The sequence below is a fragment of the Pirellulaceae bacterium genome (genome assembly GCA_019636385.1).
Classification (GTDB): domain Bacteria; phylum Planctomycetota; class Planctomycetia; order Pirellulales; family Pirellulaceae; genus Aureliella.
Map to the genome: position 1 here is coordinate 1,384,113 of JAHBXT010000001.1, position 115,343 is coordinate 1,499,455.

General features: G+C 54.4%; 89 protein-coding genes and 5 tRNA genes (2 of these 94 cut by a window edge). 49 read left to right on the forward strand and 45 right to left on the reverse strand.

What is annotated here, in order from left to right; all coding sequences use genetic code 11:
* Window positions 1–574: the 3' portion of a cysteine synthase A gene (gene cysK, locus KF752_05105; GenBank protein ID MBX3420919.1), read on the forward strand. The gene continues 368 nt to the left of window position 1, outside the view; only the last 574 of its 942 coding nucleotides appear in the window; the start codon falls outside the window, past its left edge; it ends in the stop codon at window positions 572–574.
* 34 nt (window positions 575–608) lie between these two features.
* On the opposite strand, the gene surE is transcribed toward cysK, so the two are convergent.
* Window positions 609–1,388: a 5'/3'-nucleotidase SurE gene (surE, locus tag KF752_05110; GenBank protein MBX3420920.1), complete on the reverse strand. Its 780-nt coding sequence runs from the start codon at window positions 1,386–1,388 to the stop codon at window positions 609–611.
* Window positions 1,389–1,606: 218 nt separating this feature from the next.
* Here surE and KF752_05115 point away from each other — a divergent pair, with 218 nt between their 5' ends.
* From KF752_05115 to KF752_05140, 6 genes are all read left to right on the forward strand, one after another.
* Entirely contained in the window at window positions 1,607–2,077 is a 471-nt protein-coding gene (locus KF752_05115; protein MBX3420921.1) for a hypothetical protein, read from the forward strand.
* 597 nt (window positions 2,078–2,674) lie between these two features.
* Entirely contained in the window at window positions 2,675–3,109 is a 435-nt protein-coding gene (locus KF752_05120) for a helix-hairpin-helix domain-containing protein (GenBank protein ID MBX3420922.1), read from the forward strand.
* A 21-nt stretch (window positions 3,110–3,130) separates the two neighbouring features.
* Window positions 3,131–5,269 carry an excinuclease ABC subunit UvrB gene (gene uvrB / locus KF752_05125; GenBank protein ID MBX3420923.1) on the forward strand — a complete coding sequence of 713 codons (2,139 nt, stop codon included), beginning with the start codon at window positions 3,131–3,133 and terminating at the stop codon, window positions 5,267–5,269.
* A 455-nt stretch (window positions 5,270–5,724) separates the two neighbouring features.
* A complete protein-coding gene (locus tag KF752_05130) occupies window positions 5,725–6,786 on the forward strand; it encodes a hypothetical protein (protein MBX3420924.1) in 1,062 nt (353 codons plus the stop codon).
* A 442-nt stretch (window positions 6,787–7,228) separates the two neighbouring features.
* Window positions 7,229–8,104, forward strand: a complete 876-nt coding sequence (locus tag KF752_05135; GenBank protein ID MBX3420925.1) for a hypothetical protein — start codon at window positions 7,229–7,231, stop codon at window positions 8,102–8,104.
* 247 nt (window positions 8,105–8,351) lie between these two features.
* The gene (locus KF752_05140) at window positions 8,352–9,437 is read left to right on the forward strand and encodes a DUF1559 domain-containing protein (protein MBX3420926.1); all 1,086 of its coding nucleotides are present in this window, start codon (window positions 8,352–8,354) and stop codon (window positions 9,435–9,437) included.
* A gap of 94 nt (window positions 9,438–9,531) precedes the next feature.
* Here KF752_05140 and KF752_05145 read toward each other — a convergent pair whose 3' ends face one another.
* Both KF752_05145 and KF752_05150 read right to left on the reverse strand, forming a co-directional pair.
* The gene (locus tag KF752_05145) at window positions 9,532–9,675 is read right to left on the reverse strand and encodes a hypothetical protein (GenBank protein MBX3420927.1); all 144 of its coding nucleotides are present in this window, start codon (window positions 9,673–9,675) and stop codon (window positions 9,532–9,534) included.
* A gap of 176 nt (window positions 9,676–9,851) precedes the next feature.
* Window positions 9,852–10,409 carry a TerB family tellurite resistance protein gene (locus KF752_05150; protein MBX3420928.1) on the reverse strand — a complete coding sequence of 186 codons (558 nt, stop codon included), beginning with the start codon at window positions 10,407–10,409 and terminating at the stop codon, window positions 9,852–9,854.
* 217 nt (window positions 10,410–10,626) lie between these two features.
* Here KF752_05150 and KF752_05155 point away from each other — a divergent pair, with 217 nt between their 5' ends.
* From KF752_05155 to KF752_05170, 4 genes are all read left to right on the forward strand, one after another.
* On the forward strand, window positions 10,627–12,528 hold the full coding sequence (locus KF752_05155; GenBank protein ID MBX3420929.1) for a glucosamine-6-phosphate deaminase: 1,902 nt from the start codon (window positions 10,627–10,629) through the stop codon (window positions 12,526–12,528).
* Between the two features lie 274 nt (window positions 12,529–12,802).
* Window positions 12,803–13,528 carry an ABC transporter ATP-binding protein gene (locus KF752_05160; GenBank protein MBX3420930.1) on the forward strand — a complete coding sequence of 242 codons (726 nt, stop codon included), beginning with the start codon at window positions 12,803–12,805 and terminating at the stop codon, window positions 13,526–13,528.
* Window positions 13,529–16,036: an ABC transporter permease gene (locus KF752_05165; protein ID MBX3420931.1), complete on the forward strand. Its 2,508-nt coding sequence runs from the start codon at window positions 13,529–13,531 to the stop codon at window positions 16,034–16,036.
* Between the two features lie 255 nt (window positions 16,037–16,291).
* Window positions 16,292–16,612 carry a hypothetical protein gene (locus tag KF752_05170; protein MBX3420932.1) on the forward strand — a complete coding sequence of 107 codons (321 nt, stop codon included), beginning with the start codon at window positions 16,292–16,294 and terminating at the stop codon, window positions 16,610–16,612.
* A 29-nt stretch (window positions 16,613–16,641) separates the two neighbouring features.
* Here KF752_05170 and KF752_05175 read toward each other — a convergent pair whose 3' ends face one another.
* Window positions 16,642–18,036 carry a Gfo/Idh/MocA family oxidoreductase gene (locus KF752_05175; protein ID MBX3420933.1) on the reverse strand — a complete coding sequence of 465 codons (1,395 nt, stop codon included), beginning with the start codon at window positions 18,034–18,036 and terminating at the stop codon, window positions 16,642–16,644.
* A 123-nt stretch (window positions 18,037–18,159) separates the two neighbouring features.
* Here KF752_05175 and KF752_05180 point away from each other — a divergent pair, with 123 nt between their 5' ends.
* Window positions 18,160–20,388: a hypothetical protein gene (locus tag KF752_05180; protein MBX3420934.1), complete on the forward strand. Its 2,229-nt coding sequence runs from the start codon at window positions 18,160–18,162 to the stop codon at window positions 20,386–20,388.
* 89 nt (window positions 20,389–20,477) lie between these two features.
* Window positions 20,478–21,257 (forward strand): SDR family NAD(P)-dependent oxidoreductase, encoded by a 780-nt coding sequence (locus KF752_05185; protein ID MBX3420935.1) that lies wholly within the window; start codon window positions 20,478–20,480, stop codon window positions 21,255–21,257.
* Between the two features lie 51 nt (window positions 21,258–21,308).
* Here the strand turns inward: KF752_05185 and KF752_05190 are convergent, their stop codons facing one another.
* Both KF752_05190 and KF752_05195 read right to left on the reverse strand, forming a co-directional pair.
* Window positions 21,309–21,701 (reverse strand): DoxX family protein, encoded by a 393-nt coding sequence (locus tag KF752_05190; protein MBX3420936.1) that lies wholly within the window; start codon window positions 21,699–21,701, stop codon window positions 21,309–21,311.
* 75 nt (window positions 21,702–21,776) lie between these two features.
* Window positions 21,777–22,379 carry a hypothetical protein gene (locus KF752_05195; GenBank protein ID MBX3420937.1) on the reverse strand — a complete coding sequence of 201 codons (603 nt, stop codon included), beginning with the start codon at window positions 22,377–22,379 and terminating at the stop codon, window positions 21,777–21,779.
* A gap of 220 nt (window positions 22,380–22,599) precedes the next feature.
* Between KF752_05195 and KF752_05200 the strand changes: the two genes are divergently transcribed.
* Entirely contained in the window at window positions 22,600–23,688 is a 1,089-nt protein-coding gene (locus KF752_05200; GenBank protein MBX3420938.1) for an AIM24 family protein, read from the forward strand.
* Between the two features lie 105 nt (window positions 23,689–23,793).
* Here KF752_05200 and KF752_05205 read toward each other — a convergent pair whose 3' ends face one another.
* The 11 genes from KF752_05205 to KF752_05255 form a co-directional block, all read right to left on the reverse strand.
* A complete protein-coding gene (locus KF752_05205; protein ID MBX3420939.1) occupies window positions 23,794–26,763 on the reverse strand; it encodes a serine/threonine protein kinase in 2,970 nt (989 codons plus the stop codon).
* Window positions 26,764–27,208: 445 nt separating this feature from the next.
* Entirely contained in the window at window positions 27,209–27,793 is a 585-nt protein-coding gene (locus KF752_05210) for a sigma-70 family RNA polymerase sigma factor (protein MBX3420940.1), read from the reverse strand.
* On the reverse strand, window positions 27,790–27,927 hold the full coding sequence (locus KF752_05215; protein ID MBX3420941.1) for a hypothetical protein: 138 nt from the start codon (window positions 27,925–27,927) through the stop codon (window positions 27,790–27,792). Before KF752_05215 ends, KF752_05210 begins: the two co-directional genes overlap by 4 nt.
* A gap of 124 nt (window positions 27,928–28,051) precedes the next feature.
* Window positions 28,052–28,657: a sigma-70 family RNA polymerase sigma factor gene (locus KF752_05220; GenBank protein ID MBX3420942.1), complete on the reverse strand. Its 606-nt coding sequence runs from the start codon at window positions 28,655–28,657 to the stop codon at window positions 28,052–28,054.
* Window positions 28,654–34,377, reverse strand: a complete 5,724-nt coding sequence (locus KF752_05225; protein MBX3420943.1) for a serine/threonine protein kinase — start codon at window positions 34,375–34,377, stop codon at window positions 28,654–28,656. The genes KF752_05220 and KF752_05225 overlap by 4 nt, the downstream gene beginning before the upstream one ends.
* A gap of 332 nt (window positions 34,378–34,709) precedes the next feature.
* Window positions 34,710–36,455 carry a hypothetical protein gene (locus KF752_05230; protein MBX3420944.1) on the reverse strand — a complete coding sequence of 582 codons (1,746 nt, stop codon included), beginning with the start codon at window positions 36,453–36,455 and terminating at the stop codon, window positions 34,710–34,712.
* Between the two features lie 59 nt (window positions 36,456–36,514).
* On the reverse strand, window positions 36,515–39,940 hold the full coding sequence (locus KF752_05235; GenBank protein MBX3420945.1) for a hypothetical protein: 3,426 nt from the start codon (window positions 39,938–39,940) through the stop codon (window positions 36,515–36,517).
* Window positions 39,941–40,412: 472 nt separating this feature from the next.
* Window positions 40,413–41,927 (reverse strand): hypothetical protein, encoded by a 1,515-nt coding sequence (locus tag KF752_05240; GenBank protein MBX3420946.1) that lies wholly within the window; start codon window positions 41,925–41,927, stop codon window positions 40,413–40,415.
* Window positions 41,924–42,286, reverse strand: coding sequence for a transposase (locus tag KF752_05245; protein ID MBX3420947.1), 363 nt, complete (start codon window positions 42,284–42,286; stop codon window positions 41,924–41,926). Before KF752_05245 ends, KF752_05240 begins: the two co-directional genes overlap by 4 nt.
* A gap of 281 nt (window positions 42,287–42,567) precedes the next feature.
* Window positions 42,568–43,263, reverse strand: a complete 696-nt coding sequence (locus KF752_05250) for a transposase family protein (GenBank protein ID MBX3420948.1) — start codon at window positions 43,261–43,263, stop codon at window positions 42,568–42,570.
* 269 nt (window positions 43,264–43,532) lie between these two features.
* The gene (locus KF752_05255) at window positions 43,533–43,913 is read right to left on the reverse strand and encodes a transposase (protein MBX3420949.1); all 381 of its coding nucleotides are present in this window, start codon (window positions 43,911–43,913) and stop codon (window positions 43,533–43,535) included.
* Between KF752_05255 and KF752_05260 the strand changes: the two genes are divergently transcribed.
* The 13 genes from KF752_05260 to KF752_05320 all read left to right on the forward strand — a co-directional run bounded on the left by KF752_05260 (window position 43,879) and on the right by KF752_05320 (window position 59,415).
* Complete coding sequence (locus KF752_05260) at window positions 43,879–44,772, forward strand: hypothetical protein (protein ID MBX3420950.1); 894 nt, start codon at window positions 43,879–43,881, stop codon at window positions 44,770–44,772. The two genes, KF752_05255 and KF752_05260, sit on opposite strands and share 35 nt — an antisense overlap.
* A gap of 2 nt (window positions 44,773–44,774) precedes the next feature.
* Window positions 44,775–45,179 (forward strand): hypothetical protein, encoded by a 405-nt coding sequence (locus tag KF752_05265; protein MBX3420951.1) that lies wholly within the window; start codon window positions 44,775–44,777, stop codon window positions 45,177–45,179.
* Between the two features lie 155 nt (window positions 45,180–45,334).
* A complete protein-coding gene (locus KF752_05270) occupies window positions 45,335–46,228 on the forward strand; it encodes a hypothetical protein (GenBank protein ID MBX3420952.1) in 894 nt (297 codons plus the stop codon).
* Between the two features lie 808 nt (window positions 46,229–47,036).
* Window positions 47,037–47,720 (forward strand): hypothetical protein, encoded by a 684-nt coding sequence (locus KF752_05275; protein MBX3420953.1) that lies wholly within the window; start codon window positions 47,037–47,039, stop codon window positions 47,718–47,720.
* 840 nt (window positions 47,721–48,560) lie between these two features.
* Window positions 48,561–49,076, forward strand: a complete 516-nt coding sequence (locus KF752_05280) for a hypothetical protein (GenBank protein MBX3420954.1) — start codon at window positions 48,561–48,563, stop codon at window positions 49,074–49,076.
* The gene (locus KF752_05285; GenBank protein MBX3420955.1) at window positions 49,066–50,265 is read left to right on the forward strand and encodes a M20 family metallopeptidase; all 1,200 of its coding nucleotides are present in this window, start codon (window positions 49,066–49,068) and stop codon (window positions 50,263–50,265) included. The genes KF752_05280 and KF752_05285 overlap by 11 nt, the downstream gene beginning before the upstream one ends.
* A gap of 247 nt (window positions 50,266–50,512) precedes the next feature.
* The gene (locus KF752_05290; GenBank protein MBX3420956.1) at window positions 50,513–53,956 is read left to right on the forward strand and encodes a serine hydrolase; all 3,444 of its coding nucleotides are present in this window, start codon (window positions 50,513–50,515) and stop codon (window positions 53,954–53,956) included.
* A 139-nt stretch (window positions 53,957–54,095) separates the two neighbouring features.
* On the forward strand, window positions 54,096–55,058 hold the full coding sequence (locus tag KF752_05295) for an amidohydrolase (protein ID MBX3420957.1): 963 nt from the start codon (window positions 54,096–54,098) through the stop codon (window positions 55,056–55,058).
* A 15-nt stretch (window positions 55,059–55,073) separates the two neighbouring features.
* The gene (locus KF752_05300; GenBank protein ID MBX3420958.1) at window positions 55,074–56,051 is read left to right on the forward strand and encodes a threonine/serine dehydratase; all 978 of its coding nucleotides are present in this window, start codon (window positions 55,074–55,076) and stop codon (window positions 56,049–56,051) included.
* Between the two features lie 214 nt (window positions 56,052–56,265).
* Window positions 56,266–57,879 (forward strand): DUF1538 domain-containing protein, encoded by a 1,614-nt coding sequence (locus KF752_05305; GenBank protein MBX3420959.1) that lies wholly within the window; start codon window positions 56,266–56,268, stop codon window positions 57,877–57,879.
* A gap of 91 nt (window positions 57,880–57,970) precedes the next feature.
* Window positions 57,971–58,321, forward strand: coding sequence for a P-II family nitrogen regulator (locus KF752_05310; GenBank protein ID MBX3420960.1), 351 nt, complete (start codon window positions 57,971–57,973; stop codon window positions 58,319–58,321).
* A complete protein-coding gene (locus KF752_05315) occupies window positions 58,318–58,734 on the forward strand; it encodes a CBS domain-containing protein (GenBank protein MBX3420961.1) in 417 nt (138 codons plus the stop codon). Before KF752_05310 ends, KF752_05315 begins: the two co-directional genes overlap by 4 nt.
* A gap of 180 nt (window positions 58,735–58,914) precedes the next feature.
* Window positions 58,915–59,415, forward strand: coding sequence for a DUF1648 domain-containing protein (locus KF752_05320; protein MBX3420962.1), 501 nt, complete (start codon window positions 58,915–58,917; stop codon window positions 59,413–59,415).
* A 27-nt stretch (window positions 59,416–59,442) separates the two neighbouring features.
* Here KF752_05320 and KF752_05325 read toward each other — a convergent pair whose 3' ends face one another.
* The 3 genes from KF752_05325 to KF752_05335 all read right to left on the reverse strand — a co-directional run bounded on the left by KF752_05325 (window position 59,443) and on the right by KF752_05335 (window position 64,940).
* Complete coding sequence (locus KF752_05325; protein ID MBX3420963.1) at window positions 59,443–59,688, reverse strand: hypothetical protein; 246 nt, start codon at window positions 59,686–59,688, stop codon at window positions 59,443–59,445.
* Window positions 59,689–59,919: 231 nt separating this feature from the next.
* Window positions 59,920–61,347 carry a DUF1501 domain-containing protein gene (locus KF752_05330; GenBank protein ID MBX3420964.1) on the reverse strand — a complete coding sequence of 476 codons (1,428 nt, stop codon included), beginning with the start codon at window positions 61,345–61,347 and terminating at the stop codon, window positions 59,920–59,922.
* Window positions 61,348–61,517: 170 nt separating this feature from the next.
* Window positions 61,518–64,940 carry a PSD1 domain-containing protein gene (locus tag KF752_05335; protein ID MBX3420965.1) on the reverse strand — a complete coding sequence of 1,141 codons (3,423 nt, stop codon included), beginning with the start codon at window positions 64,938–64,940 and terminating at the stop codon, window positions 61,518–61,520.
* Between the two features lie 228 nt (window positions 64,941–65,168).
* Here KF752_05335 and KF752_05340 point away from each other — a divergent pair, with 228 nt between their 5' ends.
* The 4 genes from KF752_05340 (at window position 65,169) to KF752_05355 (ending at window position 71,546) form a co-directional block, all read left to right on the forward strand.
* Window positions 65,169–67,241: a PSD1 domain-containing protein gene (locus KF752_05340; protein MBX3420966.1), complete on the forward strand. Its 2,073-nt coding sequence runs from the start codon at window positions 65,169–65,171 to the stop codon at window positions 67,239–67,241.
* The gene (locus KF752_05345; protein ID MBX3420967.1) at window positions 67,238–68,725 is read left to right on the forward strand and encodes a DUF1501 domain-containing protein; all 1,488 of its coding nucleotides are present in this window, start codon (window positions 67,238–67,240) and stop codon (window positions 68,723–68,725) included. Before KF752_05340 ends, KF752_05345 begins: the two co-directional genes overlap by 4 nt.
* Window positions 68,726–68,922: 197 nt before the next feature.
* Window positions 68,923–70,446: a sulfatase gene (locus tag KF752_05350; GenBank protein ID MBX3420968.1), complete on the forward strand. Its 1,524-nt coding sequence runs from the start codon at window positions 68,923–68,925 to the stop codon at window positions 70,444–70,446.
* Window positions 70,447–70,511: 65 nt separating this feature from the next.
* Window positions 70,512–71,546, forward strand: coding sequence for a hypothetical protein (locus tag KF752_05355; protein MBX3420969.1), 1,035 nt, complete (start codon window positions 70,512–70,514; stop codon window positions 71,544–71,546).
* 100 nt (window positions 71,547–71,646) lie between these two features.
* On the opposite strand, the gene KF752_05360 is transcribed toward KF752_05355, so the two are convergent.
* The 4 genes from KF752_05360 to KF752_05375 all read right to left on the reverse strand — a co-directional run bounded on the left by KF752_05360 (window position 71,647) and on the right by KF752_05375 (window position 78,721).
* Window positions 71,647–73,134: a DUF1501 domain-containing protein gene (locus KF752_05360; GenBank protein ID MBX3420970.1), complete on the reverse strand. Its 1,488-nt coding sequence runs from the start codon at window positions 73,132–73,134 to the stop codon at window positions 71,647–71,649.
* Window positions 73,135–73,147: 13 nt separating this feature from the next.
* Window positions 73,148–76,075: a DUF1553 domain-containing protein gene (locus KF752_05365; GenBank protein ID MBX3420971.1), complete on the reverse strand. Its 2,928-nt coding sequence runs from the start codon at window positions 76,073–76,075 to the stop codon at window positions 73,148–73,150.
* Window positions 76,076–76,524: 449 nt separating this feature from the next.
* Window positions 76,525–77,436 (reverse strand): TIM barrel protein, encoded by a 912-nt coding sequence (locus KF752_05370; GenBank protein ID MBX3420972.1) that lies wholly within the window; start codon window positions 77,434–77,436, stop codon window positions 76,525–76,527.
* A 127-nt stretch (window positions 77,437–77,563) separates the two neighbouring features.
* Window positions 77,564–78,721, reverse strand: a complete 1,158-nt coding sequence (locus KF752_05375) for a hypothetical protein (protein MBX3420973.1) — start codon at window positions 78,719–78,721, stop codon at window positions 77,564–77,566.
* A gap of 378 nt (window positions 78,722–79,099) precedes the next feature.
* Between KF752_05375 and KF752_05380 the strand changes: the two genes are divergently transcribed.
* Complete coding sequence (locus KF752_05380; protein MBX3420974.1) at window positions 79,100–79,726, forward strand: hypothetical protein; 627 nt, start codon at window positions 79,100–79,102, stop codon at window positions 79,724–79,726.
* Between the two features lie 70 nt (window positions 79,727–79,796).
* On the opposite strand, the gene KF752_05385 is transcribed toward KF752_05380, so the two are convergent.
* On the reverse strand, window positions 79,797–82,271 hold the full coding sequence (locus tag KF752_05385; protein ID MBX3420975.1) for an ATP-binding protein: 2,475 nt from the start codon (window positions 82,269–82,271) through the stop codon (window positions 79,797–79,799).
* Between the two features lie 754 nt (window positions 82,272–83,025).
* On the opposite strand from KF752_05385, the gene KF752_05390 reads away from it, so the two are divergent.
* The 5 genes from KF752_05390 to KF752_05410 all read left to right on the forward strand — a co-directional run bounded on the left by KF752_05390 (window position 83,026) and on the right by KF752_05410 (window position 91,019).
* On the forward strand, window positions 83,026–84,084 hold the full coding sequence (locus KF752_05390) for an AAA family ATPase (protein ID MBX3420976.1): 1,059 nt from the start codon (window positions 83,026–83,028) through the stop codon (window positions 84,082–84,084).
* Window positions 84,053–84,958, forward strand: coding sequence for a DUF58 domain-containing protein (locus KF752_05395; GenBank protein MBX3420977.1), 906 nt, complete (start codon window positions 84,053–84,055; stop codon window positions 84,956–84,958). The genes KF752_05390 and KF752_05395 overlap by 32 nt, the downstream gene beginning before the upstream one ends.
* A 2-nt stretch (window positions 84,959–84,960) precedes the next feature.
* Window positions 84,961–87,111 (forward strand): VWA domain-containing protein, encoded by a 2,151-nt coding sequence (locus KF752_05400; GenBank protein ID MBX3420978.1) that lies wholly within the window; start codon window positions 84,961–84,963, stop codon window positions 87,109–87,111.
* A complete protein-coding gene (locus tag KF752_05405; GenBank protein ID MBX3420979.1) occupies window positions 87,108–89,417 on the forward strand; it encodes a hypothetical protein in 2,310 nt (769 codons plus the stop codon). The genes KF752_05400 and KF752_05405 overlap by 4 nt, the downstream gene beginning before the upstream one ends.
* 204 nt (window positions 89,418–89,621) lie before the next feature.
* Window positions 89,622–91,019, forward strand: coding sequence for a Gfo/Idh/MocA family oxidoreductase (locus KF752_05410; GenBank protein MBX3420980.1), 1,398 nt, complete (start codon window positions 89,622–89,624; stop codon window positions 91,017–91,019).
* Here KF752_05410 and KF752_05415 read toward each other — a convergent pair.
* Window positions 91,016–91,957: a DMT family transporter gene (locus KF752_05415; protein MBX3420981.1), complete on the reverse strand. Its 942-nt coding sequence runs from the start codon at window positions 91,955–91,957 to the stop codon at window positions 91,016–91,018. The genes KF752_05410 and KF752_05415 overlap by 4 nt on opposite strands.
* Before the next feature lie 125 nt (window positions 91,958–92,082).
* Between KF752_05415 and KF752_05420 the strand changes: the two genes are divergently transcribed.
* Window positions 92,083–92,862, forward strand: a complete 780-nt coding sequence (locus KF752_05420; protein MBX3420982.1) for a 2-phosphosulfolactate phosphatase — start codon at window positions 92,083–92,085, stop codon at window positions 92,860–92,862.
* Between the two features lie 42 nt (window positions 92,863–92,904).
* Window positions 92,905–93,549 carry a pyridoxamine 5'-phosphate oxidase gene (gene pdxH / locus KF752_05425; protein MBX3420983.1) on the forward strand — a complete coding sequence of 215 codons (645 nt, stop codon included), beginning with the start codon at window positions 92,905–92,907 and terminating at the stop codon, window positions 93,547–93,549.
* Between the two features lie 98 nt (window positions 93,550–93,647).
* On the opposite strand, the gene KF752_05430 is transcribed toward pdxH, so the two are convergent.
* From KF752_05430 to KF752_05440, 3 genes are all read right to left on the reverse strand, one after another.
* Entirely contained in the window at window positions 93,648–94,592 is a 945-nt protein-coding gene (locus tag KF752_05430; GenBank protein ID MBX3420984.1) for a deoxyhypusine synthase family protein, read from the reverse strand.
* A gap of 72 nt (window positions 94,593–94,664) precedes the next feature.
* Entirely contained in the window at window positions 94,665–95,780 is a 1,116-nt protein-coding gene (gene dnaN, locus KF752_05435) for a DNA polymerase III subunit beta (protein ID MBX3420985.1), read from the reverse strand.
* Window positions 95,781–96,279: 499 nt separating this feature from the next.
* Window positions 96,280–97,380 carry an ATP-binding protein gene (locus KF752_05440; GenBank protein ID MBX3420986.1) on the reverse strand — a complete coding sequence of 367 codons (1,101 nt, stop codon included), beginning with the start codon at window positions 97,378–97,380 and terminating at the stop codon, window positions 96,280–96,282.
* A 258-nt stretch (window positions 97,381–97,638) separates the two neighbouring features.
* Between KF752_05440 and KF752_05445 the strand changes: the two genes are divergently transcribed.
* From KF752_05445 to KF752_05455, 3 genes are read left to right on the forward strand one after another with little or no spacing between them, the layout of a single operon-like run.
* Entirely contained in the window at window positions 97,639–98,907 is a 1,269-nt protein-coding gene (locus KF752_05445) for a serine hydroxymethyltransferase (protein ID MBX3420987.1), read from the forward strand.
* Window positions 98,904–99,359, forward strand: coding sequence for a response regulator (locus KF752_05450; GenBank protein ID MBX3420988.1), 456 nt, complete (start codon window positions 98,904–98,906; stop codon window positions 99,357–99,359). Before KF752_05445 ends, KF752_05450 begins: the two co-directional genes overlap by 4 nt.
* An 8-nt stretch (window positions 99,360–99,367) precedes the next feature.
* Window positions 99,368–99,826 (forward strand): hypothetical protein, encoded by a 459-nt coding sequence (locus tag KF752_05455; GenBank protein ID MBX3420989.1) that lies wholly within the window; start codon window positions 99,368–99,370, stop codon window positions 99,824–99,826.
* Here the strand turns inward: KF752_05455 and KF752_05460 are convergent.
* Together KF752_05460 and KF752_05465 are read right to left on the reverse strand one after the other, a co-directional pair.
* Window positions 99,823–100,287, reverse strand: coding sequence for a hypothetical protein (locus KF752_05460; GenBank protein ID MBX3420990.1), 465 nt, complete (start codon window positions 100,285–100,287; stop codon window positions 99,823–99,825). The two genes, KF752_05455 and KF752_05460, sit on opposite strands and share 4 nt — an antisense overlap.
* Window positions 100,274–101,872 carry a hypothetical protein gene (locus tag KF752_05465; protein MBX3420991.1) on the reverse strand — a complete coding sequence of 533 codons (1,599 nt, stop codon included), beginning with the start codon at window positions 101,870–101,872 and terminating at the stop codon, window positions 100,274–100,276. Before KF752_05465 ends, KF752_05460 begins: the two co-directional genes overlap by 14 nt.
* A 505-nt stretch (window positions 101,873–102,377) precedes the next feature.
* Here KF752_05465 and KF752_05470 point away from each other — a divergent pair.
* Together KF752_05470 and KF752_05475 are read left to right on the forward strand one after the other, a co-directional pair.
* Entirely contained in the window at window positions 102,378–102,629 is a 252-nt protein-coding gene (locus tag KF752_05470) for a carbon storage regulator (protein MBX3420992.1), read from the forward strand.
* 176 nt (window positions 102,630–102,805) lie between these two features.
* Window positions 102,806–103,837: a mechanosensitive ion channel family protein gene (locus KF752_05475; protein ID MBX3420993.1), complete on the forward strand. Its 1,032-nt coding sequence runs from the start codon at window positions 102,806–102,808 to the stop codon at window positions 103,835–103,837.
* A 42-nt stretch (window positions 103,838–103,879) separates the two neighbouring features.
* Here KF752_05475 and KF752_05480 read toward each other — a convergent pair whose 3' ends face one another.
* Window positions 103,880–104,665, reverse strand: coding sequence for a hypothetical protein (locus KF752_05480; protein ID MBX3420994.1), 786 nt, complete (start codon window positions 104,663–104,665; stop codon window positions 103,880–103,882).
* Between the two features lie 319 nt (window positions 104,666–104,984).
* On the opposite strand from KF752_05480, the gene scpB reads away from it, so the two are divergent.
* From scpB to KF752_05505, 5 genes are all read left to right on the forward strand, one after another.
* On the forward strand, window positions 104,985–105,530 hold the full coding sequence (gene scpB / locus KF752_05485) for an SMC-Scp complex subunit ScpB (GenBank protein MBX3420995.1): 546 nt from the start codon (window positions 104,985–104,987) through the stop codon (window positions 105,528–105,530).
* Between the two features lie 23 nt (window positions 105,531–105,553).
* A complete protein-coding gene (locus KF752_05490) occupies window positions 105,554–105,958 on the forward strand; it encodes a hypothetical protein (GenBank protein ID MBX3420996.1) in 405 nt (134 codons plus the stop codon).
* A 163-nt stretch (window positions 105,959–106,121) separates the two neighbouring features.
* Window positions 106,122–107,018 carry a hypothetical protein gene (locus tag KF752_05495; GenBank protein MBX3420997.1) on the forward strand — a complete coding sequence of 299 codons (897 nt, stop codon included), beginning with the start codon at window positions 106,122–106,124 and terminating at the stop codon, window positions 107,016–107,018.
* Entirely contained in the window at window positions 107,018–108,295 is a 1,278-nt protein-coding gene (hemA, locus tag KF752_05500) for a glutamyl-tRNA reductase (protein ID MBX3420998.1), read from the forward strand. The genes KF752_05495 and hemA overlap by 1 nt, the downstream gene beginning before the upstream one ends.
* A 289-nt stretch (window positions 108,296–108,584) precedes the next feature.
* Window positions 108,585–108,770, forward strand: a complete 186-nt coding sequence (locus tag KF752_05505) for a hypothetical protein (GenBank protein MBX3420999.1) — start codon at window positions 108,585–108,587, stop codon at window positions 108,768–108,770.
* A 227-nt stretch (window positions 108,771–108,997) separates the two neighbouring features.
* Here KF752_05505 and rplL read toward each other — a convergent pair whose 3' ends face one another.
* The 13 genes from rplL to KF752_05570 form a co-directional block, all read right to left on the reverse strand.
* On the reverse strand, window positions 108,998–109,399 hold the full coding sequence (gene rplL, locus KF752_05510) for a 50S ribosomal protein L7/L12 (protein ID MBX3421000.1): 402 nt from the start codon (window positions 109,397–109,399) through the stop codon (window positions 108,998–109,000).
* Window positions 109,400–109,554: 155 nt separating this feature from the next.
* Complete coding sequence (gene rplJ, locus KF752_05515) at window positions 109,555–110,085, reverse strand: 50S ribosomal protein L10 (protein ID MBX3421001.1); 531 nt, start codon at window positions 110,083–110,085, stop codon at window positions 109,555–109,557.
* 58 nt (window positions 110,086–110,143) lie between these two features.
* Window positions 110,144–110,827, reverse strand: a complete 684-nt coding sequence (gene rplA, locus KF752_05520; GenBank protein MBX3421002.1) for a 50S ribosomal protein L1 — start codon at window positions 110,825–110,827, stop codon at window positions 110,144–110,146.
* A 3-nt stretch (window positions 110,828–110,830) separates the two neighbouring features.
* Entirely contained in the window at window positions 110,831–111,256 is a 426-nt protein-coding gene (gene rplK / locus KF752_05525) for a 50S ribosomal protein L11 (protein MBX3421003.1), read from the reverse strand.
* Between the two features lie 162 nt (window positions 111,257–111,418).
* A complete protein-coding gene (gene nusG, locus KF752_05530; GenBank protein ID MBX3421004.1) occupies window positions 111,419–111,958 on the reverse strand; it encodes a transcription termination/antitermination factor NusG in 540 nt (179 codons plus the stop codon).
* A gap of 278 nt (window positions 111,959–112,236) precedes the next feature.
* Window positions 112,237–112,716, reverse strand: a complete 480-nt coding sequence (secE, locus tag KF752_05535; protein ID MBX3421005.1) for a preprotein translocase subunit SecE — start codon at window positions 112,714–112,716, stop codon at window positions 112,237–112,239.
* A 136-nt stretch (window positions 112,717–112,852) separates the two neighbouring features.
* Window positions 112,853–112,925, reverse strand: a tRNA-Trp gene (locus KF752_05540).
* A 115-nt stretch (window positions 112,926–113,040) separates the two neighbouring features.
* Complete coding sequence (gene tuf / locus KF752_05545; protein MBX3421006.1) at window positions 113,041–114,237, reverse strand: elongation factor Tu; 1,197 nt, start codon at window positions 114,235–114,237, stop codon at window positions 113,041–113,043.
* A gap of 126 nt (window positions 114,238–114,363) precedes the next feature.
* Window positions 114,364–114,436: transfer RNA gene (locus KF752_05550), tRNA-Thr, on the reverse strand.
* A 17-nt stretch (window positions 114,437–114,453) separates the two neighbouring features.
* Window positions 114,454–114,524, reverse strand: a tRNA-Gly gene (locus KF752_05555).
* 47 nt (window positions 114,525–114,571) lie between these two features.
* Window positions 114,572–114,652 (reverse strand) — tRNA-Tyr (locus tag KF752_05560).
* 37 nt (window positions 114,653–114,689) lie between these two features.
* Window positions 114,690–114,762, reverse strand: a tRNA-Thr gene (locus tag KF752_05565).
* 370 nt (window positions 114,763–115,132) lie between these two features.
* A protein-coding gene (locus KF752_05570; GenBank protein MBX3421007.1) for a hypothetical protein crosses the window boundary here: on the reverse strand, window positions 115,133–115,343 show its 3' portion. 11 nt of this gene lie beyond the right edge of the window; 211 of the gene's 222 nt are visible here — the last part of the coding sequence; the start codon falls outside the window, past its right edge; its stop codon occupies window positions 115,133–115,135.

Below are 115,343 nucleotides of genomic sequence, written 5' to 3' on the forward strand. Positions count from 1 at the left end.
GGGCATGCGCGGAGCGATCAGCAAGGCGGAAGAGATTTTGGCCAATGACCCTAATGGCTGGATGCCTCAACAGTTTGACAATCCTGCCAATCCACAGACTCATCAAGAGACGACTGGTCCGGAGATTTGGCATGATACTCAAGGCCAGATCGACGCAATCGTCACCGGCGTGGGCACAGGCGGCACGATTACCGGAGTTGCTCGTTACATTCGCGCCCACAATCCAAATTTCAAAGTCATCGCAGTTGAACCTGCAGCTTCTCCAGTGTTAAGTGGGGGCAAACCTGGTAGACACAAAATTCAAGGAATCGGCGCAGGGTTCATTCCCCAAAACCTTGACCAGAGCTTGATCGATGACGTAATCACCGTCGAGGATGACATCGCGTTTGATTGGGGGCAACGGCTCGCCCGTGAGGAAGGCATCATGGCCGGCATCAGCTCAGGCGCGAATGCCTGGGCAGCCGTTCAAGTAGCCATGCGGCCGGAATTTAAAGGCAAGAAGATCGTTACCATGATGTGCAGCTTGGGTGAACGCTATCTGTCTACGCCCTTGTTTTCCGCATATCGTCAGTAGTCACCAGACAATCATGCATTGAGACGGGCAGTGACTAGCGATGCAGATTCAAGCCCCATTGCTGCATGGGTTTGATCAGTGCACCGACCGTCAGGTCAAATTTGAGTGGCGTGACGGTTACATGCCCATCGGCGAGGGCGGTTAGATCGGTCTCGTGGTCGGTACGCCGCGGCGGCGGGTCGTTGGTCGCCCAGTAGTAATCGCGACCTTTGGGGTCTTGGCGACGAATGAAGTGCTCGCCATAACGCTCGACCCCCATGGGCACGATCTTGACCTGCGGTGGATGGCCCTCACGATATTGTCGCACGGCAGCCGTCGGGAGATTGATGTTGTAAAGTTGAGGTGTCGTCTGTTGATGTCGCAAGATTTGTCTGATCAGCCCCACCGCCATTTGGGCGGCTGTGGCAAAGTCGGCGTGGGGATCGTATTCGAGCGACACGGCAAAGCTGTTCAAGCGAAAGAAAGCGCCTTCGATGGCGGCGGCAACGGTGCCTGAGTAGAGCACGTTGATGCCTGCATTGAGTCCTCCGTTGATGCCGCTGACCACAGCATCCACATCGTCGCCCAGCAATTGAGAAACGCCCAACTTGACACAGTCCGCCGGACTGCCCTCGACGGCAATGGCGCGCAACCGATCGCCATCGTAAATCTTCTTGCAAACCAACGGTTCCAAAAAGGTGATCGAATGCCCGACTCCGCTCTGCTCGGTGGCCGGGGCTACGGTATGTACCTGACCGAAATCCTGGAGCGCATCAGCTAGTGCTGCCAGGCCAGGCGCGTAGACCCCATCATCGTTGGTTAATAAGATTTTCACGACACTGTCTCCCCACTTGATGCGCCTCAGTCACCAAGGCGTCAAAGTTTACCCAGAATACAGCTCATGCGGAACAGGCGCAGGGTTGTAGCGATTTTTCTTTCAACTCCGGCAATTCCGATTGCCGATCGTAATCGTCGAGGACGTCAGCGTTTGGCCCCATGCGCAGGCTATGAAGCGTCCACCTGATAGCCAGCAAACCAAGGGAAGATCGTACCATGTCTCGCATGTCGGCAGTAGCTTTCATCGCTTTGTCCGTATCCGCAACCGTCGCTAGTGCACAGCAAACTGGCTTGAGCCAGCAACCTGAATACGGTCGTCGCGATGGTGGATCATCCGTTGCTCAGGCAGTCTCGTCGCCTGCACACGGGGCACAAGTCAAGCTGGCATCGTATGGTCAATGTTACGCTGATGGCGGCTACGCCAGCGGTAATGGCCCCAAACCGATGGGCTATGGACCGATGTGGCCAGCCACCGGTAACCGCGATTGCTCACGCTTCTACCACTACCCGTACGTTTTCTATCCTCAGAATTTCCGCAGCAACGACTACTATCGCAGCAGCGACAGCATGTACTATCGTTATCCACCCGAAATGCAGATACCGGTGTACAACAAGCACTGGCACAATGAATACCCCAATGCGCGGCGCTATCATTGGGGTCATCATTTCTTGACGGACGTGTTTTAAGTAGGGTGTGTGCAGCGTCGGCCGGGACAACATGTTTGATCCGGACGAAATGCAGACCTTGTTGAAACACAAGCGTTTGAAGCATCCGTGCCGATGCAGAACGCAGCTCCTGGACCGTGGACGCCAAGATTGACCAATACGGGTGTGTTACTCGATCTAACCAGCGCGCATGAAACCGTTCGTTGGTGGCGCGATAGTCGATTGGCTCGACTTCTGTGCAGCACGGATCGCTTGACGACACCCTACATTTACCGCAGGCTGAGTGGCCTACTTCTTACGATGGCGAATTCGCGCCCGCATACGCCGCTTCTTTTGCCCTAATTTTCGTCGCCCCTTGCCACTCTTCTTAACGCCCACGAATGATCCTCCGGGTCTGATGTACGATTTGAAAACTGAACTTGGTACCACCGAGCAAACGGTTTAGCTTAGCAAATTCTACGAATCCTAGCTAGTGTCCCAGGATTTCGGGACAGGCCAATGTTTCAAACTGAAGACTTTTCCAGGCCACTACATTGGCTGTGGATCGCTTGTGGTATAGTAGGTCGGTTATGAATCCTGACCTACTGGCGGGGCAAGGCACTGGAATTGGAACGGTCGATGGCGGACAAGGTTGATCAGGTTCGCGGCGTTGATCACGTTGGCAGTTGGCATGCGCTGGCGGTCCTGGTATCAGTAATAGGTGGGGTGACTTGGCTGTGGACCAACACCAGCCAGCAGACGATCCCCAAAATCACCGAAACCGGATATCGAATTGACATCAATCGGGCGACTGTGGGCCAGTTTCAAGCCTTACCGAGTTTGGGGCCGAAATTATCCCAGCGAATCATCGACCATCGCCGACAGCATGGCGACTTTCAGCATGTCAGCCAATTGCAACGCGTGCCCGGAGTTGGACCGGTCATGCTTCGTCAATTATCTGCCTATCTGATGGTATCTGAGCCTTCAACTCCCCAGCCGTCGCCAGCCAGCTCGGCCATTACTAATTCCGCGTTGACGTCGAGTACTGCCGACGGCCCTGCACCGTCTAGATAATTTGCAAGAGTGGCCTTGAACATGCTGGATCGATCTTTGATTCCCGAAGCCAATTTTCAACTGGTTAGCCCGTTCGCTCCGGCTGGCGACCAGCCCAAAGCCATTGATCGGTTGCTGCAAAATCTGCGCAACGACGTGCGTTACCAATGCCTGATGGGCGTCACCGGCTCGGGTAAGACATTCACCATGGCTAATGTGATTGCGGAGCTGCGGCGCCCCACGCTGGTGCTCAGCCACAATAAGACGTTAGCCGCACAGCTCTATTCCGAGTTCCGTGATTTCTTCCCGCACAACGCGGTGCATTATTTCGTCAGCTACTACGATTACTACCAGCCGGAGGCTTATATCCCCCAGCGTGATGTGTACATTGAAAAAGATTCATCGATCAACGAAGAGATCGATCGCCTGCGGTTGGCCACGACCAGCGCCTTGGTCAGTCGCAACGATGTGATCATTGTGGCCAGTGTATCCAGTATCTACGGCTTGGGCAGCCCTGAAGACTATCGCAATATGGTGGTGGCCCTAAAAGTCGGACAGGCGATTGTCCGCGACGATGTGTTGCTGCAACTGGTCGATATTCAATACGAGCGAAATGATATCGCCTTTGAGCGCAGCAAGTTTCGAGTGCGCGGGGATTGCTTGGAGGTCTGGCCATCTTACGAAGAGTTTGCTTATCGCATCGAGATGTGGGGCGACGAAATCGAGCAGATCAGTATTACCAATCCTCTGACCGGCCAGGTGTTGGAGCGGCTGAACGAGGTATCCATCTACCCAGCCAAGCACTTTGTTACGTCCGAAGAGCGCATCGAAAGCGCGATCGGGCTGATTCGCCAGGAACTCAAAGATCAGCTGGCTAAATTCCAAGCTGAAGGCAAACTGCTGGAAGCTCAGCGACTGAACGCCCGCACGCGGTTCGATCTGGAGATGTTGCAAGAGGTTGGACACTGTCCGGGAATCGAGAATTACTCGCGGCTGCTGGCAGGTAAACCTCCCGGGGCCACGCCCGACACGCTGTACGAATTTTTTCCAGCCGACTTTTTACTAATCATCGATGAATCTCACGTCACCGTGCCACAGGTCCGGGCGATGTACGCTGGCGACCAAAGTCGCAAGCGAACCCTGGTCGATCACGGATTTCGCTTGCCCAGCGCACTGGACAATCGTCCCTTGCAGTTCAACGAGTGGGAAGCCAAGGCGCAGCGCGTCGTCTTTGTATCGGCCACTCCTGGCAACTACGAGCTGGAGAAGACGGGCGGTGAAGTCGTGGAACAGGTGATTCGCCCCACTGGACTGTTGGACCCGGAAATCGAAGTCGTCCCCGCGCGCGGTCAAGTGGCTCATCTGTTGACCGAGGTACGACAGCGCGCCGAGCGCGACGAGCGAACGCTGGTCACCGCGTTGACCAAGCGCTTGGCAGAGGATTTAGCCGACTACTTGAGTCAACAGAATGTGCGCTGCCGCTGGCTGCATAGTGAGTTAGATGCGTTTGAGCGGGTGCAATTATTGTATGATCTGCGGCAAGGGCGATTCGACTGCCTAGTTGGCGTCAACCTGCTGCGCGAAGGGCTGGACCTGCCGGAAGTTTCGTTGGTGGCCATTTTAGATGCCGACAAAGAAGGCTTTCTGCGCAGCGAAACTAGTTTGATCCAGACCATCGGTCGCGCCGCCAGAAATGTCAATTCTAAAGTCATTCTGTATGCCGACAGAATCACCGACTCGATGCAAGCCGCCATCGGGGAGACCCAACGCCGAAGACAGTTGCAGATGGATTACAACCAGCAGCACAACATCACGCCCGAAACGGTGCGCCGCAACATTTCAGCCGGTATTCAAGGCGCCGTAGCCGCTCATCAACGCGCCCGCGCCATGGTGACCGGCTCGGCGCAAGATCAAGTCGTCACCGACGAATATCTAAAGATACTGGAAGGCGAGATGCTGCAAGCGGCTGAAGATTTAGAGTTCGAACGTGCCGCTGAGTTGCGCGACAAGTTAACTCACCTGCGCGATCGCGTCGGCGAAACGGTCGAGGATTATCAGATCAGCTCGCCCAGTAAACCCCGCAGAGGCAAGCGCGGACCGGGCAAGAGCGGCAGCTTGAGCAATAGTCGCGACGCAGGGTCTCAAAAAGGTGCTGGGTCAGGACGAAGCAAAAAAAAATGAAATATGCAACTCGGTCCCTGGCTCCGCACAATCAACTCGCACCCCTTAGCTCTCACATAGCATCGAGCCTCATTCAATCTCTTCTTCCAGGCATTCCCCCAAAGTAGTCAAATGCTATTCTCCAGCAAAAACTTTCCGATGTTCGATTTAGATGCTTGAATTCCCTCCAGAATACTTATTTAATCACACTGGCAATCTGCCCCAGGATTAAATTGCACCGGCAAGACGCCGTCAACGATTCGCCCAGCTATTGCATTGGGATATTATTATGCCGGCCAGTTGCGATTACCGCAGTTGGCTGGCTATGCTCTCATCTTTTCAGTGTTGTCTGGAACGGAAGCATTGAATCATTCTTAGTGGTAGTGGAACAAATGCTGGCGAAGACTGTAGCATTGTTGAGTGTATTGCTTTGTGCGTCTGCGGCCGCAGAAGACAGAATCTCATATGAAGAGTGTATGAAGGAATTGCGACGCGTTCGCGACAAATGTTCCGAGCTTCGCCATGGTTCAAACCTGGTTTATCAGGACACGACCTCGTATTCGTTTCTGGCAGAAGGCGGAGAGAAAGTTGAGCAACGTTTCTCTGAGAAGATTGAGCTAACAACTTTGAAGGACCAGTGGGTTAGAACCGTACGACGCAATGACAGTACTTCATTGAAGGTCAGGAACAATGATTTCGTTTTTTCAATGAACCAGGTCGGAAAGCACTATGCACTTTCAAACTCGAGTAGGGTCGCAGCTGGAGCTGATTCAATCATCGCTACAAGGTTTGATCGAGCAGACATCATGTGTCTAAATGCGGCCTGCAGCATAACCCCCTTTTTTTTGTTGGTAGATGCCTTAGAAAGGCGTACAGATCCAATTCCTAGCGAGAACTTGATAGCACATAACCCCCAGATCGAATTTGAAATGCTTGCTGAAGAGTTTCCGTTTGATGTACCCAGCAAGATTGAAGTGCAATTGGATGCGGCATTTAGAGTGCGACACTGTCACATCACGTTCAGCAGAGATTCAAAGTCTTATGAATACTTATACGATGTGGAGTATGATGAGACGGACACCGTATATCCCATGTTACCGAAGACCGTCAATTACTGTCGCGCGCAGCTAGGTCTTCCGGGCAAGGATACGTTTCAAACTAAGATCATCAGCTATTCTGCCAATTATCCGGTCGATTTGAAAATATTTAGTCCTGAACACTATGGTATTCCGACCAGCGCGTTAGAAGGTTTGCACCCACGCTCGTTCGAGCAGTGGCGATGGGTGTTTTCGCCATGTTGTCGGCTGTCTTTCTCCTTACAGGGATTTGGTTTATGCGCAAACGGAGCTAGTTTTGAATCGAGTCCATTCGTGATGCCTAATTCATGCATTCGGTTGCTGCTTGGTGCGATGGCAACGTTCTTGTTTGTTGTAGCCAATACTCCTTTTTGCTGGCCAGCCTTTTTTTTTCATAACACCGCTGGTGGGAGCCTCACGCGGCCCGTTGGCACCACGGCTATTGATTCAAGTTCTATTTGAATCAATGATTGTGGGCTCTCTTAGTAGTTGGATGGCCACCCAATATTTTTCTGGGGCAGTTTTAGAATATGGACCGTCTATTCATGTAATGTGCTGCATCGTTTTTAGTTCGCAGACGATCAGTGCGACAGCCGCGATCTGAATGACTCGGTCGTAGAGCATGCACTTCGCTGCGCCGGTAGTCGCTCTGGTTTTCGCAATTTCGGAGTTGCTTCACGCAAATGCTATTGGCATTACTTGGATCGGGACCAGTGCAGCGCTTGTGGTTGCTAATACTCCAATCGCTCAGTGGTCGGGCATCCTTACGCCATTTGGTTTGTCAGCCGTAGTTGTTTGGATCAGCTTTCTACTGTGGCCCGATTGGAATCAGCGCGGTTGGAGTCGCTGGAGTGTTACTGCGTATGGCTGTTCTGCTGCAGCAGTACTTTGGATAGGGGGATGGATGATTGAGTCTCAAATTCATGTAACTGCACCATCTTTTAAAGCCCTGATGATCCAGCCACATCACGAAGCCAAGGAGTCAACCAAACAGCCCACATGGAAGACATTGCATGAGCTTACGCTGAAAACTCTAAAGAAGCAGGGTGAAGTCGAATTAATCTTGTGGCCCGAAGGGGCTGTGCCAGGAGGGAACCTCCATGAGTTGGCTAGTGATTCCAAAACATTATCGGACAAAGCCAATTCGAATTTTATGTCGTTGAGTCGCTTCCGAGCCGAATTACTGCCGCAATATGGCACTAACTGCTTGGCAGGAACAAGTCTTTCATGCAATGGCATTGCGATTATAGGCAAGGTGTCCTATCCCGCGATTTGCAACTATAACTGTGGTTGCCTGTTCACCAAATCTGGGCAGGTGGATGCCCATGAGAAAATTTCCCTGATGCCTATTCGCGAAACTGTGCCCAATTGGTTCAATTGGTTTCCTCAAATTCGCAAGTGGATACTTTCAGAAGAAAATCTTGCCTCTCGCTATCAGCCCGGGCGCAATTTCCATCCACTGACATTTCAAGATCGTAATGGTGTAACCCGCAAGATCGCGGTGGCGATTTGCTACGAATCGTGGCTTCCCTGGTTGCCGCAGTATCATTGCCAAGAGCCGCTGGACGCAATTTGTCACCTGGCATACGACGGCGATTTTAAGGACCATCCGGAGTATACGCAGCGGATGTTGTTGACGATCCGGCTGCGGGCGATCGAAACTCGCACCTGGCAGTTGGTGTGTACGCACTTCAGCGGTACGGCGGTGATTGATCCGCGCGGAAGAATCGTAAAACAGTTGCCGCCAGGGCCGGGAGTGCTGAGGACGGATGAGCTTTAACAGTCAGTAGGCAATGGGCAGTAGGCAGTGGTAAAGAAGATGAAGAGTTGGGAGGTGGAGGATGGTGAAGGTGAATCAGCGGAAATCGGGAATTGAAACGCAGAGTCGCTGAGAGCACAGGGGATTGTGTTGTCGCCGCCGCGCTTATGCCTCAGCGCTCTCAGTATCTCGGCGTTTTAAACTGTCACCATGTTTTGTATTGTAAGCTTGATCGTGGTAACCGAATTGTCGTGTGGAGTCATAAATCATGCGGACGGTAGGTAGACTGGGTTTTACCCTGGTGGAGCTGTTGGTGGTGATGGCGATTATTGGTCTGCTGGTCGCTTTACTGATTCCGGCGGTTCAGGCGGTGCGGGAGGCGGCGCGGAAGATGCAGTGCCAGAATAATCTGAAGCAAATTGGACTGGCGCTACGTAATTACGAAAGCGCCCACAAGAGACTGCCACCGTCGATGGTCTGGCACGGCAAGGGGGAGCCCAACGGCGGTGGGCTGCTGCCAATCGGTGTGCTGGACCGGGTGGCAACCGGCATTAGCCCACAGAGTGAACCCGATCGACTAGGCTTCAACTGGCTGATCATGCTGCTGCCTCACATGGAACAGTCGAATGTCTACGACAAACTGGATAGCCGCTTGGCCATCGATGATCCGGTCAATCGCCCGATAGCGGCCATCGAGCAGCCGACTCTAAAGTGCCCCAGCGATGGGAATAATGGTCAACCGCTGGAGCGAGCACAATTGGTTGGAATCACCGGTCATACCTACGCCCGAGGCAATTACGGGATGAACATGGGCATCAATCCCTACTGCTTTACCTTTGACGGGAGTTGTCCTGATGGATTTAAGGCCGATAGCCCGGACCTGCAAAACAAGGCCAGTCGTGTCTGGGGCAGCGGTGTTGGCGGATTTAATACATCGTTTGCGCTGAGCGAATTCCCAGAGGGTTTGTCTAACATCATTGCTGTTGACGAGGTGCGCGCTGGCATATCACCCATCGACTCGCGTGGGGTATGGGCGCTGGGCATGGCGGGATCGAGCATTACCGGGGCGCATCCGACTGGGCCGAACTTCGTCGAACGTGGCGATGGAATTACAGCTTGTGGCATGTTGATTTTGATGGTCAGCCAGGCCGCGCTGCGCAAGATGCGGATGCCCTGTGAAACCTCGCCGATCCCAGGCAATTATTCCGCAACAGCTCGCAGCCAGCACAGCGGCATCGTCAATGCGCTGCGGTTGGACGGTTCGGTCGAGTCCATTGGCAACAACGTCGAGCGACTGGTATGGCTGAAGCTGCATTCGCGTGATAGCGCTCTAGCCGAACGCATCGCCAAGTAAGCACTCATGCACAAGTTTTCAAACAAAATTGCGCGTGAACATTGATAGACAGGATGTACAAGATGGGTGCATGTCGCTGATAGAATCACTAGTGTTATCTGAATCGTTGGTATTTGAGTTGCGGATTGCTGGGTCCCAACTCATTGATGACTTCGAACGGACAACCGATGATTTGCTCAGTGATGTCTCCAACACGCAAGTCGGATAGACGATTATCCTGTAAATCCTGTATATCCATGTTTGTTTCTTCAGTTGCACCAAACTATTTGTGTACAGGTGCTTAGCTCTGCGTCTCAAGCTCTGGCTGGGAATAGTTCGTTCTGCGTGTTTACAGGTTCAGTCAAGGCTTCGATAGGCCCCAGAAAAGGCAGGCGGAGCCCAGTAACCAGATCTCTAGCAGGGAGAAGTACAACGCTAGCCGTTCAGTGCTTGCTTGACCTTATTCAAGACCGCCTTTTCACCGGGGCTGACGCTGCCGAATCCAAGTACGCCGCCAGAGGCGTGGGCTACGGCTTGAGCTTGATCCATGATCTGCCTTTGCAATGATCGCCGCTCGGCCTCGTTCAGCGAGCCCGCCAGCGCGTGTGCGTACTGGCACCACGTATCCAACAGCTCGCTGCCGGGACGCTGGGATACCCAGTGGCCCAGAAGCTGCCGGGCCGCCTGATCCAAACCGGCCTTTTCGGCCGCTTGATCGATCACGTATTGTTCGTTGGAGTCGATGTTATCGTTGGCCCAGGCGACGGCGACCAATGGCACCAGCCGGAAAGCGGCCAAAGTTTGTGCGGATACATTCAGGCCCGCAATTTTTTCCGCTAATTCCTGATCAGTGATGCCCGTAAGCTGCATAATCGACTCGGCAGTCTGCTGCCGATCGGATTGCTCGCGAAGTTGATTGAGCAGTTGATTGTCCAGGCTCTTGAAGAACTGTTCTTCCAAATTAAACCAACGCTGCGGAGAATTCGGGTCCATAGACGGCCTACTGTAAGCGGAAAGCGAAATTGACTGAGCTGGACGATGGCGAGTTGTACCAATCCACAGCCGAACTCCAGCTATGGGGGCAATTGCCGACAATTGAGTTCTGGCTGTTGGGAGCCGCCCCTCTATTGTAAAATGATAAAGCACTTGACCGGGGCCACAACAACCCCTGACCAATTGTCGCAGGCAATCACGGGAGCATCAAGAAAACATGGTGTCCACTTCCACATCGAATCCTCCATCGGCTCGGGTTCGCCCCATCACGGGCACCCACATGCCCGCTTTTGTGTTTGAAACAGGCAAGGAATTGGCGCGACATGCGGCCCAGATTATTGCTCGGCTGATTCGTGAGCGCTCCGATTTAGGGCAAACGACCGTGCTGGGCTTATCCTCGGGCAGCACGCCGCTGGGCACCTATCGGGAATTGATTCGCTTGCACCGCGAGGAGGGGCTGGATTTTTCCAATGTGATCGCGTTTGTGCTGGACGAATTTTATGGTCTCGATCTGGGCGACCCGCGTAGCCACTGGGCGGCACTGAACCAACATCTGTTTAGCCACATCAATATTCCGGCTGACCATATTCATTACCTCAACAGCACAATTGCCCAGCCAGAGGTTGATGCCGAGTGTCGTCACTACGACGCTGCTATCCAAAACGCTGGCGGCTTTGACCTAGTCATTCTGGGGATCGGACGTAACGGTCACATTGGGTACAACGAACCATTTTCGATTCGCAAGAGCCGTACTCGATTGTGCACACTCGACCCCATTACTCGCCAATCCTGCGCGGGAGATTTTTTCGGTGAATCGTATGTGCCTATGCAAGGTTTGACGGTCGGCATGGCGGCGATCCTGTCGGCGCGACACGTTTTGCTGCTGGCCTTGGGAGAACACAAGGCCGGCATCATCCATGAAGCCCTGGAAGGTGGAATAACGGATCGTGTGCCCGCCTCCTTTTTGCAGGAACATCTCGACGCGCGCGCCCTGTTGGACTTGCCTGCTGCCGGGCAGTTGACCAGTGTGGCCAAGCCATGGCTTCTGGAAAAAGTCCAGTGGGACGAACGCTTGATCAAGTGCGCTGTTTTGTGGCTCTGCCAATGCACCGGCAAGGCGCTGTTAAAACTGGATGACGAAGACTTTCGACAGCACGATTTGCACCAACTGCTGCGCCACCACGGTCCGGCTCAAAAGCTGGCCCACCGTGTATTTCGCTGGATGCAGGATACCATCCAGTACCATCCGGCCGGACGAGAGGGCAAGCGCATTTTGTGCTTCAGCCCGCATCCCGACGACGATGTGATCAGCATGGGCGGTACGCTGATTCGGTTGGTGGAGGATGGCCACGAGGTGCATATCGCCTACATGACCAGTGGCAATATCGCCGTCTTCGATCACGATGCCTATCGCGTGGCCGACTTAGTTACCGAGTACAACCGACTGTTTGAAATCGATCAACAGAAGTCGCACCAGGTCCAGGCTCAAGTCCGCGACGGCCTGCACAATCGTCAGCCCGGACAACCGGACCCTGAAACCATCTTGAAGATTAAGGGACTCATCCGCTGGAGTGAGGCTCGTGCCGGCGCTATGCAAGTGGGCTGTCGCGAGGAGCATCTACACTTTCTTGATTTGCCCTTTTATCGCACTGGCACCATCGCCAAGCGACCGATGGGCAAAGAAGATACCGATTTGATCGGCGAACTTTTAGAACGGTTGCAACCCGATCAGATCTATGTCGCTGGCGATTTGGCTGATCCGCATGGTACGCACCGCGTGTGCGCTGAGGCCATTTTTTCCGTGCTGGGTCATAGGCGGCAGACGGGTGCACGATTACCTGAAGTCCTGCTGTACCGGGGTGCCTGGCAGGAATACGCGCTACACGAAATAGAAATCGCTGTGCCGCTCAGCCCCAGCGACATGGAACTGAAGCGCGAGGCGATCTTCATGCACGAAAGCCAAAAGGATGAGGCCCTGTTCCCAGGTTCCGATCCACGCGAATTCTGGCAGCGCGCCGAGGATCGCAACAAAGGGACAGCCGAAAAGTACAATCAGATCGGCCTACCCGAGTTTTTTGCCCTGGAAGCCTTCACGCGCTGGAACGGTAATGACATCTAACGCAGCTGCCGTCTCATATAACCTAGCTACCGTCCCCAGAGGATGGATGGCTTGTCCGAGCGGTCTAACCCCAGTTTTTAAACCGTCCAATGCCGCCAGAATCGAATACGACACCACCCATAAGTTGTAAACAGATTGATTTGGGGCGGTTTTTGAGCGACGAACGGCCTATTTGGGTGGTTTTTCTAGTTGCTGGCTTGGTACACTTGTGGCCAGTAATTCACCATTAGAACTGGGCTGGTTCCAGCGAACCTGCCTCACGCACGGGTCATCCATGCCAATACTAGAAGCTCAACAGGTTACGAAGGCCTACGGAACGGCCGAAGCAAAAGTCCAAGTTCTGAGGGGGATTACGACCCAGGTCGCATCGGGCGAACTGGTAGCCGTGATGGGCCCATCTGGCTCGGGAAAAAGTACGTTGCTGACCATACTGGGCGGCATCGAGTCACCGACCACCGGCCGCGTCCTGCTGGAAGATGTCGATTTGACGGTACTGACCGAAGACCAACGAACCAAGCTGCGGCGGCGGCGAATCGGATTTGTGTTTCAGTCGTTTAATCTGCTACCCAACCTCAATGCGCTCGAAAACGTCGCCCTGCCTTTGCAGTTGGATGGAGTGGCCTCATCCATTGCCTATCAGCGTGCCCAGCACACGCTGGATCAAGTGGAAATGTCGCATCGGTTGAACCATTTGCCCTCTGCCATGTCGGGTGGGGAACAACAGCGAGTCGCCATCGCGCGATCCTTGGTCATTCGCCCGGCACTGCTGCTGATGGACGAGCCGACTGGCAACCTGGACTCTCGCCAATCCGACCGAGTGTCTAAACTCATGCGCTCGCTGGTGGATGATTTGGGGCAGACAATCGTTATGGTAACTCACGACGCCTCGATTGCGTCTATTGCCAGTCGATTGATCTGCATTCGCGATGGAGAAATTGAGCGCGATGGAACGCCGGCAGAAATATTAGGGCGCGCGCACAAAATGACCAGGAATGCTTAGATGGGGCTCAGTCGATTCAGTTGGCGCGAAATGTGTTCGCGACCGCTGCGGGCATTTCTGACTTTTTTGAGCATTACCATTGGTGTGGGAGCGGTGGCAGCCGTGTTGTTGGCTACCGCCACCACCCGGCAAGCGCAACGCGAAATGTTGCGGACTGTTTCCGGCAAGGCCGATATCGAAATCGTGGCCGATGGAGCTGGTTTTCCGTATGAAACGCTCGCAGCCGTAACCAAATTACCACAGGTCGAGTCTGCTGTCGCTGGAGTTGTCCGCTATGGCGTTATATTTACCGATGACGACCGCAAGGCGCGGGCTCAAATTCTAGGTATCGACCCGCGTATCGACCAAACGGTTCGCGACTATGAAGTGGCCGAAGGCAAGCTGCCCACGAGTCTGCGCCATTTGATGCTGGACCAAGGCTTTGCCAATTCGCTGGCGATCTCTGTGGGCGATACGGTCAAGATATTAACCAAAGCCGGTATGCGACCGTTTAGCGTGGTCGGACTGGTGCGACCATCCGGGGGATCGGCGGTGACGTTGAGTGGAGCCGTGTATATGGTTCTGCCAGCGGCCCAGCGCACTTTCCAGACCGGTGCCAACATCGATCAGATACAGGTTGTGTTGCGCGACAAGGCGCAGCTACCCGACGTGCTAAAAACGCTGGCAGCCCAATTACCAGTCGGTGCGACCGCGCGGTCGGTGCGCACTCAGGCTCAAACGACACAAGAGGCCATGTTCGCACCGCGCAATGGCCTGTTGATGGCTGTCGCGTTTTCCATCGTGATTGCGACGTTCATCATCTATAACACCTTTCAAATGTCAGTTGGCGAACGTCGCAAGCAACTGGGCATTCTGCGTGCGGTAGGTGCCACGCCCAGTCAAATTCAGTGGATGATCTTGCGTGAGTCTATTTGGCTCAGCCTGCTAGGAGCTGCAGCCGGTTGTGTGGTTGGTCTTTATGGAGCCGGATTCCTGAATCGCATCACCGAAGCTTTGCTGCAGGTTGAACTGCCTGGCATTGCCATGCATATCTGGCCGTTTGTGGCAGCCGTCGGCGTCGGCATGTTAGTTTCGCTGCTGGGCGCGATTATCCCTGCTCGTAGCGCGGCTGCAGTCCAACCGATGGAAGCCATTCGCGCCATCCCACCCAGCAATCACGCGGGCTGGGAGAGACTGATCGGACCAGCCAGTTTTGTTACGTTACCTGTTGGTCTACTGTTGATCTGGCTGTCAACTCGCGGCGTGGCGTTGGGGCTGGACATTGTGGGTGTCGTCTTAATTCTGCTGGGCTGTGTGCTGATGATTCCGCGTCTATTGCAACCCGCCTGCGGTGCTCTGACCGATTGGTTGGAACCCTGGCTGGGAGTCTCTGCGCGATTGGCTCACAAGCAACTACTGCGACATGTCGGCAGAACGAGCCTGACCGTGGGCGTATTGTTTGTAGCTTTGGCGACCTGCATCGGGATGGCCGGCAATATTTTGGATAACGTCAATGATATTCGGCGCTGGTACACGCGGACGATCATCGGCGACTTCTTTGTTCGCGCGAGTCTACCAGACTTTGCGTCTGGTGCGGCCGCTGACTTACCGGCTGAACTTCAGCAGCAAGTATCACACCTGCCTGGTATCGCCTCGGTCAGTACGATGCGCTTTGTCACAGTGCAATCTGGCGAGGAATCGCTGTTGCTGGTGGTTCGTCCGTTCGTCGGTGATTCCAGCGACTTTTTTGATTTGACTGCTGGTACCGACCAGCAAGTTCAGAATGGCTTAGCGAATGGTCATGTCGTGATCGGATCGGTATTGGCGCTGAGGCGACGACTGCAAGTTGGAGACGCGCTTGCCTTGGAATCAGAATCTGGAACCATTGAACTACCCATCGCCGCAATAACCAACGACTACATTGGTGGCGGATTGACTGTCTATATGGATCGCGAGCACGCGCATGACCTGCTGGGGGTGGATGGCTATGACGCACTAATCATCAAGGCACAGTCCGATCAGCGGATGGCCGTACAAGCCAGTTTGCAACAGTTATGCCAGCAACAAGGGCTTATTTTGCAGTCTTACGCAGATCTGATCGGCATGATCGATGGCATGATCGGTAGCGTCATCGGCAGTCTGTGGGTGCTGTTGGCCCTGGGATGCTCGATAGCGGCTATGGGCTTAGTAAATACACTGACCATGAATATCTTGGAGCAGACTCGCGAAATCGGTATGTTGCGGGTCGTGGCTATGACGCGCGGGCAGGTCCGCCGGATGATCTTTATTCAGGCTGGCCTGCTCGGTGTACTGGGCCTGGTGCCCGGTGGTTTGTTTGGCGTATTTGTGCAATATGCGATCGGTCTATCGTCAATGGTCGTCCTGGGTCACGACGTTCAGTTTGTCTTCCGGCCCACTTTGTTCTTAGGTGCCATCGGCATCGGCTTGGCCCTGGTGCTCCTGGCCTCGTTGATTCCTGCCGAGCGTGCTTCGCGACTTAAATTGCAAGCAGCCCTGCAATACGAGTAGGCCGTCTGTTGCTGTCCTTGTTTGGCAGATCGCACACAATAGGTTGACTTTGTACGCGACGGCGCTTCGGGGTAAAGCAACCCTGCGGGATATCCCGATTGAATGAATGTTGCCGACAAGTCCTGCAAATCGCCTTGCTTGGACGTTAGCGGTACAGAGTGCTAAACCCAGAAGGATATGAGTCGCATGAAACGCTTATGGATGATACTGCTATTAGCACCGCTGCTACTGAGCACTCTCACTGGCTGCCGCTGGATGCAGCGCGGTTGCAACAATTGCTGTGGCGACTTAGGCTGTCGACCGTGCCCGATGGGATGGCAACGTGGTGGAACCGATTATCAACGCTGCCTCGACTGTAACTGCGCTACCGCTCGCGGTTGTCGTCATTGCGGGGGACGGCACAATGGGGGGCATGGCGCTGGCCTGTTAGGCCACAATGACCAATTCGCGGCAGCGCAAGCGGCGGGTGCGGGGATGGCCAGCGGCGATCCGATGGCTCAAGTCGCCTATCCCTACTACACCACGCGCGGTCCTCGCGATTTCTTGGTGAATGATCCGCCAACAATCGGACGCTAAGCCAATGCGTTGAGGCCCTGGTCGCTTGCCTAGACGTTCGGCCGCAGCCAGGGTTGGCGATAGGGTCGTTGCAGCAGTCCAGTGGCTTGGGCATCGCCGACGATGGTCCTTGTCGCCGGATCGTAGCTTAGCGGCCGCCCCAGTTGCATAGCCAGATTAGCCAAAATGCAACAGGCCGATGAAATGTGGCCTTGCTGTATGTCGGCAATGGGCTTGCCGCGTGACTGGATCGCAGCCAGGAAATCCAACATGTGCCGACGAGTCGCCGGAGCAGCGTTCAATTCAATGTCGACTTCATCCACGTCTTCCGGAAACTGCTCGCGCTCGAATTGGCACTCAAAGTGCAGCGCCTGGCCTTGAGGATCATGCGGCAGGAAATCAGCGCGCATGGTGCTGGCCTTGAGTACCCCTTTTTCGCCGTGGATGAACAGTGCCCACGGATAGTCGGGATCAACGGGTTGCCCCCAGGTGCGATGTTGCCAATTGCAATGCAGGTGATCGTACTCGAACACCGCCGACTGAGTATCGCTGATATTCGATTTGCCGTCACGCTGCACGAAGATTCCACCGCTGGAGGAAATTCGTGTGGGCCAACCCAGGCTCAACATCCAACGCGCTGTATCAAACATGTGGACGCACATATCGCCCACGATGCCATTGCCATATTCCATGAAAGTTCGCCACCAACGTCGATGGGGCAATCCATCGTAGGGGCGCAGTGGAGCTGGTCCGGTCCACATTTCGTAGTCCAGAAAATCAGGGATCGGCTGTACAGGCGGGTTGTCGTTGGCGCGCATGTGGTAGTAGCAGCACATATCCACATGACCGATCTTACCCAACAACCCGGCGTCGACCACCTGTCGCTTGGCCTCAATCAAATGTGGAGTGCTCTTGCGTTGCGTACCGATTTGAACGACGCGATCCAGTCGTCGGGCAGTTGCTAACATGGCTTCGCCTTCCATGACATCCAGGCTGATCGGCTTCTGACAATATACGTCTGCGCCTGCCTCCATGGCGGCGATCGCATGCAGCGCGTGCCAATGATCTGGCGATCCTACAATGACAATGTCCAACGGATGTTCAGCCAACATCTTCCGAAAGTCGGAGTAGGTGATCGGTGCTTTTCCTGATCGTTGACGCTGCCTAGCGATCGCGACCGCACCAGTCAACATCTGTTGATCTGGATCGCATACGGCAACCATCTCAATCGGAGCCACTTGTGCCAGCCTCCATAAATCGCTTTTGCCATACCAGCCCGCGCCAATTAACCCGACGCGTTTCGGCTTTTGATGAACCAAATCAGCGCCCTGCGCCCCCAGCGTAGCCGTGGCCAACGCTCCGGCGGCAGATTGCATGAAACGGCGTCGATTGACGAAAAAATTCTTCAGAAACGATGTGGACAACTGCGGCTGGATAGCGTTCATCGTAAGAAATTCCTGTAGATCGGCTGCGGATGGCTAGTGCGCTTGACCACGCTCAGTTTATTCTATGCGAATCGCCGTCTCCTGGCACTCTATTTGTATTCTCTACCACGTAGAATGTTCATCATGTCACGCCTTGTCCGCCGCAATTTTTTCCTCAGCAGTTTGGCCGCCGCGTTGAGTGCGCGACGATTGACGATGGGTGCCCAACAAGCTGCGGCCAAAGCATCGGCGGCTTGGTTTCACCGCTGCCTGGTTGGCATGGAAGTTGGTCCAACCGGTGCGCAATTTGGCTACAGTGATCCTACGGACCAGCGTTATTGCGCAGAGCTGGATGGGAGGCAGATTGTGCGCGAATGTGTCGCCGCCCATTGTCAGTATTTGGTAATGTGGGTCCGCGATGGCGACTATGCATACTACAACTCGCGATTGCTGCCCAAAGCGCCCGGACTGGGAAATCGCGACCCACTGCGCGAAGTCGTGGATGAAGCTAAACATCATGACTTGCCGATCATCGCCTACTGCGTTGTTCAGCAGGCGGGTCACTTTCTGAAGGAGCATCCCGAGTGGGAAATGATCGGTACAGATGGCAAACCGCTGGGACGATTCTCGCTGCGCTCCTCTGGCTATTTGCTAGCCATGCAAGAGCTATTGTCGGAGCAATTGGAATATGGCGTCGATGGCTTCCATATCGACATGTTGGACCAAGGCTTCGGACCGCCCTATGGTTGTTGGAGCCAGGAATCGCGCCAAGCCTTTGAACAAGAATTCGGTCGGCCCATGCCTGATATGCCTAGCGGTCCATCGTGGAACGCTGATTGGGATGACATTCTGGAGTTTCGCTATCGCAGTAGCGATCTGTTCGAGAAGGCATTGACCGAGCATGTCCGCAGCGTCAGTCCGACGGCAACCGTCGATTTCAACTATCACGGCAATCCTCCGTTTTCGTGGGAGGTGGGTCAACGACCGGTCCAGCACGCTAGCCATGGCGACTTTGTGACCGGCGAAACGGGCGTGTGGGGATTCAGCGCCTTGGGGGTCGGACTGAACGCCGAATTCTACCGTGCAAGTACTCCCGGCAAACCTTATCAAGTGGCCATGCAGCGCGGCGTGCGTATGTACCACGATCAAACGACTCGACCACTGGCCGACATCCGCTGGGAATTACTGACCCTGTTATCTCACGGCGCTTTCGTAACCATGGTGGACAAGACCGCTTTTGATGGCCGGCTAGACCCGCTGGCCTATCAGCGTATTGGCCAGGCCTTTGAAGAAGTACATCGCAAGCGCGAACATTTTGGTCAGACTCCCATCTACGATGCCGGCCTGTACTACAGCAGTCGTAGTCGCGATTGGCTGGGTCAGACCAATCCCGATCAGTGGATGCAGAGTTTCCTGGGTGCTCACAAAGCTCTGCGCTATGAACAACTCGGCTGCGGCATCGTGCTGGACGAAAACGCCACCTTGGACCGCTTGCAACAACACCCGGTGATCATCCTGTGCAACGCAGGCATTCTGTCCGACCGCGAAATCGAGCTGTTGCAGGAGTACGTCCAGCACGGTGGCGGGCTAATCGTTACCGGCCATAGCGGTCAGTTCGATCGGCTGGGCCAACCGCGGGAACATGGGTCTCTGACGAACTTGACCGGGGCACGAGCCGTCGAGCGATTGAGCTCACTTGATAACTGGGTGCGACTTTCCCACCCGCCACACAGCTCAGATTTTGCAGGACTGCTCGATCCGGAGTTGCCCGCGGACTGGTCATTTTTGGTCAAGGGTCCAGCCACCGTGTACCAGCCCACGACGGCTCAACCGTTGGGACAGCTGTTGAAACCCCATCGCACGACACGACAACTGCAAGGCAGGGAGGGCACCGAGTGGCCGATGAGTCCTGAGTCCGTTGTCGGGCCGGCGCTTTTGCTTCATCGACTGGGGCAGGGCAGGGTACTGACCTTTGCCAGTTCACCTGACTTCGCTACCGCTAGTCAACATCACATTGTGGAGGCTCGGCGGTTACTAACTCATGCGGTTCGTTGGTTGCACCCCAATCCGCGAGTCCGCATCGAAGCCCCGACCAATATCCAAACTGTGGTTACGGATGACCCCCAGCAGCGTGTGCTACGAGTCCACTTCTTGGGTTACAATTCACCTCCTCAATCTTTGCCAGCCACCGGGCGACCACTGGTGCTGCCCGGGCTGATCGAGGAGCCGCCATTGTTTCGCGCCGTGGTCCATGTGCGTGACGCGTTTCAGTCAGCTCAAACATTGAATTCACAAACGATCCTCCGCATTAACGGCATACGTATCGAATTAACCATCCACGACATTCACGAAACGCTGGTGCTAAACTATTGAGGCAATTTCGTACGGTACTTCGCTGAACGTTTGGCCGATGGGCGCAACCAACTGACTTAACTTTCCTCCTAGATTAACGGAACATTTTAATGATCGTAACAGGCAAGATCGTCGTCGTGACAGGCGGGGCCAGTGGCATTGGTGCAGCCTTGTGCCGTGAATTTGCCAATCACGGCGCACAGGGAATTATGGTAGCCGATATCGATCAAGCTGGTGCTGAGCAAGTAGCCGATGAAATCGGTGGCTCGGCGATGGCGGTGGATGTCGCACGCGAAGATGACATTCAGCACTTGGTGCGCGAGACCACGCGGCGGCTGGGGCCAATTGACCTGTTCTGCTCCAACGCTGGAGTCGGTTGCGAAGGCGGCTTGGATGCTACGAACGCCGATTGGCAACGGCTGTGGGATATCAATTTGATGTCTCATGTGTATGCAGCGCGAGCCTTGTTACCCATGATGCTTGAGCGTAAGCAGGGCTATCTGTTGCAGACCGCGTCGGCGGCCGGCCTGTTAACTCAACTGGGCTCTGCACCCTACGCAGTCACCAAACACGCTGCAGTGGCGTTCGCCGAGTGGCTATCGATTACCTATTGGGACGCCGGCATTCGCGTCTCCTGTCTGTGCCCTCAAGGCGTACGCACCAAATTGTTGGCCGAAACGCCGCCGAGTATTAATGCCATGCTGACTCCGACAGCCATCGATCCCGAAGTGGCTGCCAGGTGTACCATCGAAGGACTTGCCGAAGAGCGGTTTCTAATCCTGCCGCACCCTGAAGTCGCCGAATACTATCGCAACCGCGCCGGCGACAACGAACGCTGGCTACGCGGCATGCGCCGTTGGCAAGCTAAGCTGTTTGAGACAAATCCTTAGCCACCTCGGCACGTGTCACTTGGAAATGCCAAACGCATGGACGCGGCCGTTTTATGTCTTGCAGCTTTCGTGGCTACCGCCGCTGGTGGTGGCCAGGCAAAAGATGCGGCTGTCCCGCAGTCCCAAGGCGATCCAAGCTACCACGCCGACAAGGATGGGGAAGATAAACGCATCACCGATGCGCACATGCGTTGCCGTGGCACCGCCCAAATATCCCGTTAACAGAATTGCTCCGACGAAAGCGGTGCGAGGAATCAAGAACATCAACGCTATGCCAACTTCAACAATACCGATAGTGTGCATCACTTCCGTCGACCACCCCATCTTGGCAAACATCTCTGCTTTGCCTTCCCACTGAGTGAACTTGCCCATCGCACTGGCAATGATCAAGAAAGCCGCCAACAGCACACTCAATACCCAACCGGCCAATCGCATTTTCTTCATCACAAACTCCAGACAACGTTAGAGTCAAACAGGTCATGTCAATGATCTACTGAGTGTTCAATTGCAATCTGTCGATCAACGAGCGCTACCTAGTACGGCGACCCCGACCAGACCCACAACCGCCAGTATCAATAGTCCCAATAGTATCCACACGATGATCGACGTCTTGTAGCGAATATGGGGAGTGCTGGCTATCACCTGAGCATATTTCGGCGTGAAAATGTAGACACCCTTGCGAGATGCTAACAAATAAAGGAAGTAGGCGCTGATGAGCGTACCGATGGGAAATCCTAGTAACCCGATGGCAGAAATAACAATGCCTCCGATGCGCGTCCACGGCACAAGTCTTCTTAGCCCTAATCCTACAAAGAATTGCAATACCGATAACCCACCCACGAACAATCCTAACACAGCAACAAATATCGCCCCGATGGCATCTGAACCATCGGAACCGGGATCGACGATTAATCCTAGCCCTGCCAGCATATAGAACCCCGCCATGACTACACCTGCTATCGAGCCCAGCAGGTACAAGACACCAATGGACTTCACCGAAGCCTCATGCGACAGGTGCTCGCGGCGAATTCCGTCGACTCCGGCAATACCAAAGTCTGCCGTCACGCCCGATACCATTGCCGTCGGGGCGTACGGATTGAACTCTTGAGGATTGTTCGCCATGGTTTGATTGCCACCCTGAATGTACTTGAAACGATGTGGAAATTAGAGGAGCCTGAACGGCGATCCATCATTGTGCCCGATTGTTGTTGGCTTGTCCAACGTGTAAATTGCATCTGAAGCGGTGCGGAGACTCAATCAGGATTCTCTTCCTAACCCGCTGCATTACACCTTGATTGCATTTTGTCATGCCGCATTTCGATGCCAATTGGAGACTTTGAATATGCCTGAGATCGCTTGTCCCTCGTGCAGCAAAAATTACCGCATCACCACCGAGAATCTCGGCAAATCGGTGCGCTGTCAGGCTTGTGGAGCCATCTTTCCGGCTGTCGAAACGCCACCGCAAATTCAGTCAAACGCTACGTCGAGTTCTCCAATTTCTTCAGGCTCTGCCTGGGACAACGCAACGGCTCAGACCATAGCGTTTGATAAGACCCCCATTGGCGGTTCTCATCCCGCCTCGACCGCCAGCGCTACGGCGCGAGTCTATGTGGCACCGCCGGGCAAACGCGGTTCGGCGGACGAAATTGACTATGCGATCCACGGCGATGATACGCAGTACGTCGAAGTCGCCCTTGATCCAGGCGAAACGGTCATCGCTGAATCGGGAGCCATGATGTACATGACCGCCGGCATTGAAATGCAGACTGTGTTTGGCAATCCTTCGCAAAGCAGCGGCGGATTCTGGGATAAGGTTGTGTCAGCGGGCAAGCGCGTGTTGACCGGTGAATCGCTGTTCATGACCACGTTCACCAATACTCGTGGTCGCGGCAAAGAGACCGTGGCTTTTGCTGCGCCCTACATGGGGCGCATTACGCCGATGCATCTGGATCAAATGGGCGGCGAGCTGATTTGTCAGAAAGATGCCTTTCTGTGCGGAGCCAAAGGCATTCAGATCTCCATCGCCTTCCAAAAGAAGATCGGCGTTGGGCTGTTTGGCGGTGAAGGCTTTATCATGCAGCGTTTGACCGGCGATGGCGTGGCGCTGGTTCATGCTGGTGGAGCACTGTTGTATCGACAACTCGCTGCCGGCGAATCATTGCGCCTGGACACCGGCTGCCTGATGGCCATGGGGCCGTCGGTGCAATACGACATTCAGTTTATCGGCGGCATCAAAAACACGCTGTTCGGTGGCGAAGGATTGTTTGTCGCTACCGTGATCGGCCCTGGCCCGATCTGGTTGCAGAGTCTCCCGTTTTCGCGACTAGCAGGTCGCATTTACGCCGCAGCCCCTCAAGGCGGCGGCTCGCGCCGCGAGGAAGGCTCTGTGCTCGGCGGCCTCGGATCGATGCTCATGGGGGACACCAAGTAGCCGAGTGCAGGAGGAGCGTTTACAACCCGCTAAATCAGTAGAGCTTTCGATCGTCTTTCGCTAACGCCGCAAGGGGAGACACCAATCCGCCGCCTGTCATAAACTTTAGTTTCGACTGCTACCCATGCCTCCGTCCAGGCCGCCCATGCTCAGACCTGTCGCGATGGACTGCGCTTCGAAGTCCGCAAGCCGAGATGGCAGGCGATACTTAAATACACGAACGTCCTCTGGCAGCTCGAACAGGTTGGACAAATGTAACGTCCATCGCTCCAACATTTGCTCGATGGCTGAGTAGTGTTTCACGAGTTCGGGCACATCCGCATCGAAGGCACCCATTCCACCCGAGTAAGTGCCCATGCTACCCCTAGACATAGCAGGTATCGCATATGCAGAACGTGGATTGATCTGCGCATATCGCTCATTTCCAACGATTTCAGCGATGCTTGAGTTCGTCTGGGCGATGATCTGCTGCGTACGGTCAGCCATTTCATTGTCCATGATCCCCGTTTGAACACACCACTTGAGAACCTCTGGCCAGATGATCCGCCTAACATCGTGGTGATGATCGAAATCGGAATCGGCCAGTCGCTGTGTCAAGAATAGCTTGATCTTCTGCTTTTCGTCTTCACTAACTACCGTCAAAGCAGCCAGCGTCTCTTGCAGGTTGAGTTCAGGCTCCCGCAACACCTGATCCTGAAAGATTTGATGTAGCACTCGCAGTGGCTGTCGCTGGTCCGGTGGCAAGCTCGACCAATAAGGCCGCCAATCCCAGGCGGTAGGCAGCAAATAAGATTCGAGGTCTCCTTTGGAATACGGCGGATTCGACGGGTAGCTATGCCGATAAATCTGATCTAGTGGAGTGCCTGCCAGCCTCTCCCAGCTTCGCTTGGATCGGTCCTGAGATGCCTTTGGCATATCTGAGTAGGGCAGTTGAATCGCTCCGGCAAGTCGCATTGCGTAACGGCTAAAACTGTATTTCCATTGCTCTTCGATTGTTAGCTTGGCACCGGCTGATTCCAAATTCGATAGTAGTTTTACTACCAAGTCTCTTGGTAATTCATCTGGCTGGAACCTTTGCCGTTGCTCTCCGAACTCAGCAATATTGGAGAATGAACTAGGGTCTACTATCCCCATGACTGTCCAGTAGCAGGCCATGTAGCTTTGCTTGTTGCAGTTCTCTAATTCCTCAGCCACCGTAGCAATTAGAACCGCTGGAGGCAACTTCGTCGCCTCTGCCAAGAACGTGCTCATCCAGATAGCCTCATGCGAGGTGCCACCGATTATGATGCTTCCCCATTTGCGGGACTTGCGAATGATCTGATCGAAGACTTCACGCTGTTGCTCAGTCGATTGAGCGAGTGCAATAAGTGCGCGGATTGCGACGCTAGCGGTTTCAACCTCGCTCTCGCGACTCATCAGCGCCTGCCACTGCTCGTAGGTGTAGCCGCGATAGGTGGCCGCGTTTTCGGGTGGTTGCTGCATCAGCGATTCTAATTCTCGATCGTCGATGCCCCCCTCGGTCTTGGGCACGGTTTGCATCTCCATGCTCATACCCAAATGACGCGTTGCTTGCGCTGGTTGGCCGGACCAAAATTTCGGCAATTCTGAACCGGGAGTAAGCCTAGCTTCTGGCAACTGCGGACCTTGTTGTTTTGAATCGCCAAGATTCAACTCCACATTTCCATGCGGGTCAACGTTGGCTGCAGCTCCGGCGGGTAACTGAATTCTCGCAAGCGTGCCGTCAGATTTCTTGACGGTCAACCAAATACCCAGTGCTAGGCCGATGGGAAAGAAACTGGTAGCCAGCGTCCAACGAAGCCAGGGTGGAATTCGGCTGCGGCGCGAGCTGCCCGATTGCATTGCCGGTGATGGAGCGTTGTCAGATAACGCTATGGGCTGAGACAATTCGGGGGCTTTCAGAGCCAAGCTGACCAACTGTGCTAGGTTGGCATCCTGGCCGAGCGCGGCAAGCTGCTCAGATACCTGCTGAGTGGAATCAGGGCGACTTTCGCGCTGCTTGGCGGTCAACCTTTCAATCAATTCGACCAGTGGTTGACTGCCCTGTCGGTACTGCTGCGGCACGCGAATTGGCTGGTCGGAAACATGTCCTTGCAGCTTGGCAAAGTTAGTCGCAAAACGCGGACCACTGTAGGGCACCGCACCGGTCAGTAATTTGTACAGCGTGCAGCCGAGCGAATATAAATCTGCCCGTGCGTCGACGCTACGAGCATCGTGAATCTGCTCTGGCGACATGTAGTCGGCAGTGCCCAGAGTCAATCCGGTAATCGTGCCGCTGGTGTCACCCGTCGCTGAGGTTTGCAAGCGTGCGAGGCCCAAGTCCAACAGCTTGACCTGCCCAGACGAATTGATCATTACGTTGGATGGTTTTACATCGCGATGAATCAGCCCGTTGCGATTGGCATAGTCCAGAGCTGCGGCCACTGCACCTCCAATCGCCGCCACCACCTCCGGCGGCAACGGCCCTAGGCGCTGAGCGATGCTGCTCAGGTCCATGCCATCAACGTACTCCATTACCAACACCGGCTGACCAGCCAACTCGCGCGCATCCAGCGCCGCCACAATGTTCGGATGGCTGAGCTGCCCCAGCGTACGCATCTCGGCTTCAAACCGCTGCACCGCACGCCTGTCCGCCAAGCGTCTGCCAGAGATAATTTTCACCGCCACATCGCGCCCGAGCCGCAGATGTTGCGCCCGATAGACCATGCCCATGCCACCCTGCGCGACCGGTTCCAGAATGCGATAGTCACCCAGCTGCAAGGGCAGCTCGAACTGGTCAGCCTGTGTCTCATCGCCGGCTCCGCCCGCAATCACCGCCAGAGCGCGAGTGGTAGACCAACGACAATCAGGCTCACCAAAGTACGCGCTGTCACCATCTTTGACGTGCAGCAGTTGCAGGACATAATCAGATGGCTGCTGCTCTAGCCGCTGGGCGCGCCCACGACACTGATCGCAGTCCTGAATATGCTGGACGAGCGAGTTTTCGCTCAGCTCGTCGATTCTGCCAGCCATCAAGTCGCTCAGCACCGATTCGTTCGGACAAGCTATTGCTTGCATGGCCACTCTCCCAGGGTATTCTTCGTCAACATAGTTGGGCATGTTTGTCTGCCCTACCTATTAGAACGCAACCGCCTGACAGACGACAACGTTTGGGGTTTTCTACCGATATTTTGTCGCTCTGGGACGGAAGCCGACTGTGGGAACGCTCCTCTTTACTACCAGCATTCTGCCCCAACCGGGCATTTAGGCGAGCTGAGCTGTAGCCGGTTTCTGAGATGTTGTTGGTCTCGCGGACAGTCCAGGCCCCAGTGGGGCACGACATCGGTAGAAACGTTGCGGCACAAATGATTGCAAGTTCCATCGGGACGGAATATCGCCCGTCGCTCGACCTATCTTACCTCGCGAGAAGTCCTCCGGCTGATCTCGGACCGATATCCAACCGCTTGCGCCTTGGTGCGATTGCGGGAGACCTTCAAAATTTTGCTCGGGTCGCAATGGTCCACTACTGCGGCAATTCGCCGAGCCGTTGCTTGAGCCGGCGTAGAACACGACAGCGGGCTTGATAGACCGAGGCGATGCTGATGGAAAGCTGCTGAGCTACCTCGGCCGCCGAGCGATTTTCGATCGCGGTCATTCGAAACGCTTGCCAGGTGCGCGGTTCAAATTCCTCCTCGACCATCTCTAAAACTCGCCCGATCAGTTTAGCTTGAAATTGACTGCGAGAATCCTCATCGTGCTCAAGGTCTGGAACGGCTTGCAGCCAAGCCAGCGCGTCAGAACCACCAGTAGCCTGAGGCTGCCCTGTCCGTCGGCGGAAGAAATCGGCCAAGCGTGTACGGGTAATCGTCGCCAGCCAAGCGCTAAAACTGGCTCCAGGCCGCTGGTGATCGAACTGATGAATCTTACGCGCTACAGTTGCAAACACATCTTGAACCACATCCGCCGCATCATGTCCTGGCAACCCCGCACGGCGACACCAAGCATAAACTATCGGCGAAAACGACTCAACCAATCGACTCCAGGCCGACGCTTGCATTTCGCAGAGTCGCAACAAAAACTGCGACGACAAACTGGGCGACTGGGTCATGATGGACTGCCTGTAGGCTGGGCGCTATTGTCGGGTGATGCTGGAAACACGATCAACGAATCGACTGACACATCGGCCAATCGCTGCGCAAGCATGATTGCATCTAGCAGTCCATCATAACCACGACTTACCATGTATGCCATTGGTCCGCTGACTACTAGCAACTCTCCTGGTATGCCTCAATAGCTTGTATCATCCGCCGACTGTCCATATTGGTGTTGATAAGTGGGCAAACTGATTTCCACTGACTCGCGCTAATCATGCCAAGTGTGGCGCGAGCAGCTCGTGCAGCTTTTTCAACGTGCGAATCCACTGCATGCGCATGGCTGCTGGAGAAGCGTTCAGTCGCTGAGCGATCTGATCGTGGGACAATTGCTCGAAGTGTCGCAGGCGAATCAGCAGTTGTTGCTGCGGAGTCAATTGTTTGATGGCAGCGGCTAGTTGCAGGGCGTCTTCGTTAGCGGCGACTTGTTCAGCAGGAGATGCCGTGGAACCACTGGCCAGCTGTGCGATACGTGAATCGGTCAGATCTAAGTCGGTCTGCAGATGTTCACAGCGTTGATCTCGCTTGAGGGTCCCATACGAACGGCGGATTTGTTGCAAAACCGCGCGGCGCACAATCATCCGCAGCCAAGCCAGTCGTTCGGCTTGACTAGTACCTCGAAAACCAGTGGAACCTCGCCAAGCGTCCAACATCGCTTGCTGGACAATGTCCGAGGCGTCAACGCGACCACGCAGTGCGACCGGTAGCTCGCGCTGCGCCAGCTCATGCAGCCACGGACGTAGCGGTCCAATCGACCAGCTTTCGCAGAGCTTTGATTCCGCCTCGCCAGCAGTTTGATGTTGCGATTCGAATTGCGTCATCGCTCAGCCGCTTTCCAGCTCTTCGTTTTCGATCGCGACAACCAGCCGACCGTGTACCCATAGGCTGCTAGCCACAGCGGAGCTTGCATGGTTCCAATTGTAACTAAAAGCCATGTCGCATCGTGCAGACTGGAGACTTGGCGATAGTAACCGGTAACTTGATTCGGTGTTGAAACTGACTGCAGAAAGTGCGAAACGTGGGGACCCTGCCAAACCAACAAGAGCATTAACCCAGCACAACCAAACAGTGCGATCAACGCCCACCAAAATCGCCGGGAGCGCATCCCAAGAAAGAATGCTGGGACGGCGTAAAACCAGAGCACTCCGTCAATTGCCGACAAAACTGTAAGGGAAAATCTTGGATTGTTCCAAAGTACAGCATGCTCCATCCACAAACCTTTCCATGCCATCAAGGCCATCATGATTACGGCTGGCGAGATCAATAACCACTTGAGAGAAAACTGCCTTCGCCGCCAAGCGTATACAAACATGTATCCTGGCAAGATGGCTCCAAAGAATCCACACAGCACATGGAAAAACCGATCGACCAACCAATCTTGAAAAGTTCGCTTTTCCCCGGAATCTATCGAGCTGTACAGCCAAATTCTGGGATCGCTTACGACTGGAAACACTACACTGGCTGCGACCGAGGTGGTTTGGGTGCCATCCTCAGGTCCCGCCGGAAACAACTGGTCGATGAACTTCGTTTTGATGCCTTCTGGGGTGTCATAGTTGACGGCGAATCCATCACCGTGGCGCGCCCACTGCGTCTCCCAGCGAGTGTCTAACTGATAACCGGCGGCAGTCAGGTGGGATTCGGACCAAACCAATCGCCCATCGGTAATGTCAAATAACGATCGGCTGAGCAGCGACCCAACGCACGATAGCAACCAATAGCGTGGATCGTCGGTTGCGATCAACTGCGCCCTTAGTGGCGCTGATGCTTCCTCGTACATCTGCTGCCATAGCAACTGTCCATTGCGATCGTAGCCAGCTAGCGAGCTTTTTTCGCAGACCAGTCGCCGCAAGTCGCCGTTAGGCAATTGGACGGTGGCGGCCGCCAAGATTTGTCGGTAGTTGCTATCAGTCTGCACGCTGGTTGTGGTCTGTACAAGCTCTGATTCATCCACTCGAAGCTCGACAAAATTCAGAATTTTAGTACTTGCCGATGCTTCTTCGGGAACTGCCAATGATAGTTGCGATTCTACTTGGCGACCGTCACTATGGGTTCGCTCCAAACTTTGATAGGGGCGATTCAGTCCTGCCATGTGACTGAACTTTGCGTTTCGGAAGAGGTGCTGGCTGCGCTCATCACCTGTCTTAGGATCAATCAAACTCAAGCGCACACCACGGTCATACTTGGTGCCAACATCGGGTTCCATCACGATCAGGCTGTTGGTACCATCGGCATTCAATAGGCCGCTCATCCACAGCTCACTTATAGGCTCGCCTTGTAGACTGTAACGATGCGACAGTGATCGTCTCCAAAGTTCACTACCTTCGTTGCCCGACAATGCAACTAGCCCTTTCGCCTGATCCACTTTATGGCTGGCGGTTACGATGCAATCATCGAAGCCATCACCATCGCAATCCATGACCACGATCGACGGCTGAGTACCACGATCGCCAATTCCGTATCGGAGCTTCCGATCGGTTTCAACGTCCTTCTGCCAGCGCACCGTACCACTCGTTGAATTCAATCGCCACACACCAATCGTTTGATTGCGCAAAGGAGCCCATCGAAGGTCAATGGGATCGTTTCTTGGCCCCAGTACGAACACATCACCAGAGCCATCCGCACACGTTTGAGTGGCTATAATCCGATCGGCCAACTGAACCCCAGAAAAGTCGTCCCGTCTTCTGCCGGTTTGGACGTCGAACCATTTCATAGAATCTCGCACCGAACTGTATGGCGATCGGCAATAGGCTAGCGCCTGCTGACCTAGGCGAACAAAGCCAGCCGTCCCCCATTCACTAGACAACGGATGTTCCCAGATGACTTGCTTGGCTTCCACATTGATCGCCGCAATTCTCAGGTGGTCACTGTCGTTAACCAGTGCGCAGAGCTGACCGCTGTCTGAGGTCCATGTGCCGAGTAGTTGTTGGTTGAGCGTAAGCCGCGACGGCGCTTCGATGGTTTGCCAAACTATTTTGCTGGCCTGCTCCCGCTCGATTCCGGACCGCTGGACATAGTAGCCACCCTGGGCATTAGCTTGTCTGGTCAACATGGTCAAACCTGGGGCGACTCGTGGCAGCTCGTCATGTTTTAAGTCAAACCGCAAGCTAGCGCTACTCAGCAATCTGGACGGATCGCCAGAAGATGACTGCATCCTGTCACTGCGCAGATTCCACCACACCAGCGATACTTCCAGGTACTGCGAGCCCAAAATGCGACAGCCGACAATCTCGTAACTGACCTGTTCCAAATAATGCGGAATGTTGGCAACCGGGTGACTAAGCAGTTTTAATCGCCGTCCTGTACGCCCACAAAGTACGTCTATCATCAGATACAACATCTGTGGTTTGTCCATAGACTTTATAGCCCACACCATCTGCCGATTCGACAGACCATCCAGATCGCACAGCGTAACTACGGCCAATTCGTCGACTGCGTCACCGTTAATATCGGGGACTACACAAGCCCGTTGCGGGACCACTTCAAAGGATGACAGTCGAGCCGGCTTGTTCCAGAGGAGCTTTCCGGCGACTGCATCTCTGACCTGAATCGATTGATAGGGCACGGACTGGCTTGAATCATGAACCCTCGAAAAGTAGATTTCGTCGATGCCGTCGTGATCCAAGTCAGCGACCAGCGGAAAATCGCTCTGCTCAGTTCCGTATAATGACTGCGAATACAGCATGGGCTGCCTGTCATGCCACATCACCGACTGCTGATCGACATCGTACAGCACCAAATCGTCGTCCTGGAAATCTGCAGTTACTGGAGCGTCCACGTCCAGTCGCCCAACAAATAGCAATCCCTTGCTACGATCCTTGCCAAGTCGCACTTCGCGCACCAAGTCAGCCATCGGTGGATGCAGTGTAGACAGGGACTTTTTGGCGTGAGTGGAAATCAGCGATTCATCTTGAACGTCAATCTCTTGCAGAGGGACTGGGTCTGCCTGATTACCACTGGCCAGATCGAAAAACATAAGTCCCGTTTGCGGGTGCCAAACTGCGACATTCGATTGCCCTTGACGATCCATGAAGTGAATCGGCGGCAAGATTGCCAACATAGCCGGCAAATTGGAGCGGATCGACTGTAGCCCTGTTTTAGGCGTTTGACGAATCGGCCGGTACGGTTGAATCATGAACATTTCTCTGGCAATCTGCTGCATTAGCGCTGGCCTGGGAAGCAACCCGGCGCGTGGCCAACGGGATGCCAATTCGGTAACAATAGGGGCTATCGACTGTGTCCAAATCACTTGGCCCGTTCTGCCGTCGACGACACTCATCTGGGAGAAGACCTGCGAGCCCTTTTTTGCCACATCCATCTCTCGTTGGGTCACCACGACGATCTCTGCGACGCCGTCACCGGTGATGTCGTCCGCCAATCGCATTTGGCTAACCGCACTCAGTTCCATTGGTCTCCAATGTTGAATCGGTTGTGCCTCCTCAGGTATTTCCACTGGCAAGCGCACGTGCCACAACATATTCCCCTGATGGTCTATAGCAGCGATCACCGGCTTCCATCTGGCAGACAGGACCATGTCTACATGACCACTGCCGTCTAAATCCGTTGACGGCGACAAAACGCGCGCTGGCATTGCGACGTTGGGTTGCACCGCCCAGTACTGATCCCAAAGATCGTTTCGATGAAACCCAAAGTCGATCGACTGCATAAGCTGCTCGGTGGAAGCGACCCTTGGAACTTGGGCCTCGCTCGATTCTTCATTGTCGTCAGGTACTGATGGGCTGAAGGTAGTCGACAACTGGAACAGCAACTTGCCTGCAGGACCATAGGCCGTCAACTGTTGCTGATCGATGGTAACTAACGTGCAGTCATTGGGGTTTTCCACGCAACGGACCTCCGTAACGAGCTGACCCTCGATGTCGATCTCCGGTGGACCTGGATACCCATCCAGGTAGTGCATGACCATGGACTGTCCCGGCAATAGATGCATGGTTGCCGGCTGACTGAATCTGCCAGGCTGAGCTATCTGTATATCGTAGGAACCCGTGCGAATTTGCTGTGGCTGCTGCATTGGCAGCGTGACAGATTCTATCTGCCGCTGCGAGCCAGGCGGGCCGCTGGCATTAGCCAATGAGATGACGTAGGGCCCCCCTGATGAAGTCAATTTCCATCGCGCCATTAGGCGGTCGGCATAATTCCGGTACATGGCGACCGATCCCAACAATCCGACTGTTGCCACAGCAGCGGCGACTGTGGCAATCCAAATGCGATTGGAATGACGAATCAGGCGACGCTTTAGTACCGTCCACACCGACATACGTTGTGCGGAAATGGGGCGATCATCGCGAAGTGCTGTCAGATCGTCTAACAAGTCGATGGCCGTCGCGTACCGATCGCGCGGCGATTTTTCTAGACATTTCAAGATCACGATGGCCAGCGATTTTGGAATATCGGGCGACAACCCAACAGGGTCTCTTGGTTCATCCGACTGGATAGCGCTCAACAGTTCCAGCGGAGAACTTGCCTCAAAGACGGACTGCCCGGTGGCCAGTTCAAACAGTGTAGTTCCTAAAGAATAGATATCCGTTCGATGATCGACCGCGGCCGAATGATTCGCTGGCTTGGACCGAAATTGCTCCGGACCCCGAGCATCTCCAATGGTCACAGTCAGCTGGTTCGACCAAGCGACTTCCGGCGGAAGCTGTGCGGCGCGAATCTGTTCGGGGCTCATGTAACGTGGCGTACCCAACATGGCCTGGGATAACGTGAGCGTAGCGTCTAGGGTTCGATAGGCCAACCCAAAGTCGGCCAACCAGATCAAGCCACTGGAATCTTGCAACAAATTTCCAGGCTTGATATCGCGATGCACCACGCCACATGAGTGCGCATAGCTGAGCGCAGTGCAAATTTGAATCCCTATTTCCACCACACGCTTCCAGGGTAACCCACGCGGATGATCACCAATTACTTCAGATAGTGGTTGGCCATCGATTTTCTGCATGGCAAACCAATGCAATCCTTGCGTCTGCCCTGATTCGTAGATAGGAACGATTTGCGGATGCTGCAATGAAGCGACCGTTTCCGCTTCGCGAGCAAAGCGACTAGCGATTGCCGGGTCGAACGTGGCTCGCGGCAAAACTTTGATAGCCACAATTCGGTTGAGCGAAAGCTGCCGAGCTTCGTAGACTACCCCCATGCCGCCTCGCCCTAATTGTCCGAGTATCTGATAGCCGGGGACGTTGATCTCATGCTCCGACGATTCCAACTCCTGTGAATGCGCATCGGCAGTAACGAGTCGGCCCTTGAGTGGCGCCGGATTGGAACTAGAGTGACTGACCGCTTGTTCATGCTCCTCGTTCAGCGGATGTACTTCGTGGAGTCCACTGGCGTGAAGGCATTGCAGCACGCTCACTAACGGCTTGAGCTGTCCGACCAAAGCCTCGTCGCCTTTGGCTAATGGTAATAGTTCGGGCGATTTTCCGAGCCTAACCTCGGCTTCCCAGTGCTCCAATAATTCGGCCAGTCCTCCATCTTGAGCGCCATCTTCGCCTGTAGAGTCGTGTGGTCTGTCGTCTTGTGCTGTCATTGACTGGTTCAACTCTGCTAGTGGCTTCTACCGATTGGCCGCATGCCCACCGGGCCGCGCGCATTTCTGGCTGCGAGACCTTACGAATTCCCTATGTTTTGGCTCAGTACAGCTTCGTATCAGCAGTGCATTGCGAAACATCCCCGAGCGATGCCCACACGATTAAACGAGGCTCCCGTGCAAATGACGGACAGACTGGCTATATCATAAGATGCCGAATTTTGGTGGGCGCAACAGCGATTGCCAGGCCACCAGTTTTAAGATCGTACTCAGGACCGAAAATGGCGTCGTTGTGGCAAAAAAGCAGGCAAGAAAATGCTGCTCGAACAGCCTTACATCGAGATGCTGCCTTTGCGGAAGTCGGTTTTGCCGAGCATGACATTGATCAGTACCGGCTTGCCCCCACCTGCAATGGCTTTGGCTTGCTGCAAGGTGGCTGTGACTTGTTGAGGATCGTCGATGCACAGACCGACTCCACCGTAGCCTTCGGCGACTTGATGATAGTTGGTCCGGGCAAGTTCCGTGCTGAGTGCCGTGCCAAATATTTCTACCTGTTCGCGAGCAATCTGAGTCCATCCGGCGTCGTTACCGACAACGGCGATCACGGCAATGCCATGGCGTGCATAGGTATCGAATTCGGCCAAAGAATAGCCGCATGAACCGTCGCCGTATAACAGCCAGATTTCTGATTTTGGACGCACACAGCCAGCGGCCAAGGCAAAGCCGCCACCGGAACCGAGTGTACCGAACGCCCCAGGGTCCAGCCAGCTCAGTGGGCGCCGCGGTCGCACAATGTAGCTGGCGGTGCCGACAAAATCTCCTCCATCGCCAATCAGTAGGCTATCCTCATCCAACACTGCATCGAGCTGCCTGAGGAATTTGACCGGATTAACGAGTTCTCCTGTGACCGCTGCAGTGGCATCAATTTCCGCTTCGCGCGCCGCATCGCGCTGCTGCAATTGTGCGTGCCACTGCTGCCAGCGCAATGGCGGCGTTCCGCAGACTCCAGACAATCGACAGAGCAAGTCGCCGGGATCCGCCAGCACGGGCAGCGTGGGTCGTCGATTGAGCTTCAAATCGTGGCGGCTGCGATTGATCGATACCAGTGAACAACCGCGTGGAATGCCTCCTCCGTAGCCCAAGCGAAAGTCAATCGGCAGACCCGCCAGTATGACCACATCGGCTTCGCGCAAAGCTTTGCCACGCGCGTGACGAATGTGCAACGGATGTGTACCCAACAACCCACGAGCCATTCCGCTCAGATACGTCGGCACACCCAAGTGAATTATAGCGCGTTGCAGCTGATCGACTTGAGAAGCGTCCAGCATGGCTTGGCTGCCAACCACCAACACCGGACGCTCGGCCCACGACAACGTGGCTTTAACTTTGTGTATCGCTTCTGTCTTGGCCAATGGCACGACCGGCGCTATGCTGTCGTCGGCAGGCGAAGCGTCCCACGCGCGGGCGAACTTATTCTTGAGGTGCCAGTTTAGATACTTGCGCAGAAGATCAGTGGCCAAACCCTTGCCGCGCGCCATATCCAGTGACCATTTGCTGACGATGCTTTCCTGATACAACAAGTCAATCGGCAATTCGACGAACACGGGCCCAGGCACTCCTGACTGTGCGCGGCGCAGGGCTTGCTCGATCGTGGGCACGATGGACCGAACCGTCTTACACGTGGCGGACCATTTGCAGATGCTCTTGACCAAGCTCAATTGGTCGATGTCTTGCAACGAACCACGACCTTTTAGCAGCACGGCGGCGGCCCCACCCAGCAGCAGAACCGGAGACTGAGCCATCTGCGCATTCTTGAGCGCCGTGATGGTATTGGTGACACCAGGACCGGCTGTGACCGCTGCCACACCAACTTTGCCGGTCAGCCGGGCGGTGGCGTCAGCGGCAAATACAGCTGTAGCTTCGTGTCGTGCATCGACGACGCGAATCCCGGCTTGATCACAGCCAATCAACAGCGGTGATATGTGCCCACCGCACAGTGTGTAAATCCACTGAACCCCATGGCGTTTTAATACGGCGGCTACCATTTTGCCGCCATGCATCTCTGTTTGCGTCGTCATTGTATAATTATTCGTGATCGCTTGCCGATCAGAAACTGATCTGCGCGTGGTTTATCGAATTAAGGAACACTGATGTTGGTCAACTGGTTGCCCACTTTGGCACGCATGGCAGCAATGTCTGCAAAAGAGATGATACCGTTCTTATCGATATCCAGCAGGGAACTTGAATCGACATCCGCTCCAACACCGGCGCGAATGGGAGAAATATCCGCAAAAGACACCGTATACATGCCATCGGCGATTCCACTAGTCTCGCCACACAAATGCCCGATGTAATAAACCTCCTCATTCATCAAACCGGTATTGGCATTAGCTTTGATGGTTATTCTCAGCCAACGATCCACAATCGAATTGTCAGGCCATAAGATCAGGATTTGATCGGGCGAGCCTGCGGCGACTGTCACCGATGATGGCGCTGGTGCCGGTTCCCAACCGGTTGGAGGGTTGGAGGCTGTTGAAAACGCACCGTGCGGACTGACCTGGAATCTAAAATCGGTGGCTGTCAGTCCGGCCGGATTGCCAAGGCCAACCACTTCAAAATTTACCCCAGTCAGGCCGGTGGCACAGTTGACTAGATTGGCAAGTCCTAGTGGCGTTGACGTTGCACCAGCTTTGAATAGCGACTTGGCGGCATCCACTGGGCTGCCGTCGCCTTGCCACTGGTTGTAGTACACCTTGCCCGTTAGGACCTGTGAACATTGGTCTGTGCCAAAGCTAGTGGGGTCATCGGGATCGGTGCAGTTGAGGAACTCTTGATAGTCCAAGTAGCCATCCATGTCACGGTCGATGCCCAAGCGTTGGCCGGTACCCGCAGGCACTACGGTAAACGTGACCGTATTTCCGTTTCCGGTGGCCGCCACTAACTGGGCTTGTGTAGCCTGCTGGCCGGGATTGTCCGCTACGAAGACACCGCCTTGCCAGAGAAAGCCCCGAGGTCTATCCGAGCCATGCGCTTTAGCGATCAACTGCAGCCGCCCAGGTGCTCCATTGACGATGGAAACCAGCGAATTGAGTCGCGTGGTGCTTTGAGTCGGCGTGCGGATCGTCTCTTGCTGACCGACGGCTGCGTGGCTGTCCTTGCTAAATACACCGGGCGGTTCGCGCAAGTTCGTGCCATTGTTGGTCACACCGAAATCTGAGCCGCTCCACGCCAACAGCAGCGCCACCAAATTGGCAACTTCTTGATCGGACTGAACGCGAAATGGGCCAAGTGCTACGAATTGTGAAAGACTGGGAATACTACCATCGTGCAGCAGTCCAAACCCCGACAAGCTGGGATTACCGGGAGTCATTTCGAACCCCACCTTTTCATGAAGATTCCGCATTTGTGGCACCTTAATCGTGCTTTGGTGCCCCTCGGTCGGATCAACCCCCATCACCGCTAAGTGATTCTCGTTATGCGGTCCACGCGGGATGGTCACCCACCGGCTCAGACCAGCATCCCAGGTCCGTTCGGTGCTGCCGCCCGAAGGCAGTGTATGGCAGGTCACACAAGCCAGCGCACCGGCATCCAATAGACGCGACTGGCTGCGATAAATGCTCAGTCCGTTTACCGCATTGCCATTGGGTAACGTTACACCGGCAGCACGCGTGAAACGCCCCGTTGCAAAGTGACCGCTCAGATTAAGCGACGTGGGCAGCGCATTGTTGAGATTACGAAACGGATTGGGAGGAAATGTGAGCGTTGCCAGAAAGCTCTTGAACTCTGCCATTTCCAAAGTGGTAAGTCCTGTGTCGCGACCTTGGAGCGCCGAGAACGCTCCATTAAATTCCTCGATTCCAAATCGGTCGCCTCGCCAGTGCAGCGGCTCGTGTCCGATGATGTCCTGCAATGTCTGCGTAGTCATCGGCCCCTTCATCGGATGGAAGTCTGTCAATTCGAACAGCGCCTGCACATTCAGATCTCGCTGGCTCAAGGGAACCGTGTCTCCCGATGGATCGCCCAGATCCCAAGCCAGCCGGTCCATGCGCCCATCCACGTGACACGAAGCACATGCAATCTGGCCAACGGCTGATCCCTCATGCGTGTTGTACAGATGGCGACGTCCATTGCGAACTTCGGCGGGAGTCGGATCAAAATAGCGGACCACCGCCGACTCGGTGCCGGTCGTCAAGTTGATAACCGACACCGAACCGTCGAAGCGATTGAGCACATAAAGCTGACTGCGGGATTCGTCGAGCGCCAAACCGGCTGGTCCCTCGCGAACCGGTATCGGTTGTCCGACGCGTTGCCCCGCGCTGTTGATAGCGATCACATTGCCCGATCCCATGCCAGCTACATACGCCTGGCTACCGCTGGATGACCATACGATGGCTCGTGGGTCACCAATTGCTTTGGCTCTTTCGGTAGCGGGCAATGTCGCGCCGGTAAACTGAGCAACCAGCGGCGCGTTCAAGTCAAAGCGGCCCGCTGACTGGAGCGTTGCGGGATTGGCAAACGCCGCCAATACCTCAATGAACTGTCCTCTCAACAGCGGCTCAAACCGAATTTCATTGCGCGCATCGGTACCCACCACGCAAATCTGGCCTGTGGCAGGATTGACCGATACCGACATGCACAAATTCATCAGTCCGGTCACGTAGCTAACCGCCAACGAGCTGGCGTTGACCACAGCCACATCATTGTCGATCAACGTCCAGCCGGGATAACGTCCCGAAGCTGAAGCATTCGCACCATCAACCCACGGCGACCAATTTGTGCCAGCGTCATCGCGCCATACACCTTGCGCATCCTGACGCACAATCAACGCAACGCGTGGCGGAGTACCGGCCGCAATGTTCCTCGGAGGATTGAACACTGCGCCTGCATTGGGCGGAGGATTGAGGCCGTTATAGGGACCTGCCGGATTGGTCACGATGTCTGGCGGAAATGTTCCCTGTAGGCCATTGTCCAAGCTCGTCGCACCTCCAGCCAACAGCGTACTGCAATTGCCTGAGTGGAAAAAAGCCGCGTACACCTGGCTACGGTCTGAGCTGACCGCCATAGCGCGCGGGCTCAGACCTTGCAAGGTAATGTTCGATGGAGCGGCCAGCACATTGCTGGGATTGAAGACCTGAATCGCCCTCGGTAATCCACAGGAGACAAAGGCTCGCTCAGGAGATCCAGCAAAGACGACATCCCAAGGATCATTCAGCGTAGCGATCGTGTGAGTGATGTTGCCGGTGGTGACGTTGATGATCGTAATGCTGTCCGAAAGATTATTGACCACCCACAGTTCCGCATTGGTGCGGAAGCGGACACTCACCGGCTCAAGCCCCACCGCAATGCTGGTCCACAGAGCAGGTAACCCTTCGTCGAGCGAAAAAACTTCAACCCGCATGTCGGAGGTATTCACTGCTGCCAGCAGACTGCCGTCGGGACTGAGATCAAGTCCATGGATCGGAGCATTTTCATAATTGACGAACGATGTAGGCGGCACCTGCGCCTGTACGACAGGTATCGCGATGAATGCAGCAATCAACAGCGCGCGAATGGACGCAAACATAGCTACTAATTCTCAGGCCCGGGGATGGACGATTGCGATTACAGAGCAGACATGTATTGAATTGGCACGACAATTCCTCTACCGCAAGTTGGCCAACCATGGATGAGTGGAACTCGCATACGTTAGTGAAAGCAAACTATCTTACAGGACACCAGCTAGTGGGCGGACTCCTACCGGTTAGCGGTTCCGGCGATACAGGCCGGCTGCCCCAAACTGGATGCGTATCAGTGTACTAAAAAATCCGACGAAAACGGTAATTGACCGTGCAATTTTAGTAGCACGCCTCCCATTTTGAGTTGCTCGAATTGAACCTTTCCAGTCCGAATTGGGCAGGCGACTTGGGCAGGCGAGGTGGAAAAGAAACAAGCGTTGAGTCATTGAGCCAGGCCGATCATCCAAACAAATCGCTCAGCCGCCCATAGAACATACCGGCCATCTAAGCTTGAGATGAGGAAACGGAATTCAATCTGGATTATTTGTGACTGGGCATGAGTCGTTCGTCCGCAAGATCGAGCCGATACAAAATCTGGTTGTAATCGTAACGTGCAGTGGGAGACTTGTTGCCCGAGAATTGATGCGTGTAGGTTCCCTCGAAGTAGATAATCCGCCCTCCTTGGCGATCAAGAAAGGTGTGATGGATGGGATTGTAAAACGAGTAGTGAGGATGGCTAGCGATCTTTACAGCCCGCTGCCAAGGACCGGTGATGGCATCGCTCTCCACATACCACAATTCGCCTAACAACGAGGGAGATGATTTATGGCTCGTAAACTCGAGCGCAATCATGATGAATCGCTGACGAAACTCATTCCAGGTGATACTGGCCGTATGCAGGTGTACCGCACGACCTGTAGCGGCATCCTGCACTTGATAGCGAACCTGTTTAGAGGATATCTTGCCAGACTTAAGCAGTTTGGATTCCTCCTCCTGAGTCGTAGGGACTAACCCTGCCTGCCATCTCCAGGCTGACTGAGCCGCCTGCCATTGCAGGACTTCGTATTGGGTAGCGTCTGTAATTGAAGCAACGTTGGCCGCCACGCGCACATGGGCAAACGGACGACAGAAATAAAAGTGTTCTCCATCGGAAGTTTTTGTGCGGCAAGCATAACCATGCGGAAACGTCCACTGGTTGTCTTTGGCGGTGTCGGCAACTTTCCTAAAGTGGCCAGCGTCTGGGTCGAACTCTGCAACTCCTTGCTCATGGGCGGTTTCCAGCCCTGGCCGCCGCGAGAACCCCGCAAACAGACGCTCCCGCTGTTGCTGGTCTGTAAGTGACATCAGTCCAAACATCCACACAACGCCCGGCTTGTCTGTAGGCATCATCCGACGAAGCAACTGGGGATTTTCCTGGTTGCGAAAGTATTCAAAGGCAAAGGCCGATTCAGGGTCGATGTCGCTCGGAGTCGTGGCTGAGGTTGTATGAAAATTCCCCAGTGGATAACGGGCTTGACTCGTATCTCCCCACAGCCAGAACAACTTGCCGTTATACGCAACCGCTTGTACGGAATCTTGACCAACCACGCCAGGTTCTAGGATGTTTTCGAGGGGAATAGGAAGCCCCAGTGCCTCCAAATGATGATACTGCCCCTGTCCAGTCAGCCGCCGGATGCGCGTAGCGATATTTGACGTACTAACTTCGCAGACCGCGTATGTCCCCCGTTTGGTAACCGCTCGAAATCCAGGATAGCCAAATCCATCTTTCTCGCGTTCGATTCCGGGACCGGTGACATGCCAGAAGACTTCACAGTCCATCAGTCCTGGTTCATCCCAAGCGATCCAACCACTGTTGTCGGTTACGCAACGGATTTCATTGACGGTTCGCAGCTCGACTAAAGGCACTCCACGACCTTGCTCATCGACGACCTGAATGCCGAATCGATCCGGATGAATAGATGGCTCCTCGGCCTGGCCGGAAACTGCGATCAACAGCAGCCAAGTGATTGCCAAGCTGGGTTTATCTTTTATTTTCGCGTGATATCGCTGGTTCATGATCCCAGGCAACCGCTTAGAGCGTTTCTAGGGTTGATGTGCCCAAAATTCTTTAGTTTATAGCCGGCGTGTAGGATATATCGCAGGCATTCCTGCGCGGGAAATCGATCGACGAGCCGACCTACTGTTTTCCAAAGTCCAGGTACGGTTCGTGCCGCCTGGGAACGAAGCAGGCATTTGAATTGGCTAAACAGATTCTCGATCGAATTGTGATCGGGTGAATATGGTGATAGATAACGAACTTGAGCACCTACGACTTCAATAGCTTCCTGAACGCCCTCTATCTTGCGAGCCGATAGGTTTTGCATAACGATAATGTCCTTGGGGCGAAGCACTTTGATCAAGTGCTGTTGGACCAAGGCCAGAAAAACGTTTCCGTTGATGGGACCTGTCTTGGTTTAACGGCAAATGGAAATCTGAAGCGTAAGGCTAACTTAGAATTGAATGCATCCGTGGCGTTGAAAAAGGCATTCCGTGCTGTGGGGTTTGTCGCATTGTGGTTAAAGTTAGAAGTGAAGGGGGGACTCAGTTTAAGGAATTACTCGCTTCTAACTTCAACCCTTGCATCGGCGCCCGGGTCGCACCTCTGTGTTGCCCTATCCTCCGTGCAAGTGGATTGAATGTAACATGTAGCCTTCCATCAAGCAACTTGCTTGGGGGAACGTCGATTCAGCTCGCGTCTGGCGCGGGCTTCTTCGAGCTTGCGATCTCGTTCAGCATGGATCTCTTGGGTGAGTCCGAGCATACAATCGTAGGGAGTCACGTAGCCGATAGCGCTATGCAAATGGCAATGTTTGTAGTGATGCACGAAGTCCTTGACCATACTGGTTGCTTGTTTAAGCGTCCCTGGTTCAGCAGGTCGGATGCATTCGCGTTTGAGCGTACCATGAAATCGCTCTAGCTTCCCGTTACTTTGTGGATCGTAAGGGCTAGTGCGCACATGGCTAAGACCTGTCACGCGGATAAACTCCTTGAAGTTTTGGGCAATGAACTGTGGACCATTATCGCTGATGATTCGCGGGCGAACACCAGGATGTTTTTCCAAGGCTCGTTGCACGACGATCTCAATGTCCAATTCGGTCATCGTTGGCTGGATTTCCCAGTGAACGATATATCGACTCATGCCGTCTAGGACGGAAATCAAGCAGTAGAACGTGCCGCCAAGATTCAAGTAGGAAACATCAATATGCCAATGTTTATGGAGACTTTCTGGCTGAACGAAGCCCGTTCCTTTCTTGCTCTTGGATACCGACTTGCGATCGAGCCGGCCGGCCGCCTTGAGGAATCGATACGTTGAACTAGGGCTGACCGCCACGATGTCGTCATCGAGCATCATGAAAGTTAATCGACGATAACCTTCAAGAGGATTCTGGTCGTGATAGGCCGCGATTGAGTCCTTCTCCCATTGCTCCAGCCACCAATCTCGTGGGATTTTGCCATTGTGTTCGTTGGCTTGACCATATCAATTTTTCCACGAGTGGTATTTGCTCGTAGCCAGATCGACCCACCGCAGCAGTTGGCTAATCGGTAGCTCAGTTCGCTCGGGCCAGTACCTCATGTAATCCACGATTGCATCGCGTTTGTCATGGGGGACCCAAACACCCTTCAAAGGTCCCCATTGGCTTTTTTTGCTTTAACCTTCTCCTCCTTCAGCTCCGAGATGACCTCGTGCTTCTGCACGAGCTTGGCCTGCAAAGCGGCTATCTGCTTGTCCTTGCTATCAACCTCTTTGGCAGCAGGCCGTCCAGATGGGCGATCAAACAGTTTGTCTAACTGCTGCTTGGCCTGGTTAATCCAGTTGTGAATTTGAGAAGGTGGCACACCCGGCTCAACGGCTAGTTCGCTAACTGGTACCTTGTCGCACCAATGTCGTCTTACTGCTGCCGCTTTTAGTTCGGGTGTGTGTGTTTTCGATCTTTGCGTGTCATGGAGTCTCTGGTGGTTTTCGAATATGCTAGCCGAAAACTCGCAGGGTTTCATTTCCATTAGAGGCAAGACAATATCGATCACGGTCACCGAGCGTAGGGGCAGTCCGGTCGATATTGAACTGCTGCGACCGCGAACGTGGATCCAGCGGCATGGACTATCTGCCGGCAGCCGCTTGCCGCTGAATGTGCCCGAACTAGAAGTCGATGGCGTCGGCTTCGTGACTGCTATTGACGACTGTTCAGACATCGCCGACGGCGAAGGCAGCGTTGTAACCGGTCGCTTCATTACGCGCCAGGCCAACGATCTGGCTCGCGTCACGGTCGCTCGCCTACCACCCACCGTCCAGGAGATTATCAGCCGCAACGCGCTAGCGTCCGGTTCTCCTGACGTACTTGCCGACCTCGAGCAGCTCGCCCGCCTGGGCCTGGTCGACCTTGAAACGCTTGAAGGCACCGAGCGCCATCCGGTGTGGTCGGAGGACCAGCAAGACTGGATGCCGCTGGGACAGCTCCAACCCGGCCAAACTCTACGCGCGGCCGACGGCCCAGCCGTGGTGTTGTCCGTCACCATCCACAACCACATCGTCCCCGTCTACAATATCGAAGTCCACGGGGAGCACGTGTACCAAGTTGGTCAGTTTGGGCTGCTTGTGCATAATGCTTGCCCGCTTCCAGTTATCAACCCCTCGTTTATTCCGCTCCCCGGAATAGGAGCGAAAGCAGTATTTCCTTTCGCAAAAATGATGCGTCCAATTGCTGGTGCTTGGCCGGCGGTAATTAAGGAAGGTACGGTATATGTTCATTACATGCATATTGCTGCCAATCAGCTAGCAAATGGCGGTAGACTTGGAGCAATTTCACACAGTGGCTGGGTCTGGCTGGACGATTTGGGGAATGTTATTAAGGTGCTGTGGTAATAATGTCACAACATGAATTCGTCATAAGCAAATTTCGCCAGCTCCATGGTAAATTGCTTTATGATTACTTTTCGCAAACGATTGACGAATCAGATGTCACAGTCCCTGGCGACGAAATACAGGCACTATGCAGCAATTTCGATGAATTCGACGAAGAGCATCTTGTTTACGCGATCGAGATATGTGGAAAGTATGCAATCGCTGACACCATTACAGAGCTCGTTGAACTTCTTTCAAATTCCTCCCTGTCGGTTTGTCTGGCAGTACAAAGAGCGTTGTTTCGCGCTGATCCGTCACTCTTATCAGGGGAGCTCTGGCTGCGAATTCAAACAATTAAATCAAGGCTTCCCTTACCGCACAGAGAATCGCTTGAGTGTACCCTAAACAAAATACAGGAAAGTCACTAATTAGCTGGCTCTTGTAAACTACCCCGTAGACGAACTTAGCGACGAATATCATAGATATCCCGGAAATTCTGCACGCCGCTGGCTGACTTTTGCAGATCATATTCCCACCAAGAATCCAAAATCCTTGGGAATACGACGACTCACTGCCCGAGCCGATGCAGGCCGAGTGGTCCAAAGTATCGGTCACGGTCACCGAGCGTAAAGGCAGTCCGGTCAATATTGAACTGCTGCGACCGCGAACGTGGATCCAGCGGCATGGACTATCTGCCGGCAGTCGCTTGCCGCTGAATGTGCCCGAACTAGAGGTCGATGGCGTTGGCTTCGTAACCGCTATTGACGATTGTCCAGACATCGCCGACGGTGAAGGCAGCGTCGTAACCGGTCGCTTCATTACGCGCCAGGCCAACGATCTGGCTCGCGTCACGGTCGCTCGCCTACCACCCACCGTCCAGGAGATTATCAGCCGCAACGCGCTAGCGTCCGGTTCTACTGACGTACTTGCCGACCTCGAGCAGCTCGCCCGCCTGGGCCTGGTCGACATCGAAACGCTCGAAGGCACCGAGCGCCATCCGGTGTGGTCGGAAGACCAGCAAGACTGGATGCCGCTGGGACAGCTCCAACCCGGCCAAACTCTACGCGCGGCCGACGGCCCAGCCGTGGTGCTGTCCGTCACCATCCACAACCACCCCGTCCCCGTCTACAATATCGAAGTCCACGGCCAGCACGTGTACCAAGTTGGTCAGCATGGGCTGCTGGTGCATAATGCGTGTGAAATTATTCTGCAAAGAGGTGAATTGGCCATGGGATTTATGACGAATTCTGGCCAGATGGTTGGCAAGATGTCGAAGGCACTCATGGGCGGACATCAGGCCCTTGCAGATACAATTCCTAATGCAGCCGCATTAGCAAGATCAGGCCACGCATTTGGTTTCACCGTGGCCAAGAGCCCTAACGGAACAAAATCCGTTTTTGGAAGTGCCCAGTTTCCGCACTCTTCCGGAGTGATCCCTGAGCACCTAAAGCGAATCATACTGGGATTAGTGCAGTGACAAATGCAGGTAACGATTGTGAATGCTGGAAGATAGTTGAATCTCGCCGGCTTCACGCTGACAATCAATGGAAGGGATATGACGGTATCTCCATCTCCGAACAGCAGTTGTTGGTTTGCACGTGCTTCATAGGCGGTCAGATCTGCTCAGCACTTGCAATGTGGGAGTCCGGCGAAATATCGGCCGTGGAGGTCAGGGGTTTTATTGAGTCGACCTACGGACCAAACATAGACGCGTTCATGCAGGTTGTGAACGAGATTATACAGACGGTCAAATGTCGTCACGTAGTAGAGTGTTACAACTGTATTGCAGAGTACCGTTCTGTTTGTGGCGGGGGTGACGAAGAGCTAGGTAAGGGCCTAATGCTACTCACGTTTATAGCAATTTACCTTAGCGAATACTGGTCCGTTGAGCCGGAATCCAGGACTGCCTGCATGGTGTTTCCCGATTCGCCATTGTTTGTTGAAGCATCGTTCCTCATCCGTTGCGTCATGAAGTACGATTCAATAGGCCACTGGGTTGACGCACGGGGATTCATGAAGCAGCTTGATTATGTCGCACTTTGCCGAGAACTGCACTTACTTTATTTAAGCTAATCTCAGCATTCGTCGAAACTGTCAACTCTGTGTGAGCTTACACTGGGGTGCGGCGGAATTTTGATGCACTGCGCGCGAATGTGGGGTAGCAGCGATTTCCGGTCGATATTGAACTGCTGCGGCCGCGAGCGTGCATCCAGCGGCCTGGACTATCTGCCGGCAGTCGCTTGCCGCTGAATGTGCCCGAACTAGAAGTCGATGGCGTCGGCTTCGTGACTGCTATTGACGACTGTTCAGACATCGCCGACGGCGAAGGCAGCGTTGTAACCGGTCGCTTCATTACGCGCCAGGCCAACGATCTGGCTCGCGTCACGGTCGCTCGCCTACCACCCACCGTCCAGGAGATTATCAGCCGCAACGCGCTAGCGTCCGGTTCTCCTGACGTACTTGCCGACCTCGAGCAGCTCGCCCGCCTGGGCCTGGTCGACCTCGAAACGCTCGAAGGCACCGAGCGCCATCCGGTGTGGTCGGAGGACCAGCAAGACTGGATGCCGCTAGGACAGCTCCAGCCCGGCCAAACTCTACGCGCAGCCGACGGCCCAGCCGTGGTGCTGTCCGTCACCATCCACAACCACATCGTCCCCGTCTACAATATCGAAATCCACGGCCAGCACGTGTACCAAGTCGGCGAGCTGGGGCTGCTGGTGCATAATGCGTGCCCTGTCGATGCAGCCAAAGCACTTGCCAAAAAACTTCGACTCAACTACGACAGCCCGACAACAAAGACAATTCTTGAGAACATCGATTCCCCAGTCTCCAGTTTTGAGAGCTCATTCCGCCAAGGAAAGATTCTTCAGAAACTGCCGGGTGAGGTACTCAATATGCCGTTACACGAAGCGCTGAAGCACAGTACTATGGTACGAAAGCTACTTACGGACTTGCGGTTTGTTAAATGAAAAAAGATGCGCGATTAGTCCATGCGGCAAATTCAGTGTTGGATGCAATCGCTAATTGCCAAATGGTCGATTATTGGGATGCAGATGAGTGCGCAACAGGTCTAGTCAACTCACATGGCACGCGAATGGTATATATCTCGGTGTACGGTCAATCGGACTCGGACATTGAGTTCGTCTGCGAGGAAATAGGTGGAAGCGAACCGACAGTAAGTTCAACAGGTACTGTAAACTCGACTGACAAACTAATTGATGTCTGCAGACGTTTCTTGCATGACGGAGTCGAGAATAGCGACACCTAGATGAGAAAAGGGCGAGAAGCCAAGCGGCGTGATCGGTAAACTGAAAGGCATGCTTAGTCAGCGAATCTACGTTGGACCAAATCTCTGATTAAGATAGCGCAATGTTGAACTTGGCAGGATATGCTGTTGTCGGAATAGCGTTAGTGATCGCGCTGCTGAACTTCTACCTAAGCTTCGGGGACAGTATTGTACAGAGATTGCTGAATCAGCCTCAGCGCCATATCAGCGGACTTCCGGGCATTGGGACGGCTTTACTTGTGTTGGGTAGCATTTGCTTGCTTGGTAGCGGTGCACTGCCGTATCTAATCGCAACACAATTACTCCTTGATACCGGCGGAGTGCTATGGTTGGCAATCGTACTATCGTGGAACTATTGTGTCAGCGGCAGTCGATAGGGCTGGAATCGCAAGCTGATGCACCGCGATTTCCGGGGACATTGAACTTAGGCCGGCCGCGAGCTTGAATCGAGCAGCACGGGCTATCTGCCGGCAGCCGCTTGCCGCTGAATGTGCCCGAACTAGAGGTTGATGGCGTCGGCTTCGTGACCGCTATTGACGATTGTCCAGACATTGCCGACGGTGAAGGCAGCGTCGTAACCGGTCGCTTCATTACGCGCCAGGCCAACGATCTAGCCCGCGTCACGGTCGCTCGCCTACCACCCACCGTCCAGGAGATTCTCAGCCGCAACGCGCTTGCGTCCGATACTCTTGATTTACTTGCCGACCTCGAGCAGCTCGCCCGCCTGGGCCTGGTCGACATCGAAACGCTCGAAGGCACCCAGCGCCATCCGGTGTGGTCGGAAGACCAGCAAGACTGGATGCCGCTGGGACAACTCCAGCCCAGCCAAACTCTCCGCGCCGCCGGTGGCCCAGCCGTGGTGCTGTCCGTCACCATCCACAACCACCCCATCTCGCATTACCAGAATCTCGGTCGTGGGTTCCTTCAGAATTGGACTGTCCAATCTCAACAAATCCTGAAGAATGCTGGAATTGGGGTCCGCTCTGCATGGTATGTATGCCACACACCGACAGTGATCAACCTTCAGCATGACGATTAACGCAAGCGACTCAACCGAAGTCCTGCAACTACTGGCCAATCTGGTCAGGATCAACAGCGTCAATCCAAATTACGCCGATGGCACACCGGAGTTGGCCTGCGCACAATTTGTCGAATCGCACTTGGCAAAACAGGGCATCCAAGTTTGGCGACAAGAAGTGTTTTCAGATCGACCAAACGTGCTGGCCCGGTTGCCTGGCCAGAACACGAATCGACGTATCGTCTTCGAAGCTCACCTGGATACTGTCTCAACGCAGGGAATGACTATCCCGCCACTGGAGCCGACGATTCGCGATGGCAAGCTGTATGGGCGCGGTGCGTGTGACACCAAAGCTGGACTAGCGGCGATGATACAGGCTGTGATCGACTTGCATCGTCAGGGCATCCAGCCACCTTGTGACATTTTGCTGGCCGCCACGATCGACGAAGAGTATTCCTATCGTGGCGTGCTAGCACTGTGCGATGGCATGGAAGCTCGCACCTGTGATCAGCCGCCCATCGGCACCCCGCTGGAGGCTGCGCTGGCGGTGGTCGCGGAACCCACCGAACTGCGTTTGGTTGTGGCCAGCAAAGGCGTGCTGCGCTGGAAGATCGAGACCATTGGACAGGCAGCGCATTCATCTAAACCGCACTTGGGGCGCAATGCCATCGTCGCCATGTCGCGCGTCATCGAAGCGCTTCAAGCTGATGCGCCTCAACTGACGGCCACTGAGCATCCCCTGCTGGGCAGCCCAACGCTGAACATAGGTGTCATTCAGGGCGGCGTACAAGTCAATTTTGTGCCCGACCGCTGCACGATCGAAATTGATCGCCGACTAATTCCCGGCGAGACTTGGCAAACCGTCTATCAGTACTACCAAGCCATCATGGATAAGCTGTTGGCGTCTGATCCGGCGCTGGGCATTGTGATGCAGCCACCCATGCTCACCGACTGGCCGCTGGACTGCCCAGTAGATCATCCCATGGTAGGACAATTGAGTAGCTTGCTTGAGTCGCTGCGGTTAGACGGTCAGCCGCTGGGAGTGCCCTTCGGCAGCGACGCCAGCAAGCTGGCTCGACTAGAAATTCCCAGTGTCATCCTGGGTCCAGGCAGTATCGACCAAGCCCATGCGGCTGTCGAATTTGTCGATTGCCAACAAGTCATTCAGGCCGTCGACGTCTACCGCCAAATCATGCTGCGCATCGTCTAGACACTCAATCATGTGGCAGTTTATTTCTACTCGGCAAACTGATGATGAGATGATGAATTGCGGTGCCAATACAAAAGCAAAATTAGCTCTGGAACTGGGATGCAGATCGTGAAGAACCAGTTGCTGGCAGGTCGAATGGCGAATGCTTAGCGCTCTGCCAGTCGCTGTCTGACTATACTGGGTTACAATGTCTGGCAGCCTAACTCAGGACACTTGCCATAAGATGACAACACGCGGGATTTTCAACATGCACCCTGTCTGCCTGTCGAGGTTGTTACGCATCACTAAACTTTTTCCTCGTGTCAAGACGCTGATTGCTGTACTGCTTTTTGTTGACTTGCTGTGCATCGCACCGACGTTAGCTCAGGTGAAGCCGTTAGCGGCGGACAGGATCGATGCGATCATTGCGAATTATATGGACCAGTATGGCGTTCCCGGCATGTCGGTGGCTGTGTCTCACCGAAACGAACTGGTCTATTCCAAGGGCTTTGGTCTGGCAGATGTCGAACACGCAGTTCAGGCGACTGAATCAACGCGATACCGCACAGCCTCTATTGCCAAACCGATGACGGCTACTCTGGTGCTGTCACTGGTGGAAGAGGGCAAGCTAAATCTGGATCAACCAGTTCAATCCTATGTGCCAGAGTACCCGGAAAAGCAATGGCCGGTCACCAGCCGTCAGTTGCTCGGTCATGTGGGTGGTGTACGTCATTACAAATCGACTGCCGAATCTTCATCGACAACGCATTTCTTTAACTTGAAGTCCGCTCTCAGCACCTTTGCTGATGATCCGCTCTTGGCACCTCCCGGCACAAAGTACCGTTATTCCTCGTTCGGCTACAACTTGTTGGGTTCGGTCGCCGAAGGTGCTGGCCAGTCGGACTTCATGACCTTGCTGAAAGAGCATGTACTCGATCCGGCTGGCATGACACACACGCTGGCGGACGATTCTTTTGCCGTAATTCCTGGGCGTGCAAGGGGTTATTTTCGAGCAACTAAATCGGTGCTGACGACGCTGCCGGATGGCCACACCTTTGTCGAAGGTGAACTCTATAACTCATCTCTGCACGACACGAGCGCTAAAGTTCCCGGCGGGGGACTGTTATCGACAGCCCCGGATCTTGTGAGATTTGCAACCGCCTTGAATCAAGAAAAGCTACTCAGCAAAACCACACTATCTGAGATGTGGACTCAACAGAAGCTGGCCGATGGCTCGTCAACCGATTATGGACTCGGTTGGAGTGTCGGTCGCAAATCGGGTCGACGAGCCATCTGGCACGGCGGCGCACAGTCTGGGACATCGACGACTCTGTTGCTCTACCCTGACAGCGGCATCTGTGTGGCCATCATGAGCAACCTGCAGCGATTGAGCCTGATGAGCATGGCCGTGGCCATTGCCGATACGGTTGATTCGTCAGAACTTGACTACTCGCCTGCCATTGAAAAGCTGAAATCCGCCGTGCGCTACGAGATCGAGCACAAACAGCTGCCTGCCTTGTCGATTTCGCTGGTCGATCAGGATCGAGTAGTATGGGCTGACGGATTCGGTTTTCAGGACGCTGAGAAAAAGGTCCCCGCGACTGCGGATACGGTTTACCGAGTCGGATCGGTATCCAAGCTGTTCACGGATATTGCTGTACTACAGCTGGTTGAAGAGGGGCAGCTGGACCTCGACGCCCCCATACAGCAATACCTGCCTGACTTCCAGCCGCAGAATTCGTATGACGTGGCGGTGACTCTGCGTCAATTGATGTCACACCGCTCCGGGTTGGTTCGTGAATCTCCCGTTGGCCATTACTTCGATCCTGATGAGCCTACGCTGGCTGCGACGGTCGCCAGTCTCAATAAGACTTCGTTGGTATATCAACCTGGCACGAGAACCAAGTACTCCAACGCGGCGATTGCGGTCGTGGGAGCGATTCTGGAAAACCGGCTCGGCGTTTCCCATCCCGATCGTGTGCAGCAGGCGATACTCGAACCGCTGGAAATGCACAGCAGCAGCTTTGTGGTGACGCCCACGATCGAAACAAAGCTGGCACTCGGCTGGATGCGGACCTACGACGGGCGTCGATTTGCAGCCCCGAATTTTCTTTTGGGTACCGGACCAGCAGGCAATCTGTATTCCAGTGTGCTCGATCTATCGAAGTTCACTTCCTGTTTGTTTCGAGACGGCCGCACCCAAAGTGGCAGAATGCTCACTCCAGATTCACTCCAGTTGATGATGACGCCCATCCTGGATGCCGCTGGACAGCCCCAGGGATTTGGCCTCGGCTTTCATGTGCAGCAACTTGACGGTTACACCAAGATCGGACACGGTGGTGCAGTGTATGGTTACTCGACGCAACTCGAAGCTCTACCGGATCGAAAGCTTGGGGTCGTGGCTGCTGCGTCCCTGGATGTCGCAAATGGTGTTGTCGGACGTCTGGTCGATTACGCCCTGCGGCTGATGATAGCCACTCAGGATGGCCAACCACTGCCCAGCTATCGAATGACCATCCCTATGCCGCCCGAGCGGGTCCCTGATTTTGTGGGAAGCTATCGTGCAGTCGATGGCGATCAGACGACGAAGATTTCAGAACTGCACGGCAAAGTTTACATGCAACGCGGATCGTACCGACACGAACTCCGGACGGCCGCCGATGACGGATCGATCATCACCGACGATGAAATTGGCTTTAACACTCGGGTCGAACGCCAATCCGAAAACCTTTTGCTGGTTGGTGAAACAACCTATGAGCGATTGCCTGACGAATCACCGGCAGACATTCCTGATCGCTGGCGAGGTTTGATTGGAGAATACGGTTGGGACCATAATGTCCTATACATCTTGGAAGATGCTGGCCGGCTGTACGCGCTAATCGAATGGTTCTTCTACTATCCGCTGAAGGAGGTCAGCGACAATCGCTTTGAATTCCCGAACTACGGTTTATATCACGGTGAGGGATTGACTTTTACACGGGATAAGCAGGGCAAGGCAATCGAGGTTAACGCTGCAGAAGTTATCTTTGCTCGCCGCGAAGTAGGCACACAAGAGGGTCAGGCATTCAAGATCGCACCGCTCACAGCGATTGAGACACTGCGCAAGGAAGCTCAGGTCGCCGTGCCACCGCAGGAATTCGGTGAATTCCTGGACACCGAGCTGGTGGAACTGGTCACTCTCGATCCGACCCTGAAGCTCGATATTCGCTATGCGACCAACAACAACTTTACCGGAGCTGTAATCTACAAGCAGCCCAAGGCGTTCCTGCAGCGACCTGCGGCGGAAGCGACGGCTCGCGCCAATGCCAAGTTAAAACCGCTGGGGCTTGGCCTAATGATCCATGACGCCTACCGTCCGTGGCATGTTACAAAAATGTTTTGGGACGCGACACCCGATGATCTCAAGCATTTTGTAGCCAACCCAGCCAGCGGCTCGCGCCATAATCGAGGCTGCGCGGTAGATTTGACCCTCTTCGAACTCGCCTCAGGCAAACCCATTCCCATGGTTGCCGGATACGATGAATTCTCACCACGATCCTTCCCACAGTATCCTGGTGGAACCTCCCGCCAACGCTGGTACCGAGACCTGTTGCGACGTACGATGGAATCGGAAGGATTTACGGTCTACGAATTCGAATGGTGGCACTTTGATTACCGGGACTGGAAGAAGTACCGCCTGCAGAATGCCACGTTCGAGCAATTAACCGATTGATCGATCCGATATCTGGTCATTCGAAGTGGTCCTCAACAAGGCATGGTTTGACTCGCGCCGTTACTCGATTCGCACAATACGAGTACGATCCGAGGGAGGAGCACGATTACGAAGCATCAATCTAAAGGAGATTCCATTCATGCACATCCTCCAGCGCCGCCAGTTTCATCGTCGCTGCCTGACGAGTGTCGCGGCCATCGGCGGTTTTTGTTCTGTCACTGAACGGCTTCAGCCTGTCGCTCGAGTGCTCGCAGCCGCCGAAGACAAACCGGCTGGCTGGATTGACGCGCATGTGCATGTATGGACGCCAGACACTATAAAATATCCGCTGGACAAGGCGTTTAAGCTTGCCGATATGCAGCCGCCCAGCTTTACACCCGCCCAGCTGTTGGCACATTGCCAGCCGGCTGGCGTCGATCGCATCGTGCTGATTCAAATGAGCTTCTATGGACTCGACCATCGCTACCTGTTCGACTGCTTGCGCGAGCATCCGGGCCGCTTTTCGGCGGTGGCGTTGATTGACCATCGAGCCCATGATGTGGCCGACCAGGCGCGAATGCTGGTCCAGCAAGGTGCGCGCGGCTTTCGGCTGCATTCGCTAGGGGATGCTGATCACTGGCCCACTAGCGATTCGATGCGGCAATTGTGGGGGGCGGCAGCCGAAGACGGCTTTGCCATTTGCCCACTGATCAATCCTCAGGATATTCATGTAGTGGACAAGCTATGCAGCCAGTTCCCCGATACGACAGTGGTCATCGATCACTTTGCACGTATCGGCGTGAGTGGCCAAGTTGAACAAGACAGACTCTCTGAGCTGTGCCGACTGGCGCGGTTCCCCAAGGTGCATGTCAAGACCTCCGCCTTTTACGCGCTGGGGCACAAACAGGCGCCCTATCGCGACCTGTTGCCAATGATTCGACGTGTGCTGGATGCATTTGCACCGGAAAGACTGATGTGGGCGACCGATTGTCCGTATCAGGTACAAGGACAGCATACCTATCAAGCATCACTGGATCTGATATTGAAGGAAGCTGATTTTTTGTCGGCCAGCGATCGGCGCTGGCTGCTGCGCGATACGGCGTTCAAAGTCTTCTTTAGTTGAAAGTCGTCCACCCGCATGCTCAATGCTGATCTGGTTCGTGCTGCCCAGGAGAATATTCGCCCCTGGGTGCATCGCACTCCGCTAATTCGATCTTCGTCGCTATCGGAGCGATGGGGAGCGAATGTGTTTTTGAAGCTGGAATGTTGGCAGAAGACCGGTTCGTTCAAGCCGCGCGGCGCATTTAACAAGCTGCTAAGTCTTGACGCTCAACAACGCGCACATGGCGTGGTTGGTGTCAGCGGCGGCAATCATGCACAAGGTCTAGCCTACGCGGCCCGGGCACTAGGTATCTCGGCCGTAATCTGCATGCCCGAAACTACTCCGGAAAATTATCTGTCCGCGACGCGCGGTTATGGAGCCGAGATTCGCCTGTTTCCCACGATTCACGCAGCCTTTGCTGCCGCCGAGCAGATACAACGTGAAGGTCGCGTCTATGTGCATCCGTTTGACGATCCGCTGCTGGCTGCCGGGCAGGGCACTGTCGGCTTGGAGATTCTGGAAGATGTGCCTGACATCACGCACTGCTACGTCAGCATTGGCGGTGGCGGTTTGATCGTCGGCATCGGTGCCGCGCTCAAGGAGCATTCGACCGCTGTTGCTTCGAAAGGCAAACTGCCGCGACTGATCGGTGTCGAGACGGTAGGTGCCGACGTGATGGCTCAGAGCGTGGCTGCGCAGCAGTTGATCGAATTGCCGGCGATTACCAGCATTGCTCGCACACTGGGAGCGCCTCGCGCCTGTCGGCTGACCTTTGAATTGGTTCGCCAATGGGTCGATGAATTGGTCGTTGTTCCTGACGCCGACTGCGTGCGCGAACTGTTTTACCTGCTGGAGCGTGCCAAAATCCTGGTCGAACCCGCAGCTGCCTGCTGCCTGGCAGCAGCCCACCAGCATCACAATCAATTCCAGCCGGATGACAATGTCGTCATCTTACTCTGCGGTGGAAATGTAGCCGCCAGCGACCTGTGCCGCTGGCTGCACGATTTCCGTTAGCAGCTTTCCTGCAGTTACGTTCGCCAGTACGTGGATGAGGCTGTCGTTGCGACCCTTCGTCTGGCGACGGTAGCTAAGTTTGCGGTCGCCGAAAACTGGGCAAGCATTTTTCCTCATTTTTCGATATGCTTAGCGCCCACACTCGACATACGAATTACACCACACGCCAACCTGCTGATTTTATAGCCAGGCGACATAGGATAACGTCAGACCCGTGAATGGATTGGTAAGCGGCTATTGGCCGGTGGCCCGAGCAATACTGACTCCCGTGTGGAATAGCATCCGCGATTTGATACCTATCGTGAGCGTGGTGTTGCTGTTTCAGTTGGCCGTGTTCCAACAATCCATCGAGCAGCTGTCCGGTCTGCTGGCTGGACTGTTGCTAGTGATCGCCGGTCTAAGCTTATTTATCAGCGGTCTGGAATTGGGGCTGTTTCCTCTCGGCGAGGGTATGGCTCATGACTTTGCCCGTAAAGGCAGCGTGCCATGGATGCTGGCCTTTGCTTTTGCGTTGGGTTTTGGAACCACCTTTGCAGAACCGGCGTTGATCGCCATTTCGGGCCAAGCTGCTTCGCTGAGCGTCACTTCGGTAGTGGACGGAGATTTGGAGGCGACCCGACGTTCTTTCGCGCTGACTCTCCGACTGATCGTTGCCGTATCTGTCGGCTTGGCTTTAGTGCTGGGGGTCATTCGCATCATCACCGGCTGGCCACTGCATCTGATGATTATGATCGGCTATGTGCTGGTGATTATCCTCACACCATGGGCACCCAGGGAAATTGTGGCCATCGCCTACGATTCGGGGGGCATCACCACCTCGACCATTACCGTACCGTTGACAACAGCTTTAGGCATCGGATTGGCCTCTAGTATTCGCGGGCGCAATCCGATGTTGGATGGTTTTGGTCTGATCGCCTTTGCATCGCTGCTGCCGATTTTGTTTGTTTTGGTCTTTGGAATGCTGGTACTGGATACCACTCAATCGCTGGCTGTGGAAACTGCATCGACTGCATTGCTAGAGCCGGGGACGGAATCTGTGGTGCAGCAGGAGTTGTTCGGTTCGCTGTTGGATTCCTTACTATCGACCTTAGTAGACGTGTTGCCCATTTTGGGCGTAGTGGGTTTATTTCAATTGCTGGTGCTACGCCGTCGCATCCACAGACTGCCTCAGGTGATATGGGGAGTTAGCTTTGTTATCACTGGTCTGACCTGCTTCCTGGTCGGATTGGAGCTGGCGCTATTTCCGCTTGGGGAAACGATGGCATTGCAGTTGACGGCTGGAGTGTCTCAGCCTGCCGCTGAGATGCTCGCCGCCGATTCGTCCGGCACAGCAGCGCCAGTCGCTTGGTATCATTACTACTGGACATATCTATTTGCTTTTGCCATCGGAGCCAGCACTACCATCGCCGAGCCTTCGCTGATCGCTGTCGCCATGAAGGCCGAAGAGGTATCCGGTGGGGCCGTCCGGGCCTGGGGGCTGCGTCTGACCGTGGCGCTGGGGGTAGGCATCGGCGTGTGCCTTGGAACGTTTAGAATTGTGACAGGCATCCCGCTGCCCTATTTCATTCTGATCGCTTACATGATTGTCATTGTTCAAACTTATTTTGCTCCGCGCATGATCGTGCCCATCGCCTATGACTCGGGTGGCGTGACTACCTCCACGGTCACGGTCCCGCTGGTTGCCGCCTTAGGCATTGGATTAGCCAGCAACATTCCCGGTCGTGATCCATTAATCGACGGTTTCGGTCTGATTGCCTTGGCGGTGCTGTTGCCGGTCATCAGCGTGATGGGCTATGCTCAGTTGGCAGCCAAGTTCAGTCGTTCTTGAAATTGCTGTTCACAAACCTTTCGCATGTCCCTGGTCATTAGCGGACAAACACTTTCATCATTCCTAAGTATCGAAGTTCAGGTATTCATCAATGCAATTCAAGCTATTGATCGCGTTAGTGGATGATGACAAGACCAAGAAGGTCATGCAGGCCGCTCGTGAATGCGGAGCTACCGGGGCCACTATCATCGGCAATGCCCGAGGCGAGGGTCTCAAGCCCATCAAGTCATTTTTGGGACTGGCACTAGAAAGCCAGCGAGATGTAGTTCTGTTTTTGGTCGAAAGCCACCTGAGTCGGACCATCCTGGAAACCATTGGTCGGGTTGCAGAATTTGACAGTCAACCTGGCACTGGCATTGCCTTCCAATTGAATGTTGAAGATGCCGTGGGCGTGAGTCACCAAATTGAGAAGTTAACTGAACTGGTCGAGGAGCAACTATGACCCAAACGAAAACTATCGTCCGTGTATCTGACGTGATGAAAAGAGAGTTGGATATTGTGGACGGTAAGCTGACCGTTAAAGAGGCGTTGCTGTCGATGAAGCATCCTGAGACACGTGCACTCATCATCGACAAACGTCATGCCGATGATCAATATGGCATGGTTCTGTTGTCCGATATCGCCAAGAAAGTGTTGGCGGCCGACCGTTCCCCAGACAGAACCAATCTGTACGAAATCATGGCCAAGCCAGTGCTGAGCGTGCCGCCGGAAATGAGCATCAAGCACTGTGCGCAATTACTGGAGAGATTTTCGATCATCCGTGCACCTGTGATCGATCAAGGTCAAGTCGTCGGCATTGTCAGCTACCACGACTTGGTGCTCAACGGACTGATGCAGATCATTCGAGCTAGCTAACTGTCGATCATTTTTTTTAACCGCGCACACCCAGTGTCTTGCCCACTTATGGCAAGCCGCGCGGGACCAAATCAATCTCAGTCGCATTCTAATTGATTGTTACCCACTATCTTCAGGGAATATTCTCGCGTAACCACGGCCCCGATTATCAGACCCTACAAAGCTAGTGAGAACCTGGCCTTGAACCACTGGAAACTACCGGCAGCATTAACATCCATAACCATGGTGATCGGACTGGGGCTTCAGTTATGGTATTGGCCGCAGTTGCCAGAGCAAGTGGCCACGCATTTTGATGCACAGGGTAATCCGAATGACTGGATGGGCAAGCTACCTGCCACTTTGCTGGCCGCCGGATTAGTGACGCTCCTGCCACTGTTCTTTATTGGGATCGGTCAGGTGATTGGCTGGTTACCCGTCTGCATAATCAACTTGCCGCAGCGCCAATATTGGCTGGCGACAGAGCGACGCGCTGACACATTACAGTGGATGACCGGCTGGATGATGTGGCTGACTGTGTCCATTACCGTTTTTATGGTGGCCATCAATCACTTAACCTTCCTTGCCAATCGCGATGCCCAGCCTCTTTCGGTAGCTTGGTTTTGGGGAATGCTGGGCGGTTTTTTGTTATGGACGTTTGTCCTTGTATTGGTCATGCTGCGTAGATTTGCCAAGCCAATGTAAATGAGCGGGTGGTGTTGACCGCGAACGCTACACTGATGGCAAATCTCGCACCGCACAGGCTATGAACAGGAAATCATGGTTACGCAAACGGTATGGCTGTTTCACCGCGGGACTTACGATATAGCTATCGCCTTTCGGACACAGGTTGCGGAACACCTCGACCGCCTTCGCATCGAATTTATCTGGATTGATTGAACATTCGACCACATCCAGCCGATCGCGACAGTAAAAGATATCGGTGTCATCACAACGCAATCGCAGCGCATCCAGCACTAAAGGTTCCCACAACAGGCCCCGGCATCATCGCGAATCGTATTCCAGCCTTTCTGTAAGGTGACGACCAAACATAAAGCCTGATGTCGATAAATCGCAGCTCCCAATTCCGATTATTGGGACCGTATCACCCCCATCGTGCCGCTCTTCCCCAATCGCGAAGCAACAAATGATAGAACCGTTTAATGGCCAGTGGCAGGAGTCCCTCGCTCGCGCTGCAGGTTGTGACGATCAGGCGATGATGTCCTGGATGACGCGGCCGGCGACGTCGGTTAGGCGGAAGTCGCGGCCGGCGTAGCGGAAAGTCAGCCGCTCGTGGTCAAAGCCCAATAGATGCAGCATGGTGGCGTGCAAATCGTGGACACTGGTGGGGTTCTCGACTGCCTTGAACCCAAGTTCGTCAGTGGCTCCGTAGACCGTGCCGCCGCGCACGCCACCACCAGCCATCCAAACGGAAAAGCCATAGTGATTGTGATCGCGACCAAGCAACGCTTTGCCATCACCACCCAGTTCCACGGTGGGTGTACGGCCGAATTCTCCGCCCCATAAGACGAGCGTCTCGTCAAACATGCCGCGTTGCTTGAGGTCGGTTAACAAGGCGGCCATGGGCTGGTCGATTTCTGCAGCCAGCTTGCGATGGTTCTTCTCGATGTCGCTGTGATTGTCCCAGGGTTGTCCAGCACCGTGCCATAATTGAACGTATCGCACTCCGCGCTCGACCAAGCGCCGCGCGATCAATGTCTGACGTCCATGCACGCCGCTGCCATACATGTCCAGCATACTCTGGCTCTCGCGACTCAGGTCAAACGCTTCAGCGGCTTCGACCTGCATGCGAAACGCCAGCTCAAACGACTGGATGCGTGCGTCCAGTCGCGCATCGTTGCGCGGCTGACGATGTTGGGTGTTAAGCTGCTGCAACAGATCCAACTGTCGTCGTTGAGTCGCCAACGATGCGTGAGGACTGCGAATGTTTTCGATCAATTTATCCAGCTCTTGATGCTGCGGATCGATAAAGGTGCCTTGATATGCACCGGGTAGGAATCCGGATTGCCAGTTCTCCGCATCTTTGATTGGATAGCCGCCGGGACACATGGCCACAAAGCCGGGCAAATTTTGATTCTCGATGCCCAAGCCGTACAGCACCCATGCGCCCACACTGGGCCGAGGCTGTACCGAATCACCGCAATTCATCAGCATCAACGACGGTTCGTGGTTGGGTACCAAAGCGTACATCGAACGAATCACCGCCAGACTGTCGGCGTGCTCGGACGTCTTCTCGAACAGCTCGCTGATTTCCAGTCCGCTTTGGCCGTAGCGCCGAAACTTGAAGGGCGATGGAAAGCCAGCACCGGTCTTGCGTTCGGTGGTCAGATTATCCGCTACACTACGATTCGCGTACTTAGCAAGTGCTGGCTTGGGGTCGAAAGTATCGACTTGTGACGGCCCACCGTTGAGGAAAAAATGGATGACTCGTTTGACTTTGGCCGGAAAGTGCGTCTGACCACCAACCAACAGCGTGCGTCCATCCGCTGCGGCAGCTGCCGAGTAGCCTTGACTGTGCAGCAAACCGGCTAGGCCAAGTCCGCCTAGCCCTAGCGCGCTGCGCTGCAGCAGGCTGCGGCGGTCGATGAGTGCGGTAGAGTTGTAATGGGTTGTCATAGGCTAAACTTTGCTACGTGGCGCGAGGCAGTGCACGCTACACACTTTTCCATGGGGTGGTAAGCCGGCGCGGGGCCGAACCAATTAAGTTCATGGCTTCCTTGACTGTCTCTAGATGTTCTTGCGTTTACCATAAGCCTTGTTCCGGCCTCGCGTGTCCCACCCAACAGTTAATCAACAAACGCAAATTCATTCGTCATCAGCAGCACTTGAGCTAACTGTTCCCAGCGCGATAGTCGTGGCTGCGCGGGTCCTGTGAAATTGCGCGCAGCATCCCAAACGGTTAAAGCTGTTGACGTGTGGTTGACTGCAGACTGGTCAGCGTCCTGATCGGCAACCTGTCGAATGACTGGTGCCCACAAGTACTGGTCGCTGTTGAGCTGTTGGATGATATCGACCACAAAGTCTATTGTATCACCGGCCTGCACATCGAAACGATCGACATTCAATTCAGCTTGATCGGCGCGCAAATTCACTGCCGCCAGCAGCCCATGGCGACTGGAAACAATCTGCAAGCGAACACCATCGGCCACATCGGGTTCATGCTTGGCCAGCGATTGGATAGCGATGCTCATCGCTGCCGGAGCTGTCCAACGGCGAACGCTGGCGTGTTGCAAGTCGTTGCCGGGATGTCCACCGGCAGCGGTCAACTGGACCCACCCCAGCCCTCCGTCTGGATAGGCTGCACTGCCTTGCCAGGCCGACCCGGTGAAGTAGGGCAGGGGAGTAAAATCGCTCAGCGTGCCAGCAGCTTGGTCGATGGCCGCGTATCCGTAACTCCACGTCAGCGATTCGACTGAAGGTTTTTCATTGGAGTCGTCGTCTGGCTGAGCCAAGAATAGTTCCGCAGCCGCTTGTTCGGTCGGCGATGGATCGCGCTGGACTACTTGCCGATACAACCGTTGAATCGACATTGAATCGGACAGAGGATCGTTGGTTACCGATTGCTCCGCCTCGAGCGCGGCTATCAACGATTTGGCACGATACACCAAGAATGGATGATTCAGGCAGTAAAGTGCCTGCTGAGGTACCAGCGTCTCGCTGCGGCGACCGATGTGCAGATCGGGATTGGCGAAATCGAAGATACGCAACGTTCCGGGTAAGAACTGACGGTCGACCAACCCGTATAGAGTGCGGCGATGGTGCGTATCTTGGGCGGTGAACATTTCCGTCGCCTTGCCGCCGGGACGATCATCCAAACTGCCGCTGACCCGCAGCCACGAGTCTCGCAACTCTTCGAACTTCAGCCGCCGGGGAGCGACCCGCCACAACAGACGATTGTCGGGATCCATTTGAAAGGCTCGCGTGAAGCTGGTCAGATGCTGGCCGACAACGGCTGGCTGGTCGTCACTGATTTGTTGAGGCAATTCTGAAGCCTGCCGAAACGTCTCGGACAGCACGATCATGCGCACGATCGCCTTGGTGCTCCACCCTTGCTCGATCAAACGGGTGGCCAGCAGGTCTAGCACTTCAGGATGGCTGGGCGGTTGGGCTCGCAATCCGAAGTCGCTGGGCGTGCGCACCAGTCCTTCGCCAAAACAATGTTGCCACAGACGATTGACCCATACCCGCGGGGTTAGCGGGTTCGATGGATCGACGACTCGCTGGGCTAACTCCAAACGCCCACTGCCGATCTTAAATGGTTCTTGCGGGCTCTCTGATAACAGCGACAGAAACTGTCGAGGCACTCGCGAACCTTTGTTAGCCGGATTACCGCGTCGCAGGATTCGCGCATCGGACAGACTGTCACGATCAAACAGGCCAACGGCCACGGTTGGTGGCTGGGGTGCTTGCAAGCGCCAGCGGTCAACTTCGCCTTGCAGCTTCCATAATTCATTGCAAGTTCCGGAATCAAAAAAAGTTTCCGTGGCGATCACCTCTTCGTCGGGCACTTCGCAAGGCGCAGTCGCTCCATACAACACATCCAGCAGCGGCCCAGCCTTTGTCACCCAGGCTTGATCTTCCTCGAACCACCCAGCGGTACGTGTCTCCTGCAATTGTTTCCATTTGTCGTTGACTCGCGAAAACAATTCGCCGTACCGATCGGCTACTTGCCTGAGATCGCTTGGTGACGTTTGAAATAACTGGGCGATCCACGGATGCGGATGGGTTGCCGCTACCGTTGAGTGTGCCAGCTGCTTGATAACCTGTTCCGCTCGCTGAGTGAATTGATCGGCTGGCAAGGCGGCAAACTGAAACCAGGCTCCGAAGATCGGATCGCTGGCACCATCCCGCCGCGACAGAAACGCCTCCCAACGCCGTACGAAGGCCGGGATGAGATCGTCCACCGCCAGGATCACATCGAACCCCTCTTCGGGGTATTTGTGCAATTCCGACTGTGCAAACAGATAGTCGGCCAATCTGCTACGAACCCGATCGGCGGCCTGTTGGCGACTAGCGGCGGTCTTATCAGCCAGTGCCTTTAGTCGTTTATCCAGTTCAGCTTGAAATTCCGTGTCCGTATTAGCATCGGAACGATACGCAGCCAGATCGACTTGTCGGTCGGTACTGCATTGGAATACGCCGTACAGCGAATAGTAGTCGCTGGTGGGAATGGGATCATATTTATGATCATGGCATCGCGCGCAGCCGACCGTCAGCCCCATCACACCGCGACTAATTACGTCGATGCGATCGTCGATGATATCGTGAGTCACCCCCAAGAATCGCCGGCCCAATGTCAACAGCCCCATGGCAGCCAGCGATTGAGGCTCATCAGCGGCAACTTGATCGGCAGCGATTTGGAGCTTGATGAATTGATCGTATGGCATGTCGCTGTTCAGCGCTTCGACTACCCAGTCGCGATACAGGGCCGAGTGAACATAGAATCTTTCCTCGCGGGCATAGACGTAGCCTTTAGAGTCGGAGTAACGCGCTACATCCAACCAGGTGCGTGCCAGATGCTGACCGTACGCGGGGGAAGCCAGCAGTCGATCGATCAAATGCTCGTAGGCATCTTCCCGTGAATCACTCGCGAACTGCTCGACTTCTTCGTACGCAGGTGGCAGGCCTGTCAGAGCGTAAGTTGCGCGGCGAATCAGCGACCGGCGATCGGTGCGCGGAGTGGGGTGCAAGTCATGTTGTGCGAGACGCTGCGTGATGAAGCTGTCGATGGCATTCTGCGCTGGCCGGCTGCCAGAGGCAATCTGCGGCGGCAGAGGTTGATTGAGCCGCTGGAATGCCCAGTGGCTCTTCCAAGCATCCGGCGATGTGGGCGCGACTGAGTCGCTTGGCCAAGGAGCCCCCATCTCGATCCACTTTCGCAGCGCTGCAATCTGCGGTTCGCTCAATGGCTGGTCCGGGGGCATGTCGATATCGCCGCCTCGCGACACCACTTGATATAGTAGGCTCTGCCCCGGATGGCCCGGCACGACCACCGGCCCACTGTCGCCGCCATGGGCCAGAGCTTCAGCCGAATCCAGTCGCAAGCTATTCCACTGCTTCGTCGCACCGTGACATTGCCAACAGTGTTCGGCCAGCAGCGGACGAATTTCGGTCTCGAAGAATTCGTCAGCCGAATGCTCAGCGTGCACCGGGCCGCCGATCCACAGCTTGACCAGCAGCCCCACACAAATAATGGACCAACAGCGCATACAGATTGCCAACAGAACACGAAGTTTAATCGCTCTAAGTGAGCGTCATTGACTACCATTCATTATACTATGTCTGATTCTTGGCTGTTGAGGCCGGTAACGAACACCCTTCCAGGGCTGAGCGACGTTTTGAGCTGTGCGGTGAATTTGAATAGATCAGCCAGACAGAAATTGCGGACACGGGTGTCCGTTGTACGTCAGTCGATCGCGATGGCATTTTCGTGGTTGATGGTACATGCCACCGTGATTGCTAACCTCGCAGGACAGTCGACCATCGATTTTGTTGCGCAGATACGTCCCATTCTCCAGTCGCGCTGTTACGATTGCCACAGCCAGCAGCAAGCGGAGTCCGGGCTGAGGTTGGACATCAAGGCCACCGCCATGCGCGGCGGTGACCATCATGGCGTCGCCATTTTTCCGGGTAACCCGAGTCGCAGCCCGCTGGTGGAATTGATCAGCAGTTCGGATTCGAGCAGACGCATGCCGCCGGACGAACCATTGAGTGACGCTGAAATACAAACGATCATCCGATGGATCGCAGAGGGCGCCAACTGGCCGGACGGAGTCGATACGGCCACACTACCCGACAAAACCAATCATTGGTCATTTAAGCCCCTGACTGAGTATTTTGAATTTCACTCGATCGACCAGTTCATCGACCAGCGGTTGGCTGAGCACGGCTTGCAGCGCTCCCAACCAGCTTCGCCGGCTCAGTGGTTGCGACGGGCGACGCTGGATCTGACCGGACTGTTGCCAGAGCCCGAGGAGATACAGCGTTTTGCCGCTCAAGCGGTACCAGATTATGCTGCCCAGGTCGAGCGGTTACTTGGCAGCCCGACCTACGGCCAGCGCTGGGCTCAGCACTGGCTGGACGTGGTGCGTTACGCTGACACTCACGGTTTTGAAGTCAACACCGAACGCCCCAACGCCTGGCCGTATCGCGATTACGTGATTCGCGCCGCCAACGCTGACGTTCCCTACGACCAATTCATCCGACATCAACTTTGCGGTGATGCGTTGGGTGAAGACGCGGCGACCGGATTTTTGATCACCGCGTCAGTTTTGTTACCGGGCCAAATTGGCAAGGACGCTCCGTCAATGCGATTGGCTCGACAGGATGCCATCGACGAAATCGTCAATAACATCGGGCAAACATTTTTAGCTTTGAGCATCGGTTGCGCACGTTGTCATGATCACAAATTCGATCCGATCACCTCAGTCGATTACTATGCGATGCAGGCGTTCGTTGCCGGAGTTGAGTATGAAGATCGGGAATTGGGCGGTCTTGAAGCGTCAGCTCCGTCCGGTCAAATGGTGTTTGCTGGAAAGTTTCGTGCGCCCGATAACATCCACTTGCTCAATCGTGGCGATCCCGAACAGCCGCTGCAACCCGTGTCCCCGGCGGTAATTCGCGCTCTGGCCGACGTTCAATTGGATGATTCCGCCAGCGAGCAGCACAGGCGGCAGGTGCTGGCTGATTGGATTGCCAACCCCCTCAATCCGTTGACCGCCAGAGTCATTGTTAATCGCATTTGGCAAAGCCACTTTGGAGTCGGCTTGGTAGAAACACCGGGCGATTTTGGTCATGGTGGCCTGCCACCCAGTCATCCGGAGCTGCTGGATTGGTTAGCTGCCGAGTTCATTCGATCGGGCTGGAGCGTCAAGGCGCTGCATCGACTGATCATGCTGTCGGCGACTTACCAGCAATCGAGTCATGCCGTCGCCTCACTGCTGGCTCGAGCGCTGCCCGCCGATGCCGATGGTCGGCTCTTGTGGCGTTATCCGTCTAGGCGACTGGATGCCGAAGTCATTCGCGATTCCATGTTGCAGGCCTCCGGTCAGTTGAATCTCACCATGAGCGGTCCGGGTTTTGACCTGTTTGAGCAGCGCGGCGGCTTGAGTGGCTTCACGCCCATCGAAGAATTGAGCGCTGCCAATAGCCGACGCATGATCTACGCACATCGAGTGCGCCGTGAGCGTGAAGCGGTTTTCGGAGTTTTCGATTGTCCCGACGGCGGTCAAAGCACTCAAGTACGGCGCGAGAGTACAACCCCATTGCAGGCTCTGAATCTGCTGAACAGTTCGTTTACGATGCAGTGCGCCCAGGCCCTTGCCAGGCGAGTGTCGCTTGAGGCTGGCGATGATACCATTTGCCAGATCCAACGAGCATTCTGGTTGACGCTCTCGCGCCCGGCAACCGATGACGAGATATCCGAGTTTGCCCCATTGGTCCAGCAGCATGGTATGATGGTGCTGTGTCGAGCCCTTTTCAACAGCAACGAATTTCTCAACCTGCCATGAACCTGGTCGTGCCACCCTCTACGCCAGCGTCGATTGCCGAGAGAGCAGCAAGACGGGATCGCCGCAGCTTCTTGAGTGACAGCGCCACCGCGCTATCGTCGATGGCTTTGCTTCACCTGCTGGGGGCCGATGGGTTACTGGCCGGACAGAGTCCTGTGGGCATTGATCCGGAGCGACCTCACGCACCGCGGGCACCTCACTTTGCAGCCAAGGCCAAGAATGTAGTGGTCATCTTCTGCGCCGGTGGCGTTAGCCAATTGGAGACCTGGGACTACAAACCCGAGCTGATCCGCTGGGACGATCAACCGCTGCCAGGTGGTCCATCCGTAACATTCCAAGGCCCCGCCGGCAATTTGGCTCGTCCGCAATACGCCTTCCGACAGCATGGACAGACCGGAAAGTGGGTCAGCGATTTGATACCTCACCTGGCGCAGTTGACCGATGATATCGCCTTTGTACATTCGCTGACTAGCAAATCCAACACGCATGGTCCGGCCGAGAATTTCCTATCGACCGGATTTGTTCTTGACGGCTTTCCCAGCCTCGGTTCGTGGGTTACCTATGCCTTGGGAAGCGAGAATCAAGACCTGCCGGCGTATGTGGCAATCCTCGATCCGCGCGGAGTACCCCAAAACGGTTCGAACAATTGGGGCGCTGGCTTTTTGCCAGCTGCCTTTCAGGGGACCACTCTCAGCGCCTCGGAGCCGGTGCGCCATTTGGCGGTCCCGCCCGGTGTTACCCACGAGGCTGAGCAAGCGACTCGATCGATCCTGCGGGCGATGAATGCGCGGCATTGGCAAGCCAGCGATGGCGACCAGCGCCTGGCAGCTCGCATCGCTGCTTACGAATTAGCGGCCCGCATGCAGCTGAGCGTGCCAGAAATTTACGATCTGAGCGACGAGCCACAACACACTCTCAAAATGTACGGCGCAGATCAACTGCACAACCCTGACAAAGCCGCCTTTGCCCGCAACTGTATTGTCGCCCGTCGTCTGCTGGAGCGCGGCGTGCGCTTTGTCCAGCTCTTCAACGGTGCCTACGCCAGTGCCGGAAAATTGAACTGGGACGGACACAACGCTTTGAAAGAGCAATACGATGTGCATGCGGAGATTCTGGACCAGCCCGCTGCCGCACTGATCAACGACCTGAAACAGCGCGGTCTGCTGCAAGAAACTTTGGTCGTGTGGTGTACTGAGTTTGGCCGCATGCCTTTCTTTCAAAAAGGTGCTCAAGGCCGCGATCACAATCCCGACGGATTCACCTGCTGGCTGACGGGGGCCGGTGTGAAGCCCGGAGTCAGTCATGGAGCCACCGATGATTTTGGTCAGCGCGCCGTCGCTGATGTGCATCCACTGTACCACTTCAATGCTACAATTTTACATCTCCTCGGCTTGGATTTTGGGAAACTCAGCTTCGAGCACAACGGCATTCCCCGGCGGCTGACAAACGTTGAAGGCAAAATCATCCGCGAGATCTTGGCCTAGCCCATGCTAGATCGCTAAATTCGAAGTGATGGGACCAGGGGGGGCCGATGCAACTTGGGGGCATCAAGCCCCGGTACATTCTGAACACAGCAACCATCCGCCCAGTACAATAAGTCCGGCCCCGCGCCGGCCCATCACGTGAGTGAACAAAGTATCGCCTGAGCATCTACAGAACTTCCATCAAGGAGCCATCCAGCATGCATCTTGGCCAATCGCTATGTCTCTGCCAACTGTTGTTGACCTGCCTGATGACTTTCTGCAGCAGTGGCTCGATGCTTCATGCCGCAGATGCGCCACCCAAGAACGTCTTGTTCATCATGGCTGATGACTTGAATAATTTCCTAGGTTGTTACGGTGATTCGCGGGCCAAGACTCCCAACATCGACCGACTGGCCGCCCGGGGCACATTGTTTCAGCGAGCCTACTGTAGCTTTCCGTTGTGCGGTCCCAGTCGCAACTCGCTGCTGACTGGCTTGTATCCCAATAGTACCGGCATCATCCTTAACGGCCAAATCTTCCGACAGACGATTCCGCAACATGTCAGCCTGCCGCAGGCGTTTCGCCTGAGCGGCTATTTTGCTGGACGTATCGGCAAACTCTATCACTACAATGTACCTCGGTCGATTGGCACCAATGGCCATGACGATCCTGGATCATGGGAACTGGAATTGAATCCTGCTGGCGTCGATCGACTAGAGGAAGAGCCATCCATCTTTTCGTTAGTTCCGGGGCAGTTTGGCGGCACCCTCAGTTTTTATGCCTCTCCCAAGAGCGACCAATTTCACACGGATGGACTGCAAGCTGCCGAAGCCGAGTGGGTGCTGGAGCGCTGTGCCACCCGCCGCGAGCGCCCTTTCTTTTTGGCGCTTGGATTCTTTCGCCCCCACACACCCTATGTTGCTCCCAAGCAACCCTACTTCGACATGTACCGTCTGGCCGATATGCCGTTGGTCAGTGGAGTACAAGAGGATCAAGCCGACTTGCCGGCTGCCGCTTTAGGGAGTTACAAACCGGAGCAGGATCAACTGACCGATACGCTGCGTCAGCAGTTTGCGCAGGCCTACTACGCCAGTATCAGTTTTATGGATGCCCAGGTTGGACGCGTGATCGACGCTTTGGACCGCCTGAGGCTAGCTGACAACACGATTATCGTCTTTACCAGCGATCACGGTTACCACATCGGGGAACATGGATTGTGGCAGAAGATGAGTCTGTTTGAGGAGAGCGCTCGCGTGCCGCTGTTGATCGTCGCACCGGGCGTAGGCACACCGGGCTCTGTGGTTCAATCGCCGGTATCACTGGTGGACCTTTACCCGACACTAGCCGAACTATGCGCAGTGCCCGCGCCGGACAACCTCCAGGGGCAGACGCTGGTACCCATGCTCGAACAACCAGACACCATCGGTCGCGGCTGGGCCTTGACGCAAGTTACCAGGCGGGGCAAGCGACGCAGTAGCGAAACCGAGTATTACGGCTATTCACTGCGTACCGAACGTTGGCGATTGACGCTGTGGGATGATGGCCAGCACGGCCGAGAACTGTATGATCACCAGCGCGACCCCAGGGAGTTGCACAACGTAGCGGATGATCCCAACTATGCTCAGCAAATCCAGGAGCTGACAGCTCAACTGCGCTCTGCCGTGGAAACCACTTTACCTACTTCTGGGCAGATGCCCGATGTAAAACCTGCCCTGTGGGCTCCCAATCTGACGGATCCCTGACCAGACCAACCAACTGTGGCTGCACTCGCTGTCTCGCAGCTACTACACCTTTGATGAGCCTTGAAATGCGAAGACACATCTGCCTAGGAATCTTGTTGACCATATATTGCTCCCGCTACGCCATCGGTAATGAAACGGAAGAGACGGTCGTTCCGCCAGGTCAACGCGCAACTAATCAAATCATAGTTTCCCCCCAAGGTCCACGCGATGGAGGCGATTTTGGACCGCACACCAGAGGCACCAAAACATCCGGACTACAGGAAGCCTTGTTGGCAGCCAAGGAACAGGCCAAGGATGTTTACTTGGCCGGAGGAAGTTGGACTGCAGACACCACGGAGCCCGTCGTATACCATCTGCACGAGACGCTCACGATTCCGTGGATGCAAAACTTTCGATTAGACTCGGGCCATTGCGTAATCAATTACACGCCCAAGAGTGGCGATGCTGTAGTGTTCGACAGTCAGATGAGCTGCGTGTACCGCTTGGGATTGATCGTCTCTCAGTCGGATGGGGCAGTAGTACGGATGAAGCCAACCACTGCCGGACCAGATCGATTCAAAGTCATAACTTCAACCGAATTTACTTTCAACGCCGTTGTCGGTGGTGGCGGAGCATGGCCTGGCGGCGAACCGTACAAGAGTGTGCTAAATCCCGATCAACAGTGGCGTGGTACGGGGCTGGTGTTGGATGGTAGTCAGGGCTCGATTGACGCCAATAAGATCACAGTCCTGGAGACGGTTGGCTGCGCGATCGGCTTAGACTTGGTCGGCGCGGTGACACGCAACACTATCGAAGAGATCAACATTCATCTGAGTGAACTCCATTTGCGCATTGGCTCGGCTGACGATCAGCGGCCCAGCGACAATCGAATTTCGGCTTTTTTTGATTGCCAGGGCATCGCCACCGGACGAGGTGCCCAGGTATTCGGTTCGCGGAACTTCTTAACCCTCAGCACTCGCCCCTTCCCACATGGCCCCGATCTCATTCTCGAATCAAGCGCCGAGGGAAACTTAATACTTTTTCATTCTCCCTACCACCTAGAAGATCGTTCTCGGCCAGGAGCCAATCAAATCATTGGCGGAGAAAAATCTGTAAGGTAGAAGAAATATGGTTTCCGAGCGAGTCAATTTCCAAGGAATCGTTGGCGACCGCGCGAATTGGCTGCTTCTGTTGGTTCGACCAGCTAACACACTTAGGCTGTTAGCCGAGGATATCGTCAATCACTTGTCCATAGTCGATCTCCAACCGCTTGCGGCCGGGAATGTTTAACTGTCGCGAATCGAGCCCCAGCAAGTGCAAGGCGGTGGCGTGGATGTCGGTGACGTAGTGCGGATGCTCAACGGCGTGGAAGCCAAATTCATCGGTGGCACCATGCACGTAGCCAGATTTTAAGCCCCCTCCAGCCATCCAGATAGTGAATCCATGCGGATGATGATCGCGGCCGGTGCCAGCTTTATTTAAGCTGGTGATCTCCAAAGCTGGCGTTCTTCCGAACTCGGTGGCGCAGACCACCAGGGTCTCATCCAACATTCCACGACGTTTCAAATCGCGAATCAGTCCTGCTAGCGGCTTGTCGACTCGTCCACAGGATTTCGCGTGCAACTCCTTGATGTTCGAATGTGAATCCCATTCGCCGTAGTCGCTCAAGTAAACCAGCGTAAACCGCACGCCGCGTTCGGCCAAGCGCCGGGCTGTCAACAACCGCCGGCCATACAGTTCGGTAGTGGCCTGGTCGATGCCGTACAGCGCCAGTGTTTCGGATGATTCGTGGGATAGATCGAGCGTCTCGGGCGCGGACATCTGCATGCGATAGGCCAACTCGTAGGCGCGAATGCGGGCGGCTAAATCGGTGTCGGTAAGATACTCTTGTGCAGCCAGCCGATTCCAACGATCGATCAGCTGGTATTGGGCTTGCTGTTCTGCTGGCAACACATCAGGCAGCCGGCGACCGTAGGGCAGGGGATTGGCTGGGTCTAGTGACAGTTCGACGCCGGCGTGCTGTGGCCCCAGGTAATTGGCATCAAAGTTCCGCTTGACGCGCAGGTCTTTGTATTGCCCCAGAAAAACGAACTGCGGCAAGTTCTCATTCAACGACCCCAAACCGTAAGAAACCCACGATCCGATGCTGGGCTGCTGTTCGTCCAGCGAATGCCGTCCGTTTTGAAATTGGAACTCAGCGTTATGGTCATTGTCGGTAGTGTACAACGAACGCACGATGCACAAGTCGTCGACAACACCAGCCAGATTGGGCAGCCAATCGCTAACCCAGATTCCATGACGACCATACTGACGAAAGCCGACTTGCAGAGGCATGATCGTCGAAATAACTTCGCGGTCAAAGCCGACAACACTCCGCGAGCGCTCCAGGTAAATCGGCAGTTTTTGCGGATTGGGCAGGTTCGTTTCGTCGTAGGTCTTACCTGCGAATTGATTGAGCAACGGCTTGGGGTCAAACGTTTCCAGATGACTCACGCCACCTGACAGAAAAATCCAGATTATGTTTTTGGCTCGCGGCACAATGGGCTGGAAGGCTTGGCCAGCTTGGGCCGGTCGCGATATTCCATCGCTCAGGAGCAATGACCCCACGGCCATCCCACCCAGCCCCAAGCCCCAATCGCTGATGAACGATCGGCGATTGGTTCGACCACAAAAGGCACTGGCTGCTGAGCGTAGGTTCTTATGAGTCATAACACCACCCCGCTTAACGAATCGTAACGAAATCGTTGTGACTGAACAGACTGATCGCCAGGTTTTCGCGAGCGCGCTGCGCGATGTCCCGCGAAGCCGGTAGAACGTCTTGAGCACCGGTCAGCGTTCTCTGGTCGGTCGATACAGCGCTCAACTGTTGGCGCTGCTGCTCCAGGAATTCGAGCGATACCTGCAATTCATCTAGCGACGGAGGTCGGCTGAGCACGCGCTGAAAGGCCAAATCAACAAAGTCTGAATCGGCCTGACTGTCATCCGGCTGACGGCTCAATTGCTGGACAACGGCAGCCGCCAAACTTCTGCCGCTGCTAACCATCAGTTCGCTATTGGTCATGGCCAGCGACTGCTGTGGCAACACGGTACTGGTGCGCCTGTAACATTCGCTGACATTGGGACCGTCAAAGGTATCCATGAACTGCATCTTGGCTTCCCCGTGAATCGTAAAATACAAGCTACGACGCGAGACTGTAAACCAGTGGGTATTGTCGATCTCAGGCCCACCTAACGATCGATCGAGCAATCCAGCGCAAGCCAACACGCTATCGCGAACTACTTCTGCTTCCATTCGCAATGGCAGGCGTCGCCAATAGGACTCATTGTCTCGATCGGCATCTAACCCCGAATGATCGACAGATGGATTTGATGCGCGTCGATACGCTTGACTGGTCACGATCAGCCGATGAATATGCTTCATACTCCAACCGTGCTGCATCAGTTCGACCGCCAGACCGTCCAGGATTTCAGGATGTGTCGGCGGCTTGCCTTGTGCGCCAAAGTTGTCGGTGGTCTGGACCAGCGCTTGTCCAAAATGTCGCAACCAGATGTGATTGACGGCCACGCGAGCAGCCAGCGTATTCTGCGGGCTGGTGATCCACCGCGCTAGAGCCAGCCGACGGCCGCTGCTGCTGGCGGGATAGCTCGGCGACAGAGGGGTATAACTGGTGTCGGTAGAATTCAGGCCTTCAATGGCGGTGTCCAGCGCGGTACGAGCCGCGCTGACAGCCTGACTGGCTTTGGTCAGCTCCTCTTTCGCCTTTTCGATCTTCTCGGCTGGCGCTTCGGCCACCTGCCGCTGAGCATGCAAATGCGCTCGCTGTGTCACCTGGAGTGCATGCTCTGCTGACTCGTAGGTCAACTGTCGCTCAGCCACATGCGCGTGACGAGCCAGTGACTGTGCATCGCCCAATCCGCGATAGCACGCGTCGTCGGCTGCGATACGACTGCGGAGCGCTGTACTGCGAGCCTCGGCAACCAGTCGTGCCGCTTGAGCCACCCGCAGATCTTGTCGAGCGATCAACAGATCATGCTCGGCCCGCGCGAGCGTTTCTGATGATGGCAGTGCTGCGGCTGTAATGGGCTGCGCGGATTGGGCGAACAGATCGTCCAGCCGCCTATTGGCAGTTGCGAGCGTCGCGGCGGCCTGCTCACATAGCTGCTCAGCCTGCAATTGCTGGGCCGCAGCATTGTGCAGTTCATCACGGCGAACAAATTCCTTGAGCCCCGGATAACTGGCTTCACTGGGTAGTGTTACGGGTTCGATGACAAACGGCTGGCTGCACAGTGCCTGTGGTGGACTGGGCTCCAGCGGAGGTTTGTCTTCGATGCGATTGCGGGCATCGCCGCTGTGATACATAAACGTCTGTGCATCCAACTTCTCATCGAATACGCGAATGGCACCGGTAGCGATCGGACCATAGGAATCGGCATAGACATATTTTTTGAATGGCCCCGGGTCGGCCTGCCCCGCAACGCGATCATGGCGCAATTCGAGCGGCTCGAAGAAGGCACGAAAGCGAAAGTAATCTTCTTGGGTGATCGGATCGTACTTGTGATCATGGCAGTGAGCACAATTAATCGTCAAACCCAAAAAAGCTTTGGCGGTATGCTCAACATTGTCCTTCATCCAGCTTTCATAATTCCATTTGTACCAGTTGCGCACCAGAAATCCGGTGGCCACTAGGTTTTCGTCATCGGTCGGCGCTAACTCATCGGCGGCCAGCATCTCCATCACCATCCGATCGTAGCCTTTGTCCTCGTTGAGTGATCGCACGATCCAGTCACGCCACCGCCAGATTTGCGGATAGGAATTCATCACGTCCGGTACCGAGCGCCGACCATACCAATCCGAGTAACGCCATACGTCCATCCAGTGACGTCCCCAACGCTGGCCGTACTCGTCGCGCTGCAGCAAGCGCTCGACCAGTCGCTGGTAGGCGTTGCCGTGTGGGTCCGCCAGAAATTCGGTGACCTCTTCGGGGCTGGGTGGCAATCCCAGCAGGTCCAAATACAATCGGCGGACCAGCGTTCGTCGGTCCGCGTCCGGCAACGGCTGAATACCAAGCTGTTGCTGTCGAATACTCAACACGCCATCGATGGGATTTGACATCTCTTGGCGGGCGTTGCCAGTTTGCGAGAAGCCCAGCGGAGGGCGGAGTGACCAGTGCTCACGCGGATCGAGCTGAGGCGCATCATCAGGCGGAGCCGGCGCGCCGGCTCGAATCCAATCAGCGATGTAATTTGCTTCCGCAGCCGTCAATGCCGCGCCTTCGGGCGGCATGCGCTGAGTTCGATCAACGTGCGTGATTCGCTCCAGCAGCAAACTGGTGGCGTCTCGTTCGGAGGCAACTACTGGACCGCTATCACCACCGGACAGCATTGCTGCCACCGTATCCAGCCGTAGTCCTGCCTCCTGCTTCAGCGCTCCGTGACAGGCGTAACAGCGGGCAGTGAGAATCGGTTTAACATGTTGAACATAGTATTCCGCAACCTCGACAGAGACCTCAGCGCTGGCGTGTGGATCCTCAGCAGCGGAGGTCACTTCTTCGGCTGGAAGATGTCCGTTGCCGACCAGCAAACTGGAAGCCAAGCCGGCCGCGATCAGCCAGCCAGAATTGCGAAGTGATGTCCAACAGTTGACCTGCATGGCGATCGATCACTCGTTCAACAAAATACACCTGCAAAAAAACACTATGGCGGAACGACCTAGTAGGTCACGATTCCTATGTAAACAGTATACAAGGCACCCTGGGACATTGCGCCAGTCGCCACCTCAATCTAGGGCATGTATCTTGCAGACAATTCCTACCGAACACCACCTCCAAACCAATTCCGGGAGACCTCATCTCTAAGAAATCTCAGGCCAAAGTGCTAAGCTCCCTACGAAAGCCTCAATTCTATACGGCGCGCCTGGAGCCATTGCGTGAGGTCCGTTTATCATTGATTCTGACTGGACGGCTTCGCGCTTTTGAGCGTGGATAACCGCATTGAGCAAGGGCGGTACGACTAGTTCGAGCAACACATCAGTGCCCGCCCAAAGCCATGAAGGGCGGAGAGTATTCCACGCAGCCGGAACAGTTGGCCAGGGCACCGCGATTAAACGTTGCAGATTTCGACGCCCTGTCTGAGCGACGCGAGTTTATCGTCGCGTATGGGGATAAATTCTTGCCCGACGAATCCGGTGTAGCCCACCTCGACAATCGCGCGCATGATGGCAGCGTAGTTCAACTCTTGAGTCTCATCAATTTCGTTACGACCGGGGACGCCGCCGGTATGAAAATGGCTGATCCACTGATGATGCTTACGAATGGTGGAGATGACGTCACCCTCCATAATCTGCATGTGATAGATGTCGTACAGCAGTTTGAACTTGTCTGACCCCACCGCTTCGCACAGTGCTACACCCCAAGGCGTACGATCGCACATGTAATCGTGGTGGTCGACTCGGCTGTTCAGCAATTCCATGGTAATGGTCACGCCCGCCGCCTCGGCAATGGGCATCAATCGCTTCAATCCCAGAGCGCAATTCTCCAAACCCTGCTGATCGTCCATGCCCTGTCGATTGCCGGAAAAGCAGATCAAATTATCAACGCCAACCTGGCGCATTTTTTGGATCTGCAGTTTGTAAGCCTCGATCAGCACATCGTGGTATTCTACGCGATTCCAAGCAGCCGTGATTCCACCCACCGACGTGCCATCTGGCGCTTTAACACTTGGGCTGGAGACCATGGCACAGGTCATGTCAAACTTGCGAACTTCAGCGACCTGGTCGGGCTGCAGCAGTTCGATCGACTGCAGGCCAAACTTTTGGCCCTCGCGACATAATGTCGGGATGTCGATCTTGGGATAACACCACTTGCAAACTGAATGTCTGATTTTGCCGGCCATTTTTACGATACCTTGATCTGCCGCCTGCAACCGACCGCCAAGTCCTTCGGCCAACATGGCCGCCACCACAGCCTGGGTTGAACCACGAACAAATCGCCGCCGATTGCCTGCTTGAAACATGGGAATTCTTCCTGAGATTGGTTAGCTGCCATCGGTTGCATGGTAACGCACCTAGCCACCAAGTTCAATCGACTGCGGTCAGGAGCCGATCGGTTTCCCTGGCTGACACGAGGGGTTGTGATCGATGTTAGTTTGCGTGTTCACTCAACAACGCGGCGGTGTAGCCTAATAGATCGCCGCGCTGCTTGGTAAGCTCGCGCATAAGTCGATAATCCCCTAACCGTTGGCTGAGCTGCAATAGCGAGGGAGCGATTCCGAAGCTGCGGCTGCCGGGAGGCATTCGCTCAGCGAGCTGGGTGATCGCTTCGGCGTGGCGACCACAACGGGACAGCAGATCGACTAAGACTTCGACGGCGATAACTCCGTATTGCTGTTGGTCCACCGTGTCCGCTTTGTGCGCAAAGTAGCGAATGCCCGCGTCAACTTGCTGGCCCAGCAGCGCACGGAAGAACGCGATCGAGGCTGGATACAAATCCAAAAACGGCTCTTCGCCAGGATATTGGTACTGCGGATGCAACTTGCGACCGTACTGCGCGATGTCCAGCGCTAATTGCAGGACTTGAGGATCATCAATCACGCGAGCAAATCGAACTGTAGAGGCCAGGTGACTGGTATCCAAATGATAGGCACCATCCTTAAGCAAGTCGGGACGAGCCTGGAGTATGGCTTCTGCCGTCAATTCGACGGGCTGGCTGCCTTCGCGGCGCTGGATGTCATATTTCAGATTTGCCAATAGTTCACCGTGTACATGTCGCACAAGCAATTCCGCCGCTGCCTGCTGATCGGCTCGTGGTCGCGGGGCTAGCGACTGTTCAAACATAGTAATGCTGTTACAGGTACCCATTCGCTGCAAGGCTAATTGGTAACCGCGACGCACATCGACCGCCTCGTGTAGCAGGACGTTGATCAAATCTTCATAGTTCTCGTCGGTTGGTTGAACCTCAGACAAAACAGTTGCGGCATACTGTCGATCGCCGACCGGTCGCAGATACATCCAGCCTTCACGGATTTTGCCTGCCCGGACGAAGGCCTCGCCGACTTGACGACAGACTTCGATCAATCCGCGCTCGAAGCGAGCTTCCGCTTCTTCATCCGCTGGCTGCTCCTGTTCAGCGGTAGCCACTGGCCACCCCATGTCCAATCGAAGCTTCATCTTGAGTGCTTCAAACAGCTCATGGAATTGCCCCTGGCCTTCCAGGTGCTGTGCCAATGCTTGCAGTACTTGGGCTGGCGTTTCTTGAGCTCGGAGCATGTCCAGCGTTTCAAATATTTTTTCAGCCGACATTCGTTTTCAACTAATAATTAGGAGTATTGCAACGGACTGACGAGCGGCCTTCCAGATCTTAGGCTGGCGAACAGGGGCCTCGCGAACGCAGTATAACCGGCGGTGTGTGACTTACCGAAGGGGGTTCGCGCTGCACGTCAGCACAATCGGCCCAGCCGGCGCATGCAGGCATCGGGCGAGGCTCGCCTATAGCTGCGTAAACTATCGTTTTTCAGAATATCGACCCAGCCTGCAAACATTCGGCGATTGGGCAATTACCATGGACTGGCTGGCTTAGTTATGGCGGTAGGATCGTTCGCTGGCGTACTGGCACCAGTTGATGCCAATACGATTGGCTGAGTGAAGATTTTTGTTTCTTGATTTTGTGGAGAGTGTATCTTGAAAATGTTTCGCCCGCTATTAATTCTCGGCGCTGCTCTGGGAGGTGTACTGTCTTTGTCAGTTTCAGTTCGAGCTCAGGAAGAGGCCATTGCAGAGGCTGTTCCGCAAACGGGTGCAGCTGCATCGGCTGCGTCAAATTCAGGTGTCAGTTCTGTAGTTCGCCCCATCACGGTGACTGCCAGTTTGACGGATGATGCAACGGCCATTACTGGCACGCTCAGCGACACCAATACTCTGTCAATCAAAACCGCGTTTGGCTTGGCCGAATTGCCGCTGAGCGAAGTGGCTGGAGTTCGATTTCCTCGCGCAGAAGACACCTCAACCACCGTGGTGATGCTCAACGGTGACTCTATCACCGGGGCCACCGACGTCAAATTTATCACGATCGAAACGGTTTGGGGTAGCGCCAAGATTAACGGACAAAGCATTGCGTCGATGTTGTTCGTACCCGGATTGGCCTGGCAATCGGTAGATGTCCTGGGCAGTCAGCGCTGGCAATTGGTTGAACGGCCTCGAGTGACTCCAGTTCAGCCGGGTGCTAACATTCCGGGTCAACCCAATCCGGCACAGGGACCATCGCGGGTGCCCGTACAACCTGCCCCTGGTGCGCGTGCGAGCAACTAGCCAGCGGTAGTTGAGAGCTAGTCGAGCCAGAGAGTGGAAGGCTCAACCTTCCACGCTTTGGCGAGTGTAGCTACTGGATGCCTAGATCGACTAGCGGAACTGCGATACCTCGGTTGTTGATCTGCCAGGGGATCCAGACCAGACACAGTAGATCGACTTTGATGTCGGTTTTGCGGCACCGGACTTCGATGGGCTGCAAGGTCAGACTTTGTGGCGCATACTTGCTGCTGAGCTCGTCGAGTTCTTGTTGACACTGACTTTCCAGTTCTAGCCGCTGCCCCATCAGCGACTCAACCGTTTCATTGGCCAATCCCACGTTGGATCGCTTTTCGAATGCCCTGGCGGCATCGCGGCCAGCCATCCTCGTACGTGTGGCGGTTACTTTGTTGCCTAGCAAGCGACCCAATACGGTGGTTCCGACGTTCAATACCGTATTCCATTTTTCTTTGTCATACTTGGCCTTTTCCTTTTCCAGACGTTGCTCGGCGGCGCGAATCTTGGCTTCCAAAGATTCATATTGTCGCGCATATTTTTGTTGCAGTTTGGATTTCTCTTGATCGCGCAGCTCGCGGATTTCCTGAGCCCAGCTCAGACGTGCGTCCACTTCATCTTGCCCCGGACGACTGATGCGACCGAGTTGTTTGCATTCAAAGAGTTGTATGGGGCGCTGGCGATAGAGTTCGTCGGCCAGCTCTTTATCCCACTGACGATACGATTTTTCATTGAGCATTGTTCCGGGGATGTCTTCGTACTGGTAATCATATTCAGGCGACTTGGCCAGCTCCAGTGAATCGGGGGGCAATTCAATGGCAGCCCGCCAAATTTGCTCAGGCAATTGACCCTCGTAACAATACAACAATGATCGTGTGTGATATTGATCTAACTTGGAGGCGGCATGGACATAGCGACAAGCCGCCGTGGCCAGCACGGCAGGGCGATAGATTCTGCGCGCCGACGCATCCGGATCACGGCTACTGACCCAAAACCTTTCGGTAATTGCATGAGGTACCAGTGGGCGCTCTGATTTCAAGGTTATGGCGGCGCTTCCGCTGGCCGCTGGCAGTGGTGCGGTAGTCGGAGTCTCGCTTGTCGATTTTGACGCCAGCGCTGGTCGTTGATCAGGTAGCAATTGACTGCGAAGAGGGTCCATCAATTGCTGTATTTGTTGGCGCGACAACGGGCCTCGCAGGTAGCTCATGACCCAACGTGACTGAAAGACCGTGGGTCCGTCGTCGTGCACATTGTTCATTAAGAACACTCGGCTGCCTAAGGCAGCCAACATCTCACTCATTGCCGTCTTGTCGAACCTGGCTCCTGTTTGTGCGGCTGCGCCCTCCAGACCATCGATGATGCGATCTTTGTCTCGCTGCGTTTGCAGCCGACCCAAGAACCATGTCCCAATGTTGGCCAAGCCTTTGTAATCCAAATCAACCGGATTCTGCGTAGCCAGCACAATGCCCAAGCCAAAGGCGCGCGCCTGCTTGAGTAACACCAGCATCGGTGGCTTGCTGGGTGGCTTGGCCGATGGTGGAAAGTAGCCGTAAATTTCATCCATATAAAACAGGGCACGCAAGCTGCTGGTACCAGGCTGGGTTCGCACCCAACTGAGTAGTTCATTGAGCAAGATAGTGACGAAAAACATCCGCTCCGAGTCATTCAAATGGGCGATTGATATGATTGACAATCGGGGCTTGCCCTGACTGGTGTACAGCAGGCTCTTGATATCCAGCGGTTGCCCTTCCAGCCAACCGGCAAATGCCGGACTGGCCAGAAGGTTGTTCAGCCCCATGGCCATCTTCATCCGCTCGCTGGCCGGGAAGAAGGTTTCCATATCAAATACACCTACCTTATCCATCGGCGGGCTTTGGATACTGCGAATCAGCGTGGGCAAGTCCAGATTCTGACCTTGACGCCAGGCGTGATCGAACAGACTAGATAACAAGATATGCTGGCGACTGGTTAACGGGTCTTCGTTGTTACCCATCAGAGTTAACAACCCCGACGCTGCACCTGCCACGCGTTCGCGAAAGACTTCGCTGTCGTCCAACACTGGCTGTGGCGGTGCGTTGAAGCTTTTGAGTACCGTTAGCGGAATGCCGGCGTTGCTACCAGGCGTGTAGATGGCGATGTCCACCGACTGACGATAACGATTGATGCGCTCTGGCGGCTGATCCCATTGGGCAAGTCCGGTTCGCCAACGATCAGCGATTTGAGCCGCATAGTCGGCGGTTGTTTGCCCGGCCCGCGAGGCTTCATCCGGGTCAATCCACTTCTCAAAGTCCTTCGCCTGCAATTCAGGGAAGGCCAGCATCAGGTTTCCTAAGTCGCCTTTGGGGTCAATACAAATCGCCGGAATCCCATCAATGGCCGCTTCCTCCAGCAGCGCCAAACAGAGGCCTGTCTTGCCGCTGCCGGTCATCCCGACGCACATAGCATGCGTGGTCAGGTCTTTGGCATCGTATAAGACTTTGTCGTCCAGCAGTTTGCGGCCATTGAGCTCAAACTTCTTACCCACATAGAAGCTGGCTGGCAGTTCGTAATCCATGTGCTGGGCGTCGGACATTCGACTAGACCTCCTGCAGCGAAAAAGTCACTTGATACGCGATCCTGTCACGCGACCGCCAGCTCATCTTAACAGATGCCAAACGGCCAGATAAGCGAGCTAACGTGCCATGCCGAGGCGGGATAAGCTATGATACTGTAGTAAGTACAAGTGACCGTAGTCACCGAGCCCCATGGATTGCATCGAGCGAACTGATTGAAAGCCAAACCAGTCGCATGTATCGCGAAGCACGCTGAGAGCGTTGATTTTTTCAGATTTGCAAGCTGTGCCGTTCTCTCTGCGCCTTGGTGCCGCTGTATGACTGGAGCTACCTTACAGCGAGTCGGTCGTCCCGTTAGGGACGTGATATTGGTAGAACACACGCTCTCTGGCGTCATGGCGTTCCGTAGGAATGCGATGTTGGCTTCACCATAAATCACCTACCAACATTACGCCCCTAATGGGGCTGGGTGGATGTTGCGGCTGTTTGTTAGCTGGCCAACCGTTCAGTATGGGCTGTTGTCCAATTGCACGCAAACTCGTTATGATAGCGCTTGGCGTGTCCTTTCTCTCGAACTTGTTTGGTTGATCAAACAACAGTTTCAGGCAGGGCACCTTTTAACGAACACCAACGCAACACAGGCTCCGTGATCGCGTTCCCGTTTTTTCAGTTGAATTCCCTCGGCTCGGGGGCGCACCAGCCAGATGCCACTGGCCGGATGCTGCCTCCCGCGATATTTATTGTTCGAGCACTAACATGCCCGCTGGCTCGCAGCCGCCCATTGATGATAAGACGGCCTTAGTACAACTGAGCCAAGCTGTGGCAGAGATTCGACTGCAGCTCGGACAGGTTATCGTTGGGCAATCCGCCGTCATCGATCAATTGCTGATCACGCTGCTGGCTGGCGGACACGCGCTACTGGTAGGCGTGCCTGGTTTGGCTAAGACACTGCTAGTCTCAAGCTTGGCCAAGGCCCTGCAGCTTCAGTTCAGTCGAATACAGTTCACGCCAGACTTGATGCCCGCTGACATTACCGGTACCGAGATCATTCAAGAAGATCGATCGACTGGCAGCCGCGATCTTCGATTCATGCCTGGCCCGGTATTTGCCAATATCATCTTGGCCGATGAAATCAACCGCACCCCCCCCAAGACTCAAGCAGCGCTGCTGGAAGCGATGCAAGAACGACAGGTAACCGCCGGTGGTCGCCGACACGCACTGCCGAATCCCTTTTTTGTCTTAGCGACTCAGAATCCGATTGAACAGGAAGGCACCTATCCTTTACCGGAAGCTCAGTTAGACCGCTTTATGTTGCATATCTTGGTCGATTACCCCAGCCAACAAGAGGAGTTGGAGATCGTCTTGCGGACCACAGCCGATCAGATTGTCGAACCAACCGCAACGCTGTCAGGTGAAAAACTGATTGGACTGATCCATGTAGTTCGCCGAATCGCCATTACTCCATCGGTGGCGACGCTGGCAACTTGCATTGCTCGATTGACGCGACCGTTGGAACCGCTTGCCAGCCCGCTGGTCAAGCGCTGCGTGCGCTGGGGTGCCGGACCGCGCGCCAGCCAATACCTGGTACTGGGTGCCAAGGCGCGGGCCGCCATGCACGGCCACCCGGTAGTTGGACAAGAGGACATATTAGCTGTGGCCCAGCCGGTGCTCAGACATCGTATCAAACTGAATTTTCAAGCCGAAGCCGACGGCATCAACAGCCAGCAGCTGATCGACGATGTGATCGCTCAGGCTCAGCAAGTTCTCTCGAATCGTTCTGCCAGTGAACAGCTCGACCAAATACTTCGATCCTGAGACGTTAGCGCTGATCCGACCGCTGGGCCTGCGAGTACGAGCAGTGGTCGAGGGTTTGACCGCTGGATTGCATCACAGTCGGCAGCGTGGTCAGTCGCTGGAATTTGCTCAACACCGCGAATACGTTCCAGGCGATGATCTGCGACAGGTGGATTGGAAGGTGTTTGCCCGCACCGACAAACACTACGTGCGACAATTTGAGGATGAAACAAATCTAACGGCCATGGTCTTGCTGGATAGGAGCCGCAGCATGGACTATCAAGGTCCGCGTGGCGGTTTGTCTAAACTCGAATACGCGCAATTGATTGCATGCAGTCTGATCTATCTAATCATTGCCCAGCAAGATAGTGTGGGGCTGGCCACGTTTACAACGGACCTCCAGGACTGGTTGCGTCCGAGTAGTAGCCCGGTGCAAGTCGACAATGCTATCGGTTTGCTGGAACAACCTTCGGCCAATGAGCGCAGCAGTAACGTGTCTCGGGTTCTGCAACAATGCGCCGATCGGCTCACCAAACCAAGTTTGATCATTCTGATCAGTGACTTATTGGATAATCTGCCAGGCATACTCAAGGCGCTAAATATCTTGCGCTTGGCTGGTCACGAGGTATTAGTGCTACATGTACTGGACGCATGGGAAATTGAATTCCCATTCGATCGAGCCTGCAGTTTCGAAGGACTGGAAGGTGAAATGCCGTTGGCCGTTGATCCGCAATTGATCGCCGGTGCTTACCGCACCGCCGTGGCCGATTTTTGCAGACAAGTTGAGTTAGGGTGCCGTCAAATAGATGGCGATTATTATCGGCTGCGCACTGACCAGTCGCTGGCGGTTAGCCTGTCGAGACTGCTGGCTCAGCGGCGGATGCGAAGGAGATAGCCATGTATGCCGTTGTGTTAGCTCAAGTTGGCTTTTCTAGCGCCGCGATGTTGGCTTGGGGCGCTGCTGCTTTGATTCCGCTGGTACTACATTTATGGCGACAGCGACGGCGGATAAGTGTACCCTGGGCGGCCATGCAATTGCTACGACAGGTGCAAGCTCATCAAGCTCGCCGTGCCAAGCTTTTCCAATGGCTGCTGGTGCTGTTGCGCATGTCGCTGCTGGTTGTGCTGGCGTTGGCGTTGGCACGACCCTTTTGGACTTCCTCGACAGTCAGCGATGGCACATTCACTCAACCTGTCGGGAAGTTGTGGATACTGGTGGTCGATACCTCGTATTCCATGGGATATCGCGCCGACCAGCTAACGCGGCTGGAGCGGGCCACTGAGCGGGCCATGCAGATTCTGGCGGGCAGCCGTCCAGGAGATGCCTATGCATTAATTGCGGCCGAAGATCCCGCGCGGGGGGTGGTGGTCAGACCCACTTTGGACCGCCAGCGTATGGCGGCCGAAATCCAGCGACTGACCGATACTGCGTTGGGCTGCGATTTGGCTTCGGCCCTGACGATGGCTGATCAAATCGCCCAAGACGGCGCTCAAACCGGCGGTGTACCACGAACTGTTGAAATCGTTTTATTCAGCGATCTGAGCAGCGATTCGTGGCAGTCTGCCGTAGATGGACCGGCTGCGCGACTATGGCAGCAATTGCAACAGCGTTATCGAGTCACGATCGAGCCCATTGTCGATACGCGCCCAGTGAACATGGCTGTCGAAACGCTGACCGCCTCGGCGACGCGCGTCGTGACCGGCAATCCGATCAACGTTCAAGCTACCATTGCCAATTTCAGCGAGGCAGTGACTGGACTAGAGGTCGTCCTGGAACTCTCTGGACAAGTCGTCGCCAGGCAGCGTATCGATGTACCTTCTTACGATCGCCAGACGGTTCAATTTGAAATCAAAGCCTACCAGCCAGGCATGCAGGTCTTGTCTGTCAGCATCCCTACCGACCGTTTACTGATCGACAATTACCGTGATTTGATTATCGATGTTCGCTCGGCTCATCGCGTGCTGATTGTGGCCCACCAAACGCAAGTCATCAATGCTTGGGACCTGGCACTGCGGTCACACCACGAAGCGACGCGCGTCATCGCCGCCAGTAAGTTGCCGACAATGTCTCTGAAAGACTGGGATATCATCGTTATTGACAATCCCACGCCGACTGGACTGAACAGTCTGGAACGGTTGACCGAATATGTTCATGCTGGCGGTGCAGTCATCATGGCGATTGGTTCTAACCTGGGTGAAGATTTTCTTCAGGACATTCAACCGAACACTCTGACGGCTCTTACCAACCTACTGGGTTGTCGGTTGCGATCTGCCAGCCAGTATGGTTCCTGGGACATCGATCCATTGGAATACTCCAGTCCTGTGGTTTCGGCCTTTGCTGGATTTCCGAACTCTGGATTGCTGACGACGCCCATCTTTCGGTACTGGGTAACCGACGTTGCGAGCGCTGAGTTGCAGGTCGATCTAGCACTGGCTACGGGGAAGCCGCTCATTGTTCGACACGCGTTGGGTCAAGGCACTGTAGCCACATGGCTGTCTGCACCGGAAGACGGTCAGAATTTAGTCGGCAAGGAAAGCTGGAATATCGTCGCAGGCTGGCCTAGTTTTTTACCTTTGGCTCAACAACTGGCCAATGTACTGGTGAGCGATGACTTGCAGCGCCTCAATGTGCTGGCAGGCCAACCATTAACGCTGTCGGTGCCAGCAGCGGTTGATGCAGTGGCGTTTCAACTAATTCGTCCTGACCAACAAACCGTACAATTGATGTGTCAGCCATCAACAACAACTGAGGGCAACACATGCATTTATCCCACTACGGATCGGCGTGGAGTTTATCGGTTGACAGGACCGAACGTAGATTCACTGTTCGCAGTCAATATCAATGCCCGTCAAAGCGACCTGCGCCGTTTGGATCCCGCGCTGTTGTCTGCACTCAAAGCCACTGTCTATATCCCCGATAGGCTAACCGAGATGTCTGGTTCGGCAGTTCAAAATGATTCGGTAGCCCGTTATCTGTTGATACTGCTGGGGGGATTATTGATTGGCGAATCCTGTCTGGCATGGTTCTTGGGAAGGCGCACAGCATGAACCTTCAACCTGTCGAGTCAGTCGAAACGACCTTACTGGTTCAATGGCCGCTGCCGCTGTGGATCACGCTGGTATTGGTCGCGATGGTTGGCAGTCTGGTCGCCTGGCTGTATCTCCACGAACGCGGTAACGCCTCACGTGGTTGGCGGCTGGGTTTGGCTGCGCTTCGAGGTATCGCGTTGGCACTAGTTTTATGGATGATGTCGGGTTGGAGCTGGCATCGCAACCGCATTCAGCGCCCGGACTTGGTTATTGCCGTGGATGTTTCAGACAGCATGCGCACGGCCGATGGCAGCGCTGATCAGACAGGCAGACCAGCGCTCACTAGATTAAAACGTACAGAAGAGTTACTGAGCCTCTCAAAAGGTCAACTTGCTCAACTTCAGCAACAGTACCATGTGCGAAGTTTTGCGGTGGCCGACACGGCAGTGGTCTCTGAATTAGATTTGTCTACAGGGCACTGGTCGGATTCGTCGCCATCCTCGCCGATGATGAAGGCCACAAACCATAGCCGTTTGGGGGATGCGCTGTGTCAGATTATTGACCAGCAAGCTGGTCGTGGAACTGCAGCTATCCTATTTTTGAGCGATGGAATTGCGACCGCTGGCGTGACGCTGTCCGAAGCGGGCCGTCGAGCGCGACTTGCGGGACTGCCAATTCACGCAGTCGCCGTTGGCCAACAGCATGTTCGGCCCGACCTGCGTATTGGCGACTTGCTGGCCGATCAACAGGTCTATCTCGGCGACCAGGTTACGCTAGAGGCCTCCGTCTTTGCTGATGATATTACTGAGACGAGTGCGTTAGTTCAGTTAACCGACTTGGCCAGTGGCAATATTCTGGACCAACAGCGCGTGCAACTGACCGACGCTGTCAGCCAGCAATCCGTTAGGTTAAGTTTTGTGCCCGACCGAGCAGGCGAAATTGCCGTGCGGGTACAAGTTCAAGCGTTGCCTAACGAATTAGACACTCTGAACAACCGTGTCGAGCACCGGTTGTTGGTAAACGATCGCGTGATTCGCGTGTTAATGGTATTTGCCGAACCCAGCTACGAGTTTCGATTTCTCAAACACTTCTTGGAACGCTCGACTCTGTTGGGAGCCGCCGCTACTAAAGCGTTTGAACTGACCAGTGTGTTGCAGGCGGCGGACCTGGAATACATCCAGCAGGATAGCTCAGCGGAACGCTTTGTGCCCAGCGATCCGGCTGCTCTGGCTCAGTTTGATGCGTTTGTGTTCGGCTCGATGAATTCAAATGCGATTCCTCGCAGCACACAGCAAGCCATTGTTCAGTCGATTATCGAAGGCGGTGCAGGTTGCATATTTTTGTTATCCGATCAGCGTGCCTTCCAGTCGCTGAACGATTGGCCACTGAAGATGCTATTGCCTACTCAGACGTTGGCCAACCTTGAGACAAATTCTTCAACTACCCAGTATCAACTGTCGGCTCAACCATCGGGCCGGTCGTCTTGGAGTCTTCCAGCCGTGGTGCTTGCGGATCAAAGCCACTGGCAACTCGATATGCTGCCTCGACTGCAATCGCTGTTGCACATTGAATCGCTGAAGCCAGGTGCCCAGGTATTGGCTGAAGTTCGCCCGACTGATGGCGGGCAGCTCAGGCCGCTGTTAGTTGCGCAATTTGCGGGAGCGGGTCGATCGGCGTTGTTGGCCACCGATGAGACATACCGCTGGACCGGTGCCTTTGGTTCTGACCGTTTTCATCAACAGTTCTGGGGACAGACTCTGCGCTGGTTGTGTCGTGGCAAGCTGGCGACATTGAATCCATCGGAATTGAAAGCCTTGCCCGTGCAGGCTCCCGTGGGCTCGCCGATTTCGTTCCAATTGCGACTTCCTTCAACCCGAGCGGGAGTCGCTGAAACTGCTGAACTGAGCATCACGCGTGCCGACGGCTATCAGCGTTCCATTCTGCTGGCCAATCTACCAGCTCATCCGGGGCAGTTTCAGGGTACTGTTGAGAAACTTGAACCGGGGTCGTACTGCGGAATATTAGTGCAGCCCGCGCTGGCCGAGCCACTGTCGGTCGATTTTTCGGTGACGGCTCCGCCCGGTGAATTGGCTCAATTACGGACGGATTTTCTGGCAATGCAGGAAATGGCTGATTTATCCGGGGGCTGTGCTTATCGCGATGATTCCGGCCATCTCTGGCCAAGCCACTTGCCACCCGGCAATTCTACGGTGGTGGGCAGTTTGCCTCCGTTGCCAATTTGGAATCAGCCTGTGGTGACATTATTATTGCTGTTCATTTTGACTGCTGAATGGCTACTGCGCCGCCGGATGAACATGCTTTGATGCGTTCAGCGGTCAGCCTGATTAGTCTCAAAATGTAGCGTAAATCCGTTCCCCCTGGTACAATGAGCGGGTTCGTAACCACCTTTCACTCCCGCCTTGATAGGAGCCCGCCACATGTCCCGCTCGGACCTATTTCCATCGCGTCAGACCTCGCGTTCTAGCCGCCGACAATTCCTGGCAGGTTCTGCTGCTGCGGGTAGTACGTTGATCTTGACCGGTACGCGAGCTTCCGGTGCTGTGCTAGGGGCCAACGATCGCCTGCGAATCGGGGTGATTGGACTCAATGGCCGAGGGCACGCGCATATCAGCGGCTGGTTGGAACAGCAAAACGTCGAGATCGCTTGGGTGGTTGACCCCGACTCCAATGTCTTGAGTACCGCTGCGGCGATCATCGACAAAAAGACCGAAGGTGCGATGAAGCCACAAACCACCTCCGACATTCGCTATGCGCTGGAAGACAAAACATTGGATGCTGTTTCGATCGCTACGCCCAATCATTGGCACTCACTGATGACGATCTGGGCGGCACAGGCAGGCAAACACGTTTATGTCGAAAAACCGATGAGCCACGATGTGGCCGAAGGTCGCATCGCTGTCGCTGCTCAGCAGAAATATGGCGTCGTCGTTCAGCACGGCACGCAAAATCGCAGCAACGCTTCAATCGCCGGTTTGCATGCGGCCATCCATGAAGGCAAGTTTGGTCGATTGAAGATTGCCTACGGCTATTGCTGTAAGCCTCGCAATACCATTGGCAATCGGCCGGTGGGTGAGCCCCCAACTAAACTGGATTGGAATCTGTGGCGCGGACCGGCGGATGTACAGCAGTTTCATGGCAATTATGTACATTACGGCTGGCATTGGTTTTGGAATACCGGCAACGGTGATTTGAATAATCAGGGTACGCATCAACTGGATATTGCGCGCTGGGCAATTGACCCTGACCAAACTCACCCGGTTCGCGCCATGGCCATTGGTGGACGTTTTATGTGGGACGACCAAGGCGAAACGCCCAACACGATGTTTGCTCTGGCGGAATACCCCAATGGACAACAAGTGTTCTTCAACGTTCGCAATGTGAATTACAAGGGCTACGAGAAGCAGGTTGAGAACGAATATTACTTTGAAGATGGTGGCCGCATTGTTCGCGGTATGTACTATGCCAAAGACAGTACCGAGGGCGTCAAAGTAAATGTACCCCCTGGCAAGGTAACGCCCGGAGGTAATTGGGGATCATTCATCGCGGCTTGTCGCGCCGGTGATCCGCAAATGGCCAATGGCAATGCCGCTGAGGCTCATTACGGATGCGTGTTGGGCCACCTGATGAACAATTCGTATCGCTTGGGAGAAGCACTGCCATTTGATGTCTCCGCGGGTCGCTTTGGTGACAATGCCGATGCGGCTGAGCACTTTGGCAGACTGCACACGATTATGGCCGACGGCGTGGGCGTGCCGGTGGATGGTACGACCTATCGGGTTGGACCGTGGTTGACCTTCGATCCTCAAACCGAACGCCACGTAGGTGATCATGCGGACGCAGCCAACGCGCTACTGAAGGATCCCAACCGAGCTGGATTTGAAATACCAGATATCAATCAGGTTTAGCAGTGGGCTTGGTAACGAGCGCGGCGCATCAGCAGCAGTCCGGCAATGGTCATTACGCCGCCGATGATTTGGACCGCTAACAACTGTTCGCGCAGCAGCCACCAGCCCCCCAACACGGCGACTAGTGTTACCACGTTTTGATAGATTGAAGCGTAGGACGCTCCTGCGCGGCGCACACCGGCGTTCCAGGCCGCATAGGCTATACCCGTGGAAAACACGCCGCTGTAAGCCATGGCTGCCCAATAGCCGGGCGCATGGGATGTTCGCAGGACATCTGGCAAATGCTGCCAAGCTATACACCAGTGAATAGGCGTGGTCGCTAGCGAGCTGAAGGCGGCCAATTGTAGCGGTGTCAAGACACGCAACAGATTACGACTGAGGATCGTGGCGCTGCCCCAAGCCAACGTGGCTATCAGCACGAACAAATTGCCAGTCAAGTACTGGCTGCTGAGGCTGACCTGGCCAGCTCCATTCAGGATGATCAGCCCCGTCCCCACTGCAGTGATCAACAACCCTGTCCATACGATGCCAGGCAATCGCTCATTGAATAACAACATCGACATGCCTGCCGTCCACATCGGCAATGATGCAAAGATCAACGCTACATTGCCGGCTGTGGTCAACGATATGCCTTGAACATAGGCCAACAGATAAATGACTCCATTGAGCAGGCAGTAGAGGGCTATTGTCAGCCAGGGTAAGGTGCGCATTCGGACACGGATCGCAGGGTAAAGCTGCCATTCAATAGCTGCCATCACGACCAGCGTCGATACGGCAAATAACAGTCGCAATGCGTTAAACACGTAGGCGTTCGTGCCAGTGATGGCCGCCTTGAAGACCACGATGTTGATGCCCCACAATAGGGCCGTGAATAGCAACAACCCATCGGCTACCCAATCATGGTGCGCTGACGGCCTGGCTAGCGATGATGGCTGCACGGTCAAGATGTCGTTTTCTGATTGTGAGTCGATGACGAATCGCTCTCATCACTTTGGGGATGAGGCCGTTCAATATACACTGGTAGGCCGCTTTGTCCGACCACAACACATCATTACTCGACAATATGAATCGTCTGCCTGTTAGTGTTGCCATGTTACCAACGCTGTTGGTTCCACCTGACCCTGCGCTGCGTTGTGGCTCGGTAGTCGTCGATACATTGCGCTTTACAACGACCGCTGTCCAGGCGTTATCAGCCGGTGCGCGGTCGATCCTGGCTGTCCAGAGTATTCCCGACGCCCGGCAGCTTGCCGACAGTTCAGGCCATCCTCGACCCCTGTTATGTGGCGAACGTGACTGTCGTCCCATTCCCGGCTTTCAACTGGGCAATAGTCCTTTGGAATTCAAGACGCATACCGTACGGAGCCAACATTTGATTTTTTCCACGACCAATGGCACAAAAGCCATCCTGTCGACGGCTCAGTTTTCGAATTGTTATTTAGCCGCTTTTGTCAATCGCTCCGCGATGGCTCGGTTAATGAGTCAGGCCTCAATGGATTGTTGGCATCTGATCTGTTCTGGAACCGACGGGTTGATTGCCGGTGAAGACCTGTTAGCGGCTGGAGCCATCTTGGAGCAATTGGAGCGGGTCATGGGCCAGGGCTCGTTGGCTCTCGATGATTCAGCGGTGATCGCTATGGACGCTTGGCAGCAAGCCATATCGCGTGGTACTGCTTTGTCCACTGAGTTGGAACGTTTTGTGGGTGCTCAGAATCTGATTCGCGCCGGTTTTGGGGAGGATGTCGCTTTCGCTGGACAAGTTGACCTCTGTGAAGTTGTGCCAGTTCGACGATCGATCGATGGGCTTTTGATATCGAAGTTTGAACCGGATGCGAACTATAATTGAGCCGGCTATGTCTTGCCCAGCAAGTCCTTAACTGCCAGGAGTATGATGGATTTATCCGCTTTGCGCCAAGAGTATGCCAATCAAGAGCATGATGTGGCTACCACGGCTGAATGTCCTTACGAACAGTTTCAGCGCTGGTTCGATCAGGCCGTACAAGCCCAATTGATAGAACCCAATGCGATGGTACTGGCCACCGTCGATGATCAACAACGTCCGAGTCAGCGAACGGTGCTGCTGAAGTATTTTGATCGACATGGCCTCGTATTCTTCACCAACTATGGCAGCCGCAAGGCTATTCAGATGACCAGCAATCCTCAAGTTACCGTACTGTTTCCCTGGTACGGTCTGCATCGACAAGTAGAAATTAGCGGTGCGGTAGTCCGAGTTTCCAGTGCCGAATCGCTCAAGTATTTTGCGACTCGACCTCGGGGCAGCCAATTGGGTGCGTGGGTGTCTCAACAAAGCCAGGTTGTCTCCAATCGCAGTATCTTGGAGGCTAAGTGGGAAGAGCTAAAACGCCGGTTTGGTGAGGGCCCAATCCCACTTCCGTCGTTTTGGGGAGGCTACCGAATTGAACCTTGGCGATTTGAATTCTGGCAAGGTGGTTCGCGAAGACTTCATGACCGCATTGAATATCGGCTCTCGGATAACTCAAGTGCGTGGCAACGAGTTCGCTTAGCGCCTTAATTTTCTTTAGTTTTAAACGCTGGCAGCCACGTTCACCAGATCATGACCTGGTGCTCTGCACATTCCGACCTGTGCGGCTAATGGCGAATTGTGGTCAGTCACTGACCGAGCACGTACGCAAAGATTAGCGGCGCTACGATGGTCGCATCGCTCTGTATCATGAATTTGGGTGTGGACTTGCTCAGCTTCTTCCAAGTGATTTTTTCATTTGGTACGGCTCCTGAATAACCTCCATAGCTGGTAGTGGCATCGGATATTTGAGCAAAGTACGACCACATTGGGACATCTTGTTCCAGATCTTGGATGAGCATGGGCACGGCACAGATCGCAAAATCGCCAGCTATCCCTCCACCGATTTGAAAGAAGCCGATAGGGCTACTGCGGCTCTGCTCGCGATACCACTCTGCTAAGACCTGCAACTGCTCGGTGCCTGACCGTAAGGCTGCATGAGTCTTGACCGTGCCATCCATCACTCGGGCGGTAAACATGTTGCCCAGCGTGCTGTCTTCCGTTCCCGGCGAGTAGATGCGTAAATTCATTTGCTTGGCGGCGTAGACCCAGGAATCTTCAATGGGTATGTGATAATGCTGCCGCAGTTCCGTCTCGTCGAGCAATTTGTAGAAGTATTCGTAAGGAAACAATCCGCTGCCGCTGAGTCCTTGCTGAACCCAGTATTTCGTTAAGTATTCCCGCATGTGCATCATCACCGCTTCGGGGATGCAGGTATCCGTTACGCGATTGAATCCTTGGCTATAGAGTTGGACTTCGTCCTCGGCACTTAAGGCTCGCCAGTCGGGTATCACCCGATAGTCATTGTGAGCAAATAGGTTGAATAAATCTTCTTCCAGGTTGGCGGCGGTACAACTGATGGCATGTACCTTGCCCTGACGGATCATCTCCGCTAACGATATCCCCAACTCCGCTGTACTCATGGCACCAGCTAATGACACCATCATTTTGCCGCCGTCGTCGACGAATTTCTCGTAAGCTTGCGCTGTGGCTAGAGTTTCGCGCGCGTTGAAGTGCCGATAATGGCGTTCCATGAATCGACGAATGTGCACGCCTCGTTCCTTGTCACCAGCCGTTTACGGGAATACTTTAGGTTTGTTAACGATTTACTTGTCTACGGCCATGGGCATGATGACGTAGGCATAACCATCGTCTGTGGTGAGCAGAGCAGGGGAGGTCGCATTGACGATATCCAGAGTTAATTTCATGTCTGGTTCTAACACGCGCAGAAAATCCGCTATGAAGCGATGATCCATTTTCATACTGATGAGTTCTCCATCGTAGTCGATTGGCATTTCGACTCGACTTTGACCGTAGTTCGCTGTTTTTGCTGACAACAACAGTGTGCCACCACCGAAATCAAAATCGAGTCCTCGCGATTCCTGATCAGCCACGATGGCTGCTTGGCGAAGCACGTTGAAAAATGGTCCCACACTTAGATTGATTTTTATCGAATCGTCGCGGTGTGGAATCACTTGTCGCCAGTTGGGAAATCTACCTTCGACCAGTCGGGAGTAGACCACACAGCGATTGCTGCGTATTTGTATGTCATTGGTGCGGCAAGTGACATGTACCAGCTCGTCTTGATCGCTGATGGTTCGCTCCATTAGCGTCAATGAACGAATCGGTACGATGGCATTGTTGCCTATCGTCTCGTGACCGCCCACCGATTTTCCCACACCTTCCATTCGAGCCAGGCGACGACCATCAGTTCCCACAGCGATCACACTATCGCCGCTCAATTCCAGCAATACTCCGCCCAGGGCAAACCGGGTGCTGTCTGGATCCGTGGTAAAACTGGTTCGTCGCACCATCTCTTTGAATAGCCGAGCCGGTATCTCATGATATTTTTCCTCTTCAAAACCGGTTACCGTTGGGTACTCATCGGGATTGGCGCTTGGCAGATTGAACTCACTGTGCTGACCTTGGATGCGAATGCGGCTATCGTTGCAGTCGAATTCTAGCTTCTCATCGCTGCTTTCCTTGAGAATCTGCCCAACGCGAGCTACGTTCAAGAGTGCCTTGCCTGGCGACAGTATGTCTACACCTTCTACCCCGATACGAATGCCAGTCTCCTTGTCGGAAGCCATCAACGTCACCATATCGTTGGCTACCTCGATCTTGACGTTTTGTAATATTTCCTTGGGACTGCGGACATTGGCCACCACGCTGGCCAACGAGAAGGCTGAGGCCATTTTTTCCCTATCACAAGCTATCTTCATCTCGATATTTCTCCACTCGTCGAAGCGTCATTTTCAGGCTGGGGTGCGGTTAACGTGTCCCCGAACCGCTGAGATTGTATATTCTTCCATTTGGCTAGACGCTGTTGTACCGCCTATGGCGAACAGTGGAAAGGCGTTGTGGTCACCGATAGCGATACTGGGACTTTTATCTCAAGTGATTCAATGGTCAGGCCGCATGGTCAGAGGGTTTCAATTCCCTAGATTTAATAGAAGAGTAGTCGTAGTAGAGTCTATCAAACCGAGAGTTATCCACAGGGGCGTGAACCGAAAAATTCAAATGGTTTCAGGGATTTGAACGACGCTTTCGACAAACAACTGACAGAGCAAAAAATGGCAGCGTAAGGTCAACCAACTGTAATAAATTGTTGATCACCCGCCATTAACTGACGATGGCTAACCATCACGAGCCAGAGCAGCCGGATGATGAACCTTGACCAACAGCAAACAACAAACTTTCCACAAGGGTAGCGTGACTGGTTCAAGCCAGGATGTCCGCCAGAATAGACCCATAAATACTGGCCAGTTCACGATCAATATCCAATAGCGAAGTCGTTTTGGTGTAGGCATGTAGGATCGTTGAATGATCTCGCCCACCCAGGTAATTGCCAATCTGCATCAAGCTTAGCGATGTATAGTGGCGTGCTAAGACGATGGCTAAGCCTCGAGCGCGCACTATGTTTGCTTGCCGCGAAGGCCCTCGCATGTCTCGTAGTTTGATGCGAGTTCGACGGCAGACACTCTTGACGATAACCGGCAGCGAAGGTGTGTCCAGTGAGCTAGACTGACGCATCATGGCCAGGATTTTATCACGATCCAAGGAACCATTATCAAGGCGGTAAAGCTTGGAAAGTCTGACAAGATGACCGATATCGGTAGCTGAGAGTATCTGGTGTCGCGACAAATCGCGAGCTAGGGCAGCGATAGCCGCCACGGTGATATCTTGATCTTGCTTGGCAACCAGAGATTCCATGATGGCTTGCCGCGCACATTCACCAGGTGGAGCCAAAGGCACCGATAAGCCGGCAGACAACCGACTGGCTAGTTTGCCATCAAACCCTGATAGGGCAGCCGGTAGACAACGGCTAGTTACGATAACCGGGCGCTGGGCCAGCAACAAAGAGTCTAAGGTAGCCGACAGCTCAGCTTGAACAGACGGCTTGTCATGCAGCGAGTCATAATCGTCCAACACCAGCAGCCGAGCACCGCGCAATCGTTTGCGAAAAGCGTTAAAGTCGTTGATCTCTGAAGCGGCGATATATTCTTGAGTCAGGTTTTGACCCGTCATAAAGCAGATCGGCTTTTCTTGCAGTTGCCGAGACCACAACACGGCCAGAGTGATAGCTAAAGCTGTCTTTCCAACAGATTTTGGGCCATACAGCACGAGCGGAGAAATCGCTGCCAGATTCAAAGGTCCATCGCGGGTCAGCAGGTAACGAACCAGTTGATTTTCTGGCCCAATCCAATACTCATCCGTCAACCAGTTCTCTGACGATCCCGGCAACAACCGGCGAACAGACGTGGGGCGTTCCAGTGGAAAGCTGTACAGGTCAGGGGCGGATGATGATTTGGAGATAGGCACAGGATTAAACACGTCCAATGAGCCAGCGAAGTAGTTCAGTGGTCAAAATATAACTCAAAGTCGCCCACAGACGATGATCCAATCGTCTCGGAACAACCAAACAAATTGGAGGATATCGGCTAAAACATTGGCTTATCGGCCTCGTTATCCCCTTCAGGTCGTTGACGATCGACCTGCGCCACAGAAAATCTAGCTACTGAACGTCGCTGCCGCCATCCGCAGCGGTTAGAACACCTAGAAACGAATGACTATCAATCCATGACCGAACAACTCATCGGCCAACCTGTATTACAGCAGCAAGACCCCCAAATTTGGGAGGCTATTGAAGCAGAGTCTCGTCGGCAACAAGACGGGCTGGAGATGATAGCCAGCGAGAATTACACGTCGCGGGCTGTCATGGAAGCGGTCGGCAGCGTCTTGACCAATAAATACGCTGAGGGGTATCCGGGTAGACGATACTACGGCGGTTGCCAATATGTGGATATAGTAGAGCAGTTAGCCATCGACCGGGTTCGACAGCTCTTTGGAGCCGAGGCTGCCAACGTCCAGCCTCACAGCGGTTCCCAGGCTAATACTGCGGTGTATGTGTCCTGTCTTCAACCAGGGGACAAAGTGTTGGGATTAGACCTTGCACAAGGCGGCCATTTGACCCATGGAATGAAGCTAAATATCTCTGGCAAGCTGTATCGCTTCATCCCCTACGGGGTCGATCCGCAAACACATCGCATCGACTTTGACCAGGTGGCGCGGTTAGCTGCCGAGCACAAACCGAAGTTGATAGTAGCTGGTGCCAGTGCGTATCCCCGTGAGATTCTGCACGCAAAATTTGCCGACATAGCAGCTCAACATCGCATCCCGCTGATGGTCGACATGGCACATTATGCGGGTTTGGTAGCTGCTGGCGTGCATGATAATCCGGTTTCGGTAGCGGACTATGTGACATCGACGACGCATAAAACACTGCGCGGTCCTCGTTCGGGAGTCATACTCTGTAAACATCAGTACATTCGCTCTATCAACAGCGCAGTGTTTCCTGGGCTGCAGGGTGGACCACTCATGCATGTCGTGGCTGGCAAAGCGGTGTGCTTCGGGGAAGCGTTGCTGCCAAGCTTTAAGGAATACGGCCGCGCTGTCATAGAAAACGCCCAAGCACTAGCCGAAGAACTAATGACTCAGGGGTTGCGATTAATTAGTGGGGGCACGGACAACCACCTAATGTTGGTAGACGTTACCAGCATTGGTCTGAGTGGCAAGCAAGCCGAAGAAATATTAGACCGCTGCGGAATTACCGTCAACATGAACATGATCCCGTTTGATACTCGCAAGCCACTTGACCCAAGCGGCATTCGCATTGGAACACCAGCCCTCACCACGCGCGGTATGCGAGCCGCAGAAATGCAACAAATCGGCCGGTGGATCGGTCAGGTACTGCGCGCCGCTGGCGACAACCATAAGGAAACGGAAGTTCGCAGCCAAGTCCAATCGTTGTGTCAGAATTACCCGGTACCTGCAGAGCGCCCAACGTGACCAAGCCAGCTCGAATCCTAATCGCCGACGACAACGCCGCCAATCGTGAATTGTTGGAGGCATATCTAAGTTCCATCGACTGCGTCATTGAAATGGCCAGTGACGGAGAAGATGTATTGGCCAAGGTGCACAGCTTCCAACCAGATGTTTTGCTGCTGGATGTGATGATGCCCAAACGTAGCGGCTACGAAGTCTGCCAATTGCTGAAGAAAGACTCAGCGACCTCGCAAATGATGATCTTGATGGTCACTGCCCTGAATGAGCTAGGTGATATTGAACGCGGCGTCCGAGCCGGTACCGACGATTTTCTTTCCAAGCCAGTCAACCGCATCGAGTTAGTCAAGCGAGTTCAGAATATGATTCGCTTGAAGGATACCACTGACGAATTAGAACGATTACGACGGTACATTAGCGAAATGGACGAGCATAACGGCCCTGCCGTAGCCGGTTAGAGCCTGTGATGACCCGGTATCTGCAACAAGATTGCTGGCTAACGTGGTATTGCTTGGATGCCACTCAGACAGTCACCAGCCTAATCCAAACTTGTATCGACGGCTGGTCCGCCAAGACAGGACTGCAAGCAGAGCGAAAGCCCGCGCTGGCACCAGGAGTCGATCAGCCAGGATTGATCGTGTGGACGGTATGGACAGAATCGGAAGTAGCTGCAATTTGCTCCAATATTGCTCAGACCAGAAGCAACAACCGGACTTCGATCCTCATGGTCTATTGGGCAGTCAATAGTCCGCAACAGCTGGGCTGTCTGATAGAAGCCGGCGCCCAATTGGTGGTTGCCGACCTGGCCCAGTTGCCACCGGCATTGAATGTCATTCTGGGGGGCGTCCCGCGTCGGAATCAATGTCGATATGAATTGACGGCGGGTATCTTGGAACGTCTGCCGTGGAATGAGCCAGCACGCTAATCGGTGTAGGAAGTCAGCGAAGCGGACGACGTTTCCTGATAGATGTGGCGACGTACCTGACAGAGCACTCCGTACAGGCGATTGCCCACGAGTTCGCGCAGTTTATCGGCATCCGGCCAAACGCTCGGGTCTAGAAACACCAATCCAGGCTGGCTCAACTTTAGTGCTCGCGCCAATTTCAACAAGGCACGCCTGTGAGCACGGCTCAATTTATGAGCCGTACAGAGTTCGCGATATAACCGTCCAGGATCGTGACTACTCAGGCGTTTTTGGTGCTGGACATACAGAAATCGAATGATCACAGCCAAACCACCGGCTACCAACAGAACACCAATTAGTATCCAAAGAGCCTTAGTGTTGGTCGCGCTCTTATCGCGAAAAGCGGTAGACATCGCCCCAAACCGCGACTCAGCAAGTACGCTCAGCGACCAGACACTAGCCCATGAGTTAACCAACGGCATGAGATGGTTCTCCACTGGTAGCGGATGAAGACGTTTGCACATGGTGTCGGCGACCAATGCGTCGCAGAGCGCGGTTGGCGGCATCGACGATATCTGTACTTGGATCCAGCAACAGTTCTGGCATCACTTGATCTAACGCATGCTCCGAAAGTATGCTCAGCGCATCGATGGCGCGCACACGGTTCTCTAGATGAGATTCGCTCGACAGACTCGCCAGAACGTCGGGAATGAGTTCCTCGCAATGCAGCCACTCAATGACCTGCAATGTAGCGAAACGCCTTTGTCGAGACGGACTGGACAGTTGTTGCCGCAACTGTTCGGGAACGTCATGGTCCACGCGGGCTACCAACTCAGCCATGAAGCGGCAAAGTTGAGCCGGCCAATGTTGAATCTGGCGAAAAAGGCTGTCAAGCGAGAATTCTTCGAAGAACTTGGTTGCTGAGCGACGCAACAGCTTGGAGGGGCTCCGTAGCCAATCCAATATCGCCTGCACAGCTCGTGTGAGCACCTGTCGCTCTTCTGGCAATACGGAATCAGCTTGTAACCAACGCACTAACGTTTCTAAAGCTGGCCGCTTGCACCACATCAACATCTCTGCCGCCAACTGCCGCGTATCGACTTGATTGCCGCTGGATAAGCACACGCAAGAGACCAGTGTCCAGGCAATGTCGTCACGCGAGGCTGCTAACATCAGCAATAAGCGTCGTTCAGCCGCTCGGTTCAGTTTCAATTCAGCTAAATTCACCTGAGGAATGCAGGCCAACTCTGGTACAGTCAGCAATCGACGCAACGTAGAATCTAAAGCCTCGTCACCAACCAGCTTCGCCATTTCGACCAGTAGTAAAGGATTGGTGTGTTCGACAATTAAGTTCAAAATACCTTGAGGCGTCGTCGGCCGCGCAAAGTATCCGGCTAATAATTGCAAAGCCGCCGGATCGTCGGTAGCTGCCAGATGAGTCAGCATACGCAGGTATGCCGGATGGCTCGGGTCCATCAACAAACTGCGCATCTGGCTATCTTCCCAGTGAGCTACAGTCAGCCACGCCTGCATCAATAGCGATGACTGACAGTTGGTCAGAATGTGAGCATGCAGCTTCTGAATCAACAGCGAACGGACGGGACACGATTCTAAACTTCCCGAGCGACCCTGGCGTCCAAGTCGCTGACACATCGAAAGCAAGCAGCTGGCAGCCGGCTGGTGCAGAGAATGTTCGGCATTGAGTGCAAATTCCAAGACCACATCCACAGAATCAGATAGATTCAATTCGGAAATTACAACCAAGGCAAGAACTTGTTGGTCATGATCGCCAAAGGATAGTAAGCTACGCGCGGCAGCGAAGAATTTGGTTGACTGTTCATGCAAGTACAGCAGATCGTGGTGATCGTAATGCTTCCAGTTTAGCAAAATCGACTGGTTGGCCTGCTCAGAATCCCGCGAGCAGAGCAATCGAAGACATTGATGTCGCAGTGCGGCAATAGGGCTAGCCAGGCAGGCTTCCAACAAAGTGGTCGCCGCTTGATTACGCGAGTTTAATAAAGTCTTCCAGGTAACAGGATGCGCTACCAACGAAACTTCTGTAGACATTCTGTCTACCTCCCAGTGGCCAAGCATACCGGCAGAAAACTATGCACGATTCCTAACGTCAAGCGGTATTTTTGACACCCAAAGCAGTTGTTCTCCAGCCATTTTCCGCCGTCTGATCGCTAAAATCGGCACAGTCAGAATTAATGCTGCTGGTGGTATGGCTTCTGGGACGCAGCCATGCAAGCAGAACTAGGTTGCCTGTCATTGCAATCCTGAATGCTAGCACAGCGATCCAATGCGGGAGTTACCCGAACATGCCGCTATAACGTTGGGCAATAACTGAGAAATCCAAAAAAATTCACAATTCTTCCCAAGTTGGTCCAAAGGTGTCCATGCTCAGTCGTCTAATGAGATAGATCAAGCAGATCGAACTCGGCAACAAAACGTAGCGTATTTATTAAAGCATCGTGAGTAGTTGAGGAATGGCTGGCTCGATCACACGGTGTTCGTAGTTGATGGTGGTGCTATCGGGCTAAACCGGTATTTCTACAAGGAGGAACGGACGATGTTAGTGCTAAGTCGCAAAGAGGGTGAGAAGCTGGTAATTGGAGACAACATCACGTTGGTTGTAACCAGAATCTCGGGAAACCGGGTAACGGTGGGGATCGAGGCACCGGTGGATGTGAAAATCTTTCGCGGGGAGTTGAAGGACGAGACCAAGAACTCGGGGCCGCGGGTGGTGCCGCTGCGTTGCGCAGCGACGATCACCATGGACCTCGATTCGGACGCTCGGGAAATGGAAAAGCAGGCAATATAGTTAAGGCTAATAGAGACTGACAGTCCTTGATGCGATGCGTAGGGATAGGCAGGCGGGTAAAGCGTTGCCAAGGGAACTGATGTTTCATTGCGAGTCGTCCAGCGTGTATTGTAAGCCTCCAAGGGGCCGTCAGCGTCACCGAGGATGGAAGGCATTACTGCTGGAAAAATTCGACTATGGGACAGGTAGAAGTACCCACGATGCTAGTGGCAGCCGCGTCAACCGAGTGGTCGTTTTCTCGCGCCCTTAGCCAGCTTTTGCAGGCATTCCAACAGGGGGACTTCTCCCAAGGAGCCATCACGCTGCTGGACAAAATCGTCCTGCCAGCTTCCTTGGGGCTGTTAAGTCTTCTGGCAGCCTATTTCGTGTCAAAATTGATATCTACGCGAGTCAAAGCCTTGATTTGCTCGCGTGTCGACGAGACGTTGGGCAAGTTCATCGGCAAGCTCACATTTTATGGATTGCTGCTGGTCTTTGCATTAACCATCTGCTCGCAACTCAATATCGAAATCTCGGCGTTCATGGCGATGCTGGCCACCGCTGGATTCGCCATTGGCTTGGCATTTCAGGGAACACTCAGCAACTTCTCGGCCGGCGTGTTACTGCTGGTCTTTCGTCCCTTTAAGGTCGGTGACCTGATCGGTGTCGCCGGAGTGATTGGTAAGGTAAACGAAATCGACATTTTTACGACGACGCTGGATACCACCGATAACCGACGGTTGATCCTTCCAAATTCGTCAATTGCCGGCAATACCATAGAGAATATGACGCATCATGCTCACCGCCGCGTAGATGTTGTCGTAAGCGTAGAGCTGGCTGCCAATCTCGATCAGACCCGCAAGGCGCTGACAGAGTGTGTCGAGTCGATTTCGCAATGGATCATACCGGGTGAAGACCGCGGATCGCAGGTGTTAATGACCGATCTTGGACAGAATCTGGTTCAATGGACAGTTAGAATGTGGGTTGCCAAGGAGAATTTTTTCATAGCCAAAGAGTTGCTGCTGGGGCAGATCAAACGGCATTTGGATCAATACGCAATTGGCATTGCCCGCCAACGAGTAGAACTGCAAATGTCAGCCCAGGTCCGCAGCAGCTTAACCACGCCCGAACCATTGCCACCCACCTCACTGGCTATGCCCAATCTACTTGCGCAACACGATAGCCAACGAAAAATTCGGCCACGCACTCGCGGTGAAGGCCCTGAATAGCGTTAACTTGACACCACTTTTTAGCTGTGGAGCCAGATAGCTTCATTGATTCAAAGGTCTCGCAGGCTGAGCGGCTTCTACTATTTCTAGAAGCTGCTGATGCTCTGCCGAGTAAGTCAGTCCTACTAGAGCGAAATTTAGGCTCGCGGCGCGATCCTGCTGATCCAGGCTGGCTTGAGCTCGCCCAGCTAGAACAGTTGCCATGTGGTCGCTCAAGGCCTGGCGAAACTCTGATTCAGTAGTCTCTACCAACGTCAATTCAAACAATGCAGGAATGTCTGAGTAAACTTGCAATACCGCCAATTGTTGAACGGCCGGCCAGAATACGGCGGCCTTCTTAGGATGTTGAGCGCTCCACGCATTCCAGTGTTCGACGGGCGCTCCTCCAGTCCGCCGCTGTCGCTGCATCAACAGGAGTGCAAGCACCTGGGCCGGGCCGCTGGAGGTCCTTCGATAGTCACTGATTTCTACTAAGTCCCACCGGTTGTAGTTGGCAGACAATAATCGGTTAATCGAAAACGGCTCAGCCGATTCAGAATCTACCGGAGGTGACTTGGGAGTGGCAATCAACTTAGTAACGTCAGAACTTATCGAGATTGGCGGTGCACTGTGAACTACTCCGCGGATTTGATAATTCGTTAGCGGATCGGCTAAAAAATAGAATCCACGAGTCTGCCACGTTACCGGATTGAACTCTACTCCCTGTACCCGGCACGCCCAATAATAGGCCGATCCTAGGATGATCAAGCAAAACAAACCGATCAAACCTTTGACCAGATGTGACACCCTCTGACCTTTAAGTTGTATACTCGATTCTGGTCGGCTCACGGCACAGATTTTGGGAATGAGAAGTGGTGTGGGGTGTGGCATCAGGTCGCAACGAATCGTCTGGTTGTCTATCGCAGGACCCGCATCCTCTTATACCACAAGATAGCCGATGGCCTACTTAGGCAACCACTTCGGCGGCTCCAAAGGTAACTTGATGAATCAAAAAAGCCAGCGTCAACCAGGTTCGCTCTGCCCCCCAAGAATAGGGAATTTCGCCAATTCCAGGCAAAGCTATTGGCGATTCATTCATCTATTGACTCGGCAGACTGAGCCCACCACCAGTCACAGGCCGCAGTCGGTACAATCGCAGGCAGAAAAAATGCGCCGGCTAGAAGCCATCCTCATACTATCGCCTCAGGGTATCAGCACTCGCAAAGCCAGTAAGCTGGCAGACTTGGCGGATGCTACAGAAGTGCGTACACTAGTCCGCCAACTCAACATGTTTTATGATTCTCGTGGTAAACCCTACAGAATCGAGGAGATAGCCGGAGGGTTGGCCATGATGACACGGCCGGTGTTTGCGCCATGGTTGCGCAAGCTGGCATACATGCCCGGTGAAATTCGTTTGGCGAGATCCGCCCTGGAAACCTTGGCCATCGTGGCCTATCGGCAACCGGTAATGCGAGCCGAAATAGAGGCGATTCGGGGAGTAGGCTGCAGCGAGTTGCTCAAACAGCTCATGGATTTGGATTTGGTTCGAATTAGTGGTCGCAGTGAAGATTTGGGACGTCCCTACCTTTACGAAACGACTCAACGGTTTTTACAAATGTTTGGATTGCGATCTGCCGATCGCTTACCCCGGATCAACTGGGCAATACACTCGCAGCCTAGCGAAAAATCAACATCATCTGAAGTTTGCAACTGAATCGGAAGTAGAAGGAGTCCACAGTGAGAAAGACAACCCCAGCCGCAATACGACAGACTGTCTCAGCGACCACCAAACAATGGTTAGCAACAGCTTCGTCCGCAGCCATCCGCGCCATCGATGAGGATGAGGATTTTGAAGAGGACGACTCAGATGATGAAGAGGATGATTTTGAGGACGAAGAAGATCTGGACGACTGGGAGGACGAAGAATCGGACGACGCCGAAGAGGCTGATGACGAAGAGGACGAGGAAGAGGAGCTAGAAGATCTGGAAGAAGAGGAAGAGTGGGAGGAAGTCGACGACGCAGACGACGAAGAAGAGGAAGAGGAGGAGGATGAAGATTGGGATGACGACGAGGAAGATGATGACGATGACTGGGACGATGATGACGAAGAGGAAGAGGATGAGGATGACGATTGGGAGTAGTCGGTCGACAACATCACAGTACGTAGTCCAATAGCGTTGGTCTTATCTCAGCGATCTACAGCAAATTTGATTGAAATTTCGCAACAGCCGGCAGCAACCATGTCTGGCGTGCGTGCCTGGTTAAAAGACCTCGCAATCGCCGAGGAATGCAGGAGAGCCACACGTGCTGACCGGAGTTTCGCTGACCTGTTTTCTTTTCAGCTATCTGGCTGTGCTTGGTCTAGAGCTGGCGCGACTTTTCTTCCGCATACCGTGGCGGCAAGCGCTGGCTGTGTTTGGTATGAGCGCTGGTGTGCTGGCCCATACGATATTCTTGGTCAATCAATTGCTGCAGCCAGATTCCGGTAGGTTGTTGAGCGATTGGTTTCAATGGTGCGTGTTGGCTGCCTGGGGCTTAGCGGCGGTGTGCACGTTGCTGATGGCCCGCAATCCCAACGGTCATCTGGGGTTGTTCCTGATACCTACCGTTCTCGCATTGATCGGGCTGGCCAGTGTTGCGCAAGGCGGGCAATCGTTTGCAGAAACATCTGAGATCAGCTTTTGGGGCCGCACGCATGGTGTCAGCTTGTTGCTGGGGACCATGTTCATCGGCCAAGGATTTGCCTTTGGCCTAATGTACTTGGTGCAGTCTCATCGACTGAAGACGAAACGCAATACCAGTGGATCTTTGCGCTTGCCAGCCTTGGAATTCTTGCGCTCGATGAACCGCTTAAGCATCTATGCGGCAACACTGGCACTGGCGGTCGGTATGGTGTCGGGAATTCTATTGAATGTCAATCGTGATCAACAAATGGCATGGTATAGTGGCAGTGTCTTAGTGAGCTTGGCACTGTTCGTATGGGTAGCCATTACCGCCTTGCTGGAATATGGCTCCAAAGGGTCTCTCGGCGGTAGGCGCAGCGCCTATTTAAGCATCGCCAATTTCTTGTTTCTAGCCATAGTGCTCTTGCTGGTTCTGCGCGCAGCACATGGCGAACGCGCCACCCCAGTTACTGATCCCGAATCGGCATTATCCGTCGATTCTGCAACTCCGGCAGTAGCACGGAAGGCGGAGCGCTAATGCATTGGTCGATGGTAGGTTGGAGTCACCACCACACTCCCATCGAACTACGGGAGCGCCTAGCCTTTTCCACTGAACAGGCGGCTCAAGTGTTGCAACAACTCGGTGAGCGCTACCCCGACTCTGAATGTGTTTTGCTGAGCACCTGCAATCGGGTCGAAGCCTATTGTGGAGCCGAACAACCTGAGCAATTGCCTGGCAGTCAACAACTGGGAGCGTTGTTGGCTGGCTTTCATCAACTGGACTATCCGTCGCTCAGGCCGCAAGCTTTGGAACTCGATGGAACAGCCGTCATCCAGCACCTCTTCAAAGTTGCTGCCAGCCTAGATAGCATGATCGTTGGTGAGGCACAGATTCAAGCTCAAGTTCGCGGCGCTTACGATCTGGCCTGCCAGCAGGGCCGGGCGGGCAGTTTGATGCACCGAGTGTTTCAGCGAGCGACTGCTGTCGCGCGGCGCGTGGCCAACGAAACTACGATTCAACAGCGACGCATCAGCGTACCCAGCGTAGCAGTAAGCGAGATCGCTACCGAATTCTTCGAGAGCTTTGACGATAAGAAAATTCTCTTAATCGGCGCAGGCGATATGGGAGTCGAAACAGTCCGCTATCTCCAGGACGCGGGTGCCAGGCAGATGTGGATCGTCAATCGCAGCTTTACCAAGGCTCAAGAGCTAGCTGAACAGTTTTCGCTGCAGGCGGAACCCTGGGATCTGTTGGACCTATTTCTGGCCGAAGCAGATTTGATTATTTCCACCACCAGCAGCCCCGAGATGATCGTCAGCACCAGTCAATTTCGACGAGTTCGCTCGGGCCGACAGCACGCAGTACTGATTCTGGATTTGGCCGTGCCTCGCGACTTTGATCCGGCCATCGCTAATTTGCCAGACACGTATTTGTACTCCATCGATGATTTACAACAGGTCTGTCAGCGAAACATGCAGGCCCGCCAAGCCCAATGGCCCAAGGCAATGCAGATTATCGAGCAAGAGACACAGAAGTTCATGGCCGAAAGCCGTCATGCCGGCAGCGGACCGACTATCAAACGCCTACAAGATCAAGCCCAGCAAATTAAGCAGGAAGAATTCAAACGTTTGCTAGACAAGCTGCGGTCACACGATTTAGATCCGGCCGTTCAGCAGGAGCTGAGCCACTCATTTGATCGGCTGATCAACAAGCTGCTTCATCCCCCGCTGCAATCGTTGCGCGATCACGCTGACAGCACCCATCACGCCACTCTTTTAGATTCACTCCGTCGACTCTTTCAGATTAACGACTAGCCCAGCCTGGCCCAGGAGCTTGCCTGGCGGCTGAAAAGTTGCGGGTAGGCCTACAGACGTGAGCCGGCCGAACAGGCGTGTTGGGCGGCAAGAAGCAGGGCTGCGGATTGCGGTTAGTCTGTCGGCTGCGGTGACTTGCGCGGGTCTGGAGGTATTCTTCCACTGGGTGGCAATTACAGCCGATACAGACAGTGGGGCGTTATAGCCCCAAGTGTTGGCGAGCTAAGGATCCATGCTCGTCAAAAACATTGCGCATGGATGTGTTACTCTTAGCGCAATAAGGTTTCCCATGTCACTAGAGTGGTTTCACGTGGTGTTGGGAGTGTTCTTCGTGGGCATCTGGTTGATAGCCGGCCAGATTGTCGCGTTGGATCGTCAGGAAGTGCGTGGTTCGTCACCGAACGGGCACTCTGGACGTGGCGCTCGCAAACAAGCTACGACTCCTCACGGAGATGTTGGCTTGCACTACAAGTAGTTCCACGGATCAACTTGACGACCTACGCCGAGTTCTCCAAACCAGCAAAAAACCCAGGTGCAGCGATACACCTGGGTTTGCGCGTGGATTGACAGTGACAGTCGTTGAACACTGACCGTAGCTACCACTGCCAGACGATGGGTCTCGAGCTAGACCACGGTCTGGAAACGGTAACTACACTGACGGTAGCTACATCTCAGCCACTTGACTAACTGTACAGCCAGGAGCTACTTGATCTCGACGGTTGCGCCGGCTTCGACCAATTCCTTCTTGACCTTTTCAGCTTCTTCCTTCGAGACTTGCTCTTTGATCTTAGCCGGAACGCCTTCGACCATTTTCTTGGCGTCCATCAGTGAAGCGCCGGTGATGTTCTTGACGACCTTGACCACGTTCAGCTTGGCATCGCCAAAGCCGGTTAGAACGACATCAAACTCGGTTTGCTCTGGAGCAGCCGCAGCCCCGCCACCGTCACCCGATGGAGCAACCATCATCACGCCACCGCCCGAAGCGGCTTCGATGCCGTGCTCGTCCTTCAGGTAGTCGCTCAGCTCTTTAGCTTGCTTCAGCGTTAAACCAACGATGGTTTCGCCAAGTTGTCGAATGTTGTCAGCGTAAGTTGTTTCGGACATATTCTGTCACCCTTTATACTCGAAAAAAACGTGTAACTTGTTTGTGAATTTGGTGGTGCGAAGCACCGGTTGGCTAACTGCTCAGGCGCCGCAGCCGGGCACGGTGGGCAGAAGACTGGATCGCACCGCAGGTGCTCCCAGCCAGGAGTCACTCACTATGCTTCGCCCTCCTTATTTTCAACCAGCTTTTTGACTTGGCCAGCCAGCTTCGAGCCGGCACCTAACAGTTGGGCAGAAAGCTGAGATCCCGGACCCAGAATTTGACCGACCAGCAGCGAAATTTGCTCCAGGCGGCTAGGCCACTTGCTAATCTCCAAAACCTTTTCTGCGGACAAGGATTCGCCGTCCATAACGCCGCCTTTGAGTTCAAATTTTTCGAACTCCTTCATCTTGACGATGGCAGCAACTTCCTTGGCTAGGCTGACGAAATCTTCGCAACCCCACAGAACGGCTACGGATCCCAACTGCTTGTCAAAGACTGGGCTAAGGTTCGAGCCGGATACGGCCCGAACGGCTAAGCTGCGTTTGACCACTAGCACAGAAATGCCTTTGTCGCGCAGATGTTTACGAATGCGGAACGTCGCATCAGAATCCATGCCGATAACGTTGGCCACGATAGCGTCAGAAACACCATCGAGTCGATTCTTGATGTCACCTGATATCAGGTTTTTTACATACTTGCTCATGATCGCATCATATCGCTGGTTGTAGCCGAAGTTCGGCCAGTCATTTGTGAAATTGTAATTAGGCTGCTATCCGCACACTCGGTGACATGGTAGCGCACAACGAAATAGTCTTGATGTACACTCCACGAACGGTGGTCGGTTTAATCTGGTTGATGTAGTTGAGGAACGCCTGCACGTTCTCGACCAACTTGTCAGCATCAAAGCTCAGTTTGCCAACTACGGCGTGCACATTGGCACCCTTATCGTTACGAAACTCAACTTTACCAGCCTTGTATTCACGGATGACCTTGGCAACATCAGTAGTCACCGTGCCGGATCGCGGCGCTGGCATAAGTCCTCTAGGTCCCAGCACTTTGCCCAACGGTCCAACGACTCCCATCATGTCCGGTGTGGCAATGCAGACGTCAAAATCGGTCCAGCCCTCTTTGATCTTCTTGGCCAGGTCTTCTTGGCCAACGTAATCAGCACCGGCGGCCTCGGCGGCGGTCGCCAAGTCCCCCTTGGCGAAGACCAGAATTCGCTGCGTCTTGCCGATACCATGCGGCAGCACCACCGAACCGCGCACGATCTGGTCAGCTTGAGCTGGATCGATACCCAGATTCAAGTGAATCTCGATGCTCTGATCGAACTTCCTGCTGGGGTAGCTCTTCAGGATAGCCACCGCATCCTTAAGATCTACGGGCATCTTGCCCTTAGTGTTCTTGGCAGCCATTGCCTTCATCGCTTTGGAAAGTCTTGCCATGATTTAGCCCTCTACTTCCAAGCCCATGCTGCGGGCGGTACCTTCGATCATTCGCTCGGCATGCGCCAGGTCGCGAGCATTCAGGTCGGCCATCTTCTTTTGGCAAATATCTTGAATCTGCGATCTGGTTACTTTGCCGACCTTCTTCTTGTTCGGTTCACCAGAGCCGCTGGCGATGCCCGCAGCTTGCTTGAGCAGCGCCGCAGCCGGGGGGCTTTTGGTGACAAATTCAAAAGTTCGATCGCTGTATACCGTGACCACTACAGGTATTGGTGTGCCATTGTATTCGCGTGTTCGTTCGTTAAAGGCAGATACAAACTGCCCTAAATTAATCCCATACTTACCAAGCGATGTACCCACGGGCGGAGCAGGCGTAGCCTGACCCCCTGGCACTTGAAACTTGGCTTGCCCAACCATCTGTTTGGCCATTGCAAACGTCACTCCGCTAGTTGCGCCGAAATCAACCAACCCATGAATTGGTTAGCCGAAATCGAAAAAAATGAATCTTCTCAATACTTGCACTCGCACCGACAATCCATGCTGATGTCAGCGGTGCGAATGAGTTAGCAGGCAGGGTTTGGGCCCAGCAAATCACATTTTTTCGATTTGCCAGTGATCCAGTTCCACTGGGGTGCTGCGGCCAAAAATGTTGATGATTACGGTCACGCGACCATTGGCCTCATCAACCTTCTCGACTTCGCCCTCAAGGTTCTGGAAGTTGCCCTCTTTGACACGCACTCGATCGTTCACACGATACGGAATGGATGTCTTCATCGGCTTGTCGCCGTCTTCTTCGTCTGGAGTCTGACGCTGCACTATTTTGGCTACGTCAGCCGGGTCCATCGGAGTCGGCTTGCCACCGGAGCTTGCGAAATCGCCGACTCCCGGTGTTTCCCTGACCAAGAACCAGGAATCATCGGTGATGGACATGTTGGCCATCAGATATCCTGGATAGAGCTTCCGCTTGACAACGCGGCGAGTACCGTTGCGGGTGAAGGTGACTACATCTTCGGTCGGAATCAGTATTTCACTGAAACAATCGTCCAGGCCAGCCAGCTTGATGCGCTTCAACAGCTCCTTGCGAATGCTGTCCTCGCGATTGAAAGCTACCTTGATGATGTACCAGTCCATGCCTGGCGCAACAGGGGCAGTAGCAGCTTCGGATGTTTTCTTGTCACTCACGCTTGGAGCACCCCCACGCCAGTACAAGCGATCGCGAAACTCAAGCCCCGTTGGCCCAAGTCCGCCGTCATCTCCTGGCTAGGAAGACATGCAAATGATTAAATCGCGACGCTAACAGGAAACCCCTCGGCAGCCGCGACGGGGGATAATGTACTCGGAACTGGCAGGTATGTTCAAGGGCTATTGGCCCAGGAAGCCAAACTAATTTTGGATAGCCAGGGGCAGGGTTAGGCAATGCCGAGCGTTTGGAACAGCAATCGCCACACTGCGTCGTACAGAAACAGGATCGCCGACATGAACATGATCGTAAAAATAACCACCATCGAGGCTTTGATCATTTCTCGCTGAGTCGGCCAAGAAACTTTGTACAGTTCAGCCTCCACCGAGATCAGAAAATCGGCAAATTTGGGCCAGTTGACCAGGCGATATCCGGCCCAGGCTCCCAAGGCTCCCAAGGCAACCGTTAGCAAGTAGCTCAGCGATTGCTTGTCTTCGCCTAGCCAACGAGCAACGTTTTTGGCCAGATAGAACTGTTGAAAACGCCAGACGGCAACGCCTACAACCAGCCAAATCGCCAAGCAGGTGATCTGTCGCACCAAGCGGCCTTGTGATCGCTTGTACAGGCCGGTGGCCAACAGCTCCTGGAAGAAGCTGGACTGTTCAGAATCCGGTAAACGGTTGCCAGCGACGGTGTCTTTTGAGTTCATGAGCTGTATGTGTCAGAACTGGTCAAGTAAATTGAAAGGCTAAATTGGACGCTTACAAACAAACCAGCCTTAAGCGCCTCGGGGCATCACATGCACAAGCGCCCGACAGGTGCATTGATGTTGCTTCGAACAACAGCAGGGGCGGAGGGACTCGAACCCCCAACCGCTGGTTTTGGAAACCAGTGCTCTGCCAATTGAGCTACACCCCTCCGTGCTTTCGCCAAACGTTAGTGGCTGTCGCGGACAATCCAGCCGCGACAGCCTGTGTCAGTTGGGCGATATGACAGTCAGGTAGGGGTAAAGTCTACCTGGCCAGATCATCGGTTACTCCAGGATTTTCGTTACGACTCCCGAACCCACGGTCTTGCCACCCTCGCGAATCGCAAACCGCACGCCGTCGTCCATCGCGATCTTCTTTTGCAGCTCGACTTCAATCTTGACGTTGTCGCCAGGCATGCACATTTCAGCACCGACTAGCTTGGCTGAGCCAGTCACGTCGGTCGTACGAAAGTAAAACTGAGGTCGGTAGCCCGAGAAAAATGGAGTGTGGCGGCCACCTTCATCTTTGCTCAAGCAATAGATTTCAGCTTCAAACTTTTTGTGGGGGGTGATTGAGCCTGGCTTGGCCAGCACCTGTCCACGCTCGATGTCATCGCGCTTCATGCCGCGCAACAGACAGCCAACGTTGTCTCCAGCACGACCTTCGCCCATTTCCTTACGGAACATTTCGACGCCCGTGACGGTCGTCTTCGTGGGCAGATCTTTCAAGCCGATGAGTTCTACTTCTTCGCCGACCTTGACAATGCCGCGCTCAACCCGCCCGGTAGCGACTGTTCCGCGACCTTCAATCGAGAACACGTCTTCGATGGCCATCAAGAACGGCTTGTCTTCTTCGCGAGTCGGCTGAGGAATGTAGGCGTCAATCGCATCCATCAACTCGCTGATGCACTTGCTAGCCTCTGGATCAGCAGGCTTGTTGTAGGCCGCCAACGCATTGCCGCGAATGATGGGAATATCATCGCCGGGAAAACTGTACTTGTTCAGTAGCTCACGAATTTCCAGCTCGACCAATTCCAGCAACTCTTCATCGTCCACCAAGTCGCACTTATTCAGAAACACGACGATGGCTGGTACGTCTACCTGTCGAGCCAATAGCACGTGCTCTTTGGTTTGCGGCATGGGGCCGTCCGCAGCACTTACCACCAGAATAGCACCGTCCATCTGAGCGGCACCGGTGATCATGTTCTTGATGAAGTCCGCGTGACCAGGGCAGTCGATGTGCGCATAGTGACGCTTGTCCGATTCGTACTCGACGTGCGAAACGGCGATCGTTACGGTCTTGGTAGCGTCACGAACGGTACCACCCTTGGCGATTTCGGAATACGCCTTGGCCTGAGCCAAGCCCTTCGCCGCTTGCACTGCCAGAATAGCTCCGGTAGTGGTGGTTTTGCCGTGGTCAATGTGACCGATCGTGCCGACATTGCAGTGCGGCTTGTTACGTTTGAATTGCTCCTTGGCCATTGTTCGTTACACCTAAACACAAAGAACCATGATGTAGCGCGGCCAAAGTGGCTCGCGTCAAAACTAAACCTAAAACTCAACTTTGTTAACCCACCGCTACCGACTTCCCGTATCACGGAAAACCTAAGCTGCTGATGGGACTTGAACCCATGACCTCTTCCTTACCAAGGAAGTGCTCTACCAACTGAGCTACAGCAGCCGCTGACCGTAGCGGAAAGCGGGTGAAGGGAATCGAACCCTCGTATTCAGCTTGGAAGGCTGCTGCTCTACCATTGAGCTACACCCGCAGGCCCGACAATCCCATCAGTTTGCCAGTTCGGTTGGGTTTCGCCAATGGGAGGTGCAGGATTCGAACCTGCGTAGCCGAAGCAACGGATTTACAGTCCGTCCCCTTTAACCACTCGGGCAACCTCCCTTCGCTATTTTCAATCCGTACCTGGACGCTCCCAATGAGCCAGCAGAGGGACTCGAACCCCCGACCGGCTGATTACAAATCAGCAGCTCTACCAACTGAGCTATGCTGGCCCGCTCAAATTAGCAGACCTGGCCCATTTTTTGGGAAGGACTAGTTTATCGGCGAGCCCACCCAGGGCAAGACGAGTTTACCCTCCTTACGGGGTGAATCTGGCGCGATTTTGGCAGATAACCAGCCTTTAGGCGAACGGTGGAAACGTAGCCGCCGTCGCCAGAGGGTGGATGTCGAGCACCACAACCGTCAAGCGACAGCAAGCTTTGACTTGCCGCGCACCTTCTTAGACCGGCATCCGCAAACACAGCCTCGCCGCTGCCGTACACCAGCGGCGAGGCTCCCAAAATAGACCAAGCAGCTGTCCAGCCCCGACTGCGCACACTGGAGCCTGCGGCCAGTTTGTATTTGGCCCTGCGGCTGGCTTTGTTAGAATCTCATCTGTAGCAGCACCCGCTGATGCCGCTGAGCGTGGCTGAAATTCTGGTCCATTTCGACGACCAGCGTGCTGCGGTCGCTCTGCGTATCCTGGCTGAGTTGGCATCCAATACACAGGTGACATTCTTCACGCATCAATAAAGGTTCGTGGAGTTGGAGCAACCACTGTACGAACGAGCTGGGTATGCCATGCACTCGCTCG

Excerpts from the sequence above, each read along its gene's own strand:
- KF752_05115 (MBX3420921.1), top strand. The coding sequence starts at position 1,607 with ATGTCTCGCATGTCGGCAGTAGCTTTCATCGCTTTGTCCGTATCCGCA.
- KF752_05120 (MBX3420922.1), top strand. The coding sequence starts at position 2,675 with ATGGCGGACAAGGTTGATCAGGTTCGCGGCGTTGATCACGTTGGCAGT.
- uvrB (MBX3420923.1), top strand. The coding sequence starts at position 3,131 with ATGCTGGATCGATCTTTGATTCCCGAAGCCAATTTTCAACTGGTTAGC.
- KF752_05130 (MBX3420924.1), top strand. The coding sequence starts at position 5,725 with ATGAAGGAATTGCGACGCGTTCGCGACAAATGTTCCGAGCTTCGCCAT.
- KF752_05135 (MBX3420925.1), top strand. The coding sequence starts at position 7,229 with ATGATTGAGTCTCAAATTCATGTAACTGCACCATCTTTTAAAGCCCTG.
- KF752_05140 (MBX3420926.1), top strand. The coding sequence starts at position 8,352 with ATGCGGACGGTAGGTAGACTGGGTTTTACCCTGGTGGAGCTGTTGGTG.
- KF752_05145 (MBX3420927.1), bottom strand. The coding sequence starts at position 9,675 with ATGGATATACAGGATTTACAGGATAATCGTCTATCCGACTTGCGTGTT.
- KF752_05150 (MBX3420928.1), bottom strand. The coding sequence starts at position 10,409 with ATGGACCCGAATTCTCCGCAGCGTTGGTTTAATTTGGAAGAACAGTTC.
- KF752_05155 (MBX3420929.1), top strand. The coding sequence starts at position 10,627 with ATGGTGTCCACTTCCACATCGAATCCTCCATCGGCTCGGGTTCGCCCC.
- KF752_05160 (MBX3420930.1), top strand. The coding sequence starts at position 12,803 with ATGCCAATACTAGAAGCTCAACAGGTTACGAAGGCCTACGGAACGGCC.
- KF752_05165 (MBX3420931.1), top strand. The coding sequence starts at position 13,529 with ATGGGGCTCAGTCGATTCAGTTGGCGCGAAATGTGTTCGCGACCGCTG.
- KF752_05170 (MBX3420932.1), top strand. The coding sequence starts at position 16,292 with ATGCAGCGCGGTTGCAACAATTGCTGTGGCGACTTAGGCTGTCGACCG.
- KF752_05175 (MBX3420933.1), bottom strand. The coding sequence starts at position 18,036 with ATGAACGCTATCCAGCCGCAGTTGTCCACATCGTTTCTGAAGAATTTT.
- KF752_05180 (MBX3420934.1), top strand. The coding sequence starts at position 18,160 with ATGTCACGCCTTGTCCGCCGCAATTTTTTCCTCAGCAGTTTGGCCGCC.
- KF752_05185 (MBX3420935.1), top strand. The coding sequence starts at position 20,478 with ATGATCGTAACAGGCAAGATCGTCGTCGTGACAGGCGGGGCCAGTGGC.
- KF752_05190 (MBX3420936.1), bottom strand. The coding sequence starts at position 21,701 with ATGAAGAAAATGCGATTGGCCGGTTGGGTATTGAGTGTGCTGTTGGCG.
- KF752_05195 (MBX3420937.1), bottom strand. The coding sequence starts at position 22,379 with ATGGCGAACAATCCTCAAGAGTTCAATCCGTACGCCCCGACGGCAATG.
- KF752_05200 (MBX3420938.1), top strand. The coding sequence starts at position 22,600 with ATGCCTGAGATCGCTTGTCCCTCGTGCAGCAAAAATTACCGCATCACC.
- KF752_05205 (MBX3420939.1), bottom strand. The coding sequence starts at position 26,763 with ATGCAAGCAATAGCTTGTCCGAACGAATCGGTGCTGAGCGACTTGATG.
- KF752_05210 (MBX3420940.1), bottom strand. The coding sequence starts at position 27,793 with ATGACCCAGTCGCCCAGTTTGTCGTCGCAGTTTTTGTTGCGACTCTGC.
- KF752_05215 (MBX3420941.1), bottom strand. The coding sequence starts at position 27,927 with ATGGTAAGTCGTGGTTATGATGGACTGCTAGATGCAATCATGCTTGCG.
- KF752_05220 (MBX3420942.1), bottom strand. The coding sequence starts at position 28,657 with ATGACGCAATTCGAATCGCAACATCAAACTGCTGGCGAGGCGGAATCA.
- KF752_05225 (MBX3420943.1), bottom strand. The coding sequence starts at position 34,377 with ATGACAGCACAAGACGACAGACCACACGACTCTACAGGCGAAGATGGC.
- KF752_05230 (MBX3420944.1), bottom strand. The coding sequence starts at position 36,455 with ATGACGACGCAAACAGAGATGCATGGCGGCAAAATGGTAGCCGCCGTA.
- KF752_05235 (MBX3420945.1), bottom strand. The coding sequence starts at position 39,940 with ATGTTTGCGTCCATTCGCGCGCTGTTGATTGCTGCATTCATCGCGATA.
- KF752_05240 (MBX3420946.1), bottom strand. The coding sequence starts at position 41,927 with ATGAACCAGCGATATCACGCGAAAATAAAAGATAAACCCAGCTTGGCA.
- KF752_05250 (MBX3420948.1), bottom strand. The coding sequence starts at position 43,263 with ATGATGCTCGATGACGACATCGTGGCGGTCAGCCCTAGTTCAACGTAT.
- KF752_05260 (MBX3420950.1), top strand. The coding sequence starts at position 43,879 with ATGCTAGCCGAAAACTCGCAGGGTTTCATTTCCATTAGAGGCAAGACA.
- KF752_05255 (MBX3420949.1), bottom strand. The coding sequence starts at position 43,913 with ATGGAAATGAAACCCTGCGAGTTTTCGGCTAGCATATTCGAAAACCAC.
- KF752_05265 (MBX3420951.1), top strand. The coding sequence starts at position 44,775 with ATGTCACAACATGAATTCGTCATAAGCAAATTTCGCCAGCTCCATGGT.
- KF752_05270 (MBX3420952.1), top strand. The coding sequence starts at position 45,335 with ATGCAGGCCGAGTGGTCCAAAGTATCGGTCACGGTCACCGAGCGTAAA.
- KF752_05285 (MBX3420955.1), top strand. The coding sequence starts at position 49,066 with ATGACGATTAACGCAAGCGACTCAACCGAAGTCCTGCAACTACTGGCC.
- KF752_05290 (MBX3420956.1), top strand. The coding sequence starts at position 50,513 with ATGCACCCTGTCTGCCTGTCGAGGTTGTTACGCATCACTAAACTTTTT.
- KF752_05295 (MBX3420957.1), top strand. The coding sequence starts at position 54,096 with ATGCACATCCTCCAGCGCCGCCAGTTTCATCGTCGCTGCCTGACGAGT.
- KF752_05300 (MBX3420958.1), top strand. The coding sequence starts at position 55,074 with ATGCTCAATGCTGATCTGGTTCGTGCTGCCCAGGAGAATATTCGCCCC.
- KF752_05310 (MBX3420960.1), top strand. The coding sequence starts at position 57,971 with ATGCAATTCAAGCTATTGATCGCGTTAGTGGATGATGACAAGACCAAG.
- KF752_05315 (MBX3420961.1), top strand. The coding sequence starts at position 58,318 with ATGACCCAAACGAAAACTATCGTCCGTGTATCTGACGTGATGAAAAGA.
- KF752_05330 (MBX3420964.1), bottom strand. The coding sequence starts at position 61,347 with ATGACAACCCATTACAACTCTACCGCACTCATCGACCGCCGCAGCCTG.
- KF752_05335 (MBX3420965.1), bottom strand. The coding sequence starts at position 64,940 with ATGCGCTGTTGGTCCATTATTTGTGTGGGGCTGCTGGTCAAGCTGTGG.
- KF752_05340 (MBX3420966.1), top strand. The coding sequence starts at position 65,169 with ATGGTACATGCCACCGTGATTGCTAACCTCGCAGGACAGTCGACCATC.
- KF752_05345 (MBX3420967.1), top strand. The coding sequence starts at position 67,238 with ATGAACCTGGTCGTGCCACCCTCTACGCCAGCGTCGATTGCCGAGAGA.
- KF752_05350 (MBX3420968.1), top strand. The coding sequence starts at position 68,923 with ATGCATCTTGGCCAATCGCTATGTCTCTGCCAACTGTTGTTGACCTGC.
- KF752_05355 (MBX3420969.1), top strand. The coding sequence starts at position 70,512 with ATGCGAAGACACATCTGCCTAGGAATCTTGTTGACCATATATTGCTCC.
- KF752_05360 (MBX3420970.1), bottom strand. The coding sequence starts at position 73,134 with ATGACTCATAAGAACCTACGCTCAGCAGCCAGTGCCTTTTGTGGTCGA.
- KF752_05365 (MBX3420971.1), bottom strand. The coding sequence starts at position 76,075 with ATGCAGGTCAACTGTTGGACATCACTTCGCAATTCTGGCTGGCTGATC.
- KF752_05370 (MBX3420972.1), bottom strand. The coding sequence starts at position 77,436 with ATGTTTCAAGCAGGCAATCGGCGGCGATTTGTTCGTGGTTCAACCCAG.
- KF752_05375 (MBX3420973.1), bottom strand. The coding sequence starts at position 78,721 with ATGTCGGCTGAAAAAATATTTGAAACGCTGGACATGCTCCGAGCTCAA.
- KF752_05385 (MBX3420975.1), bottom strand. The coding sequence starts at position 82,271 with ATGGATTACGAACTGCCAGCCAGCTTCTATGTGGGTAAGAAGTTTGAG.
- KF752_05390 (MBX3420976.1), top strand. The coding sequence starts at position 83,026 with ATGCCCGCTGGCTCGCAGCCGCCCATTGATGATAAGACGGCCTTAGTA.
- KF752_05400 (MBX3420978.1), top strand. The coding sequence starts at position 84,961 with ATGTATGCCGTTGTGTTAGCTCAAGTTGGCTTTTCTAGCGCCGCGATG.
- KF752_05405 (MBX3420979.1), top strand. The coding sequence starts at position 87,108 with ATGAACCTTCAACCTGTCGAGTCAGTCGAAACGACCTTACTGGTTCAA.
- KF752_05420 (MBX3420982.1), top strand. The coding sequence starts at position 92,083 with ATGAATCGTCTGCCTGTTAGTGTTGCCATGTTACCAACGCTGTTGGTT.
- pdxH (MBX3420983.1), top strand. The coding sequence starts at position 92,905 with ATGATGGATTTATCCGCTTTGCGCCAAGAGTATGCCAATCAAGAGCAT.
- KF752_05430 (MBX3420984.1), bottom strand. The coding sequence starts at position 94,592 with ATGGAACGCCATTATCGGCACTTCAACGCGCGCGAAACTCTAGCCACA.
- dnaN (MBX3420985.1), bottom strand. The coding sequence starts at position 95,780 with ATGAAGATAGCTTGTGATAGGGAAAAAATGGCCTCAGCCTTCTCGTTG.
- KF752_05445 (MBX3420987.1), top strand. The coding sequence starts at position 97,639 with ATGACCGAACAACTCATCGGCCAACCTGTATTACAGCAGCAAGACCCC.
- KF752_05455 (MBX3420989.1), top strand. The coding sequence starts at position 99,368 with ATGACCCGGTATCTGCAACAAGATTGCTGGCTAACGTGGTATTGCTTG.
- KF752_05460 (MBX3420990.1), bottom strand. The coding sequence starts at position 100,287 with ATGCCGTTGGTTAACTCATGGGCTAGTGTCTGGTCGCTGAGCGTACTT.
- KF752_05465 (MBX3420991.1), bottom strand. The coding sequence starts at position 101,872 with ATGTCTACAGAAGTTTCGTTGGTAGCGCATCCTGTTACCTGGAAGACT.
- KF752_05470 (MBX3420992.1), top strand. The coding sequence starts at position 102,378 with ATGTTAGTGCTAAGTCGCAAAGAGGGTGAGAAGCTGGTAATTGGAGAC.
- KF752_05475 (MBX3420993.1), top strand. The coding sequence starts at position 102,806 with ATGGGACAGGTAGAAGTACCCACGATGCTAGTGGCAGCCGCGTCAACC.
- scpB (MBX3420995.1), top strand. The coding sequence starts at position 104,985 with ATGCGCCGGCTAGAAGCCATCCTCATACTATCGCCTCAGGGTATCAGC.
- hemA (MBX3420998.1), top strand. The coding sequence starts at position 107,018 with ATGCATTGGTCGATGGTAGGTTGGAGTCACCACCACACTCCCATCGAA.
- KF752_05505 (MBX3420999.1), top strand. The coding sequence starts at position 108,585 with ATGTCACTAGAGTGGTTTCACGTGGTGTTGGGAGTGTTCTTCGTGGGC.
- rplL (MBX3421000.1), bottom strand. The coding sequence starts at position 109,399 with ATGTCCGAAACAACTTACGCTGACAACATTCGACAACTTGGCGAAACC.
- rplJ (MBX3421001.1), bottom strand. The coding sequence starts at position 110,085 with ATGAGCAAGTATGTAAAAAACCTGATATCAGGTGACATCAAGAATCGA.
- rplA (MBX3421002.1), bottom strand. The coding sequence starts at position 110,827 with ATGGCAAGACTTTCCAAAGCGATGAAGGCAATGGCTGCCAAGAACACT.
- rplK (MBX3421003.1), bottom strand. The coding sequence starts at position 111,256 with ATGGCCAAACAGATGGTTGGGCAAGCCAAGTTTCAAGTGCCAGGGGGT.
- nusG (MBX3421004.1), bottom strand. The coding sequence starts at position 111,958 with ATGGACTGGTACATCATCAAGGTAGCTTTCAATCGCGAGGACAGCATT.
- secE (MBX3421005.1), bottom strand. The coding sequence starts at position 112,716 with ATGAACTCAAAAGACACCGTCGCTGGCAACCGTTTACCGGATTCTGAA.
- tuf (MBX3421006.1), bottom strand. The coding sequence starts at position 114,237 with ATGGCCAAGGAGCAATTCAAACGTAACAAGCCGCACTGCAATGTCGGC.